Annotated in this window: 115 protein-coding genes and 3 pseudogenes (2 of these 118 cut by a window edge); 79 read left to right on the top strand and 39 right to left on the bottom strand. The window is 38.2% G+C overall.

Annotated features, from left to right (window positions below):
• Together trhP and F959_RS10855 are read right to left on the bottom strand one after the other, a co-directional pair.
• Positions 1 to 856, bottom strand: the 5' portion of a protein-coding gene (trhP, locus tag F959_RS10860) for a prephenate-dependent tRNA uridine(34) hydroxylase TrhP (RefSeq protein ID WP_004880082.1). It extends 509 nt beyond the left edge of the window; 856 of the gene's 1,365 nt are visible here — the first part of the coding sequence; its start codon is at positions 854 to 856; the stop codon falls past the left edge of the window.
• A 201-nt stretch (positions 857 to 1,057) separates the two neighbouring features.
• Positions 1,058 to 1,483 (bottom strand): glycine zipper domain-containing protein, encoded by a 426-nt coding sequence (locus F959_RS10855; protein ID WP_004880080.1) that lies wholly within the window; start codon positions 1,481 to 1,483, stop codon positions 1,058 to 1,060.
• Positions 1,484 to 1,949: 466 nt separating this feature from the next.
• Between F959_RS10855 and prfA the strand changes: the two genes are divergently transcribed.
• Together prfA and prmC are read left to right on the top strand one after the other, a co-directional pair.
• A complete protein-coding gene (gene prfA / locus F959_RS10850; protein WP_004880078.1) occupies positions 1,950 to 3,038 on the top strand; it encodes a peptide chain release factor 1 in 1,089 nt (362 codons plus the stop codon).
• On the top strand, positions 3,038 to 3,856 hold the full coding sequence (prmC, locus tag F959_RS10845) for a peptide chain release factor N(5)-glutamine methyltransferase (protein WP_004880076.1): 819 nt from the start codon (positions 3,038 to 3,040) through the stop codon (positions 3,854 to 3,856). Before prfA ends, prmC begins: the two co-directional genes overlap by 1 nt.
• Here prmC and F959_RS10840 read toward each other — a convergent pair.
• A complete protein-coding gene (locus F959_RS10840) occupies positions 3,853 to 4,485 on the bottom strand; it encodes an FMN-binding negative transcriptional regulator (RefSeq protein ID WP_004880075.1) in 633 nt (210 codons plus the stop codon). The genes prmC and F959_RS10840 overlap by 4 nt on opposite strands.
• A 16-nt stretch (positions 4,486 to 4,501) precedes the next feature.
• The gene (locus tag F959_RS10835; RefSeq protein ID WP_004880074.1) at positions 4,502 to 5,563 is read right to left on the bottom strand and encodes an AraC family transcriptional regulator; all 1,062 of its coding nucleotides are present in this window, start codon (positions 5,561 to 5,563) and stop codon (positions 4,502 to 4,504) included.
• A 144-nt stretch (positions 5,564 to 5,707) separates the two neighbouring features.
• On the opposite strand from F959_RS10835, the gene F959_RS10830 reads away from it, so the two are divergent.
• Complete coding sequence (locus F959_RS10830; protein WP_004880072.1) at positions 5,708 to 6,478, top strand: SDR family NAD(P)-dependent oxidoreductase; 771 nt, start codon at positions 5,708 to 5,710, stop codon at positions 6,476 to 6,478.
• Positions 6,479 to 6,658: 180 nt separating this feature from the next.
• Positions 6,659 to 7,234 (top strand): hypothetical protein, encoded by a 576-nt coding sequence (locus tag F959_RS10825; RefSeq protein ID WP_004880070.1) that lies wholly within the window; start codon positions 6,659 to 6,661, stop codon positions 7,232 to 7,234.
• A gap of 89 nt (positions 7,235 to 7,323) precedes the next feature.
• Here F959_RS10825 and F959_RS10820 read toward each other — a convergent pair whose 3' ends face one another.
• Both F959_RS10820 and F959_RS10815 read right to left on the bottom strand, forming a co-directional pair.
• Entirely contained in the window at positions 7,324 to 7,902 is a 579-nt protein-coding gene (locus F959_RS10820; protein WP_004880067.1) for a flavin reductase family protein, read from the bottom strand.
• A gap of 54 nt (positions 7,903 to 7,956) precedes the next feature.
• On the bottom strand, positions 7,957 to 8,976 hold the full coding sequence (locus F959_RS10815) for an AraC family transcriptional regulator (RefSeq protein WP_004880065.1): 1,020 nt from the start codon (positions 8,974 to 8,976) through the stop codon (positions 7,957 to 7,959).
• A gap of 277 nt (positions 8,977 to 9,253) precedes the next feature.
• On the opposite strand from F959_RS10815, the gene F959_RS10810 reads away from it, so the two are divergent.
• The 8 genes from F959_RS10810 to F959_RS10775 all read left to right on the top strand — a co-directional run bounded on the left by F959_RS10810 (position 9,254) and on the right by F959_RS10775 (position 15,710).
• Entirely contained in the window at positions 9,254 to 10,270 is a 1,017-nt protein-coding gene (locus F959_RS10810) for a lipase family alpha/beta hydrolase (protein ID WP_004880063.1), read from the top strand.
• Between the two features lie 83 nt (positions 10,271 to 10,353).
• Positions 10,354 to 11,394: a lipase secretion chaperone gene (locus F959_RS10805; RefSeq protein ID WP_004880062.1), complete on the top strand. Its 1,041-nt coding sequence runs from the start codon at positions 10,354 to 10,356 to the stop codon at positions 11,392 to 11,394.
• A 234-nt stretch (positions 11,395 to 11,628) separates the two neighbouring features.
• A complete protein-coding gene (locus F959_RS10800; RefSeq protein WP_171056560.1) occupies positions 11,629 to 12,357 on the top strand; it encodes a HesA/MoeB/ThiF family protein in 729 nt (242 codons plus the stop codon).
• A gap of 57 nt (positions 12,358 to 12,414) precedes the next feature.
• Positions 12,415 to 13,713, top strand: a complete 1,299-nt coding sequence (locus F959_RS10795; RefSeq protein WP_004880058.1) for an ABC1 kinase family protein — start codon at positions 12,415 to 12,417, stop codon at positions 13,711 to 13,713.
• 56 nt (positions 13,714 to 13,769) lie between these two features.
• Entirely contained in the window at positions 13,770 to 14,150 is a 381-nt protein-coding gene (folB, locus tag F959_RS10790; RefSeq protein WP_004880054.1) for a dihydroneopterin aldolase, read from the top strand.
• Positions 14,107 to 14,541, top strand: coding sequence for a 2-amino-4-hydroxy-6-hydroxymethyldihydropteridine diphosphokinase (locus tag F959_RS10785; protein ID WP_004880051.1), 435 nt, complete (start codon positions 14,107 to 14,109; stop codon positions 14,539 to 14,541). The genes folB and F959_RS10785 overlap by 44 nt, the downstream gene beginning before the upstream one ends.
• A gap of 40 nt (positions 14,542 to 14,581) precedes the next feature.
• Complete coding sequence (locus F959_RS10780) at positions 14,582 to 15,133, top strand: DUF2799 domain-containing protein (protein ID WP_004880050.1); 552 nt, start codon at positions 14,582 to 14,584, stop codon at positions 15,131 to 15,133.
• Between the two features lie 118 nt (positions 15,134 to 15,251).
• Positions 15,252 to 15,710, top strand: coding sequence for a hypothetical protein (locus F959_RS10775; protein ID WP_004880048.1), 459 nt, complete (start codon positions 15,252 to 15,254; stop codon positions 15,708 to 15,710).
• A gap of 50 nt (positions 15,711 to 15,760) precedes the next feature.
• On the opposite strand, the gene coq7 is transcribed toward F959_RS10775, so the two are convergent.
• Entirely contained in the window at positions 15,761 to 16,396 is a 636-nt protein-coding gene (coq7, locus tag F959_RS10770) for a 2-polyprenyl-3-methyl-6-methoxy-1,4-benzoquinone monooxygenase (RefSeq protein ID WP_004880045.1), read from the bottom strand.
• Positions 16,397 to 16,399: 3 nt separating this feature from the next.
• Positions 16,400 to 17,719, bottom strand: a complete 1,320-nt coding sequence (locus F959_RS10765) for an MFS transporter (RefSeq protein WP_004880043.1) — start codon at positions 17,717 to 17,719, stop codon at positions 16,400 to 16,402.
• Positions 17,720 to 17,884: 165 nt separating this feature from the next.
• Between F959_RS10765 and F959_RS10760 the strand changes: the two genes are divergently transcribed.
• The 6 genes from F959_RS10760 to F959_RS10735 all read left to right on the top strand — a co-directional run bounded on the left by F959_RS10760 (position 17,885) and on the right by F959_RS10735 (position 29,918).
• The gene (locus tag F959_RS10760; protein WP_004880041.1) at positions 17,885 to 20,605 is read left to right on the top strand and encodes an autotransporter assembly complex protein TamA; all 2,721 of its coding nucleotides are present in this window, start codon (positions 17,885 to 17,887) and stop codon (positions 20,603 to 20,605) included.
• Between the two features lie 48 nt (positions 20,606 to 20,653).
• Positions 20,654 to 25,159, top strand: a complete 4,506-nt coding sequence (locus tag F959_RS10755) for a translocation/assembly module TamB domain-containing protein (RefSeq protein WP_004880040.1) — start codon at positions 20,654 to 20,656, stop codon at positions 25,157 to 25,159.
• A gap of 134 nt (positions 25,160 to 25,293) precedes the next feature.
• A complete protein-coding gene (locus F959_RS10750; RefSeq protein WP_004880038.1) occupies positions 25,294 to 25,758 on the top strand; it encodes a DUF4124 domain-containing protein in 465 nt (154 codons plus the stop codon).
• Between the two features lie 100 nt (positions 25,759 to 25,858).
• On the top strand, positions 25,859 to 26,221 hold the full coding sequence (locus F959_RS10745) for a hypothetical protein (protein WP_017196649.1): 363 nt from the start codon (positions 25,859 to 25,861) through the stop codon (positions 26,219 to 26,221).
• Between the two features lie 257 nt (positions 26,222 to 26,478).
• A complete protein-coding gene (locus F959_RS10740; protein ID WP_004880034.1) occupies positions 26,479 to 29,118 on the top strand; it encodes a bifunctional aconitate hydratase 2/2-methylisocitrate dehydratase in 2,640 nt (879 codons plus the stop codon).
• Positions 29,119 to 29,192: 74 nt separating this feature from the next.
• The gene (locus tag F959_RS10735) at positions 29,193 to 29,918 is read left to right on the top strand and encodes a hypothetical protein (RefSeq protein ID WP_004880032.1); all 726 of its coding nucleotides are present in this window, start codon (positions 29,193 to 29,195) and stop codon (positions 29,916 to 29,918) included.
• Between the two features lie 57 nt (positions 29,919 to 29,975).
• On the opposite strand, the gene F959_RS10730 is transcribed toward F959_RS10735, so the two are convergent.
• A complete protein-coding gene (locus F959_RS10730; protein ID WP_004880031.1) occupies positions 29,976 to 31,433 on the bottom strand; it encodes a DASS family sodium-coupled anion symporter in 1,458 nt (485 codons plus the stop codon).
• Positions 31,434 to 31,657: 224 nt separating this feature from the next.
• On the opposite strand from F959_RS10730, the gene F959_RS10725 reads away from it, so the two are divergent.
• The 6 genes from F959_RS10725 to F959_RS10700 all read left to right on the top strand — a co-directional run bounded on the left by F959_RS10725 (position 31,658) and on the right by F959_RS10700 (position 37,243).
• Positions 31,658 to 32,641 carry an ion transporter gene (locus F959_RS10725; protein WP_004880029.1) on the top strand — a complete coding sequence of 328 codons (984 nt, stop codon included), beginning with the start codon at positions 31,658 to 31,660 and terminating at the stop codon, positions 32,639 to 32,641.
• A 268-nt stretch (positions 32,642 to 32,909) separates the two neighbouring features.
• Positions 32,910 to 33,866, top strand: coding sequence for an ABC transporter permease (locus F959_RS10720; protein WP_004880027.1), 957 nt, complete (start codon positions 32,910 to 32,912; stop codon positions 33,864 to 33,866).
• Positions 33,856 to 34,812, top strand: a complete 957-nt coding sequence (locus F959_RS10715) for an iron chelate uptake ABC transporter family permease subunit (RefSeq protein ID WP_004880026.1) — start codon at positions 33,856 to 33,858, stop codon at positions 34,810 to 34,812. Before F959_RS10720 ends, F959_RS10715 begins: the two co-directional genes overlap by 11 nt.
• Positions 34,803 to 35,567, top strand: a complete 765-nt coding sequence (locus F959_RS10710; RefSeq protein ID WP_004880024.1) for an iron ABC transporter ATP-binding protein — start codon at positions 34,803 to 34,805, stop codon at positions 35,565 to 35,567. The genes F959_RS10715 and F959_RS10710 overlap by 10 nt, the downstream gene beginning before the upstream one ends.
• A gap of 9 nt (positions 35,568 to 35,576) precedes the next feature.
• The gene (locus F959_RS10705) at positions 35,577 to 36,530 is read left to right on the top strand and encodes a siderophore ABC transporter substrate-binding protein (RefSeq protein ID WP_004880023.1); all 954 of its coding nucleotides are present in this window, start codon (positions 35,577 to 35,579) and stop codon (positions 36,528 to 36,530) included.
• A gap of 95 nt (positions 36,531 to 36,625) precedes the next feature.
• Positions 36,626 to 37,243: a DUF2238 domain-containing protein gene (locus tag F959_RS10700; protein ID WP_004880022.1), complete on the top strand. Its 618-nt coding sequence runs from the start codon at positions 36,626 to 36,628 to the stop codon at positions 37,241 to 37,243.
• A gap of 70 nt (positions 37,244 to 37,313) precedes the next feature.
• Here the strand turns inward: F959_RS10700 and F959_RS10695 are convergent, their stop codons facing one another.
• Positions 37,314 to 38,531 carry an MFS transporter gene (locus F959_RS10695; protein ID WP_004880021.1) on the bottom strand — a complete coding sequence of 406 codons (1,218 nt, stop codon included), beginning with the start codon at positions 38,529 to 38,531 and terminating at the stop codon, positions 37,314 to 37,316.
• A 195-nt stretch (positions 38,532 to 38,726) separates the two neighbouring features.
• On the opposite strand from F959_RS10695, the gene F959_RS10690 reads away from it, so the two are divergent.
• Positions 38,727 to 39,518, top strand: coding sequence for a DUF4198 domain-containing protein (locus F959_RS10690; protein ID WP_004880020.1), 792 nt, complete (start codon positions 38,727 to 38,729; stop codon positions 39,516 to 39,518).
• Between the two features lie 59 nt (positions 39,519 to 39,577).
• Here the strand turns inward: F959_RS10690 and F959_RS10685 are convergent, their stop codons facing one another.
• Positions 39,578 to 40,273, bottom strand: a complete 696-nt coding sequence (locus F959_RS10685) for an epoxyqueuosine reductase QueH (protein ID WP_017196651.1) — start codon at positions 40,271 to 40,273, stop codon at positions 39,578 to 39,580.
• A gap of 370 nt (positions 40,274 to 40,643) precedes the next feature.
• Here F959_RS10685 and F959_RS10680 point away from each other — a divergent pair, with 370 nt between their 5' ends.
• Positions 40,644 to 41,564: a LysR family transcriptional regulator gene (locus tag F959_RS10680; RefSeq protein WP_004880015.1), complete on the top strand. Its 921-nt coding sequence runs from the start codon at positions 40,644 to 40,646 to the stop codon at positions 41,562 to 41,564.
• Between the two features lie 11 nt (positions 41,565 to 41,575).
• On the opposite strand, the gene F959_RS10675 is transcribed toward F959_RS10680, so the two are convergent.
• The gene (locus F959_RS10675) at positions 41,576 to 42,031 is read right to left on the bottom strand and encodes a DUF441 domain-containing protein (RefSeq protein WP_004880012.1); all 456 of its coding nucleotides are present in this window, start codon (positions 42,029 to 42,031) and stop codon (positions 41,576 to 41,578) included.
• A 125-nt stretch (positions 42,032 to 42,156) separates the two neighbouring features.
• A complete protein-coding gene (locus tag F959_RS10670; RefSeq protein WP_004880011.1) occupies positions 42,157 to 42,594 on the bottom strand; it encodes an Rrf2 family transcriptional regulator in 438 nt (145 codons plus the stop codon).
• 105 nt (positions 42,595 to 42,699) lie between these two features.
• Between F959_RS10670 and F959_RS10665 the strand changes: the two genes are divergently transcribed.
• The gene (locus F959_RS10665; protein ID WP_004880009.1) at positions 42,700 to 43,578 is read left to right on the top strand and encodes an NAD(P)/FAD-dependent oxidoreductase; all 879 of its coding nucleotides are present in this window, start codon (positions 42,700 to 42,702) and stop codon (positions 43,576 to 43,578) included.
• Positions 43,579 to 43,627: 49 nt separating this feature from the next.
• On the opposite strand, the gene F959_RS10660 is transcribed toward F959_RS10665, so the two are convergent.
• Positions 43,628 to 44,488, bottom strand: a complete 861-nt coding sequence (locus F959_RS10660) for a hypothetical protein (protein ID WP_004880007.1) — start codon at positions 44,486 to 44,488, stop codon at positions 43,628 to 43,630.
• 446 nt (positions 44,489 to 44,934) lie between these two features.
• Here F959_RS10660 and F959_RS10655 point away from each other — a divergent pair, with 446 nt between their 5' ends.
• Positions 44,935 to 45,495, top strand: coding sequence for a TetR/AcrR family transcriptional regulator (locus tag F959_RS10655; RefSeq protein ID WP_004880004.1), 561 nt, complete (start codon positions 44,935 to 44,937; stop codon positions 45,493 to 45,495).
• Between the two features lie 125 nt (positions 45,496 to 45,620).
• Here the strand turns inward: F959_RS10655 and F959_RS10650 are convergent, their stop codons facing one another.
• Positions 45,621 to 46,400 carry a ferredoxin--NADP reductase gene (locus tag F959_RS10650; RefSeq protein WP_004880003.1) on the bottom strand — a complete coding sequence of 260 codons (780 nt, stop codon included), beginning with the start codon at positions 46,398 to 46,400 and terminating at the stop codon, positions 45,621 to 45,623.
• Between the two features lie 118 nt (positions 46,401 to 46,518).
• Here F959_RS10650 and tsaA point away from each other — a divergent pair, with 118 nt between their 5' ends.
• Positions 46,519 to 47,223: a tRNA (N6-threonylcarbamoyladenosine(37)-N6)-methyltransferase TrmO gene (tsaA, locus tag F959_RS10645; protein ID WP_171056561.1), complete on the top strand. Its 705-nt coding sequence runs from the start codon at positions 46,519 to 46,521 to the stop codon at positions 47,221 to 47,223.
• A 10-nt stretch (positions 47,224 to 47,233) separates the two neighbouring features.
• Here tsaA and F959_RS10640 read toward each other — a convergent pair whose 3' ends face one another.
• The gene (locus F959_RS10640) at positions 47,234 to 48,496 is read right to left on the bottom strand and encodes an MgtC/SapB family protein (protein WP_004880001.1); all 1,263 of its coding nucleotides are present in this window, start codon (positions 48,494 to 48,496) and stop codon (positions 47,234 to 47,236) included.
• A 227-nt stretch (positions 48,497 to 48,723) separates the two neighbouring features.
• Between F959_RS10640 and F959_RS10635 the strand changes: the two genes are divergently transcribed.
• Positions 48,724 to 50,481: a type IV pilus assembly ATPase TfpB gene (locus tag F959_RS10635; RefSeq protein ID WP_004879999.1), complete on the top strand. Its 1,758-nt coding sequence runs from the start codon at positions 48,724 to 48,726 to the stop codon at positions 50,479 to 50,481.
• 132 nt (positions 50,482 to 50,613) lie between these two features.
• Here the strand turns inward: F959_RS10635 and hemP are convergent, their stop codons facing one another.
• A complete protein-coding gene (hemP, locus tag F959_RS10630; protein ID WP_004661888.1) occupies positions 50,614 to 50,784 on the bottom strand; it encodes a hemin uptake protein HemP in 171 nt (56 codons plus the stop codon).
• A 177-nt stretch (positions 50,785 to 50,961) separates the two neighbouring features.
• Between hemP and F959_RS10625 the strand changes: the two genes are divergently transcribed.
• On the top strand, positions 50,962 to 51,876 hold the full coding sequence (locus F959_RS10625; RefSeq protein ID WP_004879997.1) for an NUDIX domain-containing protein: 915 nt from the start codon (positions 50,962 to 50,964) through the stop codon (positions 51,874 to 51,876).
• Position 51,877: 1 nt separating this feature from the next.
• Here F959_RS10625 and F959_RS10620 read toward each other — a convergent pair whose 3' ends face one another.
• Positions 51,878 to 52,435 carry a tetratricopeptide repeat protein gene (locus tag F959_RS10620; protein ID WP_004879996.1) on the bottom strand — a complete coding sequence of 186 codons (558 nt, stop codon included), beginning with the start codon at positions 52,433 to 52,435 and terminating at the stop codon, positions 51,878 to 51,880.
• 21 nt (positions 52,436 to 52,456) lie between these two features.
• Positions 52,457 to 54,868 carry a penicillin-binding protein 1B gene (gene mrcB / locus F959_RS10615; RefSeq protein ID WP_004879994.1) on the bottom strand — a complete coding sequence of 804 codons (2,412 nt, stop codon included), beginning with the start codon at positions 54,866 to 54,868 and terminating at the stop codon, positions 52,457 to 52,459.
• Between the two features lie 234 nt (positions 54,869 to 55,102).
• On the opposite strand from mrcB, the gene F959_RS10605 reads away from it, so the two are divergent.
• From F959_RS10605 to F959_RS16530, 4 genes and pseudogenes are all read left to right on the top strand, one after another.
• Entirely contained in the window at positions 55,103 to 56,011 is a 909-nt protein-coding gene (locus F959_RS10605; RefSeq protein ID WP_004879991.1) for an NAD(+) kinase, read from the top strand.
• The gene (locus F959_RS10600; protein ID WP_004879988.1) at positions 56,008 to 56,280 is read left to right on the top strand and encodes a YeaC family protein; all 273 of its coding nucleotides are present in this window, start codon (positions 56,008 to 56,010) and stop codon (positions 56,278 to 56,280) included. The genes F959_RS10605 and F959_RS10600 overlap by 4 nt, the downstream gene beginning before the upstream one ends.
• A 322-nt stretch (positions 56,281 to 56,602) precedes the next feature.
• Complete coding sequence (locus F959_RS10595) at positions 56,603 to 57,304, top strand: hypothetical protein (RefSeq protein ID WP_004879985.1); 702 nt, start codon at positions 56,603 to 56,605, stop codon at positions 57,302 to 57,304.
• A 23-nt stretch (positions 57,305 to 57,327) separates the two neighbouring features.
• Positions 57,328 to 58,471: pseudogene (locus F959_RS16530) on the top strand (IS3 family transposase).
• 261 nt (positions 58,472 to 58,732) lie between these two features.
• On the opposite strand, the gene F959_RS10575 reads toward F959_RS16530, so the two are convergent.
• A complete protein-coding gene (locus F959_RS10575; protein WP_004879979.1) occupies positions 58,733 to 59,731 on the bottom strand; it encodes a glycosyl transferase family protein in 999 nt (332 codons plus the stop codon).
• Between the two features lie 247 nt (positions 59,732 to 59,978).
• Between F959_RS10575 and F959_RS10570 the strand changes: the two genes are divergently transcribed.
• Positions 59,979 to 61,124, top strand: a complete 1,146-nt coding sequence (locus F959_RS10570; protein ID WP_004879976.1) for an acyl-CoA dehydrogenase family protein — start codon at positions 59,979 to 59,981, stop codon at positions 61,122 to 61,124.
• A gap of 42 nt (positions 61,125 to 61,166) precedes the next feature.
• Here F959_RS10570 and F959_RS10565 read toward each other — a convergent pair whose 3' ends face one another.
• A complete protein-coding gene (locus tag F959_RS10565) occupies positions 61,167 to 61,790 on the bottom strand; it encodes a hypothetical protein (RefSeq protein ID WP_017196655.1) in 624 nt (207 codons plus the stop codon).
• A gap of 265 nt (positions 61,791 to 62,055) precedes the next feature.
• Positions 62,056 to 63,003 (bottom strand): alpha/beta hydrolase, encoded by a 948-nt coding sequence (locus tag F959_RS10555; RefSeq protein ID WP_004879972.1) that lies wholly within the window; start codon positions 63,001 to 63,003, stop codon positions 62,056 to 62,058.
• Positions 63,004 to 63,198: 195 nt separating this feature from the next.
• Between F959_RS10555 and pheA the strand changes: the two genes are divergently transcribed.
• The 5 genes and pseudogenes from pheA to F959_RS10530 all read left to right on the top strand — a co-directional run bounded on the left by pheA (position 63,199) and on the right by F959_RS10530 (position 70,589).
• A complete protein-coding gene (gene pheA / locus F959_RS10550; protein WP_004879970.1) occupies positions 63,199 to 64,308 on the top strand; it encodes a prephenate dehydratase in 1,110 nt (369 codons plus the stop codon).
• Between the two features lie 75 nt (positions 64,309 to 64,383).
• On the top strand, positions 64,384 to 66,633 hold the full coding sequence (locus F959_RS10545; RefSeq protein ID WP_004879968.1) for a bifunctional prephenate dehydrogenase/3-phosphoshikimate 1-carboxyvinyltransferase: 2,250 nt from the start codon (positions 64,384 to 64,386) through the stop codon (positions 66,631 to 66,633).
• Positions 66,634 to 66,911: 278 nt separating this feature from the next.
• Positions 66,912 to 67,295: a hypothetical protein gene (locus F959_RS10540; protein ID WP_004879966.1), complete on the top strand. Its 384-nt coding sequence runs from the start codon at positions 66,912 to 66,914 to the stop codon at positions 67,293 to 67,295.
• A 238-nt stretch (positions 67,296 to 67,533) separates the two neighbouring features.
• A pseudogene (locus tag F959_RS10535) lies at positions 67,534 to 68,964 on the top strand (formylglycine-generating enzyme family protein).
• A gap of 164 nt (positions 68,965 to 69,128) precedes the next feature.
• The gene (locus F959_RS10530) at positions 69,129 to 70,589 is read left to right on the top strand and encodes an aminoacyl-histidine dipeptidase (RefSeq protein ID WP_004879961.1); all 1,461 of its coding nucleotides are present in this window, start codon (positions 69,129 to 69,131) and stop codon (positions 70,587 to 70,589) included.
• An 18-nt stretch (positions 70,590 to 70,607) separates the two neighbouring features.
• On the opposite strand, the gene rtcA is transcribed toward F959_RS10530, so the two are convergent.
• From rtcA to F959_RS10505, 5 genes are all read right to left on the bottom strand, one after another.
• Positions 70,608 to 71,669 carry an RNA 3'-terminal phosphate cyclase gene (gene rtcA / locus F959_RS10525; RefSeq protein ID WP_004879959.1) on the bottom strand — a complete coding sequence of 354 codons (1,062 nt, stop codon included), beginning with the start codon at positions 71,667 to 71,669 and terminating at the stop codon, positions 70,608 to 70,610.
• A 261-nt stretch (positions 71,670 to 71,930) separates the two neighbouring features.
• Positions 71,931 to 72,389: a DIP1984 family protein gene (locus F959_RS10520; RefSeq protein WP_004806564.1), complete on the bottom strand. Its 459-nt coding sequence runs from the start codon at positions 72,387 to 72,389 to the stop codon at positions 71,931 to 71,933.
• A 27-nt stretch (positions 72,390 to 72,416) separates the two neighbouring features.
• Positions 72,417 to 72,974 (bottom strand): hypothetical protein, encoded by a 558-nt coding sequence (locus F959_RS10515; RefSeq protein ID WP_004879958.1) that lies wholly within the window; start codon positions 72,972 to 72,974, stop codon positions 72,417 to 72,419.
• Between the two features lie 29 nt (positions 72,975 to 73,003).
• Entirely contained in the window at positions 73,004 to 74,275 is a 1,272-nt protein-coding gene (locus F959_RS10510) for an RtcB family protein (protein ID WP_004879957.1), read from the bottom strand.
• A 249-nt stretch (positions 74,276 to 74,524) separates the two neighbouring features.
• Complete coding sequence (locus F959_RS10505) at positions 74,525 to 74,815, bottom strand: small ribosomal subunit protein bS21 (protein WP_004879956.1); 291 nt, start codon at positions 74,813 to 74,815, stop codon at positions 74,525 to 74,527.
• A 110-nt stretch (positions 74,816 to 74,925) separates the two neighbouring features.
• Between F959_RS10505 and F959_RS16925 the strand changes: the two genes are divergently transcribed.
• The gene (locus F959_RS16925) at positions 74,926 to 75,216 is read left to right on the top strand and encodes a hypothetical protein (protein ID WP_004879955.1); all 291 of its coding nucleotides are present in this window, start codon (positions 74,926 to 74,928) and stop codon (positions 75,214 to 75,216) included.
• A gap of 19 nt (positions 75,217 to 75,235) precedes the next feature.
• Here the strand turns inward: F959_RS16925 and F959_RS17010 are convergent.
• Positions 75,236 to 76,197, bottom strand: a pseudogene (locus F959_RS17010) (ribonuclease Z).
• Positions 76,198 to 76,311: 114 nt separating this feature from the next.
• Here F959_RS17010 and F959_RS10495 point away from each other — a divergent pair.
• Positions 76,312 to 76,635, top strand: a complete 324-nt coding sequence (locus F959_RS10495) for a hypothetical protein (RefSeq protein ID WP_004879948.1) — start codon at positions 76,312 to 76,314, stop codon at positions 76,633 to 76,635.
• Positions 76,632 to 78,224 carry an RNA repair transcriptional activator RtcR gene (gene rtcR / locus F959_RS10490; protein WP_004879947.1) on the top strand — a complete coding sequence of 531 codons (1,593 nt, stop codon included), beginning with the start codon at positions 76,632 to 76,634 and terminating at the stop codon, positions 78,222 to 78,224. Before F959_RS10495 ends, rtcR begins: the two co-directional genes overlap by 4 nt.
• Here the strand turns inward: rtcR and F959_RS10485 are convergent, their stop codons facing one another.
• On the bottom strand, positions 78,225 to 79,295 hold the full coding sequence (locus tag F959_RS10485; protein ID WP_004879945.1) for a DUF2157 domain-containing protein: 1,071 nt from the start codon (positions 79,293 to 79,295) through the stop codon (positions 78,225 to 78,227). It abuts the gene before it with no gap.
• Between the two features lie 89 nt (positions 79,296 to 79,384).
• Positions 79,385 to 80,014, bottom strand: coding sequence for an alpha/beta hydrolase (locus F959_RS10480; RefSeq protein ID WP_004879944.1), 630 nt, complete (start codon positions 80,012 to 80,014; stop codon positions 79,385 to 79,387).
• Between the two features lie 124 nt (positions 80,015 to 80,138).
• Here F959_RS10480 and yaaA point away from each other — a divergent pair, with 124 nt between their 5' ends.
• The 4 genes from yaaA to F959_RS10460 are packed head-to-tail and all read left to right on the top strand — an operon-like array spanning position 80,139 to position 82,316.
• Positions 80,139 to 80,921 carry a peroxide stress protein YaaA gene (gene yaaA, locus F959_RS10475; RefSeq protein ID WP_004879942.1) on the top strand — a complete coding sequence of 261 codons (783 nt, stop codon included), beginning with the start codon at positions 80,139 to 80,141 and terminating at the stop codon, positions 80,919 to 80,921.
• 18 nt (positions 80,922 to 80,939) lie between these two features.
• Positions 80,940 to 81,203 (top strand): hypothetical protein, encoded by a 264-nt coding sequence (locus tag F959_RS10470; RefSeq protein ID WP_004879939.1) that lies wholly within the window; start codon positions 80,940 to 80,942, stop codon positions 81,201 to 81,203.
• A gap of 10 nt (positions 81,204 to 81,213) precedes the next feature.
• Positions 81,214 to 81,831: an HD domain-containing protein gene (locus F959_RS10465; protein WP_004879937.1), complete on the top strand. Its 618-nt coding sequence runs from the start codon at positions 81,214 to 81,216 to the stop codon at positions 81,829 to 81,831.
• Positions 81,832 to 81,860: 29 nt separating this feature from the next.
• Positions 81,861 to 82,316 (top strand): NUDIX domain-containing protein, encoded by a 456-nt coding sequence (locus tag F959_RS10460; protein ID WP_004879935.1) that lies wholly within the window; start codon positions 81,861 to 81,863, stop codon positions 82,314 to 82,316.
• 54 nt (positions 82,317 to 82,370) lie between these two features.
• Here F959_RS10460 and F959_RS10455 read toward each other — a convergent pair whose 3' ends face one another.
• From F959_RS10455 to F959_RS10435, 5 genes are all read right to left on the bottom strand, one after another.
• Complete coding sequence (locus F959_RS10455; RefSeq protein WP_004653899.1) at positions 82,371 to 83,156, bottom strand: thiazole synthase; 786 nt, start codon at positions 83,154 to 83,156, stop codon at positions 82,371 to 82,373.
• A gap of 23 nt (positions 83,157 to 83,179) precedes the next feature.
• Complete coding sequence (gene thiS / locus F959_RS10450) at positions 83,180 to 83,377, bottom strand: sulfur carrier protein ThiS (RefSeq protein ID WP_004879934.1); 198 nt, start codon at positions 83,375 to 83,377, stop codon at positions 83,180 to 83,182.
• Between the two features lie 10 nt (positions 83,378 to 83,387).
• Entirely contained in the window at positions 83,388 to 83,753 is a 366-nt protein-coding gene (locus F959_RS10445; protein ID WP_004879931.1) for a DUF423 domain-containing protein, read from the bottom strand.
• A gap of 107 nt (positions 83,754 to 83,860) precedes the next feature.
• On the bottom strand, positions 83,861 to 84,730 hold the full coding sequence (rpoH, locus tag F959_RS10440; RefSeq protein WP_004879928.1) for an RNA polymerase sigma factor RpoH: 870 nt from the start codon (positions 84,728 to 84,730) through the stop codon (positions 83,861 to 83,863).
• Positions 84,731 to 84,861: 131 nt separating this feature from the next.
• Positions 84,862 to 85,101, bottom strand: a complete 240-nt coding sequence (locus F959_RS10435; RefSeq protein WP_004879926.1) for a sulfurtransferase TusA family protein — start codon at positions 85,099 to 85,101, stop codon at positions 84,862 to 84,864.
• A 355-nt stretch (positions 85,102 to 85,456) separates the two neighbouring features.
• Between F959_RS10435 and F959_RS10430 the strand changes: the two genes are divergently transcribed.
• The 3 genes from F959_RS10430 (at position 85,457) to fba (ending at position 88,164) form a co-directional block, all read left to right on the top strand.
• On the top strand, positions 85,457 to 85,669 hold the full coding sequence (locus tag F959_RS10430; protein ID WP_000126912.1) for a cold-shock protein: 213 nt from the start codon (positions 85,457 to 85,459) through the stop codon (positions 85,667 to 85,669).
• A 101-nt stretch (positions 85,670 to 85,770) separates the two neighbouring features.
• Positions 85,771 to 86,922, top strand: a complete 1,152-nt coding sequence (gene rhlB, locus F959_RS10425) for an ATP-dependent RNA helicase RhlB (protein ID WP_004879923.1) — start codon at positions 85,771 to 85,773, stop codon at positions 86,920 to 86,922.
• 204 nt (positions 86,923 to 87,126) lie between these two features.
• Complete coding sequence (gene fba / locus F959_RS10420; protein WP_004879920.1) at positions 87,127 to 88,164, top strand: class II fructose-bisphosphate aldolase; 1,038 nt, start codon at positions 87,127 to 87,129, stop codon at positions 88,162 to 88,164.
• Positions 88,165 to 88,255: 91 nt separating this feature from the next.
• Here fba and F959_RS10415 read toward each other — a convergent pair whose 3' ends face one another.
• Both F959_RS10415 and F959_RS10410 read right to left on the bottom strand, forming a co-directional pair.
• Complete coding sequence (locus F959_RS10415) at positions 88,256 to 89,572, bottom strand: peptidylprolyl isomerase (RefSeq protein ID WP_004879919.1); 1,317 nt, start codon at positions 89,570 to 89,572, stop codon at positions 88,256 to 88,258.
• Positions 89,572 to 92,025 carry an LPS-assembly protein LptD gene (locus F959_RS10410; protein ID WP_004879916.1) on the bottom strand — a complete coding sequence of 818 codons (2,454 nt, stop codon included), beginning with the start codon at positions 92,023 to 92,025 and terminating at the stop codon, positions 89,572 to 89,574. Before F959_RS10410 ends, F959_RS10415 begins: the two co-directional genes overlap by 1 nt.
• 118 nt (positions 92,026 to 92,143) lie before the next feature.
• Here F959_RS10410 and F959_RS10405 point away from each other — a divergent pair, with 118 nt between their 5' ends.
• The 27 genes from F959_RS10405 (at position 92,144) to F959_RS10275 (ending at position 114,079) form a co-directional block, all read left to right on the top strand.
• Complete coding sequence (locus F959_RS10405; protein WP_004879915.1) at positions 92,144 to 93,157, top strand: aminoglycoside phosphotransferase family protein; 1,014 nt, start codon at positions 92,144 to 92,146, stop codon at positions 93,155 to 93,157.
• Positions 93,157 to 93,846, top strand: coding sequence for an N-acetylmuramate alpha-1-phosphate uridylyltransferase MurU (gene murU / locus F959_RS10400; protein WP_004879912.1), 690 nt, complete (start codon positions 93,157 to 93,159; stop codon positions 93,844 to 93,846). The genes F959_RS10405 and murU overlap by 1 nt, the downstream gene beginning before the upstream one ends.
• Before the next feature lie 175 nt (positions 93,847 to 94,021).
• Positions 94,022 to 94,657 (top strand): 16S rRNA (guanine(527)-N(7))-methyltransferase RsmG, encoded by a 636-nt coding sequence (rsmG, locus tag F959_RS10395; protein ID WP_004879910.1) that lies wholly within the window; start codon positions 94,022 to 94,024, stop codon positions 94,655 to 94,657.
• 18 nt (positions 94,658 to 94,675) lie between these two features.
• Positions 94,676 to 95,458 (top strand): ParA family protein, encoded by a 783-nt coding sequence (locus tag F959_RS10390; RefSeq protein WP_004879909.1) that lies wholly within the window; start codon positions 94,676 to 94,678, stop codon positions 95,456 to 95,458.
• Positions 95,455 to 96,342 carry a ParB/RepB/Spo0J family partition protein gene (locus F959_RS10385; RefSeq protein ID WP_004879906.1) on the top strand — a complete coding sequence of 296 codons (888 nt, stop codon included), beginning with the start codon at positions 95,455 to 95,457 and terminating at the stop codon, positions 96,340 to 96,342. The genes F959_RS10390 and F959_RS10385 overlap by 4 nt, the downstream gene beginning before the upstream one ends.
• Before the next feature lie 47 nt (positions 96,343 to 96,389).
• Complete coding sequence (locus F959_RS10380; protein WP_004879905.1) at positions 96,390 to 97,019, top strand: MotA/TolQ/ExbB proton channel family protein; 630 nt, start codon at positions 96,390 to 96,392, stop codon at positions 97,017 to 97,019.
• A gap of 15 nt (positions 97,020 to 97,034) precedes the next feature.
• A complete protein-coding gene (locus F959_RS10375; RefSeq protein WP_004879903.1) occupies positions 97,035 to 97,463 on the top strand; it encodes an ExbD/TolR family protein in 429 nt (142 codons plus the stop codon).
• Positions 97,460 to 99,187 carry a lipid A export permease/ATP-binding protein MsbA gene (gene msbA, locus F959_RS10370; protein ID WP_004879901.1) on the top strand — a complete coding sequence of 576 codons (1,728 nt, stop codon included), beginning with the start codon at positions 97,460 to 97,462 and terminating at the stop codon, positions 99,185 to 99,187. Before F959_RS10375 ends, msbA begins: the two co-directional genes overlap by 4 nt.
• A gap of 2 nt (positions 99,188 to 99,189) precedes the next feature.
• Positions 99,190 to 100,203 carry a tetraacyldisaccharide 4'-kinase gene (gene lpxK, locus F959_RS10365; RefSeq protein WP_004879898.1) on the top strand — a complete coding sequence of 338 codons (1,014 nt, stop codon included), beginning with the start codon at positions 99,190 to 99,192 and terminating at the stop codon, positions 100,201 to 100,203.
• A 9-nt stretch (positions 100,204 to 100,212) separates the two neighbouring features.
• Positions 100,213 to 100,974 carry a 3-deoxy-manno-octulosonate cytidylyltransferase gene (gene kdsB / locus F959_RS10360; RefSeq protein ID WP_004879897.1) on the top strand — a complete coding sequence of 254 codons (762 nt, stop codon included), beginning with the start codon at positions 100,213 to 100,215 and terminating at the stop codon, positions 100,972 to 100,974.
• 6 nt (positions 100,975 to 100,980) lie between these two features.
• Positions 100,981 to 101,961 carry a DNA polymerase III, delta' subunit gene (locus F959_RS10355; protein ID WP_004879894.1) on the top strand — a complete coding sequence of 327 codons (981 nt, stop codon included), beginning with the start codon at positions 100,981 to 100,983 and terminating at the stop codon, positions 101,959 to 101,961.
• A gap of 312 nt (positions 101,962 to 102,273) precedes the next feature.
• A complete protein-coding gene (locus F959_RS10350; protein ID WP_004879891.1) occupies positions 102,274 to 102,618 on the top strand; it encodes a PilZ domain-containing protein in 345 nt (114 codons plus the stop codon).
• A 25-nt stretch (positions 102,619 to 102,643) separates the two neighbouring features.
• Entirely contained in the window at positions 102,644 to 103,417 is a 774-nt protein-coding gene (locus F959_RS10345; protein WP_004879890.1) for a TatD family hydrolase, read from the top strand.
• Positions 103,418 to 103,457: 40 nt separating this feature from the next.
• Positions 103,458 to 104,066 (top strand): TetR/AcrR family transcriptional regulator, encoded by a 609-nt coding sequence (locus F959_RS10340; RefSeq protein WP_017196661.1) that lies wholly within the window; start codon positions 103,458 to 103,460, stop codon positions 104,064 to 104,066.
• Positions 104,067 to 104,369: 303 nt separating this feature from the next.
• Positions 104,370 to 104,945 carry a type II secretion system protein gene (locus F959_RS10335; protein ID WP_029424830.1) on the top strand — a complete coding sequence of 192 codons (576 nt, stop codon included), beginning with the start codon at positions 104,370 to 104,372 and terminating at the stop codon, positions 104,943 to 104,945.
• A complete protein-coding gene (gene gspI, locus F959_RS10330; protein WP_004879884.1) occupies positions 104,935 to 105,441 on the top strand; it encodes a type II secretion system minor pseudopilin GspI in 507 nt (168 codons plus the stop codon). The genes F959_RS10335 and gspI overlap by 11 nt, the downstream gene beginning before the upstream one ends.
• Positions 105,441 to 106,178, top strand: a complete 738-nt coding sequence (gspJ, locus tag F959_RS10325; protein ID WP_004879882.1) for a type II secretion system minor pseudopilin GspJ — start codon at positions 105,441 to 105,443, stop codon at positions 106,176 to 106,178. Before gspI ends, gspJ begins: the two co-directional genes overlap by 1 nt.
• Positions 106,179 to 106,180: 2 nt before the next feature.
• The gene (gene gspK / locus F959_RS10320) at positions 106,181 to 107,137 is read left to right on the top strand and encodes a type II secretion system minor pseudopilin GspK (protein ID WP_029424827.1); all 957 of its coding nucleotides are present in this window, start codon (positions 106,181 to 106,183) and stop codon (positions 107,135 to 107,137) included.
• Positions 107,138 to 107,244: 107 nt separating this feature from the next.
• A complete protein-coding gene (locus tag F959_RS10315) occupies positions 107,245 to 107,841 on the top strand; it encodes a 6-pyruvoyl trahydropterin synthase family protein (RefSeq protein WP_004879878.1) in 597 nt (198 codons plus the stop codon).
• 44 nt (positions 107,842 to 107,885) lie between these two features.
• Positions 107,886 to 108,599 carry a uracil-DNA glycosylase gene (gene ung, locus F959_RS10310; protein ID WP_004879875.1) on the top strand — a complete coding sequence of 238 codons (714 nt, stop codon included), beginning with the start codon at positions 107,886 to 107,888 and terminating at the stop codon, positions 108,597 to 108,599.
• The gene (locus F959_RS10305; RefSeq protein WP_004879873.1) at positions 108,599 to 109,720 is read left to right on the top strand and encodes an enoyl-CoA hydratase/isomerase family protein; all 1,122 of its coding nucleotides are present in this window, start codon (positions 108,599 to 108,601) and stop codon (positions 109,718 to 109,720) included. The genes ung and F959_RS10305 overlap by 1 nt, the downstream gene beginning before the upstream one ends.
• A 6-nt stretch (positions 109,721 to 109,726) precedes the next feature.
• Complete coding sequence (gene tadA / locus F959_RS10300) at positions 109,727 to 110,236, top strand: tRNA adenosine(34) deaminase TadA (protein WP_004879870.1); 510 nt, start codon at positions 109,727 to 109,729, stop codon at positions 110,234 to 110,236.
• 66 nt (positions 110,237 to 110,302) lie between these two features.
• A complete protein-coding gene (locus tag F959_RS10295) occupies positions 110,303 to 110,743 on the top strand; it encodes an SRPBCC family protein (protein WP_004879868.1) in 441 nt (146 codons plus the stop codon).
• A 13-nt stretch (positions 110,744 to 110,756) separates the two neighbouring features.
• Positions 110,757 to 111,437 carry a (d)CMP kinase gene (cmk, locus tag F959_RS10290; protein WP_004879866.1) on the top strand — a complete coding sequence of 227 codons (681 nt, stop codon included), beginning with the start codon at positions 110,757 to 110,759 and terminating at the stop codon, positions 111,435 to 111,437.
• A 115-nt stretch (positions 111,438 to 111,552) separates the two neighbouring features.
• A complete protein-coding gene (rpsA, locus tag F959_RS10285) occupies positions 111,553 to 113,235 on the top strand; it encodes a 30S ribosomal protein S1 (RefSeq protein WP_004879865.1) in 1,683 nt (560 codons plus the stop codon).
• A gap of 157 nt (positions 113,236 to 113,392) precedes the next feature.
• Positions 113,393 to 113,695 (top strand): integration host factor subunit beta, encoded by a 303-nt coding sequence (locus tag F959_RS10280; protein WP_004879864.1) that lies wholly within the window; start codon positions 113,393 to 113,395, stop codon positions 113,693 to 113,695.
• 18 nt (positions 113,696 to 113,713) lie between these two features.
• Positions 113,714 to 114,079 (top strand): lipopolysaccharide assembly protein LapA domain-containing protein, encoded by a 366-nt coding sequence (locus tag F959_RS10275; protein WP_004879862.1) that lies wholly within the window; start codon positions 113,714 to 113,716, stop codon positions 114,077 to 114,079.
• 70 nt (positions 114,080 to 114,149) lie between these two features.
• Here F959_RS10275 and F959_RS10270 read toward each other — a convergent pair whose 3' ends face one another.
• The gene (locus tag F959_RS10270; RefSeq protein ID WP_004879860.1) at positions 114,150 to 114,476 is read right to left on the bottom strand and encodes an AzlD domain-containing protein; all 327 of its coding nucleotides are present in this window, start codon (positions 114,474 to 114,476) and stop codon (positions 114,150 to 114,152) included.
• Complete coding sequence (locus tag F959_RS10265; protein WP_004879857.1) at positions 114,473 to 115,129, bottom strand: AzlC family ABC transporter permease; 657 nt, start codon at positions 115,127 to 115,129, stop codon at positions 114,473 to 114,475. Before F959_RS10265 ends, F959_RS10270 begins: the two co-directional genes overlap by 4 nt.
• Positions 115,130 to 115,218: 89 nt before the next feature.
• On the opposite strand from F959_RS10265, the gene F959_RS10260 reads away from it, so the two are divergent.
• Positions 115,219 to 115,343: the 5' end (the start) of a helix-turn-helix domain-containing protein gene (locus tag F959_RS10260; protein ID WP_007481830.1), read on the top strand. Its footprint extends 424 nt past the window's final position; the window shows 125 of its 549 coding nt (coding positions 1–125); it begins with the start codon at positions 115,219 to 115,221; its stop codon lies off the right edge, out of view.

The following is a 115,343-nucleotide window of genomic DNA, read 5'->3' as shown; positions in this document are numbered from 1 at the left end:
CTTCAATTTTAAGAGATGCAACACCCATATGCGTCAGACGATCTACATGTTGTACTGCACGGAGATCTTTTGAGTTCATAAAGTAAGTTCCATGTTCATCTTCTTCTGCGGCAAACATTTCTTCTTCGTTGCGTTGAACTAAAACCGTTTGTGTGGTGTCTTCTGAATCCGCTTTTGAACAACATTGTGTAGGTTCGTCTAATTGCTGAACAGGGATGACATCACCATTGACATCTTCTTTTGCATCATGGATTTTATATTCCCAACGACATGCATTGGTGCAAGCACCTTGATTGGCATCTCGTTTATTCATATAGCCAGATAGAAGACAGCGACCTGAATAAGCCATGCATAATGCACCATGCACAAACACTTCTAATTCGATTTCAGGGACATGTTTTTGGATTTCTTCAATTTCCTCAAGTGATAACTCACGAGAAAGGATGACACGACTTAGTCCATAGTCTTTCCAAAATTTTACGGTTGCCCAGTTAATCGCGTTTGCTTGTACTGAAAGATGTATTTGCATATCAGGGAAATGTTCACGCACCATCATAATCAAACCTGGATCAGACATAATCAAGGCATCAGGTTGCATCGCAATAATCGGTTCAATATCTCGAATAAAATTTTTCAGCTTACTGTTATGTGGTTGAATGTTGACAACAACATAGAATTTTTTACCTAAGGCATGTGCTTCATCAATACCGATTTTTAAATTGTCATGATCAAACTCATTATTACGAACGCGTAAACTATAACGAGGTTGACCTGCATAGACTGCATCTGCTCCATAAGCAAAGGCATAACGCATATTTTTAAGTGAACCAGCAGGCGAGAGTAATTCGGTATTCATGTAAAAACACAAAGGCATATAAAAAATAGGGGATTATTCTAGGAAGAACAAGAAAAGGATTCAACCAAGTATTTAAGTCAGGATTTTTAGCATTAAATCCTTATTTGCCAATGCTAGTCTCACCTTTAAATAAGTCTAAATTTATAGAATCTCCAGAAATCTTGCTTAGATAAGAAAAAAGCACCCGAAGGTGCTTTTGAATTAGTGATGACGGTGCTTACGTTTTTTCTTATATTTTTTAGATTGGTGATTGTCATAATAACGATCTTGACCAACTTGACGACCTAAAGCTGCACCACCAGCCGCACCCGCTGCTGCACCGATGTAACCACCTGTTGTTCCACCTAGATTTTTACCAACTGTGTAGCCACCGACTCCTCCTAAACCGCCACCGATAGCAGCTTCGGTACGTGTACGTTTACTACTTGCAGCCGCTGCACCACCAGCACCTCCAATCGCAGAACCAATCATAGCGCCGCTGTTTCCACCAACTTCTTTACCAATTGCAGTACCGACAACACTACCAAGCGCAGATGTTGCTGCTACACGTGTACCATTATCTGCATGAGCAACGGTCATCAGAGAGGTACTTGCTAAAATCGCACATAACCAAGCATTGGCTTTCATTTTTAACTCCACGTTCCTATTGGATAGGACATCTTTTGTAATGCGAGCAAATGTAACAAAGTTTGAGATGGAAAATGTGGAGATGCTTTCCTGAATTATTACGGTTTAGTGATTGGATTGTAGTGTTTTGTTGCTTTCGATGAGAAATAGAGCGATAAATCAATTCAAAACCCGAAGTAGATAACGATTTAATCTCGTTTGAAAATACAGAATTATAAAAATAGTAGGCAATGTTCTAACTTGAATATGTTATTTCAAATTTTACCTTTCGCTTCAATAATTCAAACTGCTCTGAACAGATAAAACCAAGTGATTTGTGATCAAATGATGGTGGAATAGTAAGTTAGCAAACTTCTCTATGTTATTTAATCAGGAGAATCTGTAAACTATGCGCAATTTTTTGATTTTGCTCGTGCTTCCGCCAGTTGTGTTGCATAGAGTCTTTAGATTTTGAGATATTCCACCCATGAAAGCATCACTCCGTTTAAGATTAGATCAATTATGTGATCGTCATGAAGAGCTGACTGCATTGCTCGCAGATGTAGAAGTTATTTCGGACAATAAACGTTTTCGTAAACTGTCACGTGAACATAATGATTTAACAGAAATTACTGAGGTTTGGGCTAAATATCGTCAAGCTGAAGAAGACATCGAAACTGCTGAAATGATGAAGTCTGATCCAGACTTTAAAGATATGGCAGAAGAAGAAATCAAAGAAAATAAGGCGCTTTTGGTTGATCTCGAAGATCAATTGAATGTATTGATGATTCCTAAAGATCCAAACGATGCCAATGCTGCTTATCTTGAGATTCGTGCAGGAACGGGTGGTGATGAAGCTGCGATCTTCTCCGGTGACTTATTCCGTATGTATAGTAAATATGCTGAAACTCAAGGTTGGCGTATTGAAGTGCTTTCTGAAAATGAAGGTGAGCATGGCGGTTATAAAGAAGTGATTTGTCGTGTAGATGGCGAGGGTGTATATGGCCGCTTGAAATTTGAAAGTGGTGCACATCGTGTACAACGTGTACCTGCCACTGAGTCTCAAGGTCGTGTGCATACCTCTGCATGTACAGTTGCGATTCTTCCAGAAGTCGATGTAGATACAACAGTGGATATTAATCCTGCTGATTTACGTATCGATACCTACCGTGCATCAGGTGCGGGAGGTCAGCATATTAACAAAACCGATTCTGCGGTGCGTATTACCCATATTCCTTCAGGTGTTGTGGTTGAATGTCAAGAAGAGCGTTCACAGCACAAAAACAAAGCCAAAGCGATGGCGCTACTCGTATCACGTTTAGAAAATGCAAAACGTGCTGCGGCTGATGCAGCAACTTCAGAAATGCGCCGTGACTTAGTGGGTTCAGGTGACCGTTCTGAACGTATCCGTACTTATAACTACCCACAAGGCCGTATGACGGATCACCGTATCAATCTAACTTTATATAAATTAGATGCGATTATGGAAGGTGATTTAACAGAATTGTTGGATAGCCTGCATCGTGAATATCAAGCGGATCAGTTAGCTCTGCTTGCACAGGAAAATGGCGGCTAATGAATATTGCTCAAGCATTAGAAATCAAAGGGGAAATTGATAGCTACGAACGCCAAGAAGCAGCATGGCTACTTGAGCATATCGTAGGAATCGGTGCTTTGGAGCTAAAGTTAAGACTTGAGCAAGAGTTGACTGAAATACAAGAACAAGCTTATTTAGATGGGCTTGCGCGTATTGAACAGGGCGAGCCATTGGCTTATGTTACGGGTTCTCAGCCATTTTGGACGCTAGATTTAAAAGTAACCCACGATACTTTAGTTCCACGTCCTGATACTGAAATTTTGGTTGAAACGGTGCTGAAACTTCCAATCAGCACAAATGCCAATATTGTCGACTTAGGTACAGGAACTGGTGCGATCGCTTTATCGTTAGCAAGTGAACGTCCGCAATGGCAGGTCACGGCGACGGATATTTATCTACCGACCTTAGAAGTTGCAAAAGAAAATGCGACTCGACATGGTTTAACGCAAGTTAACTTTGCCTGTGGAGCTTGGTTTGAGGCTTTAGAATCGCAAACATTTGATTTGATTGTATCTAATCCGCCTTATATCGATCCAGAAGATGTGCATATGCAAAAGCTTAAGTCTGAACCTGAGCGAGCATTAATTGCAGATAATCACGGACTAGCGGATATTGAAATCATTATTACTCAAGGTAAAGACTGGTTAAAGCCAAACGGTTGGATTGTGCTTGAACATGGCTATGATCAAGGACAGGCGGTACGTAATATCTTTGAGCAACAAGGATTTAGTCAAATCCAAACCATTCAAGATTATGGCGCAAATGATCGCGTTAGCTTAGGGCAGAAATCTGATTAATCTTCAATATATTGTTGAATTGCTTGCGCCAATTTAGCTTTACCTTGTTGCTCTAAACCATCCACAACACCGACCGCATCAACTTTATCGCGATTTTGACTGAGTTTAAATTTTCCAGTCATTTGCTGAATTTCGATTTCTATTCCAATAATGCCTTTGAGTTCTTCAGCAATATAGTCACTTGGTGCATCAGACATTTTCCAAGGTTTCGGTTGTTTCGCCTCATGTGTTCGAGTCAGTTTTGCAAGAATACCACGCAAGGATTTTTCATCTTCTAAAAAGCGAATAGCGCCGTTGACGTGAACCACTTGATAGTTCCAAGTCGGTACGTGTTGATGGTGTTGTTGCTTGCTTGGATACCAGTTCGGTGAAATATAGCCTTGTTCACCTTGAAAAATGACAAGCACCTCTGTTCCATTTCTGATTTGGGTGTGTAGAGGATTATTTCTTGCAATGTGTGCAACGAGAATAGCACGATGATGTTCAGGTTCACGGAGCAATTTAAATGGTAAATGATTAGCCCCCAATCCATTCGTGCTTTGGCTAACTAATGTCGCAAAGGGATAATTTTCAATGAGTTGGTAAAGCTTTTCATGATCTTTCTCTTCAAAAATCTCAGGAAGATACATTTTTAACCTCCATTTATTACGAATCCAAATTGCTTAAAAAACTCTTTTTGTTGGGGGATGATTTACGGTAAGTACCTGGGCTTACACCACTCCATTTTTTAAAAGCGCGATGAAATGCACTTGGATCATGGAAGTTCAGCTCATCACTAATACTTTGAATGGAATCATTGGTTTTACTTAGGCGTTCAATTGCAATATCGCAGCGGATATCATTTTTAAGTTGTTGATAGCTAACACCTTCTTGTTTCAAACGCCGTTGAATCGTTGCCGTCGACATATTTAATTGTTGTGCGATATCTTTTAATTCAGCCCATTGTGAAGGCGGTTGCAACAGTAATTGACGACGAATCTGCAAGCTTAAAGAATTTTCATTTTTAAAACGTACAATTAGGTTATAAGGTGTCTGACTCAGAAAATCTTTTAATGCCTGTTTATCTTTCTTAATTTTATGTTTGAGATAATGTGCATCAAATTCGATTTTATTCTGTTCCGCATTGAACTGAATGTCTTCGCAGAAGCGAACACGATAATCTTGTATTTCTACAGGTGGATGGCATCGAAAGGTCATACTTTGAAATGCAATACGTTGATCGCTTAACCAACACATTAAACTATGTACTAACATTAAAAACGTTGAATAGGTAAACATACGTTTGGGTTGTTCGTGATCGTGCAAAAACAAATAAGCTTTGTCACCGTGTTGAACAAGTTCACCATGTATATCATCTAAGATTAAACTTAGAAATCTGAGAATTTCTTTTATTGCCTGCTCTAATGTTTCAGCATTAAATGCAAGTTGAGCCAAGAGCTTATAACTGCCACGCCGCATAGGATGTTGATCCATTCCCAAGAATTCATCATTCATGGTTTCTGCAAGTTCTACCCATAATTGTGCGCATTGAGTTACAGGAACGCGCGCTTTGGTCGAGGTTAGCAATTCTGCTGAGATACCTGCACGATTGGCAATACTCACGATATTTAAACCACGACTTGCGGCAACACTTAACGCTTCACGGATTAAAGCATTAGAAATAGTATCTTTGGCCGAATTTATATCTAAAGGTAAGTTTTTGCTCATACAACAATGAAATACAGGAGAAAAAAATAGATTAAATGCTCAAAAGTTGCATTAAATTTGCTACTTTTTGGAATTGTATCGGAAAAAACTTCGCTTTACTCTGACTTATAAAAATTTATACCTTTAATTTGATAGGAAACGTAAATGAAAATTCAAGGAAAACATTTTGTCATTACTGGTGGTGGCTCAGGTTTAGGTGCAACTACAGCAGAATATCTAGTAGAAAAGGGCGCATCGGTAACGTTGGTGGACATGAATGCTGAAGTTGGAGAAAAACAAGCTAAAGCACTAGGCGATCAAGCTGAATTCGTAAAATTAGATGTAACGGATGAGCAAGCCGCTGAACAATTTTTTAAAGATGTTGTAGAAAAGCATGGTGCATTACATGGTTTAGTCAATTGTGCAGGTATTGGCCCATCGGCGAAAGTTGTGGGGAAAGAAGGAGTCCATGATCTTGCGATGTTCTCTAAAACTTTACAGATCAATGTGACTGGTACATTCAATATGCTTCGCTTTGCTGCTGATGCTATGAGTAAAAACACTGTAGCTGAAGGTGATGAAGACTGTGGTGTGATTGTGAATACGGCATCTGTAGCTGCTTTTGATGGTCAGATTGGACAGGCCGCATATTCAGCTTCAAAAGGTGCAGTTGTTGCGATGACTTTACCGATCGCAAGAGAATTAGCACGTCATGCGATTCGTATTATGGTGATTGCACCGGGTATTATGGAAACACCAATGTTAAAAGGATTACCGCAAAACGTACAAGATGCATTAGGGCAAATGGTTCCATATCCTTCTCGTTTAGGTCGCCCTGAAGAGTTTGCTCGTTTGGTTGCCCATATTGCCGAAAATTCTTACTTAAATGGTGAAGTGATTCGTTTGGATGGTGCTATTCGCATGGCAGCAAAATGATAATTTCTATTTAAGTTTTACAAGCAGGTTTTGCTGATAGACCGTTGTAAAAAGAAATTTTACAATGGTCTTTATTTTAGGGTTCGATGCTTAGACTTGCCCATTTGATTATTTCATTTTAATGTTAGGTAAAAGATTTTATGTAGCACAATAAAAATAATCGAGTTTTGGAGCTTATTAATGCAATCTATAAAAACTTTATCAGTCGCATTTACATTACTTTTAACAGGCTGCGTTGGTAATATGAATCCAACGGGTAATATGACTCGGCCAAACTATCCATACTATACGACGCAACAACCGATAGTGGTTAAAAATATAAGTGTACCCGCTGGCACAAAGCTTGTTTATGAAAAATATGCATTCAAAAAAGGGATGCAAGAACGTCTATTGGCTGAAGATAAACTTACAGGCATACACTTGCCAGAAGGAAAAATAATTGTTTGGGGAGGTGTACCTGTCACTCAAATTTCTCGATTTTTTAATACAGAAATGCGAGGTTACTCGGTATATGCAGATTTCAATCTGCTTGAACCCAAGCAGCGGACGAAATTTTCGCAGTTGTGGCAAAGTTGTAATGATGACTTAGGAATTACGGTCAAAGATATCCGCGATTGGTCGTTTAATAAAAATAATATCGCTGATGTAGAAAGTTGTAGCGTAAATTATCAACGATATTTCAAAGATGATGTTCAACAAAAGCAGTTTTTAGATACATTGTATTCTGAGTTAATGAAAGTTGATTCGCCATCATAACCGATGGTTTTACTAAGCTATTTCTTGAGATGAAATACTATTTAAGTGTTGGTAAATAAAAGGGAAATGGCACACATTTCCCTTTTGAATTAGAGCTGAGCTTTTACTTCTTCACCGATCAAATAAAATGTTCCGCCAGCAATGTAATGAAGGCTCCTTAGGTTCTTATTGGCATCTTCAAAATGCCAGTGCCCATCACGGAAAACGCGTGAGTCTGCCCAAGCTGCAATGACTGAACCAATAAATAGATCATGGTTTTGTTGATTATGCGGTTCAGGGATTACTTTACAGACTAGCCATGCTATGCAGCCATCAACTAATGGAACTTCTAGACCATCTTTATAAAATAGCTCAGTTTTGCAGTTTGCTAACTTATCAGGATGATCAAACTTACTGATAGTGCCCAACTGATGCACCATATCAAGTTGAGCGAAACATGGAACTTGAAGTGCAAAATATCCACTTTGTTCAACCAACTGGCGCGTTTTGGTACTTTTATCCAACACCACAGTGACCTTCGCGGGTGTTAGCTCTAAAGCACATGCCCAAGCTGCCGCCATAACATCAGTGTCTTGTTCATGTTGAGCTGAAACTAACACCGTAGGTCCATGATTTAAAAGACGATAAGCTTTAGGTAACTCAACCGCTAATAGATTTTGAGTGCTCATACACTTTCCGAATATTTCTGAACACAACTATTGTTGCATAAAGATCGTTATGATTTACTCATTTTCCCAACGTTTGTAGGCACGATTAAAACTTGAGGTGGATGAATAACCGAGTTTTTTTGCAACTTCTTCTTTCGTGATTAACGGATTTAATAATAACTTACGCGCTTTTTGTTTACGCACGTCGTCATATAGACTTTGAAAGCTGACAGCTTTTTCTTGCAGCATTCGTTGTAATGTTCTTTTGGTTAAATTCAACTTTTGAGCCACTTGATCAATACTGAGCAATCCTTCTGTTGGATCATCAATCAACCGCTTAACTCGATAAAGAATATCTTGTGTCGCAACTAACTCATCAAGCTCTTTTTGACAGAGCAATTTAAATTTTTCAGAGGTGAGAGGATCAGACATACTCAAAGGTCGATCTAAAAATTCGGCAGGTGCTATTAAACGAGTATGTGGCTGTTCGTAACGTATTTCTTCAAAAGTAGTATTCAGAATTTTATTAAAACGAGAAAAATAGGGCGGATATTTACATTGTAAATCAATGCTTGGTTTAAAATCAGGAATGAAAAATCTAACTAAGTGAACGAAGCCAGTTAAGAAAAAAATACAACTAAATTCATATGATCGAGTATCTGAAACATCAGTGAAGTTCAATAGAGATGGATCATAAATAATCGTGTAGTAGGCAAGATGTTGTTCGATTTTGAAATCAAATTCAACAAACGAACATTGTAAGCTAACGAACTGATTAATCGTTTGAATTGCATCATAAGCATTTTTGGATATTGCGACAGTAAATCCAAGTAAGCCATGAGAACTGATTTTAATCTGTGTTCCTGCGTAAAATCCGATGCCTTCTTCTTGTGTCAGCTCGATCGTACGCTCAATAACTTTTTTAAACGAAGCGAGACTAATTTTATAACTTAGATCATTCAGCTTATCAATTTCTACACCAGTTCCCCAAAAGAGGGTTTCAACGGAAATATCCCATTGAGCCACGACTTCACTTAGTAAATGTGCATAAGAGCTACTTATAAAATGATGTTTATGATGACGAGGAAGACTCATGATAGTAACTAAATTCCATTTTTAAACTGATCCTGCGACTTTGAAAATAATCTAGCAATGTGAATTTGAAAATGTACATTCATCGGAATTTTCGGATTCGAGCATAATTTTGGCGTCTATTGTTATGAATTTGGCGCAGTTTGTTTTAGTCTAAAATTCACGCAATATTTGTAGGGAGTATAATTTTGCAGTTCATTTGTATGTTTGGAATGAATCCGCATACAAATCGCACGGACTATATAGCTGTAATAAAAACGAAAAATGCTAGGAGCAAAACGTGAAGAAAAAATATTTAAGCGCTATGACGTTAATGGCGGGTATGCTGATGAGCAGTGGATCTGTAGTACATGCAGGTTTATTCGACTTCTTATCACCAAAGGCATCATGGCAAAATTGTAATGTGGACTCATGTTCAGTCGGCGGTAGTACTTATGTTACCTCTAGTTATGCCAAAACAAAGTATCCAATCTTATTAGCACATGGTATGGCTGGTTTCTCTGCTGTTGGGCCTTTACAGTATTGGAATGGTATTACAGAGGACTTGGTTGGTAATGGTGCAAATGTGTTTGTCGCTCAACAAGCATCATTTAACTCATCAGAGGTACGTGGAGAACAATTACTTTTACAAGCAAAACAAGTTCTGGCAATTACAGGCGCTCAAAAGGTCAATTTGATCGGACATAGTCATGGCTCACAATCAGTTCGTTATGTAGCGAGCCTTATGCCAACTAAAGTTGCCTCAGTAACTGCTGTAGGTGGACCAACTAAAGGTTCTGATGTTGCTGATGTGGTTTATTCCATCACTCAATCACCAGTCGGACCGATAGCAGCACCTGTTGTTGCAGCCGCAGTGGATGCTTTCTTTTCTTTAGTGGGTATTGGGTCTGGTCATTATTATGATCAAGATGCAATCGCAGGACTGAATTCACTTACAACTGCTGGTTCAGCAAATTTCAATAGTCGTTTCCCAGCAGGTGTTCCAACGACTGCTTGTGGTTCGGGTACAGAACTTGTCAATGGTGTTCGCTATTATTCATGGGGTGGTACAGGGGTGTTAACTAATGTATTAGATCCTCTAGACTATGCTTTAGTTGCAACATCATTACTCATAAGTGGTGAAAATGATGGCTTGGTGCCGCGTTGTTCAAATCATTTAGGCACAGTCATTCGTGATAATTATAATTTTAACCATTTGGATGAAGTGAATCAGGTGTTAGGCTTGGTTGGTTTCTTACAAAATCCAGTCACTCCTTATCGAACTCAAGCAAACCGCTTGAAGAATCAAGGTCTATAACTATTCAAATATAAGGGAGTATGGTTTTACTCCCTTTACCATATAACGGTTCACACAATTAATTATAAATAGAGCAAGGGATTATGAGCGGTAAATTTATAAATCATAAGACAATTGTATTTGGTGTTATCACGAGTGTATTGCTCTTGCTACTGCTGATTTACTATGTATTTAAACCAGAAGCTCAAACTCAAAACCAAAATATAAATACGCAGACAATACAGCCAGAAAACACAGTTTTAGAAAGTGCAACTGCAAACAATAAACAAGGAAAACTGCCAACCCTAGCAGCATCATTACAAGGTACAGAGATTGATTGCCCAATTCAGGTCGATGCAAATGGGAAACTCATTTTAACGGTTGGTATTCGTAGTTGTTTTGATTATTTCTTTTCTAGCTTAGGTGAAAAAACTGAAGCAGAGCTTGTTGCAGATATTCGACAATACTTGCTCGCAACATTGCCAGAGTCCGCTTCAAACTATGCAATTTATTTGCTTGATCAATATGTTGCTTATATGCATGCACTACAAAACTTAAAACCAAATGCAGGCTTTAAATCTAATAATGTTGATGCTTTGCAAAAAGTCGTAGATCAAATGGCAAAAGTACAACAACAGTTTTTTAATGCGGCTGAAATTAATGCTTTGTTTGGTAATGAAAGAAATCTAAATCAATTTAATCTTGAGCAAATGCGTATCCATGCCAATAAAAATCTAACGACACAAGAAAAGGCTACAGAGCTTGCGAAGTTGATTGATGAATTACCTCCAGCGTTGGCCGACGGAGTACGGGTTTCGATGCAATTCGCTGAATTGCAGCAACTTACGAAAGAAATCCAAGCAAAAGGCGGATCAGCTCAAGATTTAAGAAGTATGAGGGAAAGTTTACTTGGGCCTGAAGCTGCTGATCGTTTGGAAAAAGTTGATCAAGAAGAAGCAGTGTGGCAAACGCAAGTTAATCAGTATTTATCTGCGCGGGATCAAATTTTAAAAAGTGATGCAAATGATGCCAGTAAACAACAATCCATTGCTGAATTACGTAATAGTTCATTTGGGACGAAAGAGGATTTATTAAGAGCTCAATCCTATGAAGTGATGCATGATCAAAAAAGTAAAGGATCATAATCAATCATTATTTCTAGCTGTAAGTGCTCTCCATTATATTTCCCTGAAATGACTTGTAGAAATGGAGGGGAACTCACTTCAATAAAAAATATGAATTTGCTATTTATTCGTATTTTATGCAATTTAACTTTCATAAAAATGCGCCGACACTTAGAATCTAATCTGTTCGGAACAGGCTAGAGAATTGTTGTGTCAAACCATTTAGAAAACGAATTTGAGCTAAGTAATGATGAAATGCATCTTTATAGTCGTCAGATTTTATTAGATGGTTGGGACATTGAAGCACAAGAAAAACTCAAACTCGCCAATGTTTTGATTATCGGTGCAGGTGGCATAGGTTGTACAAGTGCTGAGCTGTTGGCACGAGCAGGTGTGGGTAAAATTACGATTGTTGATGCTGATACCATTGAGATGAGTAATCTTCAGAGACAAATTGCATTTACATTGAATGATCTAGGCCGTTACAAAGCAGAGATTTTGGCTAAGCATCTACAAACAATTAATCCGCATATACAAGTGAACTATCAAAATATACGTTTTGACCCAACGAATGCTGATGATTTAGTACAGCATCAAGATGTAGTTTTAGATGGTTGCGATAATTTTAGTACGCGTTACTTGGTCAATTCGATTTGTCGAAAATATCAAATCCCATTAATTAGTGCTTCAGCGATTGGTTTCGAAGGGCAGTTATTTATGGTTGATGCTGAGACTGCATGCTATGAGTGTCTATTTCCTAAAGAAAATCATGCAAATGAAGGGTTGCGCTGCGCAGAATCAGGTGTACTAGCCACTACGCCTGTCATTATAGCGTCATTACAAGCACATCATACTTTGTTGTTCTTAGGCCGTGGATTAACGCCACTTAAACAGAAACTCTTGCTTTGGAATGGTTTAAATCTTTCACAGCGTATTTTGCAATTTGAAAAAGATGCAAATTGTCCAGTTTGTCAGGCAACTTAATCGGTAAACGCCGTTAAATTTGATAAACTAAAACCATCTATGAGGCAATGAAAGATTATGAAAAGAAATATTTTATTCGATGGATTGCGTTCTGTTGCACGTATCGGTGAAACAGTGATGGTTGCAGCACAGGCAGGTGTAAAATACGCAACTGAAAAACCAAGTAACGCAAAACTTATGCGTGAGACTTTTGAATCATTGGGTTCTACTTATATTAAACTTGGTCAATTCATCGCAAGTACACCATCTTTATTCCCTCGTGAATATGTTGAAGAGTTCCAAGGTTGTTTAGATCAAACACCAACTTTGCCTTTTAGTTATATTCAACAAGTTTTAGCTGAAGAATTTGAAGGTAAGAATCTAAATGAAATCTTTAGCTTTATTGATGAAAAGCCTTTAGCATCGGCATCAATCGCACAAGTACATGCGGCTCGATTAGTTACAGGTGAAGATGTTGTATTAAAAGTACAAAAACCTGGTGTGGAAACGATTCTATACACAGATTTAAATGTAGTTCATTGGGCAACAAAACTCCTTGAAAAGGCAGTTCCTAAAATCAAATTTGCCTCTTTGTCTGAAATCGTTGATGAAATCAAAACACGTATGGTACGCGAAGTTGATTTTATCGAAGAAGCACAAAATCTTGATGATTTTGTACAGTACCTAAATGTTTCAGGTAATCAAGCTGCAACTGCGCCAAAGGTTTATCACCAATTCTCTACGCGCCGTGTTTTAACGATGCAACGATTGTATGGTGTGTCTTTAACTGATTTTGACGTCGTAAAGAAATATGCAAAAGATCCAACACAAGTATTGATTACAGCCATGAATACATGGTTTGGTAGTTTAATGTTATGTAAGAGTTTCCATGCAGATTTACATGCAGGGAATCTAATGTTGCTTGAAGATGGTCGTATCGGTTTTATTGATTTCGGTATTGTTGGTCAATTAAAACCAGAAGTTTGGACGGCATGTATGGCATTTATGGATGCTTTGCAGCATACCAATTACACGGCTATGGCTGAAAATATGCTCAAAATGGGGATGACGCATCAGAAAATTGATACCCAAGTTTTAGCTGACGATCTCGAGCGTTTATTTAGTGGTGTACTTTTAGCTGATCCTCAAGAGATTCTGACTTCAAATCCAGCTGATCTTAATGACATTATGATGGATATGATAGGGGTTGGTGAACGTCACGGCATCAAATTCCCGCGTGACTTTGCGCTATTATTCAAGCAAATGCTATATTTTGATCGTTTCATGCGTGTTCTCGCACCATATACCGATATTTATGCTGACCAACGTTTGAAAATGGTTCACAATATCGAACCTGCTTCATTCTTGAAGCACTAAAAATTCTTTTAAATCCCCCTTGTTTTAAGGGGGAAACTTTATGTGATGCTGAGTTAATGGACGCCATTATTATTGAAGGGCTAAAAGTTGATACGGTTGTTGGTTGTTTTAATTGGGAACGCCAAATCATTCAGCCTTTGATGTTGGATTTAACGATTCATAATGACTTGAGTCAGGCTGCTCAGTCTGATGAGTTAGACGATACGCTGAATTATGCTCAAATTTGTGAGCTAGCTGCACAAGTGATCCAACAAGCACAACCCAAGTTAATTGAGCATGCTGCTCAACTGGTTCTAGAGAGTTTATTTAAGACTTTTTCTTCGATTGAATCTATTATTATCACTATTCGTAAACCTGCAATTATTGCTCAAGCAACTGCAGTAGGAATTCGCCTTGAACGCAACAGAAACGATTTTTGCGCTCGCACTGGCGAGTAATGTCCAGCAACAACAGCACTTTAGTTTTGCTTATGCTCAAATTGAGCAATTAGGTAAAGTGAAATTTTCTTCTATTTATCAAATCCCATGTCGTGATGGTGTCGGTGCTGATTATTGGAACTCCGCTTGTTTATTAACAAGTACCTTGTCTGTTGAGGATATGATTGAGACATTAAAAAAATTAGAATTACAATCTGGACGTATCCGGCCATCGCATCATATCAGCTTAGACATCGATGTTATTGCTTGGGGCAAAGATTTGAACCATATGCAATTTAATTCAAAGAAGCTACCATTAGCAGTAGATGTGAAAATTCCTTTAGTTGAATTATGGCAAGATGATGCGCTGAAATATAATGCAGAGCTGCAATATCCTGTCATTACAATGTAATTTTTGTTGTTTGTAACACCATAATAATAGGAATAATTTTATGAAAATTATTTTTCAAATTTCATTTTTAAGTCTTTTACTGTCTGGTTGTGCAGCCATGAGTGTTGATCAATGTAAAACGGCAAACTGGACAAGTGTTGGTGAAAAAGACGGTTCTGCAGGACGAGAGTCAAGATTAGATAAATACTATTCATCGTGTCAGAAAGCGAATATTGTTCCGAATCAAGCGCTTTATGAAAAAGGTTATAAGCAAGGTTTAAGTTATTATTGTCGTCCTGAATCAATCTTCTATGAAGCAATAGAAGGACGCGGGAATTATCAAGTTTGTCCAATTGAAAAGCGTGATGCGTTACGTTCATATTACCAAGTTGCTAATGAATACTACCAAGCAAATTCTGAATTTGATCGCTCACAAAATGATGTCAGTTATTATTTGAGAGAATTAGAACGTAAAGATTTATCATCAAAGCTTAGAGATGACTATAAAAAGCGTTTATACGATTTACGCTCAAATAGCAGCAGAGTTCAATATCGTTATCAAGATGCTGTAAGGAACCTTGAAAGATTTAAAGCAGAACATGGATTGAATTAATCCAATCCTAAAACCTATGGTGCTGCTATAGGTTTTTTTATAAATAGAATAATTGAAACACATACTAAAAGCTTAAGCAGTGTTTGAATATTCACATGAATTATTTGAAAGGAACGGCATGAAAATTAAATATCTGATATTGGGCTTACTTGCGTGTAGCGCAATGAACTCGGCGTATGCGATTGATGCCAAATATAGAGAGTTACTAATCCAATCAGGTTGTACACAAGTGAGTGAAATGCAAGGTTGTGATATTTATAAAAGCAAAGAAGAAAATGCAACGTCGGGTTTCGTCACACCACAACCTCAACAAATGATATCAAATCAAAGCATTCATCAAAAAGATTGGGTTGCTCAAAAAGCTGATGGTTCAAAATTAGCAACCATCAAAATTGATGATGCAAAACGTGTATGGGTGAATAGCAAACGAGTGTTCTTTGTTAAAAAGGGCAAAGATCAGTTACAGTTCAAAAAAGATAAAATAATTTATGTGATTTTTACTGATCAAAATAGATATTCGCAAAGTTATTGGCATAATCAAAAAGCAAACATGCATGGTAAGATTATTGTTAAATGATCTGTGATTGATTATAAAAAAGGGCGTTGTGTTGAAACGCCCTTTATCCTTTATAGATAGTAACTGGTTTTAGTCATGAGTTTAGAAATGGCTGTCATGGTGATACGAACAGGTACAGGTAAATCAACACCACCCGCATTGAGTGCTGTATCTCGATGATGAAGCTCATCTTCATTCATTTGTACTAAGATTTTACGTGAACGCTCATCATGTTCGGGTAATTGTTGAATATGATCTTGTAAATGTTGGCTGACTTGACGCTCTGTTTCTGCAACAAAACCTAAGCTATATTTATCGCCAGCAATTCCTGCAATTGCACCCATGCCATAAGACAATCCATACCAAATCGGGTTAAGTAGGCTGGTATGGCTGTCTAACTCTTTTAAACGTTCTTCACACCAAGCAAGATGGTCTTGTTCTTCGATGGCTGCTTGTTGCATTTCTTCACGAACATGAGGGAGTTTTGCTGTCAATGCTTGTCCGTGATAAAGCGCTTGAGCACAGACTTCGCCACTATGATTAACACGCATTAAACCTGCAACATGACGAGCATCACTCACGCACAGTTGTGATGGTTCATGATCTGCTGGATTACCGCGTTGAGCACTCGTTGCACCAGGGACTAAGCTGCGTAATGCTTGGTCAAATGAATTAATCAGCTTATCTAGACCTGTATACTGACGCATAAGTTAATCCTCTAAAGTGTTTGGAACATTTGCAATAAGTGGTTTTAGTCGTTTCAACAACCAAATGGAGAAAAATGCACTTAAAACAGCTGTAATAATAAATAAGATTTTAATATCAATTTTTAAAATGCTTAAGACTAAAATTGAGAAAATTGCAGATGAAACCATAAATACAGCATTTAAAATATTATTCGCGGCCACAACACGCGCACGATGAGAGCGCGGAGAATAAGCCTGCATCATGGCGTACAGTGGCACGATATAGAAACCACCACTAATACCCAGTAGAGTGACTGCTAACATTACGTGATAATAGACTAAACCTTGAGTAAAAATGTCGCCAAGATTGAGAAGCTCACCCGTGCGTTCAGGAACAAAAGCAAGGCTTGCAGCTAAATAAAGTGCAAATACAGTCAGACCAACAGCACCGTAGGGCACCATCTTGATATTGATATCACTACCGCCAATCTTTCTGCATAGTAGTGAACCAACACCAATTCCTACAGAGAAAAAGGTCAGTAATAAGCTCACGACATTTTCAGAAGCATGTAAGTTTTGTTGAGTGAGTTGAGGAATTTGGGTGAGGTACGTAGCGCCATAAAACCAATACCAAGAATTACCCAGCAAAATAATAAAAACAACTGGAATGCCTTTGACGTATTTTAATGTCTGAAAGCTAGTACGGACAAAGTTCCAATCAATCTTTAAGTCTGGTTCAGCAACTTTTTGAGGTAAAATAAATCGGCTACATAAATAGCCTAAGCAGGCAATTGTGACAACTGTGATACTAATCCACAATAAGTTTCCTTCAGACGAGGCGATGACAGCGCCACCTAAAATCATACCGAGTAAAATTGCAATAGAAGTACCCGACTGAAATAATGCATTACCAGACATTAATTCCTGAGGTTTTAAAATTTCAGGCAAGATGGCGTACTTAATTGGACCAAAGCAGGTCGAATGTGTACCCATAAGAAATAAAGCAAACAATAACAGCCACAAATTACCAAGTAAAAAGCCTGCTGTTCCGATGAGCATGATGACAATTTCTAATATTTTAATAAATCGAATAAGCTGAGATCTTTCATATTTATCAGCAATTTGACCTGCTGTCGCTGAAAAGAAAAAGTAAGGTAGAATAAAAAGAAGTGCAGCAAGATTATTTAAAGTACTAATGGGTGCGCTTTGTTGCTGAATCCAACCATAGGTAATGACTAAGAGTAAAGCTTGTTTATAAACGTTGTCATTCAGTGCCCCAAAAAATTGTGTGAAAAACATCGGAACAAACCGACGTGATGTCATTAAGTGGTCATCTTGTTTCATCGTGTGTTCACTTCATTGTGTTTTATAAAAAAATGTGACTTACTGTAAAAATACTACAAAATGCATGTATGATACTTTCAATGTTTGATTGGATGAAAATCAACGATTTGAAGAACTTTTCACCCATCAAAAAAAGATAAATTAAAAATAAGTTTAGAGTTTCACATGCCATCTAAAGCTAAGTTTAAACAGTCAACACTGGTTCATTCTATGCATTTAATATTTAAAATGCAGGGCTTTCCTAAACTTATTTGTAGTAGTTTTTTAATTAGTTCTTGTATATCAGTTGCTTGTGCTCAAGAGCAGGTTTCTGATCTGTCGAAAAATGAAACAATTGAACAACCTACAACAACAGTTGATTCAGACACTGTACAAGAAACAACGACGTTTAATACCCAATTGGTCAATGCTTTACCAAATTCGAATATCAATGTGCAAGACAGTTTGGACGCGTTAAAACAGCAAGAACAATCCGTAAATCAAATTAACGAATTGAAACCAATTCAGTTAGACGACAACTTAGAAGATTTACCAACGGTCACTGTTGATCAAAATATGGCAGACGAAATTTTCCGTGTTGCTGAAGAAGCAAAAAATGATGCGAAAAATTATCGTGATAATCCGACTAAAACGTCCGATGTATTGGTGAATGATGCTTCGCAGGCGGAATTGACAGAGATTACCAAAGCACCTGTGAATATTGATCAATTAATGCAGGAAATCCAAACAGACAGCAAGATTGTTGTTGAAGCAAATGAATTAGGGCGAACACTACCTGAATTGCAAGTCAATGATGATAAGAAAGATGAAAAAGTTGGCTTCTTTAAAAGAATTTGGAATCGTTTACATCCTGATAATCTACTCAATGCTGAGAAAATACCCCGTATTTCAGCAGATGTTTCAGGTGCGCCAGCGATATTGGCAACGAATATCAAGGCTAAGCTTTCTACTTTTACCCAAGAGTCGTTTGAAGATTTCAACGTTGCATTACCACAATTAAGATCACTTACAAATCAAGCTGCACAAGCAGTAGGTTATTACAATGCTGAATTTAAATTTGAAAAAGTCAGTGATAGCAAGGTTAAAGTCAACGTTACGCCGAATGAACCAGTAAAAATCAAAGAACAAAACATTGAGTTTTCTGGAGCGGGTGAGAATTTACCACAACTCCAAGTTCTTCGCTTAATTCCTGAGCAAGATGAAGGTGATATCTTCAATCACGGTAAATATGAAGAGACTAAAACTAAAATCGTCAGCGCTGCAACCGACAATGGTTTCTTTGATGCTTATTGGCGATTACACGATGTAAAAATTACTCAACCAGATAAGACAGCGGAAATTAACCTGAAATATGAGACAGGCGACCGTTATAAGCTTAAAAAAGTTGAGTATCGGATGAGTGATCCGAGTAAGCCTTTACCACTAACACAAAAAGTATTGGATAGCTTAGCTCCTTGGAAAGAAGATGATGACTATGCTTTCTGGCGTGTTAACGCATTAGCAAACAACCTCACAAATACCCGTTATTTTAACTACACCTTGGTTGATACGATCAAGCCAGACCCGATTCAACCGCCTTTAGAATTAGCACCCGATTTACAGGCATTGGTTGATCAACAAAATATTCAACAATCACAACTGATGAGTAGCCAGCAAAAGGCAGACTTGGCTCGGCAAAAAGTCGTTTCTGCTGAAGAGGTGACTCAAGATGTTGTGGATGAATCACAGTTCTCTGGTGGCGAGTCACAACAATACGCAATCGCACGTGCAATGCCACTCTCGCATGATCACGATGATGAGGAAGAGGAAAGACAAAAACTAGAAGAGCAAACGCGAATCGAGAAAAAAATCCCAGTTGTTGTGACATTGAACGCAGATCGTTTAAACAGCTTAGAAACAGGTCTGGGGTATGGTACGGATACAGGGGCACGTATTCGTAGCCAATATCGACGTGCGATTGTAAATAAGTATGGACATGCATTTGATGCCAATATTGAGGTTTCACAAATTCGTCAATCAATTGATGGACGCTATAGCATTCCTTACAAACATCCATTAAATGATTATTTTAACCTTGTTGGTGGTTATGAGCGTGAAGAGCGTGACGATATTGGTCCAGATGTAAATCTGCTTGTTGAATCTGCGGTATTGGGTGGTGAGCGTGTCATTAAAAACCCGCTCGGTGATTGGCAACATACGATGGGTGTTCGTTATCGTCTAGATCGACTCACTAAAAAAGGTGATGTTGATGTAAATGAGTTACCTGATGCATTTAAAGTTTCAGGAATGGATTCCGAACAAGAATCTCTATTGTTTGGTTATGAACTATCTAAAACCAATGCGAATTCACGTTTAAATCCAACCAAAGGCTTTAAACAAACCTACAAAGTTGAACTGGGAACTGAATCATTACTTTCTGACGCAAACATGGCGATCTTAACTGCTGGTTGGAGATTTATTTATTCACTAGGTGAAAACGATGACCATCAGTTTGTTGGTCGTGGTGATGCAAGTTATATTTTCACTGATGACTTTAATAAAGTACCTTATAACTTGCGTTTCTTCACAGGTGGGGATCAGTCATTACGTGGATTTGACTACAAGAGTTTATCGCCAGAAGAAAACGGTTATAAGATCGGTGGACAAGCGTTAGGGGTCGGTTCTTTAGAATATAACTATCAGTTTAAAGATGGCTGGCGAGCAGCAATTTTTTCTGATTTTGGTAATGCTTACGATAAAGATTTCAACAATCCGACAGAATATAGTATTGGTGTTGGTATTCGTTGGAGATCGCCAATTGGCCCAATTCGATTAGATGTTGCATCAGGTATTTCAAATGATAACAATCCTATTCGATTACATTTCTTTATTGGTCCGCAGCTTTAATACAGTTTAAAAATTCCTTTAAAAGGTCAAATAATTTTCAGGTTGATTATGACGGAAGTAGAACAGCAATTAACACCTCCAACTGGACCTAAATCTGAACGGCATATTTTCCGTAGTATTGTGCTGATTATATTTATCACGCTTTTACTATTGGTAAGTTCAGTGCTAGTAATGATGTCTACAGATAAAGGTAGCCGCTTTCTACTAGATCGTGTACTTCAGACTCAGCAAATTATTAAGTATGAATATGAAGGTGGGAATTTACTTTCAGGCATTATTCTAAAAAATGTACTTGTACAACTGAAAGCAGTAAATGTCTCAATAGATCGTGCAGATGTATCACTTGGTTGGCGTGCGATTTTAAACAAAGAAATACACTTGAGTCATGCTGATATCAAGAATCTGGTCATTATTAATAAAAATCCACCATCAGGTAAGCCGTTTGCTTTTGATGCAATTAAATTACCTTTTGTTCTGCGCGTAGATGAAGCGACCTTAGATCGTTTAGAAATAAAAACAACAACATCAACGGTTGATTTTAATGATATTTATTTAAAAGATGCATTATGGTCAGGTACAAAGCTGAATTTTGAAGATTCACGTATGGATATGGGCTACTTAGCCCTACAAAATGCCACAGGTGAAATGGACTTTAGTGGTAAATATCCACTGAATGCCAAAGCTGATGTGATCATTCCTGCACTCAATAGTCTAGATATTAAAACCATTAAGCTTGTTGCGACGGGTACATTGGATACCTTAAAGGCAGGCATTGCAACACAAACGCCTGATATGTTGACAGGTTGGGTCGTGGTTCATCCTGTACGTGATCATGTTCCCATGAATGGCGAACTATTATTTAAAAACTACCATGTGCCATTACTGAAAGAGCAAAAGCTATTTGCTAAAGATGGTGTTGCACGTTTTCGTGGTGATATTCAGAAATTAGTCATTAATTTAGATACTGATCTAAAGGGCGAACAAATTCCAGAAGGCAAATACAATGCGCTTATGGATACAGACCTAAAAAATCAACTGAATATACGAGATTTTAATGGGCAACTCATGGATGGATCTGTTGCCTTAAATGGTTTGGTCAATTGGCATGAGCATGTTTCTTGGGATATTAAAGGTCGGTTAAGTCATTTGAATCCAAAAAATGAAACCGTACCCCAAGTTGCTCAAGACTTTTTACCACCGAATTTAGATGCGAATATTAGTTCATCGGGAACAATGGAAAAAGGTTTGGCATTAGTTGCTGAATTGGCTTTTGATAAATATGAAACATGGAATGTAAAGCTTAACCAAGCTGAAGCGAAGGACAAAAAGCCTCAACCGATGCTATTAGATGTTTCTTGGAAAAATATCGACCGTGCTGTTCCCTATATTGGTTGGTTAAGCAGTGATGAAGGTCAAACCAATATTGCCTTGAAAGAGGGTCAACAAGATATTTATCTATCGACAACTGTACGCCCGCATGAGCAAACAATATTACCAACAGGTAAGTACAATGCACGTCTTGATGTAAAAGGCAGTCTGTTAGATGTTGAAAACTTTAGTTATCAAGCTGCTAAAGGTAGCTTAGTTGGTCAAGCAAAGGTAAAACTACCATCTGAAAAGCAACAACTTTCTTGGCAAGCTCAGCTCAAAGCACAAGACTTTAATCCACAAACAGTTTCGGCTTCAGCCCCCGTGAATTTGCTAAATGGTGAAATTAAAGCGACAGGATTTGCCAAGCCAAATCGACAAATTATTCAGTTAGAGCAGATTGATTTAAAAGGTCAGCTTGCTCAAGCGGGTAGTAATGAAACGATTGCTTTAAAAGGTAAAAGTACAGCCGCACTCATTTTCCACGATCAAAAAGCAGGTGGTGGCTTTAAAAGCTTTGCTGTGAAATACGACGGTTCATTAAATGCTTTAAATCAGGGTAATGGTTTATTAAAAATCGATATAGCTGGAACACCAGAATTTATTAAAGTGAATGAACTCAAACATGATGGCGTAGCAGGTAAACTGTTTGCTACAGGTTCAGTAAATCTAAAAGATAAATTAGGCTGGGATATTGATGCTTCATTAGTACGATTTAAACCACAGTACTTTGTTTCTAGTGTCAAAGGTGAAATTTCGGGTCATGTAAAATCACAAGGCGTTTGGTCAGATCAATTGAAACGTATTGATATTCGTCAGTTAAATGCAGCAGGTTTTATTAATAACAAACCTGTACGTGGTCGTGGAAATCTTACTTTATTACTTGATTCAAACCAAAAAGGCTTCTTGCCGCAACAGTTTGAAGCAAATGATTTGTTCCTTGCGTATGCTCAAAATCAATTGCAAGCAACAGGCAATGCTCAAAGCTTAAAAATCAAATTAAATGCACCTGCACTATATGAGCTATATCCAGGTTTGCAAGGTCGTGCATACGGTAGTTTAAATATCCAATCGCAACCGCGTTTGAAAGCTACAGCAAATATTGCAGTTGATGATTTTGCATTCAATGATTTGGTGAGCACTAAGTCTTTGCGCATCCAAGGTGAATTACCGACATCTGAAACAACGCCTACTTTATTGACTGCAAAAATTGATAATTTACGTAGTGGAAATAAAGAAATTGAAAATGCAGTTGTCAGTCTTGCTGGAACTCGAAAAGCACATCTATTAAAAGTTGAAAGTAAAAATCGCCAGTCAAATTTCTATGTTCAACTTGCTGGTGGCTTCAATGCAAATAATGATTGGTTAGGGCAATTGCAAAAAGGCAACTTTAGCTCACGACGTGTCAACTTAGTGCAAAGTCAAAATGTGCCAATCATTTATACAACCTCATTGTCTGAACTATATATTGGTCAGCATTGTTGGCAGAGTTCAAATAGTCAGTTGTGTTTAGATCAGGCAGCACGATTAAGTAAAGCCAAAGGCCATTTCTCTGTTGTCACGAAAAATCTTGAACTCAATGACTTTGCAGCATTTATGCCTGAAGGCTTAGCCGTTACTGGCCAGTTAAATGGTTATGCACGTGGCTCATGGGTAAATGGTAGTCGACCAAAACTTGATGCTAGTCTGGTCACACGTAAAGGTGAAATTGGTTTAGCTGCGGCTGATCCACAAGATATTGCAACGACAGTAACATATGACGAGTTAAGTCTGATTGCGAAAAGTGTGAATGATGGTTTGTTGTTCCGTGTTGATATGAAAACACCTGATATTGGTACAGGTTATGCCAATGTGATTATCAATCCATATCAAAATAACATGCCGATGCGAGGTGAAGTTGCATTTGATGACGTTCAACTAAAAGTATTTAAACCTTTCATCAAAGATGTACGTTCAATGTCAGGCACGTTGGCACTCGCTGGTAAGGTCAATGGAACACTGACTCAGCCTCAGATTACGGGTGAGATGCGATTAAAAAATGGTGCGATCAGTATGATTTCGTTACCTGTGAATCTTAGCAATATTCAGCTTTATTCATCGATTCGCCAAGACTCAGCAAGTATTGATGGTGCATTTAACAGCGGTCGTGGTGTAGGGCGTCTCAAAGGTAGCTTTGATTGGAAAAATGATCCACATTTAGCTTTAACATTAAAAGGTGACAATTTACTGGTACGACAAGCACCGATGATCACTGCGATTGTGCAACCTGATTTAAGTTTGGATGTTTATCCATTCCAGCAAAAATTAAGTTTGAAAGGTTCAATTGATGTGCCACGTGCTCGTATCTCGATGCCAGAAAGTTCTGCAACTGTAGTTAATGTTTCACCAGATGTTCGTGTCGTACAGCAAGGTCAAGATTTATTAGCAACTTTGAAAGCAGCTAAACCTTGGGAAATCCGTGCAGATATGACAGTAACTTTAGGAAATCAAGTCATCTTCCAAGGCTTTGAAAGTAATATTCCTTTAGTCGGTCGTCTACATTTATCTCAACGTGGTTTAGAAACTGCAATGCGTGCCAATGGTGCAATTGGTGTAAGTCAAAAAGTTAAAATTGAAGCTTATGGTCAAAGCTTAGATCTTAATCGAGCAATCGCGCGTTTTAATGGGCCATTAGCAAACCCAACTCTTGATATAGATGCGAATAAACCTGTCCAAGGCAGCATGGTAGGCGTACGTGTGACTGGTACAGCAACCGTTCCGAATGTACAGGTTTATAACGATGCAGGCTTATCTGAACAAGAAGCACTAAATGCATTGTTAACTGGTCGAATCAATGAGGGTAATACAGGCTTGAGTAATACCGAAGGCTTTAAGTCGGATGTAAATAACACCATTGCCGCTGCGGGTATTAGTATGGGGCTTGGTGGAACACGAGCGTTAACCAATCAAATTGGACGTACTTTCGGATTGAGTGGTTTAGCGCTTGATGCACAAGGAACAGGTGATGATACACAAGTGAGTTTAACGGGATATATCACACCTGATCTATTCATTCGTTATGGCATTGGTGTGTTCACACCAGTGAATAAACTAACATTGCGTTATCAAATGAATCGACGATTGTATTTGGAAGCAAGTCAGTCTTTAGAAAGAGCGATCGATATATTCTATAATTGGCGTTTCTAATCCATTTCAGTCAAACCTGCTTTATTTCGATAAAGCAGGTTTTTTGTTTGTGGTTATTTTTGCAAATAAATGTGATACAATTAATATAAGTAATTGAAAATTAAAGAATAAACGACATTTTTTGGAGAAATGAGATGAAATCTGTCACTTTTAGTCAGGTTTTGGCAACTGTAAGCATTTGTATGCTGAGTAGTGTATTTCATGTGAATGCGAAAGAATATTACAAGTGGGTTGATGCACATGGTGTAACAACATACTCAGCAACGCCACCGCCAGCTAAAAAACAAGAACCTCAACTTGATCCTGCACAGAAAAAAATAAATGCAGTGGCACCGTCGCCGACTGCTGTAATCCCACCCCAATCTATTAATGAGGTTAAAACCAATTCAACTACAGTGAAATCAACAGTAAATGCTCCAGCAAAGAATACCACTGTGAGTGCAAAAATAGAGGTGAATATTCCTTTAAAAAGCTGTAATGGGGTGAGATGTTGGGATACCAAAGGTAAGAACTATAACTTAGTTCAGGGTAATACTTATTTGTCAGCGACTGGTGGTAAATGTCAAAAAACAGGCAATAACATGCATTGTAGTAAATAATTTGTATGCTTTTATTAATGGAAGCCATGTTTTAAAAACATCTTTTTTGCAAAATGACTGAGTTTCAGTATGATGTGTGCATTCGATTAGCCGCAGTATGATGATGAAAAAAGTTCTATTGATTGCATTGGGTTTAGCTTTGGTTGGTTGTGCTGAAAAAAAGCCGTTAACACCTGAAGAAAAATGGCATGGCTATTGCGTCAGTGTGGGGAATGCAGCACGTTCGATTACTTTAGATCGCCAAAATGGAATTGAACAGAAACAAGCAACAGAACATGCGGGTAAAATCGAAGATGAAACGACACGTAAATTCATTTTTGAAATTATTGAAAATGTGTATGCAATTCCAGCAGATCAATTGAAATCTGATCCAGAAGCATTACGTGAAAAGTTAAAGCAAGAATACACTGATAAATGTTTGGCAACACCACATGATAAATTGCCAAACTATAAATTATTCTAATGTTAAAATGAAAAGACAACGTTGTTGTCTTTTTTTATGCATTTAATTCATTGTTTTATTGGACTTTAAGCTACTACCAAAGCGGTATTTAAAACAGATGAACATTTCGCTATAAAATAATGGGCATCACGTAGAAATACGGTAGTTGCATTAACTTTTAACGCGAAGTCTAGTAAAATTTTGCTGTCCATATTACTTGTAAAGCTTGTATAAAGCTGGAACTTACAAGTAATTTTTTAAAGAAGAGGAATAACACCGTGCTAGAAGCTTACCGCCAACACGTTGCAGAACGTGCCGCACTCGGAGTCCCACCGAAGCCGCTTGATGACGCTCAAACTGCTGAATTAGTAGCATTATTAAAAAATCCACCAGCAGGCGAAGAAGCATATTTAGTTGATTTGCTTGAAAACCGTGTTCCAGCAGGTGTTGACCAAGCTGCTTATGTAAAAGCTGCTTTCTTAGCTGCGATTGCAAAAGGCGAAGCAACTTCTCCACTTGTTACTAAAGAGCGTGCTGTTTACTTACTCGGTACTATGCTTGGTGGTTACAACGTAGCACCACTTGTTGAACTTCTTGACAATGCTGAACTTGCAGAGTTAGCTGCTGAAGCATTGAAAAAGACTTTACTTGTATTTGATGCGTTCCATGACGTTGCTGATAAAGCAAAAGCGGGCAATGCAAATGCAAAAGCAGTTTTACAATCATGGGCTGATGCTGAGTGGTTCACTAGCCGTCCTGACGTAGCTGAAGAAATCAAAATCACTGTGTTCAAAGTAACTGGTGAGACAAACACGGATGACTTATCTCCAGCGCAAGACGCTTGGAGCCGTCCAGACATCCCATTGCACGCAACTGCAATGTTGAAAAACGAACGTGATGGTATCAACCCTGAAAAACCAGGTGAAGTTGGTCCTACAACTCAAATCAACGATTTGATCGCGAAAGGCAACCAAGTTGCTTACGTAGGTGACGTTGTTGGTACAGGTTCAAGCCGTAAATCAGCGACTAACTCTGTACTTTGGTTCTTCGGTGACGAACTTCCACACATTCCAAACAAAAAAGATGGCGGTGTGTGCTTAGGTGGTAAAATTGCTCCGATCTTCTTCAACACAATGGAAGATGCTGGTGCGTTACCTGTAGAAATCGATGTTTCTGACATGAACATGGGTGACGAAGTTACACTCAAGATCAACAAAGAAGCAGCGACAGTTACTGCATTCAAAAATGGCGCTCAAATCGCTGAATCAGAACTTAAAACACCTGTACTTTTAGATGAAGTACGTGCTGGTGGTCGTATTAACTTGATCATTGGTCGTGGTTTAACAGCTAAAGCACGTGAAGAGTTAGGTCTTCCTGCTTCTGACTTGTTCCGTCAACCAAAACAACCTGCTGACACTGGCAAAGGCTTCACTCAAGCTCAGAAGATGGTAGGTCGTGCATGTGGTCTTGCTGAAGGTCAAGGTATCCGTCCGGGTACTTACTGTGAACCTAAGATGACAACTGTTGGTTCTCAAGATACAACTGGTCCTATGACTCGTGATGAGTTAAAAGACTTAGCTTGCTTGGGCTTCTCAGCTGATTTAGTGATGCAGTCTTTCTGTCACACTGCTGCGTATCCAAAACCAGTAGACGTAACAACTCACCATACATTACCTGACTTCATCATGAACCGTGGTGGTGTATCTTTACGTCCAGGTGACGGGATTATCCACTCTTGGTTAAACCGTATGTTACTTCCAGATACAGTAGGTACTGGTGGTGACTCACATACTCGTTTCCCAATCGGTATTTCATTCCCAGCGGGTTCGGGTCTTGTAGCGTTTGCTGCTGCAACTGGCGTTATGCCACTTGATATGCCTGAATCTGTACTTGTTAAGTTCAAAGGTAAAATGCAGCCTGGTATCACTTTACGTGACCTTGTACATGCAATTCCTTACTACGCAATTCAAGCGGGTGACTTAACTGTAGAGAAGAAAGGTAAGAAAAACATCTTCTCTGGTCGTATCCTTGAGATCGACTTGTCAGAAATGGAAAATGACTTAACTGTTGAGCAAGCATTCGAACTTTCTGATGCATCTGCTGAACGCTCTGCTGCTGGTTGTTCAATCACACTTTCTGATGGCAAAGTTGCGGAATACCTACGTTCTAACATCACCATGTTGAAGTGGATGATCGCTGAAGGTTATGGCGATGCACGTACACTTGCACGTCGTGCTGAAAACATGCAGAAGTGGTTAGACAACCCAAGCTTGTTAAAAGCTGATGCTGATGCAGAATACTTAAAAGTTTACGAAATCGATCTTGCTGACATCAAAGAACCAATTCTTTGCTGCCCGAACGATCCAGATGATGCAAAACTTCTTTCTGACGTTCAAGGCGACAAAATCGATGAAGTATTCATCGGTTCTTGCATGACGAATATCGGTCACTTCCGTGCGGCTGGTCAATTGTTAGATAAAGTTCCAAGCGGTTCATTATCTACTCGTTTATGGTTGGCTCCACCAACTCGTATGGACGAGCATCAATTGATGGAAGAAGGTATGTACAACATCTACGGTCGTGCTGGTGCGCGTACTGAGATGCCGGGCTGTTCATTGTGTATGGGTAACCAAGCACGTGTAGCACCGAACACAACATGTGTATCGACTTCTACTCGTAACTTCCCGAACCGTTTAGGTCAAGGTGCAAACGTTTACTTAGCTTCTGCTGAGCTTGCGTCTGTAGCTGCGGTTCTTGGTAAATTACCAAGTCCAGCAGAATATCAACAGTACGCGTCGCAAATCGACAGCGCTTCTGCTGACATCTATAAATACTTGAACTTCGATCAAATGGGTGAATACACCAAAGAAGCTGATCAAGTCGACACTAAGAAAATCCAAGCTGCTCAGTTAACTTAATTTATTGATAATTAAGTTTTAATGAGTTAAAAATAAGGGCTGATCAATCAGCCCTTATTTTTTGAGTAATTAGAATGAAAAACTTTAATGATTTAAAAAAAGAATATTTAAGGATACTTGCTAAAGTAGATGAGTCATTTTTTAATACAGCACATGAATATAGTAAATTTAAAGAAGGACTGTCTGGTCTTTTCCTTGCTAGTGAACCAGATCTGTATTGGAGCGCTAAAAATAAAATTATGATAGTTGGAGCTGAAACAAGAGATTGGAATATTAAGTTAGATCAACAGTACACTCTCGAAAAATATATGCTCAGATCGATTGAAAAAAATAAAAGCTTTTTTCAAAAAATGATGTTAGAAGCTAGAACTAAAAAAATTACTTTTCATGATTTTACTCGGGCAGTCGCCGATAAATCTGGCTCAGAAGGATTAATTTACTGCAACTTATTTTGTTTTGCATGGAAAGAGAAAAGTCCAATAAAATCAAAATATTTTGATCAAATTAAAAGTATTTCATTTGATCTGTTAAAGGCACAAATTGATTACTTTGAACCGAGTGTTATCATATTTGCGAATGGTAGTCAGAATACTGTTTATAGAAGAGAGTTATTTGATCCTAAATTCTATTCAGAAGGCAAAGACTATAGTGAAGAAAACATAGACAAAAACCAACTTTATAAATTTATTTATGATGGTAAATACTTATGTTACAGAATACAGCATCCTTCAACAATTAGAGGAAAAAGAGCAGCCTTTGCTGCGCGAAAAAAATTAATATCGTTACTTCCTGAAGTATAAATCGTATTTTTAGTTATACGGGCATTTCAATTGTAGTGAATACCCGTGTAAATCAAATCACCAATAACCCAACACTTTCCACCAAAGTCCGCCAATCACCACGAAGATGATGATATTAACGACACTCATAAGAAAACCAGCTTTCCACCATTCACCGAGTGTGGTGTAACCCGAACCGAACACTACGGGCGATGTACCTGTCGCGTAATGTGTTAAGGTCATCATGATGCTTGACGCTGCTGCCATCATTAAGGCAAATAACATCGGTGGCGCACCTAGTGCAAGTCCTGCCGTATAAAATGCAGCAAACATGGCGGTGATATGTGCCGTGGTACTGGCAAACATATAGTGGGCATATAGATAGGCGAGCATTAACAATAAACAGGCAGGCATCCAACTTAGCCCCAATGAGCCGATACTACTTTCAAGTAAACCCGAAAACCAAGTAATCAAACCGAGTTTATTTAAATAAGTCGCCATCATCACCAAAGCAGCGAACCAAGTAATCGTATCCCATGCGCTTTTTTGCGTCAGAATATCACCCCAAGTCAAAACACCTGTAAGCAGTAATAAAGCTAAACCGATGAAAGCAGTTGCTGTTGGATCAACAGCCCAAGCTGAACCCAATATCATTGCAGGAATACCTGCCCATAACAGCAACAAGATTCCAAAAACACCAAGCATAATGATTTCATCTTTACTCACTGCACCCATTTCTTTGAGTTTAGTTTTCGCAAATTGAGCAGCATTGGGTGTTTCTTTGACTTCAGGTGGATACATCCAATACATAATCAAAGGCATGATAATTAAAGCAATCAGACCCGGAACTAACATTGCGATTGCCCATGTGCCCCAACTTAATGAAATTTCACTATTTGTCGCTTTAGCAACAAGATCAACCACCAATGGGTTTGGGGCGGTTGCAGTTATAAACATTGCTGAGGTAATCGGATTGGCTTGATAATTGACGAGAGATAAAAATTTCCCCATACGACCCTCAGTGCCTTTGGCTGGATCAGAGTCATAACTGGTAGAAATTGCACGTACAATTGGATGGATAATTCCTCCACCGCGTGCTGTATTACTTGGCGTTACAGGAGCAAGGATTAGTTCAGACAGTACCATACTGTATCCGATACCGATGGTTTTTTTACCCCACACAGCGATAAATAAATAACCTAAACGTGCACCAAGACCAGTTTTCTGCAAGCCTTTTGAGATCATGATTGAAATACCAATCAACCAGATCAATGGATTTGCAAAGCTACTCAACGCATCTTTTATTGCGCCAGATGGGCTATCATTTGTTACACCAGTGACGGCAACTAAGGTAATTGCAATGATTGCAATCGCACCAATCGGCATGGCTTTTCCGATAATGGCAGCAATCACACCAACAAACATTGCCAATAAATGCCAAGCATTTGGATCAACACCAGCTGGTATAGGAATGGCAAACCAAATAATCAATGTAAGAAATAAAGAAATGAGTGTAGGGATAGCTTTGAATCCCATTTGATTTCCCCTTATTGTCATGGGTTTAATAAAATTTATAGTTCTTTATGAAAGTATCGTTAAAGAAGCAATCGTTAAGTTTCTATTATCAAAGCATTAGCTAGATTGATTCAAACAGAGTTTTGTTTATAGAGCGTTATAGATCAATCAATGCATAAATCACTTATCAAACAACCAAGCAACGTGTTACATTTTTAAAAGCTTGAGATAACTATAAGTAGGATATGACTAATTTTTCGTTACAACGATTACGCCTTTTTGTTTATAACAATTTGCACAATGATGACTATCAAACCACTTTTAGTCGATGTGTGAACTATTTCCTTATTTTTCTGATCGTTGGAAATGTCGCTGCGGTTATATTGGAGTCGATCACAGAAGTCTATATTGCTTATAGAAACTATTTTGATTTGTTTGAGATTACCTCGATCGTGATCTTTTCTGCTGAGTATTTCTTGCGATTTTGGAGCGTAGCGGAAAATGATCCTACGGATTCGGCATGGAGCCAACGCTGGAAATGGGCAAAAAGTGGTGGAGCAATTATTGATTTAATTGCTATTTTACCTGCTTACTTTAACTTCTTTGTACATATCGACTTACGCGTATTACGTATCCTCCGATTATTGAGACTCCTGAAACTCACGCGTTATTTTGTTTCTTTGCAAATCTTACTCAGAGTCATAAAACGTGAAAAAGGCTCGTTTCAGGCAGTTATTTTCATTCTTGTGATTATGATCGTTATGGCTGCATCTGGAATTTATGTTGTCGAAAATAAAGCTCAGCCTGAAGCGTTTAGCTCTATTCCAAAAGCCATGTGGTGGGCGGTTGTTACCTTAACAACGGTAGGCTATGGAGATGTAACACCTGTTACCAGTATGGGTAAGTTTCTCGGTGCTTTGATCACTATTCTCGGGGTTGGTATAGCGGCATTGCCAGCAGGTATTTTGGCTTCTGGTTTGGCAAATGAGTTGAATCAAAGAAATCAGAAATTAGAACAAGAATTTAGGGAGCTTTTACAAGCACAGGGGAATAAGGTATTACATAATCAAGCTGAGCTTGAAAAACTAAGGCAGCGTGTAGGTTTACCTAAAGAGCAAATGCACGAGATTATTGTACAACTCATGCGTGAACATTTGCTTGAAGAGCAAGACAAAAAACAGGGAAAGAAACATTACTGTCCTTATTGCGGTGAAAATCTTGCTGAATAATTCAAAGATTTATCATAGAAATTTAGATCAGAATTAAGCTTAAAACTCTTAATCATTTTTATAGTTTATCAAGTTAAAAATAGGCATTGTAGATGCTTAGAGCTTTTTATATTCAAAATAAAAGCTTTGAAAATTAAGTTTTACTTAATAGAAATTAAGATCCATTTAAAAAAGTTAACAATAATCTTTATCATTTGTGATAGTTTCTTATTAACTATCTTTTTTTAAGCTTATTTTAAGTTTACGCATCCTATGAAGTTCTCCCAACATGATTAAGCGGCGTTACCTGATTTTATTATTGCTTCCACTGGCATTTATTTCTTTATTTGTCGGTGTGGGAGAGATGAGTCTTGCTGGTCTTTGGACTGGCAATCCTCAAGAGTGGCAGTTGTTTTGGACCAGTCGTTTACCCCGTTTGATGGCGATTATTGTGGCGGGTGCAGGTCTAAGTGTCTGTGGTTTGATTATGCAGTCGCTAAGTCGTAACCGCTTTGTCTCACCAACCACCGCAGGTTTATATGACTGTGCACGTTTAGGTGTACTGGTTTCGATTATTTTACTGCCAAGTGCTTCAATCTTTATTAAAACTGGTTTTGCGATTGTCGTAACGCTCATTGGTGCGATGGCCTTTATGAGTATTCTGGCGACTTTAAAGCATCGTGATACCGTTTTTGTTCCACTGGTGGGGATGATTTTTGGCAGTATCATTTCTGCATTTACCACCTTTATTGCGCTGCAACTGGATTTATTGCAGAACTTGGCAGGTTGGTTGCAAGGGGACTTTTCCACCATTTTAAATGGTCAATATGAGCTGATCTATCTCAGTGTGCCCGTTCTGATTCTGATTTATATCTTTGCCAATCGTTTTGTTTTGGCTGGATTGGGACAGGATTTTGCGACGAATCTTGGACTGAATTATAAGCAGACCCTTTTTATTGGCCTACTACTGGTTTCGGTCATTACGGGTGTGGTGATTGTCACTGTGGGTGCGATTCCATTTCTTGGATTGATTGTACCGAATCTGGTGAGTCTATATCTGGGCGACAATATCCGTAGAACGCTTTCGCATACAGCATTGTTAGGTGCTTTGCTGGTTCTGATTTGTGATGTATTTGGTAGGGTGGTGATTTTCCCTTATGAAGTCTCTGTGAGTCTGATTATGGGTGTGGTGGGAAGCGTGATTTTCCTGTGGTTGCTACTCAGGAGATATCGTTATGCCTCATAAAACCAAGTTGATTGTTTTGACTGTATTGGTGCTTGCAACGATTGCACTGTACCTTGGCTGGAATTTAGGCGTGGCATGGCAATATGCCTTGAATCTACGTTTAAAAACAGTTGCTGCCATTATCGTGGCGGGTGTGGCGGTCGGTGTTTCGACTTTGGTTTTCCATACTATTGTGAATAATCGGGTAGTGACACCACAGGCGCTAGGATTAGATAAGTTATATGAACTTTCCAAGACTGCGATTATCTATTTCTTTGGTGCCGGTACGTTATTGTCATTGAACTTTGTCACCGATTATCTGATCAGTTTGCTGTTAATGGTGACCTTTGCCTTGCTGCTATATCGGCTTATTTTCCAGAAAGTCGCACAGCAAAATATCTATTTCCTCCTGCTTGTTGGTCTGATCTGCTCGACTTTATTCGACAACATGACCACATTCTTTCAGGTTTTACTGGATCCCGATGAATTTCAGATAGCGGCTTATGCTGGTTTTGCCAGTTTTAATGTCGTGAAAATGGAAACGGTGGGGCTGTCCTTGCTGACCATTGTACCGATTTTATTTTATAGCCTGAAGCACTATCACAAGCTCGATGTGATGGCATTGGGACGAGATCATGCGCTGAATTTAGGGCTGGATTATGACATGACTAGCCGCTTGTTGTTGATTCTGGTGGTATTGGCACTGGCTTCTGCAACAGCGTTAGCTGGCCCAATGATGTTCCTCGGTTTATTGGTACTCAACATCACTCTGGAACTGTTCAAGACCCATCAACATCATATCTTGCTGCTTGGCATTATTTTGGTCAGCATTCTTTGTCTAATGCTTGGGCAGTTCATGGTTCTGCATGTACTGAATTTCAAAACAACGCTCAGTGTGATTATTAATTTTGTCGGTGGAATTTATTTCTTCTGGATATTATTAAAGGAAAATAAAAAGTGGCAATAGAGCTTAAGAATTTAAGTAAAAGCTATCAACAGCGACGTGTGGTAAATGCGCTTTCCCTGACGATTGCCAAAGGACAGTTTACGGCGTTTATTGGTCCAAACGGTGCAGGTAAAAGTACTGTACTTTCGATGATGAGTCGCTTAATTGAAGCAGATCAAGGTCAAGTTTTGCTGGATGGGCAAGATCTGCAACAGATGAAAAGTGCTGACATTGCCAAAAAACTGGCGATTTTAAAACAGTCTAACCATACCGAGTTACGCCTTAGTATTGAAGATCTGGTTGCTTTCGGACGTTTCCCATATTCACAAGGTCGCCTAACGCAGGAAGACCGTGAGGTGATTGATCGCTCAATTGCCTATATGGATCTGGAAGCCTTAAGACACCGACAAATCAGCGAATTGTCGGGTGGGCAGCGACAACGCGCTTATATCGCCATGATTCTGGCACAGGACACCGAATATATCTTGCTCGATGAACCCTTAAATAATCTGGATATGAAGCATTCTTCCCAGATTATGCGGGTCTTGAAAGATTTGGCTGAGAATCATGGAAAATCAATCATTGTGGTGATTCACGATATTAATTTTGCTTCTGTTTATGCCGATCACATCATTGCCATGAAAGAAGGTGAATTGGTGTATCAAGGGCATCCACAACAGTTGATGGATGAACATATTCTGCAAGATATTTTTGATTTCCATATTCCGATCCAGCAGGTTCAGCAACATAAATTAGGTTTGTATTTTATTAGTTAGGAGTTTGTTATGCGTTTCAAAAAAACATTGCCAGTCATGATGCTGAGTGTGGCATTGGCTGCATGTGGCAATTCCAACACACCTTCGGCAAATCAGAACAGTCATACTGCTGCTACACATGAAACCTTAAACTTTAACAGCAAGGCAGGGCAAATTACCATTCCAGCGAATTTATCGCGTATTGCTGTACTCGATACTAGTGCTTTAAATACCATTCATGCTTTGGGCGCGGACGATAAAGTGGTTGCTTTGCCAAAAGGAACACTGTTGCCGAAAGTCTTGCAAAATTTCAGTGAAGGTAAATATCTGGATGTAGGGACAGTGAAAGAACCGAATCTGGAAAAAATTGCAGCCAGTCAGCCTGAGCTGATCTTGATGAGTGGCCGAATGGAAAATCTGGTGGGGCAAATCAAGCAGATTGCGCCAACTTACTTTGTCGATGTGGATTACAACGATCAGTTCAATTCTTTTAAACAGCAAACCTTGAATATTGCTGAAATGGTGGGCAAGAAGTCTGAGGCTGAGCAGCAATTACAAAGCTTGGAAAAAGATATTGCTACATTAAAAGACAAGACTAAAGGTAAAACGGCTTTGGTGATTCTGGTGAATAACAGCAAGATTGCTGCCTATGGCCCAGGTTCACGTTTTGGTAATATTCACGACCTGTATGGATTTACACCAGCAGATCCTTCAATCAAGGTGGGATTGCATGGTATGTCGGTATCGCATGAGTTTATTGCCCAGAAAAATCCAGATTATCTGTTTGTCATTGATCGTGGTGCAGCAATTACTGAAAATCAGGAAGGTGCAAAGCGCGTATTGAATAACAAGATTATTAATGAGTCCAAAGCTGCGAAAAACGGCAATATTGTCTATCTCGATTCGAGTAACTGGTATTTAATGAATAATGGCTTGGATGGGATGAAGACGATGCTTAAAGAAGTTGCAGATGCAGTAAAATAAAGCTTAATTCGCCGATTTTATAACAAAAACCCGCAGGACTTTCCACGGGTTTTTTATATGATGTCATGAGTAAATGAATCAATACTTTTTATAAAATGATGCGAATTTCTTTATTAGGTTTGGGAACAACGATTATAGCTATTGTTTTGATTCTTTCTGGGATTAAGCCATATGATCGAATGACGTGGTTGATGGAAGTGATACCAGTCTTGATTGTGATGCCTGTGTTATTTATGAGCTTTAAAAAGTTTCCTTTGACGAACTTGCTATATAGTCTAATTTTTTTGCATGCAATTGTTCTTATTGTTGGCGGTGCTTATACCTATGCACGCGTGCCTTTGGGCTTTGAAATTGCAGACTGGTTTAATTTAGATCGTAATCCTTACGATAAAATAGGGCATTTCATGCAAGGTTTTGTTCCAGCAGTAGTTGCTCGTGAAATATTGATTCGAAATCATATTTTAGCCAAAGGCAAAATACTGAGTTTTATTGTGATTTGTATTGTACTCGCGATAAGTGCAACGTATGAGTTGATCGAGTGGGCCGCAGCATTGTTGTTGGGACAGGGAGCAGAAGAATTCCTCGGAACTCAAGGTTATGAGTGGGATACACAGTCTGATATGTTTTTTGCATTAATTGGCGGTAGTACCGCGTTGCTATTTTTATCGAAATGGCATGATCAACAGATTGAGAAATTAAGAGGCAGTCTCTAAATTTTGATTTTATTGAATAATCTTTTATAAAAACACAAGGAAAGATTGTGTGATGTTTTTGAATCTGTAGCTATGATGCTACAGATTCTTTCTTTGTATATTTTGCGACAGCTAGAGCGATTAATAAAATAACTAATCCACCAAGACTTAAAACAAAACCCACCCAAATTGGTGCGAGCCAACCCATATTATGACTAAGCACCCAGCCACCTAGGAATGCACCAAGTGCGTTGGCTAAGTTGAATGCAGAATGATTCAGTGAGGCCGCTAGTGTTTGTGCATCGCCAGCAATATCCATAAGATAGGTTTGTAAAGCACCACCAAGACCAATCACTGTAAAGCCTATCAGGAATAAAGCCAATATTGCTGAATATAGGTTTGACATCATAAAGCTGGCAAATACGAATGCGAGTGCTGAACTAATCAAAATTCCAATCATGGTTTTAAACAAGTCTTTATCCGCTAACCATCCAGCCACAAGTCCTCCAAATACCATACCTGTTCCCCAAATGGCTAATGCGATAGGAACGATTGAGATATTTGCTTCTGTGTATTCAGTCAGAATAGGAGATACATAACTATAAACTGAGAACATACCGCCAAAACCAACTGCACCTACAGCAAGTGCCAACCACATATTGATATTTTTGAGTCCAGCAACTTCAGCACGGATACTTGCGGTTTTCTGTAGTGGAATGTTCGGTACAAATAGACTTACCCCAATCAGGGTGATGAAGGCAATAATTGCGGAAAACTCAAAACCCGCTTTCCATCCGAACTGCTGACCCAACCACGTTGCAATAGGTACACCAATCACATTGGCGATTGTTAGACCCATCATCACTTGTGCAATCGCAGTTGCACGACGTTGTTTACCTGCAAGCTCAGCTGCAACCAATGCTGCAACTCCAAAATAAGCACCATGAGGAAAACCTGCGATAAAACGAGAAACTAACATTGTCTCTGGAGTTGTCGCAAAAGCTGTAGCAGCATTCGCCAAGCCATAGAACAGCATTAAGCTAAGTAATAACGTTTTTCGAGGAACTTTCGCGCCTAAGATTGCAATAATCGGTGCACCAACCATCACACCTAAAGCATAAGCGCTAATGAAATAGCCAGCGTGGGGAACACTCACATTCAGATCACTTGCGATTTCTTGAATCAATCCCATTGCCACAAACTCGGTCGTTCCAATGCAAAAACTACCGACCGCAAGAGAAAAAATAACGAGAAATAATGAATAGTGTTTAGGTTGAGAGGAGAGTGTAGGAGAGCTTAGAGAGGACATAATGACTCTAAAATAATAAACCGAGCATATTATATTCGAGCTAACAAAATAAAAGTGAAAAGGAACGTAATTTTTAACAGTGGAATAAATTAAAGAATGAATCATTTAAATATAATGATAATTATTTGCATTTGTGTATAATAATGCTGAATTAAATGCGATCAAATTTATATGTTTTTAGGGTGGAGATGATTTATGAGAACTTTATTGGCTAGTTCATTACTGATGCTTTCAGTTTCTAGTTTTGCACATGAACCTTATGTTGCACCATTGGTCTATAATACTTCACAAACGCAGGTTGCGGTTGTTTCAGGTTATGCAGAAGAGGCATTGAATAGTGAATATGCACTGAAAGATGCAAAGTTTGAAATTATAAGTCCTAATAACAACAAGAATTTGATTGAACCTGAATCTAAATTAGGCTCTACAACGGTATTTGATCTTAAGCTTCCAGAGTCAGGGACTTATACGGTTAAAACAAGCACGACTTATCCATTGAAATACGTTCAAGATCAAAAAGAATGGAAAATGTTTTTTGACATGCCTGCGGATCAAGCGCCTAAAAAAGCTGAGCGTGATTATGTAATCCCTGCGGATTTAAAAGCGAAGAAATATACGCCAACCGAAGTGAAGCGTGAATGGACATTATTCACTTATGTATCAAAAGAAAAAAATACCCCAATTCAAGCAATGTTAGCACCTATTCAAGTTGAGTTTTTGACGCATCCAAATGAATTAAAGGCTAATCAAGCGGTAAAAATTAAGGTTTCAAAAGACAATCAAGCATTAGCAAATGCCAATGTTGTGATTCGAGCTAAAGGTGCTACAGATGAGCAAGCTAAGAATTTGAAAACTTTAATAGATGGAACAGCAGAGCTTATTTTTCCAAAAGCAACGGAGTATTTAGTTGAAGTCAGTGAGACTGTAGATTCTAAGAAAAAGCCGAGTAATCAGTTTTATACCATCATTAGTTTGTCTGTAAATTAAAATAAAAAGGCTGATCTTCGCGATCAGCCTTTTTAGGGTATTTGGCTGATGATTGAGTATTATTTACTGGAAGTATTTTGATCTTCATCCATTGCATTACTATAAAATTTCACACCTAATTGAATTCGATCACGTCCGTTACTCATACGCCAGCGATTGGTATCCCTAAGCGAATAGACACAGCCACAGTATTCTTGTTGATAAAATTCTTCTCGTTTGCTGATCTCCAACATGCGTACAGCGCCGCCATGCTTGCGCCAGTTATAATCCCAATATTGAATATCCGGATAATGAGCAGCGGCACGAAGTCCACAATCATTGATTTGCTGCATATTCTTCCAGCGAGAAATGCCTAAAGAACTACTAATTAAACTAAATCCATGTTCATGTGCGTAGAGCGCTGTTCTCTCAAAACGCATGTCGAAACACATGGTACAGCGAATGCCTTTTTCAGGTTCATTCTCCATTCCTTTGGCTCGAGCAAACCAGTTATCGGTATCGTAATCACAATCGATAAAAGGGATATTATGCTTTTCGGCAAAACGGATATTTTCTTCTTTACGAATCAAATATTCTTTGACTGGGTGAATATTAGGATTATAGAAAAAGATAGAGAAATCGATACCAGACTCTATCAGTGTTTCCATGACTTCGCCTGAACATGGGGCACAGCATGAATGCAACAGCAATTTGTTATGACCTTTCGGTAAGCTGAGTTTTTGGCGTTCAAGCGTCTTTTGGCTTTGACGTGTCATGGTTTTATAAGGTCTACAGAAATCCAGCTGATAGTTTAAAAGTTTTAATAAATGATAGGGCTTGGATTGAATGAAATGTTTTCAGTTCAAACTGAAATTTTTTAACTGCCGATACTTGCTGCGTACTTAGCCGTCCTATCGTTTAGTATTCTCAATTTTGTGATGATTGAATAGGTGATATTTCAAATAATTAAATTTCATTTAATAAAATAACAATTAAATAGAATTCATGTTGAGACTATCTCATTAATGCTATGTTAAGATGAAAACAATTCAATTAATAAATTAAAGGGCAGCAGCTTATCCTTTCTATCTGTGCATTGACTAGATTTAGATTAAAGGAAAGTTGTTGTTTTTCTGGTTATTATTCATGTTAGAACTTCGTCATTTAAAAACGCTTCTTGCTTTAAGAGAGCATGGTTCATTGGTCGCTGCGGCAGCAGATTTATGTCTCACACCTTCAGCAATTTCACATCAATTAAAAGAACTTGATCATTGGTATGGCGTTGAGGTAGTCAACCGCCGTAGTCGTCCTGTGGCTTTCTCTAATGTGGGGCAACGACTGCTTAAACTGGCGGATGATGTATTGCCGCAAGTTCAAATTGCGCAAACAGATATTACTCGTATTGTGCATGGTCAAACTGGACGTATCATTTTTTCATCTGAATGCCATAGTTGCTTTGATTGGTTAATGCCTTTGCTTAATCAATATCGTCAACAATATCCTGATGTTGACCTAGATTTTGCAGCAGGTTTTGAATCAAATCCACATGAATTATTACAGAATGCAGAGTTTGATTTACTTATTACCGCTGATCCAATTGCTTTGAAAGGGATTGAATATTTTCCAATTTTTGAATATGAATCGCGTTTAGTATTATCAACTACGCATCCATTAGTGCGTGCTGAAAAAGTTTCGATACAAGATTTGGCAGAAGAAACATTGATTACCTATCCTGTCGATAAGCATCGTTTGGATATCATGGCGCATTTATTTATTCCTGCAAATATTCATCCAAAGCATATTCGGACGACTGATTTGACTCAAATGCTGATTCAATTGGTTGCAAGTGGACGAGGTATAGCGGCTTTACCTGATTGGGTTGTCAATGAATATGAACAAAAAGGATGGGTGGTCAGTCGCCGTTTAGACTGTGTATCGCCAAAAGGTTTAAGACGTACACTGTATGCGGGCTATCGTACAGAAGACACAGAAAAGAGCTATTTTGAGGGCTTTTTAAAGCAGTTGGAAAAGTTCTCACAAAAGCGTGCAGTTTATTATGAACGCTGATCGTGCTTAAACTAAGACTTACCAATCAAAACCGATAATATTCCTGCTGCGATGAGAGGGCCAACTGGAACTCCTCGTAGTAGGGCAACGCCTGCAACAGTCCCGATTAATAAACCCGCGACGACATCTGGTTGATTGCTCATGAGCTTCACTCCACGGCCACCCAACCATGCCACTAATAGTCCGACAGCGATCGCGAGAAGTGATTTCCAGCTTACAAAAGATTTTAGAATACTTTCACCGCTTAGTTTGCCACTTGCGATTGGCGATAGTACACCAATGGTCAAAATGATGATGCCGACATTAAGCCCATGTTGCTGTATAAGAGGGAAAAACTGATCAAGAGGTGTAAGTTTCACGAGAATCAAAACACCAGCAGCCACAGTCACGGCTGTATTATGACTAAAGATTCCACAGCCTAAAAGAATCAACAATACAAGTAAGTTAACGTCAAATTGTGAAAACATAGCGGAAGAAATTAAAACAAAGTTGAATTGTATTGTAATTCTCAACTCGATGCAGATAAATTTGGCGAATTTTTACATTGAAAAATATGTTTTGATGAAGTTGGTTTTATCTAGCGTATCTGCAATTACTTAAAAGATTCCTGAGTACAAATCTGATCAAACCCCAATGCCAGATCGGCAAGTGTCGTTGCCTTGAGTTGGGTAAGTAAGATCGTTTGCGCTTGATTCATTGCATCATCTAAAGCTGCATTTACGACTCTTTCAACAGCACAATCTGGATTAACTCTTTCATTGCCCATTGCAAAAATAGTTGGTTCACCAACCGCATTATAAATATCAAAAAGCGTAATTTTACTGAGGTCTTCAACCAATGACCAACCGCCTTTAGGACCTTTTTCAGAATGAATAAAGCCTGCTTTTTTCAAGCCAGCCATAGTTCTTCGAATCACCACTGGATTGGTAGATAGCATTTGCGCTATTTCATCAGAAGTGTAAGTTTTGTTATTTCTAGCCATGTGTAAAAGCACATGTAGCATCCGTGAAAGCTTGCTGTCAGTTCGCATGAGGTAGGATTGTAAAAGTAGGAGTTGTCTTAATGTAACATCAAAAGTTGCAAAATAAAAAGAATAGTATTACCGTAACTTTAAAAGTTACTTATTGGTGTGATTATGATTCATGATGTAGCAATTATTGGTGGAAGCTATGCGGGTTTAGCAGCTGCATTACCTTTGGCTAGAGCGAGACGAAATGTTGTCATTATCGATGCAGGAGAAAGGAGGAATCGTTTTGCTGAATTTTCTCATGGTTTTTTGACTCAAGATGGTACGTCTGCAAGTGAAATTGCGCATATTGGCAAACAGCAATTAATGAAATATGAAACTGTGAATTGGCAGCAAGGCAAAGTAAAGCGAGTTGAAACGAAAGATGGGCATTTCCATGTTTGTATTGATGGCGTTCAATCCTTAACAGCAAAACGTTTGATCATAGCCACAGGTATAAAAGATCAATTACCCGAAATTAAGGGAGTTTCAGAGCGATGGGGAACCAGTATTTTTCATTGTCCATATTGTCATGGTTATGAGTTAAATAAAGGCAATATTGGAATCATTGCCTCATCAGAACATTCTATCCATATGTCGATGATGTTGATTGATTGGGGGAGTGTCACTTTATTCTTAAATAATCAAGGTATCGATATAGAAACAGAACAAGCACTGCAAGCTCGAAATATCAAGATTGAAAAAAGAAGGATTAAAGAGATTAATGGTGAATGCAATATTGTTTTAGAAGATGATAGCTCGGTTGCTTTAGATGGGGCGTTTGTGAGTACACGATGTCTAATTAATCAAGAGTGGATTGTTCATCTAGGATGTGAGTTAGAACAGAACTCTATGGGTGAAATGATTAAAACCAATACATTGAAAGAAACTTCAGTTACTGGTGTTTTTGCTTGTGGAGATGTTGCGCGTTTAGGTGGTTCTGTTTCATTGGCTGTAGGAGATGGAACAATGGCGGGCGTAGCAGCACATCGATCACTCTTGTTTTAAATGACAAGGTCACTTCTATATTGAGTTTAGAAATGACCTTGATCTAAAACTAAGCCAGTTTTCGGAAAGTTTCATATTGATAAGTTGCAATTTGCTCATCCCAAAATTGCTGCCATAAATCACAGTATTCCAAACAGATTTGACGAATTGCTGCGTAATCTGATTCGACGCATGCTTGAGCGAGTACAAACCATAAATCATCTTCATGATCATCATCTGCAGCTTCAGCAGTTGCATCATGTGATACGCCGTGTACATAGTAGTAACCACCATCAACATCAAAACCAACTGCTTTGGTTGCTTGGCGTAAAGCTGGGCTAAATAAAATAACTTCTTCTTCTGCTACAGCAAGTAGAGCCGAAACAGCTTGGTAACGATCAAATGAACGTTCTAAATAGTTTCGAACTTGTTGTGCAATAATTGATGGTTGGTAATTATTACGCTCAGATTGCGATAATTCAAAATCATCAAGCACATCTTCAAACAATGGATAGTGCGCATATTGAGGATTACCAGAGTAATAGCCATCTTTATCAACTGCAGGACGGAAACCGAATTCATCCAGAATGTTAAGATTTAATAAAAAGCGAGGATACATCTTCGAACCCGATAAAAGACGTGGTTCGAGTTGCTTGGTTTGAAATTGTGCCATCAATAAAGCATCTGTGAACACTTGGACAATAGCATGTCGATATTCTAGATGGATATGTTTTAAGGTTTCTTTATCGATCAAACCATCATTTAATAGCTGGATTGCAGGGTGTTTTGAAACAGGATGATTTGAAATTTCTGCGCGTAATTCTTTCAGAAAATTCAGGTTCTTATTCCATAAGGTTTCAGAAATACTATTTTTCATTCCGTCTATAGCTTTCTGTCTAGGGTTGTCAAAATCTTCGAATTTTTTTGGCATAGTCTTCTACTCAATGAATTAATATTATTGCTTTTTCCAATTATATAGTTTCGATTTGCTTTGGTTGCTTATGAATATAACTATTAGATCAACCAAATACCTTTTTATTGGATAATTTAAATATAAAATGATTTTTTTGTGAAATCAATTTATTAAACAATCTGAAAAATTAAAATAAACTTTGTAGATTTAATCTATTTTTAAGAAAAGGTGAGGTAGTTCACTTAATATTTTAATTTTTTAAGAATCGAAAGATTTTTTTACAAATTAGCTTGTTTGTGTGTGACTTTTTGCTTAATTTATATAGATGTAGATAAGGTATTTTTAGCTATTTTCTGTAATACTCATAAAATAATATGAAGGAACATGGTTGCCAGAATTATCCAGCTTTAACCGTGTCTAAATAATACATTAAGTTGTTTTTAAAATTCTAAAAGGATAATAACATGTCAAAAAAAGAAGATATTATTGAAACGGCTCTTAATCTCTTTAATCGCCATAACTATAGCTCGGTTGGGGTTGATCGAATCATTAGCGAGTCAGGTGTAGCAAAGATGACTTTTTACAAGTATTTCCCTTCAAAGGAAAGCTTGATAGAAGAGTGCTTATCACGTCGTAATAAAAGCATCCAAGCTGCAATTGAGTATGAAGTAAGTTTACAAAAAGAAGATGATTATCTTGGCAAAATTAAGGCAGTCTATTTTTGGCATTTAGCATGGTTTAACTCAGATGACTTCCATGGGTGTATGTTTCAAAAAGCATCTTTAGAAATATTACAAACCTATCCCTCTATTATCAAACCGATCGTTGAATATAGAGAGTGGTTAATGGGTTTGGTTGAAGGTTTATTTGAAAAGGCAAAGGTCTATCAACCTCATGTATTAACATCGATGTATATTAACATTTTGGATGGGATGACTGCATATGCAAAAGTGAATAAAGATCATCATCAAATTGAAGAGTGTTGGTATTATATTGAGCGATTAATATCACTCGATGCTGCTTAATTATTAAGTTCACACTTAATAATATATTAAAGCTTTTTAAATTTTAATGTTTATTTAAGTGGTTATGAAGTTTTAATTAATAAATAAAAACCGAGGTATAAACCTCGGTTTTTTTATGATAGGTATTATTTTTCAACGAATGCGCGTTCGATTACATAATCACCCATTACACCCATACGTGGTGATTCTACTAAACCATGTTGATCTAATAGTGCTGCAACGTCTTTCAAGAAAGCAGGGCTACCGCAAAGCATCGCACGGTCAGTTTCACGATTGAAACGCGGTAAACCGATTTTTTCAAAAAGTTCACCAGACTCAATAGCTGTCGTTACACGACCTTGAGTATGGAATGGTTCACGAGTAACTGTTGGGTAATAGACTAATTTATCTTTGATACCTAACTCTTGGAAGAATTCATGGTTAGGAAGCTCATTTAGAATTAAGTCTTGGTATGCGAGTTCAGAAACGTAGCGAGTACCGTGTACCATGATTACTTTTTCAAATTTTTCGTAAGTTTCTGGATCACGAAGTAAAGCTAAGAAAGGCGCAAGCCCAGTTCCAGAAGATAAAAGGTATAAATTCTTACCTGGTAATAAATCATCGTGTACTAAAGTACCTGTAGGTTTTTTAGAAATAAGAATTTCGTCGCCTACTTGAACTTTTTGTAAAATAGAAGTTAAAGGACCGTCTTGTACTTTAATAGAGAAGAATTCTAGTTCTTCTTCATAATTCGCACTCGCGATCGAATAAGCACGCATTAAAGGCTTACCATTCACTTCAAGTCCGATCATCACAAACTGACCATTTTTAAAACGTAAGCTTGCGTCGCGTGTAGTTTTAAAACTGAAAAGTGTGTCATTCCAGTGGTGAACATCAGTAATGCGTTCAACGTTAAAAGCAGCCATTAAAGGTCTCGATCACAGTTAAAAGAAACAGATTGCTATTCTAATCTAAAAACATTCTCGATAAACTGAATATATTTAATTGTGTTTATCAGAAAAAGTGATGATTAACTCTGTTGTTATGCCGATCATTGGGTATATGCATTCACCTTATCGTGAGAAATTTGGCATACCGAGACAGCCCAACTTAGTCCAAGTCGAGTCCTACATCGATATGATTGAGCCATACAATGATATTTTAGCTTTCGAGGGGATCGAAGAGTTTAGTCATTTATGGTTACTGTGGCAGTTCCATGAAAATAAAAATAATGATAACTCTTTGAATCAAATGTCTAAATTTCGTCCTCAAGTACGACCACCACGGCTTGGCGGGAATCAAAAAATAGGTGTTTTTGCAACGCGAAGCATGTATCGACCTTCGCCAATAGGTTTATCTGTTGTGCGATTTTTGCGTGTTGAAAAGCAAGGAAAGACACTTCGGCTGTATGTAACTGGAAGTGATTTATTAAACGGCACGCCTATTTTAGATATCAAACCTTATATTCAATATTCTGATGCAATTGCAGATGCCGTGAGCGGATACGCACAAGATGTGCCTAAACGTAAAAACATTGTTTGGTCAGAATCAGCTCAAATACAGCAATTTGATTTGATAAAAGCTGATGCTTCAATCAAAAAAAAGCTAGAAGAACTGGTTGAAGTTTTATCTTTAGATCCGCGCCCTGCATATCATGACGACGAAGAGCGAGTATATAAGATGAAATTTTCAGAGTGGGATGTAAACTTTAAAATTGTAGATGACCGAATCCTTATTTTAAGCCTTTAATATCGAAGACTTAAATTTCAAACCACAATAGGATAGCCAAAATACCCATATGTACAATTTGTGCTGGAACAAATGCCAGTGCATAACGGTAGCCACCAGTTAGGCCAGCATTGATGCTTTTAGAAATAGAATGTGCTAGTAAGCCAACCATTAAGGCGATCAATAAAGGCATTGATTGAGCTGTCCCTGGTTCACCTTGTACCACAATTGCAGCGATCGCAGCATGTATTTCGAATAGGGATGCGATCACTGTACCTAGTATAAGTCCTGTGCTCCCTAACCATAGGTTAAGTGCATAAATTGCAACTTGGATACCTGATAACGCAAGTGTGATAATCACAGCATTTTTAAAACTAAACATTTTTGAGTCTGTATCAATCACGTGATCTATCGTGTCAGATCGGCGCATCAGATACCAAGACCAAATGAACAATATAACAATTGCGATCAAAGTCGGTAAGAAAATGAGTTTTAACCATGCAAAACTGATACTTGCAACAATGATTAACATTTGAATGAGTGTTGAAATACAAGACATTAGTGCTGCACCAGCATTAACAATTGGATCAGCATTTTTATTGCGTACTTCCATGCCTAAATTGGCGACTGTTGCGGTACTTGAGACAAAGCCAGAGGCTAAAGATGAAAGTGCCAATGCGTTTTTTGAAGAAAGTAATCTTTTGGCAATATGTGCTAAAGCTTGAACAAAAAGAATAAGGCTCAGTAATTTTAGGATCGTATATGGATTTAATACAGGACCCCAAAAAGCTTGATCAGGAACGAGTGGTAATCCAATTAAAACTAAAGAAAGAAGTAATACACCATCGCGTAGTTCATTTTCACTGATCCATTGATTGGCAATGCCATGTAGAGATTCTTTTGCCATGAGTAAAATAGTTAATAAAACGGCGAGTCCAGCAGCTAATGTGATATTCCAGATGCATACCGCGCCAATAAAGTAAGTCATGATAAAAGCAAGTTCAGTGGTTACACCTGGGTCTTCTTGCTGGTTTTTAAGAGAAGCGATACTCATTGCCCCAACTAAAAGTGCGCCAACAATGCCAATAACAAAATTGAATAGAAAGCACAGCGTTCCTAATAAAGCTGCAATGGCAAAAGTTCTAAAACCTGCAAATGTTTTGCTTTTATGTTTTCCTTTACTTCGTTCGCGTTCTAAACCGATAAGTAAACCACACCCTAGAGAGACTGCAAAAATCATGATCAACTGATTAAATGGTGTATCTTGTAGCGATAATGTGATGACATCATTCATATGTAATCTCTTTGATTATTTACTTACTTTAAAATGAGCTAAGTCTTCGAACTTTATTGATGATGTTGTAGTAGTTACATGACAAAAAACTTACTCATATTTCTGTGATGAGTAATTCGTTATCTATATGTTTTTATAATGCATTTAACGCAAAATAAACAGTAAAAATGATCTAAATTTTTTCAAGAAAACTCTGTTATAGTATAGTGCTTAATTGGGGTATAACAATGACGTTTAACTTTGAAATCGATATATTTTGGTGTTTAGAACAATTACAAAAAGACGGGCGTATTACAGAGCGTGACAAGTTGTTAATTCAAACAACACACCGTCAAAAAGATCAGTTGAAATGGCATCCATTACAATGGATTGCGAGTTTTAATCTAAAAGATCAAGTAAATCCTGCTACAAACTTAACACTAAATCGCTTATGCCAATGGCTAGCTGAAAAAGCACAAATTCCTCTATATGTGATTGATCCACTAAAAGCTGATGTGACTGCATTAACCAGTGTTATGTCACAAGAATTTGCTGTACGTAACCATATTTTGGCGGTAGAGGTACATGCTGAAAAACTTCTGATTGGTACAAGCCAACCGTTTTCTTTGGAATGGAAAAATAACTTAGAACGAAGTTTAGCGCCGAAAAAGATTGAAGCAGTTTTACTGAGCCCAGAACAATTACAGCGTTATTTGGTGGAATATTACCAAGTGAGTCGTGCTGTTAATTCATCACAAAATGCCAATCTTTATGATCGTGAAAATAAAGGGGTTGAGGCATTATTACAATTAGGGGATACACAAAACCCTGATGCAAATGATCAGCATATTGTCAAACTTGTAGATTGGGTATTGCAATTTGCTTTTGAACAAGGCGCTAGTGATATTCATTTGGAACCAAGAAAGGATAAAGGAAAAGTACGTTTCCGTATCGATGGTGTATTACATACTATCTATAACATGCCTGCAAATACGCTTACGGCTGTGATTTCGCGTATTAAAATTTTAGGACGTATGAATGTCGCGGAAAAACGTAAACCGCAAGATGGCCGTTTAAAAACAAGGACACCTAAAGGCCAAGAAACAGAATTACGTCTTTCTACTTTGCCAACAGCTTTTGGTGAAAAGCTTGTAATGCGTATTTTTGACCCTGAAGTGTTGGTACGCAGTTTCCAACAACTTGGGTTTGAAGGTCATTTGTTACAAAGCTGGCAATCGCTCACTCAGCATAGTCATGGCATCATTTTGGTGACTGGGCCTACGGGTTCAGGTAAGACTACAACTTTATATTCATCGCTAAAACAGTTGGCAACAGAACAAGTCAATGTCTGTACGATTGAAGATCCAATCGAGATGTTGGAGCCGAGTTTTAACCAAATGCAGGTCAATCCAAATATTGAACTTGGTTTTGCAGATGGTGTGCGAGCTTTAATGCGTCAAGACCCTGACATTATTATGGTAGGTGAGATTCGCGACCATGACACAGCGAACATGGCAATTCAAGCAGCATTAACAGGGCATTTGGTCTTATCAACCTTGCATACCAATGATGCACCATCAAGTCTTACCCGTTTACATGATCTGGGTGTTCAACCATTTTTAACCGCAGCGACCATTTTAGGTGTGTTAGCACAGCGTCTAGTACGTCGATTATGCCCACACTGTAAGCAAGAAACACAAATGAATGAGCAAGAGTGGGAGCATCTCACCTTTGACTACATCATGGAAATGCCAACGACAATGTACAAAGCTGTAGGCTGTGAGGTTTGTCGTCAAACGGGTTACAAAGGTCGTGTGGGTATCTATGAGTTTATGCCAGTAAGCTTGGAACTAAAATCATTGATTAGTGCAAATGGCACGCTTGATGAGTTGAGAGCGAGAGCGAAGAAAGAAGGCATTGAACCTTTGAGAATTGCTGGTGCGCGTAAAGTCATTGAAGGAGTCACGACTTTAGAAGAAGTATTAAGGATTGTACCTTTAAGTTAATTGTGAGTTAAATGATCGATATGGTTTTCAGATGTGGAAATCATATTGATAAAATTTTAAGCAAAACAAAAAGAGCAGTACGCGCTGACATACTGCTATTCCCACGTTTATTCTTATTCGGTTATTATTATATTACTTCGTTAAAATCAAACGGTTATTTCGAGTTAACCGTAAACGATATTCTTCACCTGCATGCATAATTCTAATTTCACGCCCTAAAGCAAAAAGGTTGTTTGAATGTAGCATTGGTAGCGATTGAGCTGCATCAGTGCTGCGAGTAAATAAGTTAAATGGTGCGTTCATTTGTTATGCTCCGTGGTGTATTTCTTAATGTTTTAAATGATAATCATTATCGAATAGGCCTGTCAACGGAAATTTTTATAATTTACAAAATGATTTATTTATTTCCTAAAATGGCATGGGAAAGATTGTTTTAATTACTTAAAATCAACTGGAAAAGATGAGAGATTTTAGACTGTTATGGCAAAAGCTACAGTTGATGTTGCAATCGCAATTTTATTACACAAATCCAAAGTTTTAGTGGGTTGGAGACAAGCTAATCAGCATCAAGGAAATAAGCATGAATTTCCTGGTGGAAAGGTGGAAAAAGGGGAAACACCTGAACAAGCGTGTAGAAGAGAAATTTATGAGGAGGTTGGAATCGGTTTAAAAGATTGGCATAGATTTGATGTGATATGTCATGAGTATGATGACATTATCGTAAATTTACACTTATTCCATGCTTATGTACCTGATGAATTACTTAACTTAATTCATCAGCCGTGGACATGGTTTAACCGTGATCAACTCGCAGAACTAAACTTTCCAAAAGCAAATGCTGCAATTTTAGATCGTTTGATTTGGTCGCATTTAATAAAAATAAATCATGAATTATCCGCTTTACCACAACAAACAAGTTTATTTTACTGGCGGACAGAACTAACAGATATAAAGCAAATTGAACAACAATTGCTTGGATTAGATGATCAGCAGTTAGCTAAGCTAGTCATTAATTTTGATATATGGCAGCGCTTATTAAATACAGAGTTGAAAGGCAAAATCACAACTATTCATCTAAAACAATCTCAACTTATGAGTTTAATTAAAGGTGATTTAAATATTGGAAAACGTTTTTTAGCTGCATGCCATGATGCGGTATCAATTCAACATGCACATCATTTAGGTTGTGATGCAATCCTGCTTAGCCCTGTAAATGCGACAGCAACACATCCTGATACGAAAGTTTTAGGCTGGGATAATTTCTCTGAATTAGCGCAGAAAAGTGATATTCCAGTTTTTGCACTTGGTGGTGTTGCGCCAAAAGATATAGAACAAGCCCAGAAACATCACGCTTATGGGCTTGCGGGAATAAGTCAATTTAATTCAATTGTATAAACTAAAGTGACTGAATTGCTTTCTTGGCTTCTTGTGCTTTGACGGGATGATTACGTGCTTGACTCGCACGTAATACGATTAACCAAAGTTGTTTTTTCATCGCATTGCTTTGAGCATAGCTTAAACCACGACGTGCTAAGGCTTCTGCATTTGCATATTCCTTATTCTGCTCGGCAATTAAGCCTAGATACAAATAGGTTTCAGAAGCTTGTGGGGCGATGCGTTGTGCTTGAAGTGCATAACGCTCGGCCTCAGTATATTTGCGTTGTTTAAAGGCTGTTTGAGTCTTTTGCATCAAGTTTCTAAAAGCTGGAAGTTGGCTTCCGTCATTAAACTTCTGTTGAACTTTTTGCTCAGGAACAATCACAGGCACATTTTGACGTTTAATTTCTTTTTGCTCATAAGGCGTAATTTTGACGCCAGAAGAAGGTTGTTCAACTTTCTTCTTTTGAGTTTTATTTTGCGTTGAGTGAGTTGGTGGTTTGGTTGTTCTTTCAGGTGCAGCTGTACAGCCAGCAAGAACTAATGCACCAATAATCAATGTAATTTTCTTCATCATACTAAAAACATCCTTGTAGATTTAGTTGTCACCGTTGTAACTACCGCTTGAAATAACGCGGCTTGGAGCTGTGTGATTGTTCAGGTCAGCATCCATTTGGTTTTCACTTTCTCGAATATAGTTAGTGATGCCATCATTGTGATCATAATCCTGATTTTCATCAGTTTGAGGAATATAAGTCGGCTCAACTTGATAATGTGATTGACCACATACTGTTGCACGACGAGGAACGGTTTGTCGTAATAGTGGAATATACATTGCACCATCACAGCCTTGAGCAGATAAATCACCAGTTGCACTATCAATCCATTGCCACTGAACATTATCTGTTTGACGTAGGTTGACTGGTTCTTGGCGTAGCTGTTTCATCACATTAATCCAAACAGGTAAAGCACCTGATGAACCCGTTAAACCTGTCACTTTGTTATCATCTAAACCTAACCATACAACTGCAAGATTATTACCAGAGTAACCAGCAAACCATGAGTCACGGGTATCGTTAGTTGTACCTGATTTACCTGCAAGATTGAGTGTTTCAGGAAGACTGTTATAGGCTGAGCGACCTGTACCTGAACGCATGACTTGTTGTAAACCATAATTCAGAATATACGCGGCAGCAGGATCAATGGTTTGTTGAACGTTTAAACCATAACGATCAAGTAGGCGACCTTTAGCATCAACAACTGTACGGATCGAGCGTGGCGGATATTTAAAGCCACCCGTTGCAAAGTTGCCGTATACGCTCAGGACTTCCATCGGTGACATATTTACAGCACCAAGGTAAATAGAAGGGTAGGCTGGAATGTCAGAGCTAACACCGAATTGTCGTAATTTATTACTAAATGCGGCAAGACCAAATTCATTCGCCAAACGAACTGTTGATAGGTTATATGAGTTTGCTAGCGCTTGTTGCATTGGAACAACGCCGTGTTCACCGCCACTATAGTTCTTTGGTGTCCAACTCTTATCGCCATCAATAGGAATGTTTACAGCACTATCTTCAATCGGGCTAGCCCATGTATAGCGGCCTGACTCAATCGCATTAAGATAAATAATAGGTTTTAATAATGAACCTACTTGGCGTTTGGCATCTAAAGTACGGTTAAAGCCTGTAAAGTCTTGGGTTGAACCAACTGCTGCAATGATTTCACCATTTTCTGGATGTGCAACAAGCACAGCACCTTGTAGGTTCTTTAAGCGAGCAGGATTATTCTTTGCTAAACGTTCAACTGTACTCTTGAATGAGTTTTGAATTTGTGTTTGTGCGATAGGATCAAGTGTTGTAAAAATTCTTAAACCTTGATTGGTAATGTCACTTTCTTGATATTCAGTACGCAATTGACGACGAACGATGTCAAGGAAATCAGGGAATTTTGCTGGCCCTAAAGTTGGCTTACTTACTACATTTAAAGGACGAGCAATTTCATCTTGGTATTCTGCTTCAGTGAGATAGCCCATCACTAACATGTTATTGAGCACGACATCACGACGTTTTTTTGCTGATTCAGGATTACGCCAAGGATTATATAAAGAAGGACCTTGAACTAAGCCGACTAAAAAAGCTTGTTGTGAAATATTTAACTCACGTAACGGTAAACCAAAGTAAAATTGTGAAGCCAAACCGTAGCCATTAATTGAATAGTTACCATTTTGACCGAGATTTACTTCATTTAAATAAGCCTCAAGGATTTCATCTTTGCTGTAGTGCAACTCAATTAACAAAGCCATTAATGCTTCATTCACCTTACGTTTCAAGGTTTTTTCAGGTGAAAGATAAAAGTTCTTGACCAACTGCTGAGTTAATGTAGAACCACCTTGACGTCGACCACCTGTGATATTGCTAACTACTGCACGGGCAGTACCACGAATCGAAATACCATGATGATGATAAAAATTACGATCTTCGGTTGAAATTAACGCTTCTATGAGTGTTTTAGGGACTTTGTTTAATTTAATCAGAACACGGTCTTCATTATGCTGAGGATAAATTCCCCCAATCAATAATGGCTCTAAGCGTGCGATCCCCGTATTTGATGGCTTGGTTGAGCGTACATCACTCACTTGACCATCATTGAAAGCAAGTTCTAATACTTGTTCAGGGTCGGTACTATCACCATAGTCAAAACCGCGTGTATGAACATACATTTGGTTGCCTTGAACAACATAGCTACCTGATTTGTCGTAATTCGCTGTGTTTTTGTAGCCGAGCAATTTCAATTCTTGGGTGAAATTATCTTGAGTGATTGGTGCATTCGCATAGATCTCTAAAGGCCGAGCAAATACCTTTGCAGGGATATCCCAACGCTTACCTTCAAACTTGTCCCGAATGATATTATCTAAACGGATCAAATAGATACTAAAGGCAATAAAAACACCGATCACTAAAATTGAAAATAAAAGTGCTAGAAAACCAATACCACGTTCAAACTTCATAGATTTGCGTTAAAACCAAAACAATGGTGGTAATGATGCGATAGCTTGTCAGTAATTTGCAATCATAAAACTGTGAATAAATAGCAACATGCAATAAAAACTTTAAGAATCCGTTGACATTAATCGTATAAAAAAACAACGGATAGACATTTTTATACTTTTTAATCAATCATCAACGCAACATTGATTGTTAATGATATGATAGTCAGGAATCGCAGCGGAGCTGAATTATTCGTGCAAATTTCCCATAAATCCTTTCGAAATATTGGTCTAATTGGGCGACCAGATAAATATTCTGTAGTAGAAACGTTATGTTTAATTCATGATCATTTGATCACTTTAGGCTTAAACCCAGTTTTTGACCAAGAAACGGCAAAACTTGTACCTTATAGTCACGGTCAAACAGTAAGTCGTAACTTGCTGGGTGAAGTTGTAGATCTTGTGATCGTCGTTGGCGGTGATGGTTCGCTGTTACATGCTGCGCGTGCCTTGGTTCGCTATAGTACGCCAGTCATTGGTATTAACCGCGGTCGTTTAGGTTTTTTAACTGATATAAAACCTGCTGAAGCCATTTTTAAACTTGATCAGGTATTACAAGGCCAATTCCAGCTTGATCGCCGTTTCTTATTGGAAATGGAAGTTCGGACGAATGGTGAAACGATTTATGATGCAATTGCGCTCAATGACGTGGTATTGCATTCGGGTAAATCAGTTCACATGCTTGATTTTGATTTGAATATCGATGGTCAGTATGTGTACCGCCAGCACAGTGATGGTTTAATTGTTTCAACACCTACTGGTTCAACAGCTTATGCGTTGTCGGGTGGTGGGCCGATTCTACATCCTAGTATGGATGCAATTGCTCTTGTTCCAATGCATCCTCACACATTGTCATCTCGTCCAATTGTGGTTGGTGGTCAGAGTGAAATTAAAATCACAATTCGTGAGAATCGTGTTTTGCCAATGGTAAGTGCTGATGGACAACACAGTGTTGCATTAAATGTTGGTGACACCGTGCATATTCGTAAACATCCGTTTAAACTTAGCTTATTACATCCGCCTGGTTATGACTTTTATATGGCTTGCCGTACTAAACTGGGTTGGAATCAAGATTTTGAATCTTTTCAACAGGATGAATCATGAATATTGAACAAATGCTCGCTATTTTAAATCCTGAGATTGTTGAGCGCTTAAAAACTGCTGTTGAAATTGGTAAATGGCCAAATGGTGTGGCTTTGACAAAAGAGCAACGCGAAATTTGTATGCAAGCTGTTTATGCTTGGGAAATGGAAAATTTACCGAAAGAACAGCGTAGCGGTTATATCGATCGTGGTACCAAAAAAGATGGTGAAGAGTGTGATGATGATCATCACAAAAATGAGCCTGAGTTTAAACCAATTCGGTTTGTTTAATTAATTACCACAACAAGTAGTATTTAAAGCGATGATTTTAATAAAGTCATCGTTTTTTTGTTTTCGGGGTCATATTTTATTCAAAAGCTGTATGATTTTCATACATTAAATTTAATAAATTTTTATGAATTATCATTTATTTAATTTGGCATCTTACTACACTTGTTTTTTCTCTTTGCAAGATTAATTGCATATTTATTTAATCAGATGTATGAGAAATAGAAATCTGGATTAATTGCCTAGTAATGTTATAAATGAAATACTATTAGTATCTGTTAAGAGAATTATAGGTAATTAATTTTGAAAAATAATTTGTATTTTTGTGGTTATTGGACTTATTGGTTGTGATAAAAGTCCAAAAGAAATTCACCTAGAAGAACAAGTGCAAAGACAAATCTTAAAACTAGAAGAGATTAATTCAGAAAAGTTAAAGAAAGAACAAGAAGCTCAAACAATGGTAAAGGAATTATCATTTGACCCTGAATCTGTTAAATTTCAGAAAATGAATGGTTCTTGTGGGGAAATGAATACAAAAAATAAGCTTGGAGCTTATGTAGGCTATCGAAGATTTATGGTATCCAATTTTGGAGAGGAAAATGAAAGACAAGCTTTTGTAGCAGGTATGTCTATAAGTGAGAATTTAACACTAGATAAATTAGTTAATTTAACATTTGAACAAAAATGGCTAGTGGAATGTGAAAATTTTAAACTAAGTAAAAATGCAAATCTAACTCAATGCGCTAAAGAGTCTCAAACAGCCTTTATGACCTCCGACTTTTACCTAAAACATAAGGGCGATGGTACCATTGAAGATATCAGGAGCATTCTTACCAAAAATAAAGAGGAGAAAGAAAAACAATATATCATTAATATATTAGATGAAATTAGTAATCTGGATAAGAAAGGTCATGTGCAGATGTTTGCTAATCCTACGGAATTTCCAACTAAATATGGTATAGGTAAATATAAAATTTGTATTAGTATGAATAGCCACCGATTTTGTAGACACTCTTTAGTTAGATAAAATGGCTAATTAACGAGGTGCTTATGAACAGTAGCAAACGATATCCTGAAGAATTCAAAATAGAAGCAGTAAAACAAGTCACTGAGAAAGGTTATAGTGTGGCCGAAGTTGCTGCACGTTTAGGAACCACCACACATAGTCTGTATGCTTGGATTAAACGTTATGATCCACAGCAACCCAAGATCACAGAACCTGGTGATCCACTTTCGGAATTAGCAAAGCTAAAGAAAGAACTTCAAAGAGTCACAGAAGAAAGAGACATATTAAAAAAAGCCGCGGTGTACTTCGCAAGTCAGTCCAAGTGAGGTATGCCTTTATCAGGACAACCAGCGTATCTAGCCGATTCGTCGTTTGTGTTCAACTTTAGATGTTCATCACAGTGGCTATTACGCATGGTTAAAGCAGCCATCAGTGAAACTGCTAAGAAACGGCAACAGCTTTCAGGTCTCATTAAACAGTTCTGGCTCGAATCTGGTGGAGTTTATGGCTATCGCAAGATTCACTGTGACTTAAAGGATATCAGTGAAGGCTGTGGAATTAATCGGGTACATCGGCTGATGAAAGCGGATGGGCTTAAATCACAGCGTGGCTATCGCAAGCCTAGAGCTTATGTTGGTATTCCCAATATTGTCTCCACAAACACTTTAGAGCGGCAGTTTAATCCAGCTCAGCCTAATCAGCGATGGGTTACTGATATCACCTATATTCGTACACATGAAGGCTGGTTATATCTTGCGGTAGTGATTGATTTATTTTCGCGCCTTGTAGTTGGTTGGTCTATGAAATCGAGAATGACTACAGATCTGGTTTTAGATGCATTATTGATGGCTCTGTGGAGAAGGAAACCGAAGTGTAAAGTACTCATTCATTCAGATCAGCCAATATACGAGTCATGAATGGCAAGCTTTTCTCAAGTATCATAATCTAGAAAGCAGTATGAGCAGAAGAGGAAATTGCCATGATAATGCTGTTGCTGAGAGCTTCTTTCAGTTGCTAAAACGAGAGCGTATTAAGAAGAAAATTTACGTATCGAGATCAGATGCTAGAGCAGATATATTTGAATATATTGAAATGTTTTATAACTCAAAACGACGGCATGGTTCCAATGGTCAACGTTCTCCATTAGATTATGAAAAGGCCCATAAAAAGATGGTTATGTGTGTCTAGAATTTTGGTGGCTATTCAGTAAATGATTTTTTATCTTGTATATCAAGGAATCAATATAATTATTCTATTAAATCAAAAAAAATTCAATTATGTATAAAACAAAGTCGACCGTAATGATCACTACTAAGAAATAAATTCTTACTAGTGATGCTGAGTTTGAATTAGTGTAACTCAGCTCTCTATCTAATTGGAATGATATGTTGATACCATAATTAGATACTTTTATTTTATACAAAAGAATTTACATGCTCTATTAAGTGTTCAGCTGTTTCGTGTTTCCCAAAGCGCTTCCGCTTTTTTCATCACTTCATCATAACTATTCACAGCACCCATGGTATACAACGCGATTCCCATGGTTTCGATGACTGCCAATTCGCCATACTCATGAGACTGTTCGCCAAGCCAAACTGCTTTAAATACAGCGAGATCGAGTTCTTCTTCAACAGGGCTGCGATCTGGTGTTAATTTTGGCAATTCGTGCTCATATAATTCGCCGCTTTTAATTCCACAAATTAACGTTTTGGCATCAGGATTTCGTTCAAACTCACCACCTTCACCTTTAATGACAGCACTGTTTTTATAACCTAAACGAAAAGCAGTTTGCTGGTGTGAGCTACGATAAGCTGGATGGAAAATTGCTTGTAAAGTCGCTTTAGCATCAAAAGGATTAATCAATCGAGCAAGCGTATGAATTGGAGAGCGAAGCCCCATCACATTACGTAGTGAAATCAATTCACTGAGAATTGGTGAAATGACTTCAAGTGGTAAAAATGCAAAATTGTGTTGAGCAAGCTGATTTTGTACATCATGTTCACTTTGGCAAATCGTATAGCCCAAGTACTCTAAAACTTGTTCAGTATAAACGCGGTTGATAGTGTGACCTGATGCACCATGCATCAAAATCTTGTAACCGTGATGGGCTAGAGTCAGTGCGGCTAATAAGAACCACGGATAATGTTTACGCTTACCCGCATAAGAGGACCAATCGAGGTCAACTTCGAGTGGTTTAAATGAGAGTTGATCACGAGTAGCTTGAACAAAACCTGCAAGTTCATCTACAGATTCTTCTTTTACGCGAAGTAGCATGAGAAAAGCGCCGAGTTGCACATCAAGTACTTCATTTTTAAGGATCATGCTAAAAGCTTGATAAGCTTCTTCGTAGCTAAGTGAACGAGAGCCAGTTTTACCTTTACCTAAAATACGAACATATTGCGCAAAAGGATGTTCTTCGGTTTTATAAATATTTCGTTTCGTGTTCATGATCGTATTTAAAGCGATGGCTAAGAATTAAAACCAATATGACATAAAAGTGATGTATTTAGCGTAAAAAATGAAAGAAGCTGTTTAATCAGTAAACAATTGTCGTTATGAAAAGCGTATTGCAAACAAAATTATTGACCGAATGAGTCTAGTGATTTGATGCAAACGGGACATGACATCTCGAAAAAAAGTTATTAGCATGACGGCGAACTTATTTTTAAAACAAAGAAAGCGAAAGGAAATAATGATGTTAGCTTACGATGCAGATTTGGAACTCTTCCGTGATAATTTTAAACGATTTATGAGCGAAAATATTGCTCCCCATTACGACCAGTGGGAACGCGAGGGCATTATGCCACGTTCAGTTTGGACATTGTTAGGTGAAAATGGATTTCTGTGTGTAGATGTACCAGAAGAATATGGCGGCTACGGTGTTCCTACCCATTATTCATTGATGTTAGTTGAAGAGTCTGCACGTGCAGGCTATTGCGCATTATCAACAGCTATTTCATGTCATTCTGAAATTGCTGCACCATATATTCAACACATTGCCACAGAAGAACAGAAAAAGCATTGGTTGCCAAAAATGGTTTCAGGTGAAGTCGTTGGTGCGATTGGGATGACGGAACCAGGTGCTGGGTCTGACTTACAAGCAATGCGTACTAGTGCAATTTTGCAAGATGATCATTATATTCTTAATGGCTCAAAAACTTTTATTTCAAATGGTCAACATGCTGATTTAGTTGTTCTTGCAGTGAAAACAGACCCGCAAGCGCGTGCTAAAGGTGTGTCTTTGATGCTCGTAGACACACATCTTGAAGGCTTTAAAAAGGGAACAAACTTAGACAAGATCGGTTTGCATTCACAAGATACATCTGAATTATTCTTCGATAACGTCAAAGTACCCAAAGATCAATTGCTTGGGAATGCTGGATCTGGTTTTGCTTATTTAATGCAAGAATTACCGCGTGAGCGTACTGCAATTGCTTCTACAGCACTTGGTGCAATTCGTGGTGCAATTGATTTAGCGACGGCTTATGTCAAAGAACGCCAAGCGTTTGGTCAAGCAATTGCGCAATTCCAAAATACGCGGTTTGTTTTAGCTCAAGCAAAAATTGATGAGTTGGCAACTGCTGCATTTTATAACCAAAATGTAGAGCTCTACATGGAAGGTAAATTAGATGTGGAAACAGCGGCTGCATTAAAGAGCTTTAGTACTGATATGCAAATGAAAGTAGCAGATAATTTACTACAGTTATTTGGTGGTTATGGTTATATGACCGAATATCCAATTTCACGTTTCTTCATTGATGCACGTATCCAACGTATTTACGGTGGAACAAATGAAATCATGAAAGAGATCGTAGCTCGTGGATTGATTGGTAAAGCCTAGTTAACTTAGATCAGCCTGTTCAAAAGAGCAGGCTGGTTTTGATTATTTTGATGAAAGAATAACGATAGGATAATTCTGCTGCTTAGGTTGTTTTTGCAGTGCTTGATTTATTTTAATTAGAAAAGCATCAGCCTTATCTTGATTTGGCCAATGATCATTGTATTGACTTCTCTTTTGAATATTTACACCACAACCCGTGATTTCCATGTTCTTGGGATTAAAAGACCAATCGTTTGGATCTTTTAAAAGAACATCTAAGCGATCATCGCAACTTTTCCATAACTGAGCAAATTCATTGTTTATCGCTGGGGCAGCGTCTACGACACGGTAAGCAGTAAAGCCTTTAAACTCGGAATTGAAGAACTGTAAAAAAGTTGTGACTGGCATTCCTCCCCAGATCATTGCTGTATTTGGTGCAAGTTCTATTTCAGTCAAATTTCTCTCATCTAATGCTTTGTATTGTTGATCTATTTGTTTTGAATCTATCAGTTTATAGGTGAGTTTACTTTGTGAGGGAACGATTAAATGTCGAACGTGGGTTGTTGTGGTTGTATAAAAATAAGGGGAAGCATCCCGGCCACAGCCGTTTGGGTTATAGCAGCCAATACAGCCTGTTAAACCTAAACTACTTAGTACAATCATTGGAAATGAGATTATTATTTTCATTTTTACTATTTGGTCTTTTAAAATTTGATTATAACCAATTCAGCAAGAATGAAAATTTGGATTTAAATGTTTTGTTAAAAGCATTTAAACACTCAATGTTTTTATCATTTTTAGTGTGTAATTGGCCGTTGGATCAATTGGTCATTCTGTTGCATAGATAATGAAGTAAGTTGAGTTATCGCTACAATTACAACCCGCATTAGGCAACCACTACACGCAGTTAAATCGATATTCACTAAACTTAGTCAACTAAAGCCGAAAAATTTTACTCATTGTTTTCTTGTACCGGTTCATCAAACAAATTCGTACAACTTTCTGGCTGACAACCAGCAAGCATGATTGCTTTTGGTAAGCTTGCATACATGTTTGTTAAATGTTGTTCAGCAGGGTGTCGGAAGTCCCAGTATAAAAACTGTTGTGTTTGTTGTTTTTTGAAGTTTTGATAAAAGTGACTCTGCTTTTGCTGTGCTTGAAGATCAGGAGTTGCATTTTTGCGATGTTCATGTGTTCCAACAGTTGTCATTAGCATCATCGGTTCAGTTTTATCTTTTTTATTTAACCAATCATTTTGTTTTTCTAAGAGCACATAGTCATCAAACCATAACGAAGGGCTAGCAGCAATGTATCGTTGAAAGCTTTGTGGCTGAGCAAATATCGTATGAAGTACAAATAACCCACCAAATGAGTGTCCAAATAGGCTTTGTTGTTTCGTATTTACGTTGATTCGTGACTCGATTTCAGGTTTGAGCTCTTTTTCAATAAATTGAAAAAATTGATCTGCTCCTCCGTATTTGTATTTAGCTTCAGATTGAAATTTTGCAGAAGTTTTCGGAGTGTAGTCTAAAGCGCGTTTTTGAACATCAAATGTACTTTGATTGGGATAGCCAATCGCGACTACAGCTACAGGACTTAAACCTAATTTATTCGCGCCAGCACCAACAGACTTGGCTATGTTAGCTGCACTATCAAATGAGGCATTACCATCAAGAAGATAAAGTACCGGAAAGCCTTCTTGTGGGATGTTTATAGTAGGTAGGGCAACTTGGATTAAATATTCATGTGAAGTGTATTTAGACTTTAATATAAAGCTTTGTTTATTTTCAGTCTTTGTAAATGAATCATTTATTTTTTTATTCACTAAAGTTGGTTGGGCAGATGCTGAATGAATACTTGTTATGATAGCTAAAGCCAAAATACTAAAATGTTTGAGCATGATTGAGTTCGCAACGATAAAATCTAAAAGAATTTAATATATAATGAAAATCATTATCGATAAAGAATGTTTATAAAAAAGAGTTAAAACTCATCATGTTTAATGCATGAAAGTATTGCTATACTAAGCCGAATAAACAATTCAACGATGAATTGTAATCCATTCTTATAGATGATTTTGCTGAGGCTGCATTCAATGGTAAACGATGGACAAAACACATCGACTTCACTTAATTTAGAACAAATTCGCGACGATATTGATAGTGTTGATCAACAAATCCAAGAATTACTTAACCGTCGTGCTTCTTTAGCTGAAGCTGTAGCGAAGGCAAAGTTTGCAGCTGAAGATAATCCATTGTTTTATCGTCCTGAGCGTGAGGCGCAAGTCCTTCGCAAAGTGATGGAGCGCAATCAAGGGCCACTTTCTGATGCGACAATGGCTCGTTTATTCCGTGAGATTATGTCTGCTTGTTTAGCACTTGAAGCACCGCAAAGTATTGCTTTCTTAGGGCCTGAAGGGACTTATACACACTCAGCTGTATTAAAACATTTTGGTAAAGATGCAGTCGTTCGTCCATTGCCAACGATTGATGAAGTATTCCGTGATGTTGAAGCAGGTGGAGCACATTATGGTGTTGTACCTGTTGAGAATTCTTCTGAAGGAATTGTGAACCATACCCTTGATTGTTTTAAAGCATCAACTTTAAATGTCATTGGTGAAGTGGAATTACGAATTCATCATCAATTTTTAATTTCTGAAAATACGCGTAAAGATAGTATTAAGCAGATATATGCGCATCAACAAACATTAGCGCAGTGTCGCAAATGGTTAGATGCGAATTATCCGGGTGTTGAGCGTGTTGCTTTAAACTCAAATGCGGAAGCTGCGCGTCGTATTCGTAATGAATGGCATTCAGCTGCAATTGCATCTGATATTGCAGCAAGTATGTACAATCTTGAGATTTTACATAGCAATATTGAAGATAATCCCGAAAATACCACACGTTTCCTTGTGATTGGTCGTGAGAAGATTCCACAAAGCGGTAATGATAAAACGTCATTACTCATTTCTGCACATGATCGTGCAGGCGCTTTATTGGAAATTCTTGCTCCATTTGCTAAACATCAGATTAGCTTGACCAGTATTGAAACACGTCCTGCTTTACCTGAAAAATGGGCTTATGTGTTCTTTATTGATCTTGAAGGTCATATTGATCAAGCAAATGTTGCTGCGGCCTTAGATGAAATTCGTCCAATGGTGAAAGAACTTCGTGTACTCGGTTCTTATCCAATCGCAGTTTTGTAATCAATTTTTATCACATAGCTAGATGAGCTATTCATCTAGCTATCCCAAAGTCGTCTTATTGGGCAAATCTCTTTTATGTCTGAACCATTGTTTAAAAAAGTTGCATTTATTGGGCTTGGGCTGATTGGTTCTAGTCTCGCTCGTGTGATCGTGGCAGAAAAATTAGCATCTGAAATTGTTGCTTCAACACGTTCAAAAAAAACCTTAGAAGATGCCAAAGCATTAGGTCTCATTCAAAATGGTTACGCAACACCTGAAGAAGCAGTCCAAGGCGCAGATTTAGTTGTTTTAGCATTACCAGTTCGTGCAACACAGAAAGTGCTTGAACAGATCAAGCCTTATTTAGTTGACCATGCAATTATTACTGATGTGGGTAGTACTAAAGGTAATGTCGTAGATGCTGCAAAAGCAGTATTTGGTGATGATTTACCCGTTGGATTCGTTCCAGGTCATCCAATTGCTGGTGCTGAGCATACTGGTGTTCATGCGGGTAAAGTTGATTTATTTGCCAATCATAAGGTGATTTTGACACCGTTGCCGACCAGTGCTGATTGGGCAGTTGAGAAGTTGATTCAACTTTGGTCTGCGGCAAAAGCAGAAGTCATTTGCATGGATGTGAAAAAGCATGATGAAGTGCTTGCTCATACGAGCCACTTACCACATCTCATGGCATTTAATCTTGTTGAGCAGCTTGCAAATCGTGAAGATAATTTAGATATTTTCCGTTATGCTGCTGGAGGTTTTAGAGACTTCTCCCGTATTGCAGCAAGCGATCCGCAGATGTGGCACGATATTTTCTTTGCCAATAAAACTGCAATTTTAGAAGCCGTAAATGGTTTTGAACAACAGTTGCTTGTTTTAAAGAAACTGATCGAACAAGAAGATTCTCATGCATTGATGGGCTTGTTGGGTCATGCTCAAGCAGCACGTCAGCATTTTAACCATATGTTAGCCAAAAAACCTTTGATGGAGAAAAACAAGGTGACACAGCAATTTACCATTTTGCCAGGAAAGAAAACATTTACAGGTAAATTCACCGTGCCAGGTGACAAATCTGTGTCACATCGCTCGATCATGTTTGGTGCGATTGCTGAAGGCACAACACACGTTACTGGTTTCTTAGAAGGTGAAGATGCACTCGCTACACTTCAAGCTTTCCGTGACATGGGGGTAAGTATTGAAGGGCCTAAAAATGGTGAAGTCACGATTCATGGTGTGGGGATGCAAGGCTTAAAAGCACCTGCAAGTGCCTTGTATATGGGCAACTCAGGTACGAGTATGCGTTTGCTCTCGGGGATGTTGTCAGCGCAAAAGTTTGATTCTGTGATGACTGGTGATGCATCATTGTCTAAACGTCCTATGGAGCGTATTGCTAAGCCTTTACGTGAAATGGGTGCACAAATTCAAACAACTGGTGAGAAAGGTACTCCACCAGTCAGTATCACGGGAAGCCAAGCATTAAAAGGTATTCAGTACGATTTACCTATGGCTTCGGCTCAAGTGAAATCGGGTATTTTATTGGCAGGTTTATGGGCTGAAGGTGAAACTTCAGTTACAGAACCAGAACCAACACGTGATCACACTGAACGCATGTTACGTGCATTTGGTTATGATGTGAAAACCGTAGGTAATAAAATCTCACTTGTTGGGGGTGGTAGGTTAGTTGGTACAAATATCCAAGTGCCTTCTGATATTTCATCAGCAGCATTCTTTATGGTTGGTGCTGCAATCACTGAAGGTGCCGATGTGGTGCTGGAAGCTGTTGGAATTAACCCAACGCGTACAGGTGTCATTCAAATCCTAAAACAAATGGGTGCTGACCTAACTGTTGAAAATGAACGTATTGCAGGCGGTGAGCCGATTGCAGATATTCATATTAAAGGTTCAAGAACATTGAAAGGCATTCATATGCCAGAAGATCAAGTACCATTAGCAATTGATGAATTTCCAGTATTGTTTATCGCAGCAGCTTGTGCTGAAGGTCGGACTGTTTTAACAGGGGCTGCTGAACTTCGAGTTAAAGAGTCAGATCGTATTCAAGTGATGGCAGATGGCCTGAAAATCATGGGTATAGACTGCACACCAACTGAAGATGGAATCATTATCGAAGGTAAAGGTAAATCTGGTGATTGGTCTGCAATTTTCGCGGGTGGCGAGATTGAATCGCATCATGATCATCGTATTGCGATGAGCTTTAGTATTGCGGGCTTACGTACTTCGGGTGAAATTATCATTCAAGGAACTGAAACGGTCGCAACAAGTTTCCCTACATTTACTGAGTTAGCAAACACTGCTGGTTTGGATTTACAGGTAGTGGATCAATAATCTAATTTTGTAAAGCTAAAGGCAGCAATTCATGTATTGAGTTGCTGCCTTTTTTATTTATGGATTATAAAACTAGATGTTTAATTGATCATTAAAGCTCAAAATCACTCGTTTTTAGATGTACATATCTAATTGGGTCGAAATTTGTCAATTTAGTAAAAGAAGTTAGACAATCAGCTAATCAATTAAAGACAATTGTATATATAATAATTCTTACCGTACGAGTCGGTTTTACTCTGTGATCCAGAGCTAAAAACATAAAAATTAGAGGGAATACCATGAAAACGTTGCAATTCATAGCAGATTGCCCAAAACATGGGGTGGTTGATCATCCACCAAATGAATGCTATATCACTCAAGAATATGTTGCTGCGCTATTGTATAAACAATTAGAACAATATGGCTTTGATGCACATCATATTCGTCATGAACACGAAAAAATTGAAGTTCGTATTGATAATCATCAATTACCTCTTTCTATCCTTTGTTCTGAACAGGATGCTGAAGGGCATATTTTATGCGAGATTACTGCAAACCCTCAGCGTGAACTGGCTTGGTTTGAAAAAATTGAAACACAGAGTATTATTCGCCAGTTAGCGCAAGCTGTTGAAAATAGTTTAAAAGCTGAGCATAGTTTTTCTGATTTTGTATGGAAATCATAAATACGCATACCTAATTTTTTATATCAAAGTGGATAACAAGTTTGTTGATCCACTTTTTTATTAAATATTAATAAGAAATATTTATTTTTGTAGTGACATTATTTAATAAAAGTTAACAATTAAAATAATAATAATGTTTGAATTTTGATCTATTTTTTCTATTAATTTAAAAATGCTTTTTAACAAAGAATTACTCAACCTTCTCCTTTTCTTCATAATACTTTTTAAGAGAATTCATATGACCTTTATACGCACGAATTATCTAAAAGGCTTTAGTGTATTATTCATTTCCTTACTTGCGGCATGTAATAGCGATGATAAAAATACGACAAGCAACTCTTCTAACCAAAAGCTAATAGATGAAACAATTTTATCCCTACAGAATTTAAGTCAAAATTTAGTATAGCAAGAAAATCAATGTGATAGTGTTTATTCTAAAGTGATAAATGATGCGAACATTGCTGAAAAATCGGCTTTGGAGTTAAGAGCAAAGCTTAATGATACAAATAATTTAAGTATGTTCTTGGATCAGCAGATTATTCCAAAATTGACTCAGCTCACTGATGAGTCAACTACATTAAGAGCTAGATGTAATGCTCCAGATTATGACGGAACAGGGGTGAGTATTGAAAGGCCTGCGATGTTAAGAGAAATGTTAAGTGAATGGCAAGGGACTATAAATTTATTGATTCATCAAATAAATAACCCGCCAAATATGAATCCTGAAATTAAATTAGCATCTTTAACAAATACAAACATTACTGAAGCAACTTCAGCAAAATCCAAATTCAAAGATTGCTCAGATAGTTTTTGTCCAGAAATGACAGTTATTCCTTCTGGAAGTTTTTTGATGGGGGGAAATATAGAAGAACAAGAACAACAAAATGTGCCTGCCCAATCGCGACCGTATGAATTACCTCAGCATGCAGTGATAGTCGAGAAGCCATTTGCTATGTCTACATATGAAACTACTATTGCCGAGTTTCAGGCTTTTCAAAAAGAAACAGGATGGGAGGTACAAGGTTGTCGCAATTGGGAGTCACGTGATGGTGTTTTTAATATGTGGTATCGAGATGATTTAAATCCGACTAACGCTGGTATGAACCAAACACCACAAGATCCAGTCGTGTGTGTACGTCGTGAAGATGGGAGAGCTTTTGCCGAATGGTTATCCAAAAAAACAGGACAAACCTACCGCTTACCAACAGAGGTTGAATGGGAGTATGCAGCTCGTGCAGGAACTTCGACTGCCTTTTATTGGGGGGATGATTTGAATCTAGACCAAGCTTGCAAATATGCGAATGTGCTAGATCCAACTACAGTGTCCGCATTGCCACAAACGAGCTCTTGGAACTTATTCAATTGCACCGATGGTTATGCATTTACTTCGCCTGTTGGAAAGTTTCTACCAAATAACTTTGGTTTATATGATATGACAGCTAATGCACGGGAGTGGGTGGATGATTGTTGGCACTCAAATTATGAAAATGCACCTGTAAATAACCGTATTTGGGGTGAAGAAAATAACGGACAGTGTAATTTCCCTGTATTGCGTGGAGGTGCATGGATATACAACACCTATAATGCTCGAACCGCTTATCGAAATGCTTATGTAACATCACAAGCGCGTTCGATCATGTGGGGATTTCGTTTAGTTCGTGAAATTTAGTTTAGCGTCTTTAATTCTATAGGAATTACTGATCCTTTATTAATAAAAATCAGCGTAAGTTTTCACCTGAAATTTGAATAAACTTACGTTGATGGAATATTTATTTTTAAATGATCTAAGTATACTCAAATGTATTGTATGAATTAGTTCGAGAGTATAACTGTATGATGCAGTTTGATTTTTCTAAATTATCTCCCCAAGTGGTTTGGCAGCATTTTGAAACACTATGCACGATTCCTCGACCATCAAAGCATGAACAACAATTAAGACAGTATCTAAAAGCTTGGGCGGAACAGCGCAATTTGGAAACTTATGTCGATGACATTGGTAATTTGATTATTCGGAAAGCCGCCACAGCAGGTAAAGAACAAGTTACAGGTGTGGTTTTGCAAGGGCACTTAGATATGGTGACTCAGGAAAATCGCGGTACGCAACATGATTTTTTTAAAGATCCTATTCAACCTGTCTTAAAAGATGGCTGGCTAATTGCTGAAAATACCACTTTGGGTGCAGATAATGGCATTGGTGTCGCATTGGCGCTAGCGGTATTAGAATCAAATGATATTGCACATGGTCCAATTGAAGTATTGCTTACCATTGATGAAGAAGCAGGAATGAGCGGCGCTCGTTTGCTTGAGTCGGGTGTTTTAACAGGGCAATGGCTTTTCAATATTGATACCGAAGAATGGGGCGAACTATATCTTGGTTGCGCGGGAAGTATTGACCTTGAAGTGGGACAGCCACTCGAATATGAAATAGCACCTGAAAATTTGATTTATGTTGATTTGTTGGTATCTGGATTAAAAGGTGGTCATTCTGGGGTTGATATTCATTTAGGTCGTGGTAATGCCAATGTGATTTTAGCCAATTTCCTGAATGATTATTTGGCGCTTTCAAATGGTAGACTGGTTGTATTTGTCGGTGGGTCGGCACGAAATGCCATCCCACGTGAAGCTTTGGCAACTATTGCAATTAAAGCAGAGCAATTACCAGAGCTAGAAAATGCCGTTGCTGTGATACAAGCTGAATGGCAACAAAAATTAAATGGGGTTGATGAGCAGTTACAAATCACCGCACAGCAAAATACCAATCAGATAAATGAAGTGGTCACCTTGCATCAGCAACAAGCTTGGTTAAAAGCATTGACAATTTGTCCATATGGCATTGCTCAATGGAGTAGCACTTTACCCGATGTGGTTGAGACTTCGAATAATATTGGTGTGGTCAAACTGACTAAAGATGAAGCGAAAACTTTAATTATGGTTCGTTCGATGGTGAACCAAGAAGCAGTGACATTTGCAAAAAATATTCAACAACACTTTGCAAATTTCCAGATTCAATCTGAATTAACGCCGTTGGTATCGGGTTGGACACCAAACCCAGATTCGGCTGCATTGAAATGTTTGCAGCAAGCTTATCAATCTGCATTTAAGATCGAGCCAAACTTGAAAGTGATTCATGCTGGTTTGGAGTGTGGCATTATCGCTGAACATTATCCGAATTTACAGATGGTGTCGTTTGGCCCTGATATTCAAGGGGCGCATGCGCCGGGTGAGCGGGTTAAAGTGGATACCGTAGAGAAATGCTGGGCGTTGTTGGTGACAGCTTTGGAATCGATTAAATAAGCTCTCAATAAAAGAAGCTCATGAATGAGCTTCTTTTACCTTAACAGTGACCTGAAACAGGTTTTTGTTTAGTTCGATAAACTCAATTTCACAATCAATAAATTTTTCAATCATAGAGGCCTGAGTATGGGTGTGTTCACTAATACATTGTGCGGTAAATTCACCGCCTTGTCCCAATGCTAAAGGTAGTAACAACTGATCGGTTAAATACTCATCTACCGCAGCTTGAGAAGCAATATATTGCTTCACCTGTTCAGCCAAACGATTGGCAATTTGTTCTGCACTTTTGCGCATTTCGCCTAAAGCAGTAAATAGCTGAATATGTTGCTGATGTTCAACTTTGACATACACCGTATTACCTTGGCTAATGCCATTCAAGTGAAATAGCTGTTGTGTATCTAGTTTAAGTCTTTTGTTTAAAGTCGCTAATTCCCGTTGTGCAATTTGTGCTTCTTCTGAAAGATTCAAGACGGCTGCAAAAGCCTCCGTGCCTTGTAAAGCGCCACGATCTAATAAATTTAGCTTGTTTCGATGTTGCCAAGGCTGAATCTTGATTTGAATTTCACCAGCACCAATCGGAAAGAAGCCTGCTTTATTTAACTTAAATTCGGTTTCTATTCCGATCTTTGTGAGCGTAGGCAAAAAGCAATGCTCGATAAAATCAGCTGTCGGTGCAAGCGGATTATGAGTACCGCCTGTGATTGTGAGTTCACTGGCTCCATCTTGTAATAATAAAGCTGGTAAGAGGGTTTGCAAAACCAGTGTTGTGCTTCCTGCCGAACCAATCTGGAATTGGTATTTTCCACTTTGTACATGCTGTGGTGCAAAGTATAAACGCTGGCTATGTAGTTCAGCACCTTCTACATAAGCTTGGCTGATGTGTTGAGATGCCTGTACACAGACTAAATGCTGACGCATTAAACCTGATTTTTTACGCCCAGCACGAATATTGATTAATTCAAATGCCTGACCCGTAATCATCGAAAGGGCAAGGGCAGTTCTTAAAATTTGTCCACCACCTTCACCTTGTGAACCATCAATCTGGATGGTCGCTGGCATATTTGCCAAAGCTTTATTCACTTCTATTTTCCTTATTTTCTAATTTAATGAACATACTGTCAGTACATGGTAATGCGAAGTAACGCGTGACTTTGCTTTTGGCAAAGGTTTACTAGGTACATGGTGCTGAGCCTAATCAGTGAAAATTGATGCACGGCTCACATGCTGCCATAGCCGCCTGAATTATTTTCAATCCCTCAGATCGGAGTAATGCAGGATCTTGTACTCGCCCAGTATGTCCAAACTGGTATTGTGAAATGATTTCACAAAATCTTTTGATGTCTATTCAACTAAATCAATCTGCCAATTGGCAGCCTGAATTTTGATATTTAAATCGCGTAGTTTCGCGCTGATATCATCGGCTTGTTTTTGCAAGCTAGAAACAGGGATAACCTTCTTCCATTTGATCTCACGTGAGCTGTAACGATCAGGCTCACGATGGGTATTGGCGATCGCATCAACGAGAATCTTATGCTGTTCAGCATAACTATCACGCAAGCTTAATAGGGACAGCAGAATTTTTCCATCTTCCAACTTGGCTTGCGCATTGGTCAAATGAATACGACAAATCAATTGATTGCTTTCTTGGGTTAAAGCAAATACCTGTTTAATAAGTTCATTTGGATCTTCGCTTGGTTCATCACCATCTTGTACCAATACATTTGCATTGATCCGTTGTTTTAATGAAGCGAGCTTTTTTTGTTGATCGCTTCGCAGTAAAAGTGCTTCTGCGAGTTTCATCTTTTATTTTCCTAAAAAATTTATTCTTTAATCTGTTGAGCTGGCAAGTAGCAAGCAGCCTTTATTTTGCTCTGGTGAATAGATGGTTAAGCACCAATTACCCCACCATTCTCGGCCAGGTTCAAAATAATCATTCCATTCAGAACTTTCTTCCCGACCACTACCTGGGTAGCCAACCCAATCATATATTTCACAGTCTTTCTCCGTAAAAAGGCATAGCTGCAAGAATGCTCGGAAGAATGCTGCCCGATGAGACGGGGCAAGGGTTGTTCCATATGGTGGATCAATGATTGCGTCTAATAAGATCAAAAACCAATTATGTCCAGAAAATAAATCGGGTCTGTCCAAACGATCAAGATTTATAAGGCTGCGATCTAGTTGCTCTATGGCCAGTGAGTTCAAGTCTAACGTTTTTTCCAACGCTAAACTGTCACAATTCAATAGCATCTGTTGATGAATAGCCAGCGTATTCGAAGATTCCGTTTGATGTATGACATCAAACAAAAAAACTTCAAATACGGCTTGTATGGCATCAAGATCAGATTGTAACTCTTTGGTCTTCAAATGATCTAATTGGACAAACATATATGCACCTTCTGGTTGTGCTCAGGTATTTAGCCCTTAACACACACCACTTGTCGTAAGGTATACACCACTTCAACCAAATCCTGTTGTGCTTTCATGACATCTTCAATCGGTTTATAAGCCGACGGAATCTCATCAATCACAGCAACATCTTTACGGCATTCAACTCCTTCAGTCTGCGCAATTTGATCTTCTACGGTAAAGCGTCGTTTTGCTTCAGCACGGCTCATTACACGACCTGCGCCATGCGAACATGAACAGAACGATTCCTGATTTCCAAGCCCACGAACAATAAATGACTTAGCACCCATTGAACCAGGAATAATTCCATATTGTCCAAGTTTGGCGCTGACAGCACCTTTACGAGTGACCATCACTTCTTCGCCGTAATGCTCTTCCTTTTCCACATAATTATGATGGCAATTCACTGCTTCAAGCTTGGCATTAAATGGTTTTGGAATAATTGTTGCTAAAGCTTTGATCGCGGCTTGCATCATAATTTCACGGTTTTTCATGGCAAAGCGTTGTGCCCAACCGACAGCAAACCAGTAATCATCAAAATGATCTGTTCCTTCAACTAAATATGCTAAATCTTTATTGGGTAAGTTAATAAAGTGTTTCTGCATATCTTTACGTGCTAGCTCAATAAAATGATTACCGATGGCATTACCCACACCACGTGAACCTGAGTGCAACATAATCCAAACATGATCATGTTCATCCAAACAGATTTCCACAAAGTGATTTCCTGTTCCTAAAGTTCCCAACTGCTTTCGGTTGTTTGTATTTTTTAAGCGAGGGTGCTTGGCACAAATCAATTCAAAATCTGAGACTAAATTAGCCCAAGCTTGATCTACCATTTCAGGTGGATTTTCCCAAGAACCTCGATCTCGTCCACGGCCTTTGGTCATTCCATGTGGAATCAAACGTTCAAGTTCGGTTCGTAAAGCATGTAAATTATCAGGTAAATCCGATGCGGTTAAGCTAGTACGTGTGGCCATCATTCCACATCCGATATCGACACCGACCGCAGCAGGGATAATTGCACCTTTAGTTGGAATCACACTTCCGATTGTTGCACCTAAACCAAAATGAACATCAGGCATAACAGCCATCCATTTATAAATAAAAGGCATTTGCGCGGTTTGTAGTAATTGTTGTTTTGAGTTGTCATCAACAAGTACTCCGTTGGTCCACATTTTGATCGGCATACTTTTTTCATTTTGAAGAACCTGATAAGCACGTTGTTGCTGTTCTTGTTCAAATTGAGCTTGTTGGTTGATTTGTTCAACGACAGACATTTTCATTTTCCTTTCAAAGCCTGCCTGCCAAGCGTTTGCAGGCAGGTGATATTCACAATATCCCAATGATGTTGTATGATTATATTATTGCAGTGAGTGTGCCAACTTTTTTAAGAATATGGAGATTTTAATTTAATCTATTGATATTTATTAATAAAATTTAATATTTAAACAGAATTATTCATTTTGATAATGAAAGTTTTAATAAATAAGATATAAAAAAATATATGTATTTATCTTAAATTCTATTTAATAACCCGCCGCATTTTTACCAGTTCGAGCGAATTGTTGTTCTTTTTCAATTTTTAACCACAAAGTATTCTTGGTCGAAATGTGCGTTAGGAGGGATAAGCTGTGATTTCGATAGCTTAGAATTGCTTTCATTTTCTTTCGTTTACGATTTAAGGTCGATGGTTTTTCAAAATAGCCATATCTTTTTTTATACCAACGAGTAGCTTGTAGGTGGTAATGCTTTTGATTGAGTAAATATAAGGCTTGATCAATGTCTTGATTGTCTTGAAGATAGACTGTAATGGACATGCTTTGCGTTTTTTAGACTGACACCTGTCTTTTAAGAAAAAGAGCTGTATAGGTCTTTGTACAAAGACATGCTATAACCATAGCAAAATAGAAATAAATTGCCAATTCCTATGAGTATTTTGCGTTATTTACTCTCGATTCTTTTATTTATTACTGGGATATTTTGTCTTATAAATTTTTTAGTAGACGATTTTAATCTTATATTTCTAGCGATAAGTTTGGTCTGTTTTCTGCTTGCTTATTGGGTAAAACCAAAACGAGAAAGCCATCGCCATCGAGATAATGGTTGGAATTGGCTAGATTTAATTGATTTTCCTGTAGAGATTATTTACTGGATCATCACTTTACCATTTCGCTTGTTACGAGGTCTGTTTGACTTTTTATCTCCAGACATCCCTTAATTAAAATGCCGTATCTCATTTATTTTGGATTTACTTTACTTAGTTGTCTTGTCGCATCTAACGTAAATTGATCAAAATCATCAGCTAAATAGAAATTGCCTTGATAATATTGATGGACTTCATCAGCAATCGCTTGCTGTCCAGCACAGTCTTGATGGCGTGGGCTAAAGTGTGTCAGGATCAGATTAATTAGACCTTTTTTTTGAGCAAATTCTGCAACGATTTTTGCGGAACTATGCATTGGGACTGACCCAACTTTATCTAAAACTGCTTGTGTGTATGTGGCTTCATGGATGAGTAATTGCGCTGTCTGGCATGCTTGGGCGAGTAGCTCTGGTTGATCATTGTCACCACCGACAATGGCGTGAACACGATTTCTGAGAGTTTGAATAAAATCAGCCGCTTTTAATGTTTGCTGATTAAACTCAATATCTAAACCTTGTTGTAAATTGCCCCAAGCTTTGCCTTTTGCTACGCCGAGTTGAATTAAAGCTTATGTATCTAACTTCTTCTGAGTGTATTGCACAATAATACTAAATGCAAAACTGGGTACGCGATGACTGAGTCGATGGGAATGAATCGAAAGTTCATCAGTTATTTGCTGTATTTGAGTTGCCTCATTTACATCAATGAAATTAAGCGGGTAGGGTAAATACAGATCGGTCAGCTGGGCTGTGATTTCATCCATTGTTGAATTTCTTTGGGGGCGATAATGGTTAAAGATGCGGTACGTGCATTCATACCTGCACTCGCCAATAAACCAACTAATTCATAACAGTGATCGCCGTGAACATGAGTAATGCAGATCGCAACTAGGTTTTGTAATGAGAGTTTAGCCTGTTGAATGCGATGCTGTGTGCCTTCACCAGCATCAACTAATATCCAATCTTTATTCTTGCTATTACGGATCGCTAAAGCTGAGACGTTGCGTGTCAGTGTGGGTGTACCTGAAGATGAGCCTAAAAAAGTAAAATGAAGCATCTTGTTGGAATTTTTTTAATGAAAAGGTCATTGTATATGAAACTATAAAATTTTATAGAAAATGATGTGCAAAGATCATAAGATCAATAAAAAGATTTAAGGGCATAGCCTCGAATGAGTAAACTAGGATGTGTATGTGGTCATGTGATTGTTGATCAGACAGATCAAATTCCATACAAAGCTTCTTTTATTACTGATGTTGATTTATTTGATTTTTATGATGCAGTCGATGACACGATGAATACTTCTTTAAATCATAAAGAGACATTTTCTGAGCAGATTATAGATAGGTTTATAAGATATTCTGCAGATATGTATGAATGTACGCAATGTGGGCGATTATGGATAGGTATTGGAAATAATCAGTTTAAGGCTTTTCTTCCTGAATCAGGGAAATATCAAGCTATTTTAAATATTCAACATGATAGATTTAAATGAATAAAAAAAACGTTGTAATTGGTTTTGTTGGTTCTACTTTGGATCAAGGGAAACGTCCCGATCGTTGGCAGCGTTGGCGTCCAACGTTGAGTCTTCTAATGCATGAAGATCTGATCGTGGATGAACTGGTACTAATACATGATCGACAGCATCATAATTTAGTCAAATTTATTGCTCAAGATGCTCAGAGCGTGTCACCGTCTACTACGGTGTCGGGTCAGCGAGTAAGTATCCGAGATCCTTGGGATTTTGCTGAGGTTTATGGTGCGCTATATGACTTTGTGAAAAGTTATTCATTTGATACCGAAAAAAATAACTATCTTTTGCATATCACCACAGGCACGCATGTTGCTCAAATCTGTTGGTATCTCTTAGTTGATGCCAATTATTTACCTGCCAAACTAATTCAAAGTGCGCCAAATCAACAAAAAACACCCGAAGGTGAATATCGCATCATTGATCTTGATTTGTCTCGCTATGATGTTCTTAAACAGCGTTTTGAAGATGAACAGCAACAAAACTGGCAACAATTGAAAGCCAATATTTCAACCTATAACCATGAGTTTAATGAGCTGATCACAGAAGTTGAGTTGGTTGCGACACGTTCCAGCGCGCCGATTTTGATTATGGGCGCAACAGGTGTAGGTAAATCCCATCTAGCCAAACAAATCTTTCAATTAAAGAAAGATAAGTTTCATTTAAGTGGGCGTTTTGTTGATGTGAACTGTGCGACGTTGCGTGGTGATAGTGCTATGTCGAGCCTATTTGGTCATATCAAAGGTGCGTTTACAGGGGCAGCAGCTTCACGGACAGGATTATTGAAAAGTGCCGATCAAGGTATCTTGTTTTTGGATGAAATTGGTGAGCTTGGACTAGATGAACAGGCGATGTTGCTTAAAGCGCTTGAGGATAAATCCTTTTTTCCTGTCGGAAGTGACAAAGAGGTTCAGGCCGATTTTCAATTGATTGCAGGAACGAATAAAGACCTGAGAGCAGAAGTGCAAGCAGGTCGTTTTCGTGAGGATTTATGGGCTAGACTAAACACATGGACTTTCTTTTTGCCGAACCTAAAAGATCGAATTGAAGATATTGCTCCAAATGTTGAGTTTGAATTACAACGCTTTGCTGTGAACCATCAAAGACAATTACGTTTTCAACGTGATGCACTCGATGTGTATTTAAAATTTGCTAAATCAAGAGAGGCATCGTGGCAGGGAAATTTCCGTGATTTAACCGCTAGTGTGACAAGATTGGCGACATTATCCAGCGGCGAGTTAATCCGCTCAGAAACGGTGGAAAAAGAGATTCAGCGTTTAAAGCAGTTGTGGTCGCTTCAAACCACACAACATCAATCTAATAAAGATATTTTACTCAAATATTTAGATCAAACGCAGTTGAGCGAGATTGATGAATTTGATCAAATTCAACTACGAGGAGTGCTTCAAGTCTGTGAAAATTCCAAGTCGATGGCAGATGCTGGACGTCAACTGTTTGCTGTTTCACGCCAGCAACGTAATACCACCAATGATAGTGACCGAGTCAAAAAGTATTTGGCTCGGTTTGGTTTAAATTGGAGTGATTTTCAATAGTTATTCAACAGGATGATTTCTTTTGTTCTTAGATTGGCTCGATAGAAACTCTAAATTCCATAGTTTTTCAGCATGTCGACCAATCCACCAGAACGAGGCTGCGAGCACAATAAAGAAAATTGCTTTATGCATTCCATTCCAGAAAAACTCAAAATATTTGGTATAAAGATTTAGAAATAAAAAGGTAATACCAAAGCCACGAGATGTTGCATCATCATGTTTTAAACCATATACGATTGCAATAATTGCAATAAAACCAAATAAGATGCCCCAGTGTAAGAGTTCATATTGTTTAACACTGTACCAACTATTCAAGTCGCCATAATTTCCAAAGATCGACAGAATCCATAATGCAATAAATAAATACAGTAATCCCATCACGTAAGTTGAGTGTGCAAAGTTTTTAAAGTAAGTATATCGTTTAAACAGTAAACTCAAGCCAATCAGTACTATGCCGAACATGACGAAGCGTAAAGGAAAATTCATGCCTAGATAGTATGCGCCCCAACCTGACATATAGCCTGTCTCTGCACCGAACCATGAACCTAAGGAGAGAAGTGAAAAGACCCAAATGAGTTTGGATGGAAACCAAAATGCGAGTGCAGCATAAATGACAGTGGAGAGTAAAAATAATAAAGAAAAATGCCCGCTGCCCGTGTCGATTGCTTGTCCAAAATAAGCAACAGAAGCTGCAGTGGAAATTACGCCAGCAAAAATAATGGCCTCATTACTAAATTGATGTAATGGTTTTGTTTTGCGTCGACGATAGGCAAAAGCATAAAAACCAGTTGCCACGCCAGCAAAAATCAGACATGGGATGATCTTTGAGTCAACGAATATTCTCGCAATCAAATCTAATAAGAATTTATCGGCAGTGATTGCAGCAATTGCTATGACTGCACAGATCATTGAAATCCAAAAAGAATATTTAGCTAGCCGTTCCCAATCAAAGGAGCGAACAGAAAAGCTATTTTGTAAATCCTTTGCAACATCAGGGGTGATCGTACCTTGTTGTTGCCAATACTCAATGGTTTGCTTTAAAAAAAGTCCCTGTTTTTTATTTAACTTCATATAGAACCCTAATGCCTATTCATCTTTACTGATATAACAGACATCGGATTCAAAACAAGTATACTTTTTTTAATAATTTGTTGTTAATTCTACAGTTTTAAAAAGCGAGAAATAACTTGTCTTAATTGCTTTAAATAACCCGTAAAGAAGTGGTTAGCACCTGGCAGAATAGTAATTGGATGCTTTTGTGGTTTTGCCCAAGCGATCATGTCTGAAAGCAACGTAATATCATCTTGTTCACCATGAACAAATAGAATATCTCCGTCAATTGCTGGCGTTTTATAGTGACGTAGGTCTACGACTGAACCTGTTGGTAATCCACATAGAATTATTTGTTTTGGGCGTAAGTCTTCACTCAACTGGGCTTGGCATTTCGCTAACACATGAGAACCAAAGCTGAAACCACCTGCGTAGAATGTTAAGCCTGCATGCTTTGAACGTGCGTATTCAATGACAGTCATAATATCATCAGTTTCGCCGTGTCCTTGGTCATGCGTGCCTTCACTACCTGATAGACCGCGAAAACTAGGGCGATAAACAACGCAGCCCATTTCATTAAATATCTGAGCCAATAGGACGGGAACTTTGTGGTGAGGTGTTCCACCTTGTAAAGGATGAGGGTGGCAGACGACAGCAAAGCCAGTAATTTCACCTTTGGGTTGATCTACAAACATTTCGATTTGACCAACAGGACCTTGGATGAAGATTTGCTCAGACATAAGATAAATAATGAATAATGGAAGAATCCACTATTTTACCGATAATGATCAATGAAAACACGAATTGGCATTAAAAATTATCAACTGTTATAGTTTCACTAAGATAAATTGATATTGATTGAATATGCTTGCTTTAATTTCTCCAGCGAAAACACTAGATTATGAAACTGCTTTACCGACAGACACATACACACAGCCTCGTTTATTAGAACAATCACAACAATTGATAGATGTATGTCGTAAGTTATCTGCAACCGAAATCGCCGCTTTGATGAGTGTAAGTGAGAAAATTGCCAACTTAAATGTTGATCGTTTTCGTGACTGGAATGCGGATTTTGATTTTTCCAATGCACGCCAAGCTTTGTTTGCATTTAAAGGTGATGTGTATACAGGTTTAGATGCATATCATTTAAAAGATCAAGACATTGATTTTGCCCAACAGCATTTACGCATGTTGTCTGGTCTTTATGGTTTGTTGCGTCCGTTGGATTTGATGATGCCGTATCGTTTAGAAATGGGTACAAAACTAAAAAATGCACGAGGTCATAATTTATATGAATTTTGGGGAAATATGATCACGGATCAAATTAACCAAGATTTGGCTGAAATTGATGCAAAAGTATTGGTAAATTTAGCTTCTGACGAATATTATAAATCTGTGAATGAAAAGAAAATTCAGGCAGAAATTATTAAACCTGTATTCTTAGATCAAAAAAATGGAAAATATAAAGTCATTAGTTTCTATGCGAAAAAAGCGCGTGGCTTAATGGCAAGATATTTGATTGAAAACCAATTGAATCAAGCAGAACAATTAAAAGCGTTTGATAGTGAAGGTTATTACTTTGATGCCGAAAGTTCTTCAAATAAAGAATTGGTATTTAAAAGGGATGAGCAACACGCATCTTAAAAAAAGGGGAAAGGTGAGATGTTAACTAAAGAACATTTATTAAAACATGCAATCTCATCAGATCAAGTCACTATCAAAGGGCATCTGACTGAACCACGTAGTTATGGTGTTTATGCCTTACCTTTAGATGCTGATGGAACAAGACGTTTTCGTTTTGGAAATCACCCAGTACGTCAACAGGAACTTAAACATGAGTTTGGTTCCTGTAAGCTTTATCAATTATTTCTCGATCGAAAACAAGCAGAAACTTTAGCGAAGTGGTTGAATAAAGAAATTCAGTGATGGGGCTATCATGCAACAATATTTAGCGATCCTAGAAAACTCATGGTTCGATTTAGATCGACATTATCAATTTTCTGAACCGAGAAAAGTTTTTAATAAATTAATAGTTGCTTATAGTGAAAAGCATCGCGCTTACCATACAATTCAGCATTTATATGAATGTCTGGTTCTAGTTGACTCGATTCGAGCTGATTTAAATGATGCACATGCTGTTGCATTGGCACTCTGGTTCCATGATGTAGTTTATGATCCGCAAGCCAAAGATAATGAGTTAAAAAGTGCTGAACTGTTCGAGCAGTATCTGGCTCAAGATTTATCAATCGATATCATTCAGAAGATAAAGCGATGGATTATTGCAACCCAATGGCATGAGGTAACAGATGAGCTAGATTTACAGTTTTTATTGGATATTGATTTGGCGATTCTAGCTGCTTCACCAGAGCGTTTCGATGAATATGAACAGCAAATTCAACAGGAGTATGCTTGGGTAGATCCAGATGTTTATTCGATTAAAAGAAAACAAGTTTTAGCTCATTTTTATCAGGCTGAACCGCTGTATCAAACGCAATATTTTCAAAAGAATTTTGAGCAAAGGGCGAAAGGGAATTTAAAAAATATAATAGAATAAATGATTAAAACGAAGCCTTTGAGTGATAAGTGAAAGATTTAACATTAGAGATAGCTGAGGGGAAGCTTAATATCCGTGTGGCTGCTTGGATAGAATATGAAGATCAGATTTTGGTTTCTACATTTCCTGATGGAAGTATTTCTTTAGTGGGTGGTCGATTAAAGTTTTCAGAAACTACTTTAGAAGGGGTTCAGCGAGAAGTATTGGAGGAAACTGGGGAAGATTTTAATTCCCCTGTGCTTTTCGCGATTGTTGAAAACTTTTTCTATGATCCTATCGTAGATAAACATTTCCATGAATTTCTTTATATTTATAAAGGTCAGATCCAAACAAAAGCTAGTTATGTTGATGACTCTAGTGCTGCTCAAGTGATTTCATGGATGCCAAAGAGTGAGATCAAACTGCTAAAGCCAGATGTTTTAAGTGATCTTGCTTTACGATCAAGTGATCATGTTGTTCATCTTGTTAATCTCGAATCAAGATAAAATCATCATCGCATTAAAAAGGGAGCTAAAAAGCTCCCTTTAGTATTTCTTTTCTTACTTAAAGAAATAACCCGTTTCAGGCGAGCTGGCATTGGCCATACGCTTACGCGGCATACGACCCGCCAAGAATGCTTCACGACCTGCTTCAACAGCTTTTTTCATTGCAGAAGCCATCAAAATTGGATTTTGAGCCGCAGCAATCGCCGTGTTCATTAATACGCCGTCACAACCGAGCTCCATTGCTATGGCAGCGTCACTGGCAGTACCAACACCTGCATCCACCAATACAGGAACTTTGGCATTTTCTTTGATGATAGAAATGGTATGTGGATTCAAAATACCAAGACCAGAACCAATCAAACTGCCCAAAGGCATGATCGCAACACAACCCATGCTTTCAAGTTCTTGAGCAACAATCGGATCATCCGAGGTGTAGACCATGATTTCAAAACCATCATCAATCAGGGTCTGCGCGGCTTTCAGTGTTGCAGTGACATTCGGGTACAAGGTTTTTTCATCACCGAGTACTTCCAGTTTTACCAGATTGTGACCATCAAGTAGCTCACGAGCCAGCATACAGGTACGAATCGCGCTATCTGCATCAAAACAGCCAGCAGTATTTGGCAGAATGGTGTATTTCTCTGGTGGAATCACTGAAAGCAGATTCGGCTGATCGGCATGTTGTCCGATATTCACACGACGAATCGCAACGGTGACAATTTCTGCACCACTGGCTTGAATCGCTAAATCTGTTTCATTTAAATCTTTATATTTACCTGTTCCAACCAACAAACGTGATTGAAAAGTTCGTGAACCAACAATTAAAGGGGAATCTTGCATGGGCTTACTCCATTTTTAGCCGATTAGCCGCCACCAACAGCTTGAATAATTTCAATACGATCTTCAGGAGCAATTGCAGTTTGCTCTAGTCTACTTTTCGGGATAATTTGTTGGTTCTTTTCTACAGCAAAGCGTTTGCCTTCTAATGCTAGTGCTTGAATGAGTTGCTGAAGGTTTTCGCAAGGCGTGTCTGTTGACTCACCATTTAAATAGATGTGCATGAATCAATCCTTATTTCGCATGCTTGATTGCCTGCCATGCAAGCATTACCCATCCAGCAATCATAAATGCACCACCAATTGGCGTAATTGCACCTAAGATTCTAGGTAGGCCAAGTGCCATAATGTATAACGAACCACAGAAAAAGATGATGCCAATTTGGATCAAAATAAAAGAGATTTTTATGGGGAAACTAGGAGAGGTGTTTTTTAACACGCTTAAAATAAGTAAACCAATTGCGTGATAGAAAAAATACTGTGTTGCTGTACTCCACCAAGCAAGCTGCTCAGGTGTAGCAAAAGATTTAAGTCCATGAGCACCAAAAGCACCTAACATAACTGCAAGTGCAAGATTAAGCGCAGAAATTGCTATCCACATAATGAAAATGGAACTTGAAAATTGATGAACAAAGTTAACATATTCGAAGCTTTTAACAAAGCTTGATAAAACAAAAGGGCGTTGTCGCCCTTATGTTTGTCTTGATTTTAACTTGCAGACATCGCAGTTTTGATTTTTTCCATTGCATTTTTTTCAAGTTGGCGAATACGTTCAGCAGAAACGTTATATTCAGCAGCAAGTTCATGCAGGGTTGATTTGTCATCATCTAACCAGCGGCGTTGTAAAATATTACGTGAACGATCATCAAGCTGATCCATGGCCTCATGCAAAGCAGATGTGCTTTGTGCTTCGTAATCTTCTTCTTCAACTAAACGCGCAGGATCGTAACGATTATCTTCCAAATACAAAGCTGGAGCAGTATGTGGGGTATCGTCATTGTCATCGCCTTGAGCTTCAAAAGCAGCATCATAAGCAGTTAGACGACCCTCCATCTCAAGTACTTGTTCTGGAGTCACATTCAAATCATTAGCAATCGCTTGAGCTTCTTCCAGCGTTAGGCGTTTGCTTGATTTTTTAAGACTGCGTAAGTTAAAGAATAATTTACGTTGCGCTTTAGTGGTTGCAATTTTGACAATACGCCAGTTACGAATCACATATTCATGAATTTCAGCTTTAATCCAGTGAACCGCAAAAGAAACTAAGCGCACACCCATATTTGGATCGAAGCGTTTAACGGCTTTCATTAAGCCAAGGTTGCCTTCTTGAATTAAATCGCCTTGAGGTAGGCCGTAACCCGCATAACTACGTGCAATATGTACAACAAAGCGTAAATGAGACATTACCAATAATTTGGCAGCATCTAAGTCTTGATCATAATAATAACGTTCAGCAAGCTCTTTTTCTTGCTCGGCAGTTAAAATTGGAATTTGATTGACAGTACTGATATATGCACCGAGATTTACACCTGGCGCAGACAATGACAGGGGCATCAATTGATTGCTGCTGTCAGTAGTCATGGATTCTCCTTATAGGATGGTATTTAAGTCAACAATTTCATCTTAATGTGAATGTTCTTCATCACTAAGGAAATTTGAGTATAGAAATGTAAATTTATCTATCTAGTCTTTACCAAGAGTTTAGCAAAGAATCACATAGATTCAATTAAATAGTGAAATTCATTCTCTGAAATTTTTTGAGGCTGGCATTGAAGTTGCTGAATTTGGCAATATCGTGTTACATCAATTTCACTATGTGGATCAGATGATTTCAATAAATATTGTCTAGGTGCATTAGCTTTTTTCAAAGCACGTTTCAGCATCAATAATGGCATAGGGCATGGTTGTCCCATTGCATCAATGATTTCAGGTGAATGAGATGTATCTGACATAATAATTCGTGAAGCTTAATTGCAAATTATCTTAACAAACTTTTTTGTAATTTTAGAGTGGAAAATTACAGCAGAAAAACAGCTAAATTATTGAAAAAAACAGATAGAAATATTTGAAATAGTCTAAATAAATCTATTAATTGTCATAAACCCATGTTAAGCTCGATGCGTTTTAGGATGTGTTTGATATAATTTATTGTAATAAACCCTATAACAAATGGATGTAACCGGAAATTGTTGATAGTTTTACAGAATGATTACAAGCTTTAAAATTATAAAAAATTTTAAAACCTTGTTGGCTCTGCTGTTTGCAACACCGGAAGGTCCTTATCTTTCAATATCTGAGGATTGACTTATGACAGCTCGTGAACAAGGCGTAGTAAAGTGGTTTAACGACACTAAAGGCTTTGGTTTTATTCAGCGTAATGGTGGTGATGACGTATTTGTTCATTTCCGTGCAATCGTTGGTGATGGTCACCGTTCATTACGTGACGGCCAACGCGTTGAATTCAGCGTAGTTCAAGGACAAAAAGGTTTCCAAGCTGAAAACGTTCAGCCTTTAGACTAATTTGTTGCCTTAACGCAATATAAAAACGCTCCAATGTTATTTGGGGCGTTTTTGTTTATAATAGCCACTTTCTTTTGGTCATTGATGGTTCGAGAGCATATATGACATCTGGTTTTGAAACCTTAAATTTACATCCGCAGTTGAAGAAAGCAATCGATGCTTTGGGTTTTACGAAAATGACCCCGATTCAACAAAAGGTTTTAAAATATACATTAGCAGGGCATGATGCTATTGGTCGAGCACAAACAGGTACAGGTAAAACTGCAGCCTTTTTAATTAGTGTGATCAATGATTTATTGAATAACCCAGTTCAAGATCAGCGCTTCCGTGGAGAGCCGCGTGCTTTAATTTTAGCGCCAACCCGTGAATTGGCACTACAAATTGAAAGTGATGCAAAAGCATTAACCAAATTTTCAGACTTACATCTCGTAACATTGTTAGGTGGTGTAGATTTTGATAAACAAAAGAAAATGTTAGATCGTAACTTTGTTGACATTATAGTGGCGACACCGGGGCGTCTAATTGATTTCGTTGAGCAAAAAGAAGTTTGGTTGGATCGAATTGAATTTTTGGTGATTGATGAAGCTGACCGATTGCTTGATATGGGTTTTATTCCGTCAGTAAAACGAATCGTTCGTTATTCGCCATTTAAAGAGCAACGTCAAACTTTAATGTTCTCAGCAACATTTAGCTATGATGTTTTGAATCTTGCGCGTCAATGGTTATTTGAGCCTGTGACGGTGGAAATTGAGCCTGAACAGAAAACTAATAACGATGTTGAGCAGCGTGTGTATGTTGTAGAAAATAAAGATAAATACAAACTACTACAAGAAATTTTGAAAGATGAGCCGATTGATAAGGTGATGATTTTTGCGAATCGTCGTGATCAAGTACGTCGTCTTTATGATCATTTGAAACGTGATGGTTATAAAGTTGGTATGTTGTCAGGTGAAATTGCGCAAGACAAGCGCCTAAAAATGCTCGATCAATTTAAGCAGGGTAAAAATAATATTATGATTGCAACTGATGTTGCGGGTCGTGGTATTCATGTTGATGGTGTATCGCACGTCATTAATTTTACTTTGCCTGAACAGTCTGATGATTATGTACATCGTATTGGCCGTACTGGTCGTGCAGGTGCACAAGGTGTGAGTATCAGCTTCTTGTCAGAAGATGATGCATTTTATTTGCCAGAGATTGAAAAGGCGATTGGTAAGAAATTACCTCTAACACGTTTAGAAGGTTATTGTTAAGTTAAACAAAATCTATCATTTGACTTAATAAAAACATTTATAAAAAGATCAAATCATGCTGTGATTTGATCTTTTTTATTTTTAAATACAATTTAGTACTCAAATTACACAAAAGATTGAGGATTTTTTTTGATTTACTGTGATTAGTTGCTGAATTGAAATAAATCAACATGTAGAATATGGCGCATTACCTGGGAGGATATTATGGCACTCATCTCAATGCGCCAGCTCTTGGATCACGCTGCAGAACATAACTACGGCGTACCAGCGTTTAACGTAAACAACTTAGAACAAATGCGCGCAATCATGCTCGCAGCAGATGCAACTAATTCACCTGTAATCGTGCAAGCATCAGCAGGTGCGCGTAAATATGCGGGTGCACCTTTCTTACGTCATCTTATTCTAGCTGCAATTGAAGAATGGCCACATATTCCAGTGGTAATGCACCAAGATCATGGCACAAGTCCTGATGTGTGCCAGCGTTCTATCCAATTAGGTTTCAGCTCAGTGATGATGGATGGTTCATTAGGTGCTGATGGTAAAACACCAACTTCATATGACTACAATGTTGATGTAACACGTCGTGTTGTTGCTATGGCGCATGCATGTGGTGTTTCAGTTGAAGGTGAGATCGGTTGCTTGGGTAGTCTTGAGACTGGTATGGCTGGCGAAGAAGATGGTGTTGGTGCAGAAGGTGTGCTAGATCACTCTCAGTTGTTAACTTCTGTAGAAGAAGCAACTCAGTTCGTTGCTGATACAAATGTTGATGCTTTAGCGATTGCTGTGGGAACATCTCATGGTGCGTACAAGTTTACTCGTCCACCTACAGGCGATATCTTGGCAATTGATCGTATTAAAGAAATTCACGCCGCATTGCCAAATACGCATCTTGTAATGCATGGTTCAAGCTCTGTACCACAAGAATGGTTAGCGATTATTAACCAATATGGTGGCGATATTAAAGAAACTTACGGTGTGCCTGTAGATCAGCTTGTAGAAGCGATTAAACACGGTGTGCGTAAGATTAATATTGACACTGATTTACGTTTGGCATCTACAGGTGCAATGCGCCGTATGATGTCTGAAAAACCAAGTGAATTTGATCCACGTAAATTCTTTGGTGAAACAGTTGAAGCAATGAAAGATATCTGTGTTGCTCGTTACGAAGCATTTGGTACGGCTGGTAATGCAGATAAGATTCGCCCAATCTCTTTAGAGAAAATGGTTGATCGTTACAAATAATCATTTTGTAATGCAAAAATAGCGGCAATTGCCGCTATTTTTATTCTTAGAGGTGAGATGAATAAGCCAGCAAATTGCTGGCTTATTTCTGTTATTTATTTTGTTGAGCTTTGGAGTCTAAGCTCACATCTTTGATTTCAACATAGGCATTTGCACGAAGTTCACGCATCCAGCTATCAACCTCGGTATCAAACTGACGTTCACCAAGAATTTGACGAGCCATACGTTCTTGAACTTCTTTGGTCATGTCTTGTTGACGCGTATCGCTCACTTGCAGAATGTGCCATCCAAACTGTGTTTGGAATGGTTTGCTGACTTGACCAACAGGTGTGTCTTTCATAACTTGTTCAAATTCAGGAACCATGGTGCCTGGGCTTACCCATCCTAAGCTACCGCCATCACGTGCAGAGCCAGTGTCGTTTGAATATGTTGCAGCTAGAGTGCCAAAATCTTCACCAGCTTTAGCACGATTATATAAGCTGTCGATCATTTGTTTAGCACGATCAAGGCTAACAACTTCTGATGGCTGAATCAGGATATGACGTGTTAGATATTGAGGCACAAGCGCTTTTTGATCATTTTGTTTGCGATCAAGTAATTTTAAAACATGTACACCATCACGAACATTAATAAGTTCAGTGGTTTGACCAACTTTCAATGGCGCAATTCGTGCAGATAGTTCAGTTGGTATTTCTGATAATGAGCGGAAGCCCATATCAGCACCATCAACAGTTACCGTAGAAGTAGAAAATTTAGAGCTAATTGCTTTAGGGTCATCATTGCTGGCTAAAGCTTGCTTAACTTCTTTTGCTATTTTTTGAACTTCTTCAGTGTTGTCACCTGAAATCCGCATGTGAATTACATGTGCTTGTGTTCCAAGTGCAGCTTGACCTTCAGGTGAGTTTAAAAAGTTTTCAACATCGTGATCGCTAATTTTAATACGCGACATTACTTGTTGTTGGCGTAAACGACCAATCGAAAGATCTTCTGCAATGCGGCCGCGTAGACTCTCGTAGGTACCTGGCGCAATCGCATCTAATTTTTGTTGGAATGCTTCTAGGCTATTTGCACCTGATTGATTTGCAACTTTTAGAACAGCCGCATTTAAACTTTTCTCATCAGGTTTAATGCCATATCGTTTTACTTGCTCTAACTGAGCTTGACGAACAATAAGCTGGTCTAGAACCTGCATTTGCAAATATTGTAATGGGGGAACAGTTTTGTTTTGTGCTTTAAGCTGGTGTTCTGTTTCTGCAATCCCTTGTTCTAAATCACTTTTAAGAATGACACTACTATCAACAATTGCAACAACCTCATCCGTAGGTTGTGCAAAGCTTTGCATTGATGAAGAAATTAGGGCAGCTAGAACAGTGGCTCTAAAGATATGTTGAAAAGATTTTATCTTCATTAACGTTGTGTCCAAGATTGATTAATTTTGTTGAAACCCAAAACTCTATTTTCTAACAGAGATGCAAGTTTGTTGTTTAAAGCACCTAGCCCTTTAAGAGTAAACTCCGCCATGATGGCTTTCTTTCTATGAACGTCAGGAAGATTCGGATCATCCAAGTCGTTGTAGTAAGAACGGCCATAAACAGAAACTGCCCAACAGCAAGACTCATAATTTACACCGAGTAAGTATTCGCGCATTAAATTATTATCTAAATCATATTGAGCGTGACCCATAATACGCCAATTATCTTTTACGGGTTGTATAAAGGATGCAACAGCTTGGTCGTATGCATCTTGGCGATCTGGAATATTTTTACGGTAGAAATAACCAAGGTTATAGAGATTACCTTTATCACCTACAAAGTAAGCTTGAAAATCTCGTTGAGCATTATCACCATTCTCCATCCATGCTGAATTCGCAGCAATAGTGAAGTTTTGGTTGAGTTGGCTAGATAAGCTTACAATAGGGCCGGTACGACGTTGTTTGTCGAATTCATCTGGCTCTTGATTTAGTGTTACGCGTCTATCACTAAAATAATAACTCTGTCCAATACTCGCTTTGATTCGCTCTAAGCCTTCGGTGTCCAATAGGCTATATGTTACGCCTAAGGACAAAAAGTTATTGTCATCTAAGCGGTCATGTCCGTAGAAGCGATAAGGGTTGAAGAGTTGATCATAACTAATTGAAGCTGTTGTTGAGTCAAAGTTCGGGTAATCTTCTTGGTTTTTGTAAGGTGAATATGCGTAAAAGGCACGTGGTGAAATGCTTTGTAAGTATTTACCGTCTTTTTCGAATGTTACACCTGTTGCAAAAGTAAATTGTGGAACCACAACTGACTTTTGTAAATCATCAGATCCACGATTTACTTGGGCGTCCTGATCATAATAAGTGTTGATGCTTCTTACAGAAACTTCAGGAATCGCATAGAACCAAGATGGGGTTAAGTAGTTATATCGAACTGCAAATTGGTTGTAGATACGTGTACCACTTGATTCTAAAGCGGAGCCATCATTAATTGATTTCTTGAAGTACGCTGTATCATTATTAAATTCATATTGAAGACCTTGAGGGTCACCAGTAACGTAATTTAATAAGAATTGTGGAAGACGCGCATAAGGTTTATCTGCATCTTTAATTGTTTCATCCAGTGTTTGGAAGTCTTCGACTTTCAATTGTGCCTTAAGCCCAGGAATACCATTTTGGTAATTTAGCTCCCATGCGCGACGTAAGTTCAAATCCGTTTTTGAATTTGGGCTTGTATTAAAGTCAGAGAAATAATCTTTATCAGAAGCGTGGTTGTATTCTAGGTTTGTAGACCATTGATCATTTATTTTCCAGTTATGTAGAAAATGTAAATCTTCACGATCTTTGTTGTCATATTGATTATCTGTTGGTAAATAACCACCCCAAATACGACCAGAACCAAAGTTTTCAGTCATGTATCTAAATTCGGCATCTAACTTAACACCACGCTTACTCATGTAGCTTGGTGTTAACGTTAAATCATAGTTTGGTGCGAGGTTTAGATATACTGGAACTGTGAGTTGAGCGCCACCATCATTACTATAACCAAAGTTCGGGTTTAAAATACCAGTTGTGCGGCGATCATCAATCGGGAAGTTAAAGTAGGGTACAGCGAGAACTGGAACATCCTTAACATATAACTTTGTACCGCGAGTTACACCTCGGCCTGTATCTTGATTCAACTCAATTTCTTTAGCTTGAATTCGCCAAGCTGGTTTCTGCTCGGGTGGGCAAGCCGTATAGCTCGCATCTTTTAAAATAACAAGATTTTCATTCGCACGTTTGATCTGACTTGCATGGCCATGTGCATGTTGTTGTTCAGAAATATAAAAACTATTGTTTAAATCGCCAGTTTGGGTCTTTAAGTTATAGTTAATTTGGTCACTTTGCGTTAATAAACCTGATTGTGCAAGCTGAACACGACCTTGTGCATTTGCATATGTTTGAGTTGAATCAATCGTCACTTGATCTGCACGAATGGTTCGTCCTTCTTGGTCGATTATAACGTTGCCTTGTAGGACTGAATCACCTTCAGGATTGTAGTGGCCATAGTCAGCCGTGATGACAGAGGTTGTGCTACTTGCATCAACAGCTTTGGTTTCGGGGTTAATCGGTGTAACCCAGGTTCCTTGGCAGAAAGAAGAGCTTAAGTAACGGTTATCACGTAACTGTGCTTCTGGTGCAGATTTATCAACGTAATACTGTTGAAAAAACTTTTGACCAGGAAAGCTTTCTTGGTCTTGTTGAAGTTTAGCTTTAAGCTGGGCATTGTCTAAAGTCGAGACATGAGACGAATCTGTTGCTGCGAAACTTGATTGAATCGAGCCGCCACACAAGAGTGTCAAAATAGCAGTTGCTAAAGGATTAAATTTAAACTGATGTTTCATTGTCTCATTAACCAGTACGCTAATTCACAATTAATTATTGTCGCATCATAGAGAAAAAGTTGATAAGTGGCTACACTTAAGCTTTCAAAATCTCAGCTAGTTTTAGATTTTATTGCAAATGAATACACAACGTGAACAATTGATACAAACTTGGCTTCAAGCCACTCTCCAATCAGATCAATTTGAGATCAGCTTTTTGGCAGGAGATGCGAGCTTTCGTCGTTACGCACGAGTTAAGTTACAAAACAAAACATATATGCTTATGGATGCGCCGCCTGAAAAAGAAGATTGTGTTCCATTTGTGACCATTGATGAGTTTTTTGACAAGCATGGTGTGCGTGTTCCGCATATCGTTGCAAAAGATCTCGATCAAGGACTGTTGCTGTTGGAGGATTTTGGTGATGTGGTTTTATCTACATTGTTAAATGATACGACGGTAGATCAATATTACGCTCAAAGCTTTAAGCAGTTAATTGAATTGCAGCAGATTGATGCTAAAGAATATTTACCAGAGTATTCATATGACAAACTGATGTCAGAAATGCGTTTGTTGACGGACTGGATGTTACCATCATTGAATATTCAGCCTTCTGAACAGCAGTTAGAAACAATTGAGCAAGCATTTGATTTCCTAGCTGTAGAGGCAACTCAGCAACCGCAAGTCATTGTGCATCGTGATTTTCACAGTCGTAATTTGATGAAAATTGAAAATGAACAAGAATTAGGGGTGATTGATTTTCAGGATGCTGTGATTGGCGCAGATACTTATGATCTGATTTCCATTACGCGTGACGCCTACGTGCAGTGGAATGCTGACCGTGTCTATGAATGGTTTGGAGTTTTCTATAACTTATTGCCAGCAGCGGCGAAAGAAAATCGTAATTTCGAACAGTTCAAGCGTGATGCGGACTTAATGGCAATTCAACGTCATTTGAAAATTTTAGGTATTTTCGTTCGTTTGTTTGAGCGTGATGGAAAATCGGGATATTTAAAAGATTTACCGCGTGTAATGTGGTATCTGCTAGAAGAAAGCCAAGGTTATGATGAACTAAATGATTTTATGCAGTTTATCCGTGATGTAGTTATGCCAAAGTTTATTATCAAATATGGTGACTATGAGGTTGCAGCATAATGAAAGCAATGATTCTAGCTGCTGGTATGGGCAATCGTATGCGTCCGCTGACCTTGAACACACCTAAACCTTTACTAGAAGTTGGTGGTAAACCATTAATTGTTTGGCATATTGAAAAGTTACAAAAGATTGGTGTAACTGAAATTGTCATCAATACAGCATGGTTGGGTGAAAAACTTGCAAATACTTTGGGTGATGGCTCTCAATTCGGTGTCACGATATTATGGTCTCATGAAGGTGAGGGGTTGGAAACGGCAGGAGGCATCATTAATGCTTTACCATTGCTAGGAACTGATCCTTTTATTTTGGTCAATGGTGATGTCTGGACAACAATGGATTTTTCTACATTGTTGGATGTTGATTTAAGTGATAAGCAAGCACACTTGGTGTTGGTTGATAACCCGCCACAACATACCAAAGGCGATTTTATTCTAGCGAATGATTTGGCTTACACTTTTGAGCAAGATCAACTCGGTGAAGCACTTACGTATAGCGGTGTTGCTGTATTAAAGCCAAAAATGTTTGTGGGTTTAGAAAATGGCAAACGACCGTTAGCACCTTTACTTAAACAAGCGATGCAACAACAACAAGTTTCAGCTGAAAAAATGCAAGCAATTTGGGTTGATGTAGGGACACCAGATCGCTTAGAACAACTTGATCAGCAAATCAAACAAGGTGTAATCTGCTAATAAAATTAATTTTTGTCACTCTTTGATTTGTATAAGGAAAGACAAAAAACTGATGGATTGTGCAGTTTATCATGAACATAGATGTTTAACTGCATAATCGTTCAACAAGTCCTACTGTGTCTTGTATCAGAAATCGGTATACTGCACAGCAAATTTATCGAGATGTTACACCGTTATGCATCCTTTTTTTCAAGAATTAAAGCAAGGTAGCCAAGCACTAGGTTTAGATCTAAGTGAAGAGGCTTTAACTCTCTTATTGAAATATCAAGATGCACTCGTGCTTTGGAATAAGGCTTATAACCTCACGGCCATTCGCGATCCAAAAGAAATGTTGGTTAAACATTTATTAGATAGCTTAAGTATTTTAAAAGATTTGCCAAAAGGTCGTTTGTTGGATGTTGGTACGGGTGGTGGTATGCCCGGCATGATCATTGCATTATGTCAACCAGAGCGTTCATGTGTCTTATTGGATTCAAATGGAAAAAAGATTCGTTTCTTGAAGCAATTTATTGCTGATTTAAAACTAACAAATGTAATTGCAGTTCAAACACGTGTTGAAAATGAAGATAGCATTGGTGAACTTGGTCAGTTCGATGTCATTACAAGTAGAGCCTTTGCATCTCTGACAGATTTTGTAAATGCTGCACAGCGGTATATGCATCAACAAAGCATTATCGCGGCGATGAAAGGTCTAATCCCAACGGATGAGGTTGAACAAATGAAGGATGAATATTCTTGTAAGGTTGTTGAGCTTCGTGTACCGAGATTAGATGAACAACGTCATTTACTTTTACTTCAACGTATTCAATAAAAAATATTAAGGGTAATCATGGCTCAAATTATTGCGATTGCAAACCAAAAAGGTGGTGTAGGGAAAACCACAACAGCAGTGAATCTTGCTGCGTCTTTGGCGATCTTAAAAAAACGTGTCTTGTTAGTCGATATGGACTCGCAAGGGAATGCCACCATGGGGTCTGGTGTTCAAAAGAATGATTTACTTTATTCTGTAACTGATGTGCTGTTAGGCGAGGTGCCAATCGAAACAGCAATTCAAAAAGCTGAAGTAGGATATAAAGTTTTAGGTGCAAATCGTGAACTTGCTGGTGTAGAGCTTGCAATTGCTGAGCAAGAAGGGCGTGAGTTCATCCTGAAAAATGCTTTGAAGGAAGTCGAGTCAGCATTCGATTATATTATTGTAGATTGTGCACCAAGTTTGAGTCTAATCACCGTGAATGCCTTGGCGGCTGTGAATGGTGTTATTATTCCAATGCAATGTGAATATTATGCTTTGGAAGGTTTAGCAGATCTAACGCAAACAATTGATCGTATACAAAAAGCCCTCAATCCAAACTTGGAAATCGTAGGGGTATTACGTACCATGTACGATGCACGTAATGCATTGACGCGTGATGTTTCGGCTGAATTAGAACAATATTTTGGTAAGAAACTTTATGACACAGTTATCCCAAGAAATATTCGTTTAGCTGAAGCGCCAGCGCATGGTTTGCCTGTTATCTATTTTGAGAAAAGCTCAAAAGGCGCAGTTGCATATTTGAATTTAGCAGCAGAAATGTTGAAGAAAAGTAAAGTGAAAAAAGGAAGTGCGGTATGAGCATCAAAAAACGCGGATTGGCTAAAGGTCGTGGTTTAGATGCGCTGTTGGGTTCAATTCAAAAAGAAAAATTGCAACTTGAAGCACAAGCCTTAGATCATGGTCAACTCAAGCAAATTGATGTTAATTTATTAAAACGTGGTGAGTATCAGCCACGTCGTTTTATCCAAGAACAAGATTTACAAGAGCTTGCATCATCAATTGAAAAGCATGGTGTAATGCAACCAATCGTCATCCGTCCAGTTGATGATGAACAACATCCTTACGAAATCATTGCAGGTGAACGTCGTTGGCGTGCTGCCCAACTCGCTGGCTTAGCAGAAATTCCTGCGATTGTACGAGATCTAAATGATCAGGTTGCAATTGCTTTAGCGTTAATTGAGAACATTCAACGTCAAGATTTAAATCCGATTGATCAAGCGCTTGCACTACAACGTTTCCATGATGAATTTGGTTTAAGCCATCAGGAAATTGCGGATACTGTTGGCAAAGCTCGTACTACAGTAAGTAACTTATTACGTTTGTTAAGCTTGGCTGATCCAATTAAAGATTTTATGCAGCAAGGTCAAATTGATATGGGGCATGCCCGTGCCATTCTAGCTTTGAAAGCAAAAGATCAATTGGAAGTCGCTAAAATCGTAATTGAAAAAGATTTGTCAGTGCGTCAAACTGAACAATTAGTTCGTGAGTGGAGTGAACCAAAACCCGAAAAGGAAAAGGTGCAAGTTTCTCCTGATATTGAGCATTTAACTCAGAGACTTTCAGAGCGTTTCGGAGCAAATGTGAAAATTGACCATAATCAAAAAGGCAAAGGGAAAATGGTCATTCATTACCACTCATTGGATGAGTTGGATGGTATTTTGAATATTTGTTTACCTAACTAATATTTAGGATGCGTCCTGTTATATTTTAAATATTATTGGGGAATAATATGTGGGAACTCGTAAAGGCTGGCGGTTGGTTAATGCTGCCTCTCATTCTCTCATCAATTTTTACGGTTGCGATTACATTAGAGCGTTATCTTAGATTAAAGCGCTCACAAGTTTTACCACAAGATTTACTTGTAAATGGTGCTGATTTAGAAACACTTGTTGCTAAGTTAGAACAAGAACAGGCAATGCGCAGTCCATTAGGACGAATCCTAAAAGCTGGTTACGATCATAGGGATCAAGGTGAACAGTTTGCTCGTGCTCAAATGGAAGCAGCAGCATCTCAAGAAATTACTCATCTAGAAAAGAATATCAATTTTCTCGGTACACTAAGTGCAATTGCACCGTTACTTGGTTTGTTGGGTACTGTATTAGGTATTATTGAGTCATTTCTAGTGATCGATGTTGGTTCAGCAGGTAATGCAAGTACAATGATGCCAGGTATTTCTAAGGCGCTAATTACAACTGCTGTGGGGATGCTTATTGCAATTCCAGCGATGATTGCTTATCGATATTTCCAACGAGTTGTTCATGAGTATGTTGCTGAACTCGAGCAACAATCAACTTTGTTTCATGCAGCACTTTTCTATAAAAAAGTACCACATGTTCAAGAACATCGCCGTGCAAGCTAAAGCATAGGTGATCTCATGAAATTTAAACGTTCTCAAGTTGAAGATATTCATATTAATTTGACACCAATGATTGACTGTATGTTATTTATTTTGGTGTTTTTATTACTTTCAACGACTTTTAGTCAGCAAAGCCGTATAAATCTAACATTGCCAGATGCTCAGGGTGTTCCACCTAAACAATTCGATCATAAAATTGAAATCATGGTAGACTCCACAGGGCATTATTCCGTGAATGGTCAAGCATTATCCTCCAAAGATGTTGCTGATCTCAGCACTGCAATTAAGCAAGTTGCACAAGACCGCAGAGATTTTATGTTTATTATCGCGGCGGATGCTAAGGCAACTCATCAAGATGTAATTCGAGTTATGGATGTTGCAGGCCAATTAGGTTTTGTAAACGTCAATATCAGCACAAAAGTTCCAACTAGAGGTTTCACCGAGTGAATCAAGATTTTAAGGTTTATGTTCGCCTTTTAGCTTATTTAAAATCTTATTGGGGCGTAGCCTTATTTGTATTGATCGGTTTTGGAATCAACGCTGCTACAGAAGTTTCTGTTGCGAAACTTCTTAAATATATTATTGATGCTATACAAAATGGTAGTCGTGAAAACTTAGATTGGTTTCCAGTACTCATCGTTTTGTTGATGTTTTTTCGTGGTGTGGGTTTATTCCTTGGTGGGTACTTTACAGCGGTTATTTCAAGACGATTGGTATTTAGTATTCGTCAAGAAGTTTATGCAAAGCTATTAAGACTCCCTGCACAGTATTATTTAGATAATACGTCAGGTCATATTAGCGCTAAGTTGATGTACAACGTTCAACAGCTGACTGCCGCATCTTCTGATTCATTACAAACTTTAGTTAAAGATGGCTTGATCGTCATTGGTCTATTAAGTTATTTGCTTTACACCAATTGGCGTTTAACACTTTGTATTATCGTTTTCATGCCTGTGATTGGAATTCTTGTTCGTGTGGCGGCTAAACGTATGCGCAAGCTGTCTATTCAAGTTCAAAACACGATGGGTGATGTAAACCATGTCGTGCAAGAAACGATTAACGGTAACTCTGTTGTAAAGAGTTTTACTGGCGAAGCATTTGAACAACAACGTTTTTATAAATCATCTGAAGAGAACCTTCGTCGTGGTTTAAAAATGGTTGTTGTTCAAAATATTAACAGTCCAATTGTTCAATTGATTCTGTCGTGTGCGATGGCTGTAATTCTTTGGCTGGCTTTGAGACCACAAGTGTTTGGTGACACCTCTGCAGGTGAATTTGTTTCATATATCACTGCTGCTGGTTTAATTTCAAAACCAGTTAAAAACTTAACTGATATTAATGAAAAATTACAGCGTGGACTAGCAGCGGCACATTCTGTTTTTGAATTACTCGATTTACCTGAAGAAGAAAACAACGGTCAGCTTAAACCTGAGCTAAAGGGTAATATTCGCTTTGATCAAGCAAGCTTGCAATATGAGGATGGCACGAAAGCGATTAAAGATTTTTCTTTAGATATTCGTGCAGGGCAAACAGTTGCGCTGGTCGGACGGTCGGGTGCAGGAAAAACTTCTCTAGTAAATATGTTACCTCGCTTCCAAGAGTTGAGCAGTGGGCAAATTTATTTTGATGATATTCCCGTAAAAGATATTGAATTACTTTGTTTGCGCTCACAAATTGCGATGGTGAATCAGCAAGTTGTACTTTTTAATCGTTCAGTTCGTGACAACATCGCTTATGGTCAATTACAAGATGCAAGTGATAAGCAAGTAATTGCTGCGGCGAAAGCAGCTTATGCACACGACTTTATTATGAACCTTCCTCAAGGCTATGACACTATTTTGGGTGCGCAGGGTCTAAACTTGTCTGGTGGTCAGCGTCAGCGTCTTGCAATTGCGAGAGCTATTTTAAAAGACTCTCCAATTTTAATTTTGGATGAGGCTACGAGTGCCTTAGATAACGAATCTGAATATTTTATCCAGCAAGCATTTGATGAGGCAATGCAGGGCCGTACTACGATTGTGATTGCACACCGTTTATCTACTGTTGAAAATGCTGATTTGATTGTGGTGATGGATAAAGGACAGATTGTTGAACAAGGTACACATGCAGAATTACTTGCAAAAAATGGTATGTACTATCAGTTGCATGAACGTAATTTTGAGGAAAACTAAGGATGTCTTTAGCGCAACATATACAGGATGCTTGGAATAAACAAGCCTCATGGTTAATTGTGTTGCGTCCATTGTCATGGTTGTATCGACTCGGATTTAATCTGAATAAATCTCTGTATAAATCTGGCATTAAAACTGTTTATAAAGCGCCAGTACCAGTGATGGTGATTGGTAATATTACTGTAGGCGGTAGTGGTAAAACACCTTTATTAATTCAGTTGGTTAAGCATTTACAACAGCATAATATCCGCGTTGGCGTGATCAGTCGTGGTTATGGGGGGCAAGGGCCTTTCCCAGCATTGGTTAATCGTTTATCAGAACCAGATACTGTTGGGGATGAGCCAGCATTGATTGTACAGTCTACCAGTGTGCCTATGGCTGTTGGGCCTAATCGCCAAGCCTCTATAGAGTTGTTATTGCAATCTCATACATTAGATTTGATTATTAGTGATGATGGTCTTCAGCATTGGGCACTTGATCGTCAGATTGAATGGATCGTGCTAGATCAGAATCGAGGTTTGGGTAATGAAAGATTATTACCTGAAGGTTATTTGCGTGAACCAAAAGCTCGTTTATCGCATAGTACTGTTATTTACCATACCAAAGCTAAAGCTGCTCAAGTTTCCAATAATATGCATTTACAAATAGGCTTGCCTTATCTGTTAAATAAAAATCTTGATTCTGTTTTGTTTGACCGAGAAAAATATTTTAATGCTGTCGTAGGAATAGGTTTTCCTGAACGTTTTTATCAAACATTGAGTCAAATTGGCGTGATTCAGTACCAAGCACATGAATTTCCAGATCACCATGATTATGAGATTTCAGACTTAACTTTTGATAATCAGGATGCAATCATTACGACTGAAAAAGATGCTGTGAAATTTAAGGCATTATTATCACAAAACCCTAATTTTAATATCCCGATTTGGGTTGTTCCTGTTGAAGCAGTTCTATCATCCGATTGTTATGAGTTGTTGAAACAACAATTACAACAAGTCGGTATTCAATTTTTTTAGAGCACTATCATGAAACATATTGTTATTCCTGCTCGTTTTGCGAGTTCACGTTTGCCAGCGAAGCCATTATTACTAATTCATGGTCGTCCAATGATTTTACGTGTGGTGGATCAAGCTAAAAAAGTAGCAGGGTTTGATGATTTGTGTGTTGCTACGGATGATGAGCGAATTGCAGAAGTTTGTCGTGCAGAGGGGGTAGATGTTGTATTAACAAGTGCGGATCATCCTTCTGGTACAGATCGTCTCAGTGAAGTTGCTCGTCTAAAAGGCTGGGCGCAGGATGATATTATTGTCAATGTACAAGGTGATGAACCATTATTACCTGCACAACTAGTACAACAAGTATCTCAGCTCTTGGTTGATAATCCACAATGTTCGATGTCTACTTTGTGCGAGTCGATCCATAGTCTGGATGAGTTTCACCGTGATAGCATTGTAAAAGTTGTCATGAGCAATCGTAATGAAGCATTGTATTTTAGTCGAGCAACTATTCCTTATGATCGTGATGGTGCAAAAGAAACAGAAGCTAAACTACATGATCAAGCATTTCGTCATTTAGGCTTATATGCCTATCGTGTGAAGTTACTACAAGAATATGTAACTTGGGATCAAGGTAAGCTTGAAAAGTTAGAAAGTTTAGAGCAGCTACGTGTATTAGAGAATGGTCATCGTATTGCAATAGCCGTAGCTGAGGCTAACTTACCACCTGGCGTAGATACGCAAGCTGATTTAGATCGTCTAAATGCAATGCCTGTAAGCTTATTTGAATAATATATAATGGTCGATTTACATCCGATGATTTATCCTTGGCATGAACAAACTTGGGAGCTGTTAACAACACGTTTTCCCGATATTGGGCATGGCTTACTTTTCTATGGCAAGGAAGGCTGTGCAAAACGAGAGTTTGCACAACGTTTTGTCGCTTGGGTGCTGTGTTTAAATAAAAAAGCTCAATCAGCGTGTGGTGAGTGTAGTAGCTGTCAGTGGTTGAAATCGGATACACATCCTAATTATGTTCACATCACAACAGATGAAGAAAATAAGAAACAAAATGCGAAAATAAAAATCGAAAAAATTCGAGATTTACTTCCATTTGTTCAACAAACCGGTGAGGGCTGGCGTGTGGTTGTGATCGAACCAGCTGAAGCACTCAATATTGCATCCTCTAATGCTTTACTAAAAACATTGGAAGAACCTGGTGAGCGCGTTGTTCTTATTCTGTTAGCAGATCACTATTTAAAATTACCGGCGACGATTCGTAGTCGTCTACAGCATTTTGCTTTAGATCGTTTAACGATTCAGGATGCTCAGCAGTTTGTTCAGCAGCAATTACCAGATATTTCCGCAGAGCAAGTTTCATTGCTACTAAATTTGGCAAATGATATGCCATTAAGCGCAATCGAACTTCAACAAAGTGAATGGCTTTCTAAGCGAAGTAACTTTTTAAGTGATTGGCTGAAACTAGTCTCTGAAAAAAATATGCCTTTGAACTATTCTGCTAAGTGGTCTAAAGAGCTGAATTTCTCAGAGTTTGTCACCATGTTTGAATATCTGCTAGGTGATTTGATTAGTTTGAAGCTCAATCAATCAACGCGTAACTATGATTTGGATTTTCAAGCATTAGCCGAATGCTATGATTTAGAAAAACTTTTTGAGATTTATAGTGATTTACAACATAAAAAGCTGATGGTAGAGCAAAATGTTCAAACTCAATTGGTTATGGATGAGTTATTTATCCAACTTATGAATGTTTCCTAGAATGATTGTGTTATGAGTTGTTAAATAAGAACAGAGCATAGGCTCTGTTTTTTATTTCACTAGATGTGTTATGAAAAATATGTGTTTAATTGCTGTGCATATGCAGTTTGATGAGGGAGTTAGATGCAAAACATTGTTTGTTGTTTCATCTAATGTTTCTTATAATCAAATCAAGAAATAACGTAATTTTTGTCTACGGTTTTTTGCAATCTGATTATTCATAATCAATCAAATGGAATATATATTTGATCGATTTTTAGAATATTTAGTTATATAAGAATGATTTAAGTTTAAATTTAACAGGGGAATGTTATGCAGCCGCAAATGATGGGTGGGATTATACAGGTAAATATTCCTGATAAAGCAACCTTGCAATCTAGCTATATGCCTTTTGTTCAAGGCGGAGGTTTATTTGTTCCAACTAAACAAGCTGTGAAAATGGGGCAAGAAGTTTTCGTGCTGGCGACCTTACCAGAACAATCTCAGAAAATACCACTCACAGGGAAAGTAATTTGGATTTCTCAAAAACATACTCATTTTAAACCACAAGGCTTTGCAATCCAGCTTGTGGGAGAAAAAGGTGTGTATTATAAAAATGAAGCTGAAAAATTGTTGGCAGGATCTAAGGCTTTAGATCGCCCAAGTTATACAATGTAATTATAGTCGTAGATAGGAAAAAATAGTGTTTGTTGATACGCATTGCCATTTAACCATGTTGGATTTAAGTCCTTATGAAGGAAACTTAGATCAAGCACTTGAACAAGCTCGACTTGCAGGTGTTTCGAAGTTCATGGGGATTTCAGTTGATCTTGATGATCATATTAAATTGGCAGAAATCGCATCTCGTCATCACGATGTTGGATATACCGTAGGCGTGCATCCTTGTGAAGATGATCATGTGATGACAAGAGCAACAACAGACTATTTGGTTGAACTAGCCCAATCTGAAAAAGTTTGGGCGCTAGGTGAAACTGGCTTGGATTATTATCACAGTACAGATTTTATTACAGAACAAAAACAATGCTTTGCTCGTCATATACAGGCTTCAAAAATAGTAAAGAAACCAGTTGTTGTACACACCCGATCAGCTAAACACGATACTGTTGATATCATTAGAACTGAACAATCGACACATGGTATTTTACATTGCTTCACTGAAGACTGGGAAACAGCCAAAGCTGTGTTGGATTGTGGCTACTATATTTCTTTCTCTGGGATTATTTCATTTAAAAATGCCCAAGATTTGCGAGATGTTGCAAAACAAGTACCACTTGATCGAGTGCTAATAGAAACAGATAGTCCTTATTTAGCACCTGTGCCATATCGCGGTAAAACGAATGAACCAAAATATGTTCCTTATGTAGCAAAAGCACTAAGTGATGTATATGATAAATCGCTTGAAGAGATTGGTATGATTACCACACAAAATTTCGAGAATCTCTTAAATTTGAAATAAACGGTTATTGTTGTACTAGGAAGAGAGTTATCACGTGAAAATGGATCGTCAAGCTCAGTTTAGAGCACGAGAAGTATTAATTTTTCAAATCGCTGAGCAACTCCTATTAGAAAATGGTGAAGCAGGCATGACCTTGGATGCTCTTGCAGCAGAGTTAGATCTTGCCAAAGGCACATTATACAAACACTTTCAAAGTAAAGATGAATTGTATATGTTGTTAATCATTCGTAATGAGCGAATGCTTTTGGAAATGATTCAGGACACTGAAAAAAGTTTTCCTGAACATTTGGCTTTCTTTATGTTGCATCATTTACATCATCCTGAACGCACAGCATTATTTCATCAGATAGAAGAGCGTTTATCGACAACAGGTCAAGGTATACAGCTATTATTTAGTGAGTTATATAAAGTTCGTCGTCAGCGTTTGCGTATTATTATTCGTATGACAGAAAGCTATTTGTTGGATATTAATAGTACGATGACAACGCGTGATTATTTAGCATCCATTTGGTCTTTGACTTATGGCGCTGCCGTTATTCTCAATTCAAGTTTTTACCAGCGTTATCTTGGTTCAAGAGATACTCTGCGAGTTGCATATATCGAACAAGCTTTAGCCATGCCGAAGCAACTTGAAACAATTACGACATAGTTGGTCAATACAATGAACTGCTCGCAGCATAGTCGACAAAGAAGCAAACGACATCTTATTTCTCGGTTTGCTAAAGTTTCAAGCTATGCTCGATTTAAATGCGTCAACCCTGAGCATAGTTCTATGTCTAATACCCAGACAAAATTTCATCTTGTTCATCCTCACACTCGAAGTGTAGCTTCTTGTGCGGTAGAACCGCGCGTTGTTCGACGAAAATTTGCTCACTTCGAGCATAGAGCTTTGCCTTCTTGCGAAGCTGGGCTTTTCAGGGAGAAACGTTTAACTAAGCCTGTAACTCAAAGTATAGCTTCTCGACTTGCGACGCGATCGAGCGTTGCTCGATTTAATCGTGTCTCAGGATTTACCTTGATTGAGGTTATGGTCGTTATTGTGATCATGACGATTATGGCATCTTTGGTTGTATTGAATATTGGTGGTGTTGACCAGCGTAGAGCGATGCAAGCCCGTGAGATGTTTATTTTAGATCTAAAAAAGATTAATAAAGAAGCAACGGATCAAGCTAAGGTATTTGCTTTAAATACACAGAATGCGACTGATGTCGCACCGTTTAGCTATAATTTGTTTGAATATCACGATCAGAGCAAAGAACAAATTCAACAAGAAGATCGGACTTGGCAGCCTTATGTAGAATTCAAAACACGTCAGCTACCTGAGCAAGTTTCATTTAGCATTGAAAGTCTGGATAATGAGAGTTATCCAAAAGCTAACAATGAAGATTTGTTGGGTGGTAAGGCACCTCAGTTAATTTGGCTTGGCAATGGTGAGGTTAAACCTGTTCGGATTCAGTTTTATTATCAGCAACAAGCAATTGGGCACGAATTCGAGTTAGATCACTTGGGTAAAGTAAATGAAAATTAGATACTCAAAACATAGTGTTCTTTCAGGTACTCAGACGAAATTATGTTTGGCTCATCCTGCAACTCAAAGCATAGCTTCTCGTCTTGCGACACGATCAAGCGTTGCTCGATTTAATCGTGTCTCAGGATTTACCTTGCTTGAAGTTATGGTCGCATTGGCTATCTTTGCAGTCGCAGCAATTGCTTTAACAAAAATAGCGATGCAATACACTCAGTCGACTTCAAATGCAATTTTACGGACCAAAGCACAGTTTGTTGCTATGAATGAAGTTGCCACGATGGAAATGAACCAAGAGTGGCTAGATGGAACTCAATCTAAACAAGTGACCTCTCAAGGTGAAACGTGGCAAATTGATAAAAAAGCACAATCAACGATTAGCCCCAAAATACAACGTATTGAACTGCAAGTTAGCTTATTTAATGCTGATCAAGGCAAAGTAGAAGCGGGAATTACTAATGTTGTATTTTTTAATTATCCAGCAAAAGCTAGAACATAATGAATAATAAAAATGTGTTTGGTATTTCATCAGTTTCTAGTGCTCAACCAAAGTTTGACTTGGTTAATTCAAACACTCGAAGCTTAGTTCCCTGCTTTGCAGTAAGGTCGAGCATTGCTCGTCAGAAATCAGTTTTAGGATTTACCTTAGTGGAGCTGTTGGTTGCGATCGCAATTTTTGCTGTGCTTTCAATGATGGGTTGGAAGGTTTTTGATTATCTGCTTAAAGTCAAAGATCGTAATGCTGAACATGAGACACATTTATTTGAATTGCAAGATGCGTATCAGCAAATTTTAAGAGACAGTTTGCAAATTATTCCTTTAACAGCAAATGATGGGAGGCAAATACAGGCTGCTTTGGTGCTCAACGATAGAAGTTTTATGTTCAGTAAGGCGGGTGTCTCAGATCCTCTAAAGCAAGGTTTGTCACCTTATGAGCGAATAGAGTATCGTTATGATTCGGCACAGAAAAAAGTATATAGACTTAAATATTCAAACTTGAATATCCCAAATCGTATTCAACCTGTTTCAAGTACTTTGCTTGAAAATGTAGATCAATTTAAAGTAACTGTTTTGAATCCTCAAGAATTAACCCAATGGCCAGAAAATATCAATGATCCAAATAATGTAGTAGAACTAAAAAAGCTACCATTAGGATTGAAAATCCAGCTTACGGTAGCAGGAACAGATTATGAATGGATTTATAGTCTGCTTCGTACCAATCAGGATGGTCAATAATGATGATAAAGAATCAATCACAACATGGCGTTGCATTATTAACGATTTTGGTTATGGTTGCTTTAGCGACTATTTTGGCTGCAACTATCGCAAAGCGACAATCAAATACTGCTGAAAATACAGGATATTTGATGCGGCAAGATCAGTCTTTACTATATGCCAAGAGTGCTGAAGCTTTTTTTTCTGAGTTATTGATTCAAGACAGTGATAACGGCAGCAGTATTGATCATTTACAGGAAAATTGGGCAAAGCCTATGCCCCCATTTTCAGTTGAAGATGGTGCTGTATCTGGTCGTTTATTAGATGAATCTGGTAAATTTAACCTGAATAATTTGGTTAAATCTGATGGTAAAGTTGATGAAGCAGCCAAGCGTTGGTTTGAAAAACTTTTGCAGCGAGTTGGGCTTCCAGCAGAATTAAGTCAGGCTGTAATTGATTGGCAGGACAGTGATGATGAAACGACTGGTGCTATGGGGGCTGAGAGTAACTATTATCAAGGTTTAAATCCTGCTTATTTGGCATCGAATACAATGTTTCATAATGTTGATGAGTTGAAGCTTGTCAAAGGCTTTGAAGGTAAAAACTATGATTTGATTAAGCCTTATGTGACGGCTTTACCAGAGCAAACTAAAGTCAACATGAATACTGCATCGGCCTTATTATTGGCAAGTATAGATCCAAGAGTGGATGTAAACGCACTCGATCAAGAATTAAAAGCAAAACTCTCTAATTTAACTTATTTTAATAATGTTGATGATTTGTGGAAGTTAAATGCTTTTTCTGGGGTTGAGGATCAGACAAAAAATGATGTTGCAGGGCTGTTAGATAGCAAATCAAATTATTTCACTGCTCAAATTGAAGTTGTTTTAAGCGAACGGAAACGCCAATTTACTAGCTCTATGGTGAGAAAAGATAGGCAAGTTACTGTTTACTCAAGAAGTCTTGCACCTTTTAATTAATTTTCATCATTGAGTTTGCAAATGGTGACAAGATTTAAAATCAATCCCAATGCTAGTTCTTTTGCTTTATAATAAAATTCGTTTGCAGATAAAGATTAGCTTGGTGCATGTTAATTCGTAAATTATTTAAGTTTGAAAATGCTCATATTGTACGAAATTGTACATCGGATCGTTGTAAGCGTTCGATTCATGGGCATAGTTATAAAGTTGAATTATTATTAAAAGCGTCAAAGCTTGATCATGGACAAATGGTTTATGATTTTGGTCTTTTAAAAGGCGTCATTAAAGAGTTGTTTGATAGTTTTGACCATGCGATTTGTTTCTGGCAAAAAGATGATGCCGCGTACATAGATGCATGTAAAACGTTTAGTGCTCGCTGGATTTCCTTACCAGTTTCACCTTCGGCAGAGCAGTTTTCACGTATTTTCTTTTTCATTGCTCAACAAGTATTAAACTCGACTTCTACTCAGAATGGTGAGGGTGATGTTGAGGTGTATTCTGTGATCGTGCATGAGACAGATACGGGCTATGCTCAAAGCTTCCAAGAAGATATCGATAATGAGCAAATGGGCTTGTTGGATTTAGAGCAAATCATTTTTTCTGAACAAGTACAGTCCGAGTGGAGCGATACGCAGATGTATGAAAAACTGAAAAATGGTATGAAGTTTCAAAACCCGAATGTAGAACTACAAGTAAATATTTAAATACTTTATCAATTTATTGAGCGAATTAATTTCAAGGAATTTTGATGCAATTTACTGAACAACAGCAGGACAAATTAAATAAAGTTCAGTTGGATGACTCATGGAAAACTTCACTATCAGATTTTCTTCTCAGTCAGAAGATGGATAATTTGCGTGAATTTTTGCAACAAGAGATACTTGCACAGAAAACGATTTATCCGCCAAGTAAGCAAATTTTTAATGCATTCAACACTACGCCGTTAAATAATGTGAAGGTCGTAATTTTGGGACAAGATCCTTATCATGGCCCAAATCAGGCGAATGGCTTAAGTTTTTCTGTACAAAGAGGGGTTGCATTACCTCCATCTTTGCGTAATATTTTTCATGAGTTACATACTGACTTAGCTGTGCCTATTTCTCGTCATGGAGATTTAAGTAAATGGGCGGCTCAGGGTGTATTGTTGTTAAATAGTGTACTTACAGTTGCTGCTGGGCAGCCGACATCACATCAAAAGCAAGGATGGGAAGACTTCACCGATGCTGTGATTGATACGTTAAATGAACAACGTGAGCGAGTTGTCTTTATCTTATGGGGTGCTTATGCGCAACGTAAAGGGCAACGCATTGATCGCAATAAACACCTTGTGCTGACTGCAGCGCATCCATCTCCGCTTTCAGCGAATAGAGGTGGTTTTTTTGGTTGTAAAGTGTTTTCAAAAACAAATGATTATTTGAAACAACATGGCATTGAGCCTATAGACTGGCAATTGGACGCATAATGACTTCTCCCGATTTAAGTAGCTATCATCCTGATTTAGTTATCGAACAGGCAAAAAATGGTTGGCGTATTGTTCGTCTTAACAGACCAAAATCTTTACACGCATTAGATGAATCTATTGTTAGTGCCTTGTTGAAAGTGTTTGAAGACTTTCACGTCGATGAAAGTGTAAAAGCGATTTGGTTTGATTCAACAACGCCTAAAGCATTCTGCGCAGGTGGTGATGTTCGTAAACTTCGTCAATTAGTTATTAATAATGAAGTTGATACTGCAAACAAATTTTTTGAGCAGGAATATGCTTTAGATTTATTACTTCATAATTATGCTAAGCCAATTGTCGTTTGGGGTGAAGGCTATGTGATGGGTGGTGGTCTTGGGCTGTTTATGGCAGCTCCATTCCGTCTAGTTACGCCATATTCACGTTTGGCAATGCCAGAAATCAATATCGGTTTATATCCAGATGTAGGTGGTAGTCGTTTTTTAGCTGATCGTGGACAAATTGGTCTATTTACAGGTCTAACTGGTTCGATCATGACGGCTGCTGGTGCATTTAGCATTGGCTGGGCGACACATATTTGTGAGGCTCAACGAGATAACGTGCTTCAAAAAGTTCTCAATGTTGACTGGAATCATTATCCAGCAGGCGCATTTCGTGCAATTGATGACACTTTAAATAGTTTACACAGACCTGTAGCTTCTGGGCCATTGCAAAATTCTATTGATGTTATTCATAGCGTATGTCGTGGACAAAGCTTTGAATATGACTATCAAGCCATCATCGGTTTGAGCGAAGCGAGTAGTGACTGGTTACGTCAAGCAAGTGAGAATTTACAGAAGGGTTCTCCAAGCACTGCCGCAATCACATGGTTGTTATGGCAGTGGGGCAAGCAAGGTCATGCTTGGGATGAGGTTTTTGCTCTTGAAGCGCAAATTTCAGATTGGAAAATACGCCATCCAGACTTTGTAGAAGGTGTACGTGCACGTTTGGTGGATAAGGATCTTTCACCAGAATGGAAAGCTGCTGAAAAAATTACCTTAAAAGATATTTTGTCAGATCATCCTCCAGTAACAGATATTGATAGCTGGAATGCATTGTTGAGACAATATGGCGTTGTTTCATAATTTGTCATGACTGAAAGAAATATAGACGATGAATATTGGATGCAGTTTGCTTACGAGCAGGCTGCATTAGCTGCGGCAGATGGGGAAATTCCAGTTGGAGCAGTGATTGTAAGTGATGGTAAGATTATTGGTGCAGGTTATAACGCTCCGATTAAACTGTCTGATCCGACAGCTCATGCTGAAATTCAAGCATTACGTTCTGCTTGTACGTCAATTCAAAATTACCGCCTTCCTGATGATGCTGTTCTTTATGTAACTCTTGAACCTTGCACGATGTGCGTAGGTGCATTGGTTCATGCGCGTGTGCAAAAAGTTGTTTTTGCAACAACCGAACCTAAAGCTGGTTCTTTAGTGAGTGCTCGACAGTTACTAGAGAACGGATATTACAACCATAAGTTTACGTTTGAGCATGGCTGTATGCAGCAGCAATGCTCAAATCAATTAAGTCATTTTTTCAAGAAAAGAAGAGATGAAAAAAAGAAAAATCGTTTATCTAAAACGTCCTTAAATGATTAAAAATGTTTCATTAGTTGTGGCACACTAAGCCTCCCATGATTTTGGTTAGATCAAAAAGGCGAAGTTATGCGTAATGCAATCACTGTAAAAAAAGAATTTAATGCTCCGATTTCTGAAGTTTTTGAATTATTGTCAAAACATTCAACTTACAACAAAGCTTTCGCTCCAGTTCAAGTGGTACGTGTAAAAAATTCTGCTGATCCGCAACGCCCTGATGGTGTTGGCTCTGTTCGTCGTATGGGTTTTGGCCCAATTAAGCCGCTGCAAGAAGAAATTACGTTATTAGAAGAAAATAAACGTATCGAATATAAGTTGATTAATAACCCATTGGTAAAACATCATTTGGGACAAATTGACTTTAAAGAAATCACGCCATACATCACGCTTGTGACTTATAAGATTGAATTAACAGCAAAAGCACCTTTTGTAAGCAAATTAGTTCTTGCACAACTAAAAGCAGCCATTACACTAGGATTTTCTAAATTAGCCAAATCAGTTGCTTCATAAAAAAGAGATTGGAATGACAGTTCATATTATTACGATTGATGGTCCGAGTGGATCTGGTAAAGGTACATTGGCTGCAAAAATTGCCGCACATTATCATTTTAATTTATTAGATTCTGGCGCACTCTATCGTTTGCTTGGGCTGTCATTGTTTCAAAAAGGATTGTTGGATCAGCTTGATACAGCACTTAGCCAATGTGTTGATTGTGCATTGAATTTAAATATCGAATTCAAGTCAACTGAAAACTCGATTTTGATTTTCCTAGATGGAATTGATGTAACAAATACGATTAGAACTGAACAAGTGGGCGAGTACGCATCTAAAGTTGCTGCTGTTCCTGAACTGCGTAAAGCATTATTTGAACGACAACGTGCATTTATTCAAGCACCTGGTTTAGTTGCTGATGGCCGTGACATGGCAACTTCTATTTTTCCAGAAGCCCAAGCGAAAATTTATTTAACTGCTTCGGCTGAGTCTCGGGCTGAGAGACGCGTAAAACAGTTGCAGGGCATGGGTCTTGATGCTAAAATAAGCGACATTTTATCTAACATACAAGCTAGAGATAAGCGAGATATGGAGCGTACAGTTGCTCCGCTTAAGCCAGCTGATGACGCGTATATCATTGATAGTTCTACAATAGGCATCGATGAGGTGTTTCAGTTAATGGTTGACTATATCAATAGCTGTATAAAATAGATACACAGTTTTTTTATCAGTTGAAGCATTGCTTGATCAGATTTTTTGGACAATGTAACAACTTAACTAAACCGGCCTTGTCTGATCCAAGACCGCGGACTTTATCAGGTATATCATGACCGAATCTTTTGCAGCCCTCTTTGAAGAAAGTGAATTAAACCTCAACGTTGAAAAGGGTGCAGTCATCCAAGGTACTGTTGTTAGTATCGATTCTGACTGGGTTACTGTTGACACTGGCCTTAAATCTGAAGGCGTAGTTGACCGTGCTGAATTTTTAAATGAACAACGTGAACTTGAAGTTCAAGTTGGCGATACTGTTGACGTAGTTGTTGAAGCACTTGACAACGGTATGGGTCAAACAGTTTTATCACGTGAAAAAGCGAAGCGTGCTGAAACTTGGACTAAACTTGAGAAAATCTTTGAAGACGGCGAAATCGTTACTGGTGTTATCTCTGGTAAGGTTAAAGGCGGTTTCACTGTTGACATCGGTCCTGTACGTGCATTCTTACCAGGTTCTTTAGTTGACACTCGTCCTATCCGTGACACAACTCACCTTGAAGGTAAAGAGTTAGAGTTCAAAGTAATCAAACTTGATGCTAAACGTAACAACGTTGTTGTATCTCGTCGTGCAGTTATGGAAGCTGAATCTTCAGCTGACCGTGAAGCATTACTTGCTCAACTTGAAGAAGGTCAAACAGTTACTGGTACGATCAAGAACCTTACTGATTACGGTGCGTTCGTTGATCTTGGCGGTATTGATGGTCTTCTTCATATCACAGATATGGCTTGGAAGCGTATTAAGCACCCTTCAGAAGTGGTTGAAGTTGGTCAAGAAGTTACTGTTAAAGTACTTAAGTTTGACCGTGAGCGTAACCGCGTATCATTAGGTCTTAAGCAATTAGGCGAAGATCCATGGTTAGCGATCATGAGCCGTTATCCTAAAGGTTCTATCGTTAAAGCACGCGTAACTAACTTAACTGACTACGGTTGCTTTGCTGAAATCGCTGAAGGCGTTGAAGGTTTAGTACACGTTTCAGAAATGGACCACACAAACAAAAACATCCACCCATCTAAAGTAGTTCAGATCGGTGACGAAGTTGATGTTATGGTTCTTGAAGTTGACGAAGAACGTCGTCGTATTTCTTTAGGTATCAAACAAACTCGTGCTAACCCATGGGAAGAGTTTGCTAAGTCTAATGAAAAAGGCGAAAAAGTTTCTGGTACGATCAAGTCAATCACTGACTTCGGTATCTTCATCGGTTTATCTGGTGGTATCGACGGTTTAGTGCATTTATCTGATATTTCTTGGAACGAACAAGGCGAAGAAGCTATCCGTCGTTACAAGAAAGGTGACACAGTTGAAGCAGTTATCTTATCTGTAGACGCTGAAGGTAACCGTATCAGCCTTGGTATCAAGCAATTAAACAGCGACCCATTCAATGACTTCTTAGCTGCGAATGAACGTGGTGCTTTAGTTAAAGGTACTGTAACTGCTGTTGACGCTAAAGGCGCTACAGTTAAGTTAGCTGATGACATCGAAGCAACTCTTAAAGCATCTGAAATCAACCGTGATCGCGTTGAAGATGCGACTAAATTCTTAGAAGTTGGTCAAGAAGTTGAAGCGAAGATCATTAACGTTGATCGTAAATCACGCTCTATCAACTTGTCTATCAAAGCGAAAGACGAAGCTGAAGAGAAAGAAGCTGTGAACAACGCTCGTCAAGCTGCTGCTACTCAAGCTGCAGAAAGCAATGGTCCTAAGACTATTGGTGACTTAATTAAAGCTCAAATGAAGTAATTTGTTAAAAGGTACGTTTCTTGTAACAGAGACGTACTTTTTTATACAAAAATACTGTAAACGGTAGCGTAGTATTGATGTACTGCGCTACCGTTTTGTATTTAAACAGGTTATTATTAAAAACATTGAGAAGTAGCGATAATTAAAGAGGTCATCAATGACGACTGAAGCACTTAATAAATCTGATTTAATTGAACGGATTGCACTTAAAAACCCACACTTAGCTGAGCCTTTGGTTGAAGATGCAGTTAAGATCATGATTGATCAGATGATCGAAGCACTTTCGAGTGGTGATCGTATTGAAATTCGTGGTTTTGGTAGCTTTGCTTTACATCACCGTGAACCACGTTTAGGTCGTAATCCTAAGACAGGTAGAGCAGTTGATGTTGCGGCAAAAGCAGTTCCTCATTTCAAACCTGGTAAAGCACTTCGTGATGCGGTAAACGAATCAGCTAAATAAAAAAGAGAGGTGCAGCTTATGCGCTATGTATTAATTGCATTACTCGTTGCTATTTTTGGCTATGCTTTAGCCTTGGTTCTTCAGAATCCAGCGGAATTACAAGTAGATCTATTATTTACTCAAGTTCCTGCAATGCGTTTGGGTTTATTACTTTTGTTAACCCTAGCATTAGGAATTGTTGTTGGTTTATTGTTGGGTGTTCAGGTTTTCCGAGTGTTCCAAACAAGTTGGGAAATCAAGCGTTTACGTAAAGATATTGATCACCTTAGAAAAGAGCAGATTCAACTTGCACAACAGGCTGCTGCTGAAGCTGCTGCAAGTGTAAGGCATGAGAAAACTGTTCTGGATATTAATCCTGAAGGTCAATCTCGTACTCCACTGTAATTAAAGAATTCTAAGATTATTTATAATCTAAAAAATAGCTCTTTGTGTTAATCAAGGAGCTATTTTTTTACTAAGAAAAACCTAAATATCTTAAAGTTGCTGTTACTACGATTGCGACTAAAATAACAACAATCAAAGAGTATCTTTTCCAAGCAAATAAAATTGCAACCGAAACGCCAATTATTTTGCTTATTCCACTAAATTCATTCTCTGTAAAAATTGTATTGAATATAGCTAGTGTAAATAAAAGAACGCAAGCTGAATCTGAAAGCATTTGTCGATGATGCTCTTTAAAGGCAATTCGATTCGCAAGGTAAATGCCAGAATATCGAATGAGATAAGTTCCGATTGATAAGATCGCAATGCCTGCAACTATATAAACTGTATCGTATTTCATTTTGATTTTCTCCCTAGGAGTAAACCAAACATAGAAAGTAAAACTGGTAGGCCTGTCGGTAAAAAAGGAATAGAGGCTAAAGATAACCCACTGCCTAGAAATACTCTGTTTCGAGTCGTTTTATTTTTCAACAGAGGAAGTATCAATGCAAAGAGAATGGCAGGAAATGCCGCATCAATCCCGAAGGCATAAATATTTGGAATATTCTGACTTAATAAATAACCAATGATTACGCCGACTGGCCAAAGAATAGCGATACCTATTCCACACATCCAATATGCTGATTTTTTTAAAGCTGGTTGTTTTTGGCTCAATCCAAACATAACACTTTCATCATTCATGATGTGGTAGGCGACAAAACGTAAAGCATTTTTTTCTATAAAATCAGCAACGGATAGTCCAAATGGTAAGTGTCGTAAATTGATGAGAATACCTGTGAATGCTGCAAAAATAGGGTTTGCACCTGTTGCAATCATACCAACAAACGTAAATTCAGCAGCACCAGCAAGAACTGTCAGCGAAAGAATAAGTGGAATCCAGAGCGGTATATTGAAACTGGCAGCTACAGCACCTAATGAAATCCCAACGATGCCTGTGGCAATTGAGATCAAAATAATCGCTCTGATTAGACCATAGTGTATTTTATTAGACATATCAGATTTCTATAACAAACGAACGTACGATATAATAGTGCATTGTCATGTTGTTCGTCAAAACGAACGAACGTTTTTTATGGTGTACTATGTCATTGCCAATTGAAATCGTTGCAAAAGGTTTGCAGAGAGAGAGACAAAAAGCTGGATTATCATTAGCAGAAGTCGCTAGACGTGCTGGTATTGCAAAATCGACTTTATCTCAGTTAGAAGC

Origin of the sequence: Acinetobacter venetianus RAG-1 = CIP 110063 (assembly GCF_000368585.1) — a bacterium.
GTDB lineage: Bacteria > Pseudomonadota > Gammaproteobacteria > Pseudomonadales > Moraxellaceae > Acinetobacter > Acinetobacter venetianus.
The sequence above is the reverse complement of the archived record's forward strand: the minus strand, read 5'-3'. Positions and strand labels throughout refer to the sequence as shown.

Excerpts from the sequence above, each read along its gene's own strand:
- F959_RS10855 (WP_004880080.1), bottom strand. The coding sequence starts at position 1,483 with ATGAAAGCCAATGCTTGGTTATGTGCGATTTTAGCAAGTACCTCTCTG.
- prfA (WP_004880078.1), top strand. The coding sequence starts at position 1,950 with ATGAAAGCATCACTCCGTTTAAGATTAGATCAATTATGTGATCGTCAT.
- prmC (WP_004880076.1), top strand. The coding sequence starts at position 3,038 with ATGAATATTGCTCAAGCATTAGAAATCAAAGGGGAAATTGATAGCTAC.
- F959_RS10840 (WP_004880075.1), bottom strand. The coding sequence starts at position 4,485 with ATGTATCTTCCTGAGATTTTTGAAGAGAAAGATCATGAAAAGCTTTAC.
- F959_RS10835 (WP_004880074.1), bottom strand. The coding sequence starts at position 5,563 with ATGAGCAAAAACTTACCTTTAGATATAAATTCGGCCAAAGATACTATT.
- F959_RS10830 (WP_004880072.1), top strand. The coding sequence starts at position 5,708 with ATGAAAATTCAAGGAAAACATTTTGTCATTACTGGTGGTGGCTCAGGT.
- F959_RS10825 (WP_004880070.1), top strand. The coding sequence starts at position 6,659 with ATGCAATCTATAAAAACTTTATCAGTCGCATTTACATTACTTTTAACA.
- F959_RS10820 (WP_004880067.1), bottom strand. The coding sequence starts at position 7,902 with ATGAGCACTCAAAATCTATTAGCGGTTGAGTTACCTAAAGCTTATCGT.
- F959_RS10815 (WP_004880065.1), bottom strand. The coding sequence starts at position 8,976 with ATGAGTCTTCCTCGTCATCATAAACATCATTTTATAAGTAGCTCTTAT.
- F959_RS10805 (WP_004880062.1), top strand. The coding sequence starts at position 10,354 with ATGAGCGGTAAATTTATAAATCATAAGACAATTGTATTTGGTGTTATC.
- F959_RS10800 (WP_171056560.1), top strand. The coding sequence starts at position 11,629 with ATGCATCTTTATAGTCGTCAGATTTTATTAGATGGTTGGGACATTGAA.
- F959_RS10795 (WP_004880058.1), top strand. The coding sequence starts at position 12,415 with ATGAAAAGAAATATTTTATTCGATGGATTGCGTTCTGTTGCACGTATC.
- folB (WP_004880054.1), top strand. The coding sequence starts at position 13,770 with ATGGACGCCATTATTATTGAAGGGCTAAAAGTTGATACGGTTGTTGGT.
- F959_RS10780 (WP_004880050.1), top strand. The coding sequence starts at position 14,582 with ATGAAAATTATTTTTCAAATTTCATTTTTAAGTCTTTTACTGTCTGGT.
- F959_RS10775 (WP_004880048.1), top strand. The coding sequence starts at position 15,252 with ATGAAAATTAAATATCTGATATTGGGCTTACTTGCGTGTAGCGCAATG.
- coq7 (WP_004880045.1), bottom strand. The coding sequence starts at position 16,396 with ATGCGTCAGTATACAGGTCTAGATAAGCTGATTAATTCATTTGACCAA.
- F959_RS10765 (WP_004880043.1), bottom strand. The coding sequence starts at position 17,719 with ATGAAACAAGATGACCACTTAATGACATCACGTCGGTTTGTTCCGATG.
- F959_RS10760 (WP_004880041.1), top strand. The coding sequence starts at position 17,885 with ATGCCATCTAAAGCTAAGTTTAAACAGTCAACACTGGTTCATTCTATG.
- F959_RS10755 (WP_004880040.1), top strand. The coding sequence starts at position 20,654 with ATGACGGAAGTAGAACAGCAATTAACACCTCCAACTGGACCTAAATCT.
- F959_RS10750 (WP_004880038.1), top strand. The coding sequence starts at position 25,294 with ATGAAATCTGTCACTTTTAGTCAGGTTTTGGCAACTGTAAGCATTTGT.
- F959_RS10745 (WP_017196649.1), top strand. The coding sequence starts at position 25,859 with ATGATGAAAAAAGTTCTATTGATTGCATTGGGTTTAGCTTTGGTTGGT.
- F959_RS10735 (WP_004880032.1), top strand. The coding sequence starts at position 29,193 with ATGAAAAACTTTAATGATTTAAAAAAAGAATATTTAAGGATACTTGCT.
- F959_RS10730 (WP_004880031.1), bottom strand. The coding sequence starts at position 31,433 with ATGGGATTCAAAGCTATCCCTACACTCATTTCTTTATTTCTTACATTG.
- F959_RS10725 (WP_004880029.1), top strand. The coding sequence starts at position 31,658 with ATGACTAATTTTTCGTTACAACGATTACGCCTTTTTGTTTATAACAAT.
- F959_RS10720 (WP_004880027.1), top strand. The coding sequence starts at position 32,910 with ATGATTAAGCGGCGTTACCTGATTTTATTATTGCTTCCACTGGCATTT.
- F959_RS10715 (WP_004880026.1), top strand. The coding sequence starts at position 33,856 with ATGCCTCATAAAACCAAGTTGATTGTTTTGACTGTATTGGTGCTTGCA.
- F959_RS10705 (WP_004880023.1), top strand. The coding sequence starts at position 35,577 with ATGCGTTTCAAAAAAACATTGCCAGTCATGATGCTGAGTGTGGCATTG.
- F959_RS10700 (WP_004880022.1), top strand. The coding sequence starts at position 36,626 with ATGATGCGAATTTCTTTATTAGGTTTGGGAACAACGATTATAGCTATT.
- F959_RS10695 (WP_004880021.1), bottom strand. The coding sequence starts at position 38,531 with ATGTCCTCTCTAAGCTCTCCTACACTCTCCTCTCAACCTAAACACTAT.
- F959_RS10690 (WP_004880020.1), top strand. The coding sequence starts at position 38,727 with ATGAGAACTTTATTGGCTAGTTCATTACTGATGCTTTCAGTTTCTAGT.
- F959_RS10685 (WP_017196651.1), bottom strand. The coding sequence starts at position 40,273 with ATGACACGTCAAAGCCAAAAGACGCTTGAACGCCAAAAACTCAGCTTA.
- F959_RS10680 (WP_004880015.1), top strand. The coding sequence starts at position 40,644 with ATGTTAGAACTTCGTCATTTAAAAACGCTTCTTGCTTTAAGAGAGCAT.
- F959_RS10675 (WP_004880012.1), bottom strand. The coding sequence starts at position 42,031 with ATGTTTTCACAATTTGACGTTAACTTACTTGTATTGTTGATTCTTTTA.
- F959_RS10670 (WP_004880011.1), bottom strand. The coding sequence starts at position 42,594 with ATGCGAACTGACAGCAAGCTTTCACGGATGCTACATGTGCTTTTACAC.
- F959_RS10665 (WP_004880009.1), top strand. The coding sequence starts at position 42,700 with ATGATTCATGATGTAGCAATTATTGGTGGAAGCTATGCGGGTTTAGCA.
- F959_RS10660 (WP_004880007.1), bottom strand. The coding sequence starts at position 44,488 with ATGCCAAAAAAATTCGAAGATTTTGACAACCCTAGACAGAAAGCTATA.
- F959_RS10655 (WP_004880004.1), top strand. The coding sequence starts at position 44,935 with ATGTCAAAAAAAGAAGATATTATTGAAACGGCTCTTAATCTCTTTAAT.
- F959_RS10650 (WP_004880003.1), bottom strand. The coding sequence starts at position 46,400 with ATGGCTGCTTTTAACGTTGAACGCATTACTGATGTTCACCACTGGAAT.
- tsaA (WP_171056561.1), top strand. The coding sequence starts at position 46,519 with ATGCCGATCATTGGGTATATGCATTCACCTTATCGTGAGAAATTTGGC.
- F959_RS10640 (WP_004880001.1), bottom strand. The coding sequence starts at position 48,496 with ATGAATGATGTCATCACATTATCGCTACAAGATACACCATTTAATCAG.
- F959_RS10635 (WP_004879999.1), top strand. The coding sequence starts at position 48,724 with ATGACGTTTAACTTTGAAATCGATATATTTTGGTGTTTAGAACAATTA.
- hemP (WP_004661888.1), bottom strand. The coding sequence starts at position 50,784 with ATGAACGCACCATTTAACTTATTTACTCGCAGCACTGATGCAGCTCAA.
- F959_RS10625 (WP_004879997.1), top strand. The coding sequence starts at position 50,962 with ATGGCAAAAGCTACAGTTGATGTTGCAATCGCAATTTTATTACACAAA.
- F959_RS10620 (WP_004879996.1), bottom strand. The coding sequence starts at position 52,435 with ATGATGAAGAAAATTACATTGATTATTGGTGCATTAGTTCTTGCTGGC.
- mrcB (WP_004879994.1), bottom strand. The coding sequence starts at position 54,868 with ATGAAGTTTGAACGTGGTATTGGTTTTCTAGCACTTTTATTTTCAATT.
- F959_RS10600 (WP_004879988.1), top strand. The coding sequence starts at position 56,008 with ATGAATATTGAACAAATGCTCGCTATTTTAAATCCTGAGATTGTTGAG.
- F959_RS10575 (WP_004879979.1), bottom strand. The coding sequence starts at position 59,731 with ATGAACACGAAACGAAATATTTATAAAACCGAAGAACATCCTTTTGCG.
- F959_RS10570 (WP_004879976.1), top strand. The coding sequence starts at position 59,979 with ATGTTAGCTTACGATGCAGATTTGGAACTCTTCCGTGATAATTTTAAA.
- F959_RS10565 (WP_017196655.1), bottom strand. The coding sequence starts at position 61,790 with ATGAAAATAATAATCTCATTTCCAATGATTGTACTAAGTAGTTTAGGT.
- F959_RS10555 (WP_004879972.1), bottom strand. The coding sequence starts at position 63,003 with ATGCTCAAACATTTTAGTATTTTGGCTTTAGCTATCATAACAAGTATT.
- pheA (WP_004879970.1), top strand. The coding sequence starts at position 63,199 with ATGGTAAACGATGGACAAAACACATCGACTTCACTTAATTTAGAACAA.
- F959_RS10545 (WP_004879968.1), top strand. The coding sequence starts at position 64,384 with ATGTCTGAACCATTGTTTAAAAAAGTTGCATTTATTGGGCTTGGGCTG.
- F959_RS10540 (WP_004879966.1), top strand. The coding sequence starts at position 66,912 with ATGAAAACGTTGCAATTCATAGCAGATTGCCCAAAACATGGGGTGGTT.
- F959_RS10530 (WP_004879961.1), top strand. The coding sequence starts at position 69,129 with ATGATGCAGTTTGATTTTTCTAAATTATCTCCCCAAGTGGTTTGGCAG.
- F959_RS10520 (WP_004806564.1), bottom strand. The coding sequence starts at position 72,389 with ATGAAACTCGCAGAAGCACTTTTACTGCGAAGCGATCAACAAAAAAAG.
- F959_RS10515 (WP_004879958.1), bottom strand. The coding sequence starts at position 72,974 with ATGTTTGTCCAATTAGATCATTTGAAGACCAAAGAGTTACAATCTGAT.
- F959_RS10510 (WP_004879957.1), bottom strand. The coding sequence starts at position 74,275 with ATGTCTGTCGTTGAACAAATCAACCAACAAGCTCAATTTGAACAAGAA.
- F959_RS10505 (WP_004879956.1), bottom strand. The coding sequence starts at position 74,815 with ATGTCCATTACAGTCTATCTTCAAGACAATCAAGACATTGATCAAGCC.
- F959_RS16925 (WP_004879955.1), top strand. The coding sequence starts at position 74,926 with ATGAGTATTTTGCGTTATTTACTCTCGATTCTTTTATTTATTACTGGG.
- F959_RS10495 (WP_004879948.1), top strand. The coding sequence starts at position 76,312 with ATGAGTAAACTAGGATGTGTATGTGGTCATGTGATTGTTGATCAGACA.
- rtcR (WP_004879947.1), top strand. The coding sequence starts at position 76,632 with ATGAATAAAAAAAACGTTGTAATTGGTTTTGTTGGTTCTACTTTGGAT.
- F959_RS10485 (WP_004879945.1), bottom strand. The coding sequence starts at position 79,295 with ATGAAGTTAAATAAAAAACAGGGACTTTTTTTAAAGCAAACCATTGAG.
- F959_RS10480 (WP_004879944.1), bottom strand. The coding sequence starts at position 80,014 with ATGTCTGAGCAAATCTTCATCCAAGGTCCTGTTGGTCAAATCGAAATG.
- yaaA (WP_004879942.1), top strand. The coding sequence starts at position 80,139 with ATGCTTGCTTTAATTTCTCCAGCGAAAACACTAGATTATGAAACTGCT.
- F959_RS10470 (WP_004879939.1), top strand. The coding sequence starts at position 80,940 with ATGTTAACTAAAGAACATTTATTAAAACATGCAATCTCATCAGATCAA.
- F959_RS10465 (WP_004879937.1), top strand. The coding sequence starts at position 81,214 with ATGCAACAATATTTAGCGATCCTAGAAAACTCATGGTTCGATTTAGAT.
- F959_RS10455 (WP_004653899.1), bottom strand. The coding sequence starts at position 83,156 with ATGCAAGATTCCCCTTTAATTGTTGGTTCACGAACTTTTCAATCACGT.
- thiS (WP_004879934.1), bottom strand. The coding sequence starts at position 83,377 with ATGCACATCTATTTAAATGGTGAGTCAACAGACACGCCTTGCGAAAAC.
- F959_RS10445 (WP_004879931.1), bottom strand. The coding sequence starts at position 83,753 with ATGTGGATAGCAATTTCTGCGCTTAATCTTGCACTTGCAGTTATGTTA.
- rpoH (WP_004879928.1), bottom strand. The coding sequence starts at position 84,730 with ATGACTACTGACAGCAGCAATCAATTGATGCCCCTGTCATTGTCTGCG.
- F959_RS10435 (WP_004879926.1), bottom strand. The coding sequence starts at position 85,101 with ATGTCAGATACATCTCATTCACCTGAAATCATTGATGCAATGGGACAA.
- F959_RS10430 (WP_000126912.1), top strand. The coding sequence starts at position 85,457 with ATGACAGCTCGTGAACAAGGCGTAGTAAAGTGGTTTAACGACACTAAA.
- rhlB (WP_004879923.1), top strand. The coding sequence starts at position 85,771 with ATGACATCTGGTTTTGAAACCTTAAATTTACATCCGCAGTTGAAGAAA.
- fba (WP_004879920.1), top strand. The coding sequence starts at position 87,127 with ATGGCACTCATCTCAATGCGCCAGCTCTTGGATCACGCTGCAGAACAT.
- F959_RS10415 (WP_004879919.1), bottom strand. The coding sequence starts at position 89,572 with ATGAAGATAAAATCTTTTCAACATATCTTTAGAGCCACTGTTCTAGCT.
- F959_RS10410 (WP_004879916.1), bottom strand. The coding sequence starts at position 92,025 with ATGAAACATCAGTTTAAATTTAATCCTTTAGCAACTGCTATTTTGACA.
- F959_RS10405 (WP_004879915.1), top strand. The coding sequence starts at position 92,144 with ATGAATACACAACGTGAACAATTGATACAAACTTGGCTTCAAGCCACT.
- murU (WP_004879912.1), top strand. The coding sequence starts at position 93,157 with ATGAAAGCAATGATTCTAGCTGCTGGTATGGGCAATCGTATGCGTCCG.
- rsmG (WP_004879910.1), top strand. The coding sequence starts at position 94,022 with ATGCATCCTTTTTTTCAAGAATTAAAGCAAGGTAGCCAAGCACTAGGT.
- F959_RS10390 (WP_004879909.1), top strand. The coding sequence starts at position 94,676 with ATGGCTCAAATTATTGCGATTGCAAACCAAAAAGGTGGTGTAGGGAAA.
- F959_RS10385 (WP_004879906.1), top strand. The coding sequence starts at position 95,455 with ATGAGCATCAAAAAACGCGGATTGGCTAAAGGTCGTGGTTTAGATGCG.
- F959_RS10380 (WP_004879905.1), top strand. The coding sequence starts at position 96,390 with ATGTGGGAACTCGTAAAGGCTGGCGGTTGGTTAATGCTGCCTCTCATT.
- F959_RS10375 (WP_004879903.1), top strand. The coding sequence starts at position 97,035 with ATGAAATTTAAACGTTCTCAAGTTGAAGATATTCATATTAATTTGACA.
- lpxK (WP_004879898.1), top strand. The coding sequence starts at position 99,190 with ATGTCTTTAGCGCAACATATACAGGATGCTTGGAATAAACAAGCCTCA.
- kdsB (WP_004879897.1), top strand. The coding sequence starts at position 100,213 with ATGAAACATATTGTTATTCCTGCTCGTTTTGCGAGTTCACGTTTGCCA.
- F959_RS10355 (WP_004879894.1), top strand. The coding sequence starts at position 100,981 with ATGGTCGATTTACATCCGATGATTTATCCTTGGCATGAACAAACTTGG.
- F959_RS10350 (WP_004879891.1), top strand. The coding sequence starts at position 102,274 with ATGCAGCCGCAAATGATGGGTGGGATTATACAGGTAAATATTCCTGAT.
- F959_RS10340 (WP_017196661.1), top strand. The coding sequence starts at position 103,458 with ATGGATCGTCAAGCTCAGTTTAGAGCACGAGAAGTATTAATTTTTCAA.
- gspI (WP_004879884.1), top strand. The coding sequence starts at position 104,935 with ATGAAAATTAGATACTCAAAACATAGTGTTCTTTCAGGTACTCAGACG.
- gspJ (WP_004879882.1), top strand. The coding sequence starts at position 105,441 with ATGAATAATAAAAATGTGTTTGGTATTTCATCAGTTTCTAGTGCTCAA.
- gspK (WP_029424827.1), top strand. The coding sequence starts at position 106,181 with ATGATAAAGAATCAATCACAACATGGCGTTGCATTATTAACGATTTTG.
- F959_RS10315 (WP_004879878.1), top strand. The coding sequence starts at position 107,245 with ATGTTAATTCGTAAATTATTTAAGTTTGAAAATGCTCATATTGTACGA.
- ung (WP_004879875.1), top strand. The coding sequence starts at position 107,886 with ATGCAATTTACTGAACAACAGCAGGACAAATTAAATAAAGTTCAGTTG.
- F959_RS10305 (WP_004879873.1), top strand. The coding sequence starts at position 108,599 with ATGACTTCTCCCGATTTAAGTAGCTATCATCCTGATTTAGTTATCGAA.
- tadA (WP_004879870.1), top strand. The coding sequence starts at position 109,727 with ATGACTGAAAGAAATATAGACGATGAATATTGGATGCAGTTTGCTTAC.
- F959_RS10295 (WP_004879868.1), top strand. The coding sequence starts at position 110,303 with ATGCGTAATGCAATCACTGTAAAAAAAGAATTTAATGCTCCGATTTCT.
- cmk (WP_004879866.1), top strand. The coding sequence starts at position 110,757 with ATGACAGTTCATATTATTACGATTGATGGTCCGAGTGGATCTGGTAAA.
- rpsA (WP_004879865.1), top strand. The coding sequence starts at position 111,553 with ATGACCGAATCTTTTGCAGCCCTCTTTGAAGAAAGTGAATTAAACCTC.
- F959_RS10280 (WP_004879864.1), top strand. The coding sequence starts at position 113,393 with ATGACGACTGAAGCACTTAATAAATCTGATTTAATTGAACGGATTGCA.
- F959_RS10275 (WP_004879862.1), top strand. The coding sequence starts at position 113,714 with ATGCGCTATGTATTAATTGCATTACTCGTTGCTATTTTTGGCTATGCT.
- F959_RS10270 (WP_004879860.1), bottom strand. The coding sequence starts at position 114,476 with ATGAAATACGATACAGTTTATATAGTTGCAGGCATTGCGATCTTATCA.
- F959_RS10265 (WP_004879857.1), bottom strand. The coding sequence starts at position 115,129 with ATGTCTAATAAAATACACTATGGTCTAATCAGAGCGATTATTTTGATC.